This is a genomic window from Methylocaldum gracile, assembly GCF_053646815.1.
Map to the genome: position 1 here is coordinate 2221505 of NZ_CM132196.1, position 115343 is coordinate 2336847.

Annotated in this window: 100 protein-coding genes, 1 tRNA gene, 1 pseudogene and 2 riboswitches (1 of these 104 cut by a window edge); of the genes and pseudogenes, 58 read left to right on the plus strand and 44 right to left on the minus strand. The window is 56.7% G+C overall.

Annotation, left to right across the window (positions count from 1 at the left end):
- The 3 genes in view from dapE to ACWJJK_RS09855 are tightly spaced (each overlapping or abutting the next) and all read right to left on the minus strand, a layout consistent with a single transcriptional unit that may run on beyond the window.
- Positions 1-484 carry the 5' end (the start) of a succinyl-diaminopimelate desuccinylase gene (gene dapE / locus ACWJJK_RS09845; RefSeq protein WP_077731323.1) on the minus strand. 647 nt of this gene lie to the left of the window's left edge, so the window shows 484 of its 1131 coding nt (coding positions 1-484); its start codon is at positions 482-484; the stop codon falls past the left edge of the window.
- Positions 481-822, minus strand: coding sequence for an ArsC family reductase (locus ACWJJK_RS09850; protein ID WP_077731322.1), 342 nt, complete (start codon positions 820-822; stop codon positions 481-483). Before ACWJJK_RS09850 ends, dapE begins: the two co-directional genes overlap by 4 nt.
- Positions 819-1397, minus strand: coding sequence for a DUF2726 domain-containing protein (locus tag ACWJJK_RS09855; protein WP_077731321.1), 579 nt, complete (start codon positions 1395-1397; stop codon positions 819-821). The genes ACWJJK_RS09850 and ACWJJK_RS09855 overlap by 4 nt, the downstream gene beginning before the upstream one ends.
- An 813-nt stretch (positions 1398-2210) precedes the next feature.
- Between ACWJJK_RS09855 and ACWJJK_RS09860 the strand changes: the two genes are divergently transcribed.
- Entirely contained in the window at positions 2211-2555 is a 345-nt protein-coding gene (locus tag ACWJJK_RS09860) for a hypothetical protein (protein ID WP_077731409.1), read from the plus strand.
- Between the two features lie 478 nt (positions 2556-3033).
- Here the strand turns inward: ACWJJK_RS09860 and ACWJJK_RS09865 are convergent, their stop codons facing one another.
- The 4 genes from ACWJJK_RS09865 to ACWJJK_RS09880 all read right to left on the minus strand — a co-directional run bounded on the left by ACWJJK_RS09865 (position 3034) and on the right by ACWJJK_RS09880 (position 7505).
- Entirely contained in the window at positions 3034-3807 is a 774-nt protein-coding gene (locus ACWJJK_RS09865; protein ID WP_454128387.1) for a CpsD/CapB family tyrosine-protein kinase, read from the minus strand.
- 32 nt (positions 3808-3839) lie between these two features.
- Complete coding sequence (locus ACWJJK_RS09870; protein ID WP_434130549.1) at positions 3840-5591, minus strand: GNVR domain-containing protein; 1752 nt, start codon at positions 5589-5591, stop codon at positions 3840-3842.
- A gap of 17 nt (positions 5592-5608) precedes the next feature.
- The gene (locus ACWJJK_RS09875) at positions 5609-6868 is read right to left on the minus strand and encodes a hypothetical protein (protein WP_454128933.1); all 1260 of its coding nucleotides are present in this window, start codon (positions 6866-6868) and stop codon (positions 5609-5611) included.
- 61 nt (positions 6869-6929) lie between these two features.
- Positions 6930-7505, minus strand: a complete 576-nt coding sequence (locus ACWJJK_RS09880) for a polysaccharide biosynthesis/export family protein (protein ID WP_454128934.1) — start codon at positions 7503-7505, stop codon at positions 6930-6932.
- A gap of 114 nt (positions 7506-7619) precedes the next feature.
- On the opposite strand from ACWJJK_RS09880, the gene ACWJJK_RS09885 reads away from it, so the two are divergent.
- The gene (locus tag ACWJJK_RS09885) at positions 7620-10010 is read left to right on the plus strand and encodes a tetratricopeptide repeat protein (protein WP_454128935.1); all 2391 of its coding nucleotides are present in this window, start codon (positions 7620-7622) and stop codon (positions 10008-10010) included.
- A complete protein-coding gene (locus tag ACWJJK_RS09890; protein WP_454128936.1) occupies positions 10007-11536 on the plus strand; it encodes a tetratricopeptide repeat-containing sulfotransferase family protein in 1530 nt (509 codons plus the stop codon). Before ACWJJK_RS09885 ends, ACWJJK_RS09890 begins: the two co-directional genes overlap by 4 nt.
- A gap of 339 nt (positions 11537-11875) precedes the next feature.
- On the opposite strand, the gene ACWJJK_RS09895 is transcribed toward ACWJJK_RS09890, so the two are convergent.
- The 3 genes from ACWJJK_RS09895 to ACWJJK_RS09905 all read right to left on the minus strand — a co-directional run bounded on the left by ACWJJK_RS09895 (position 11876) and on the right by ACWJJK_RS09905 (position 16079).
- On the minus strand, positions 11876-12643 hold the full coding sequence (locus tag ACWJJK_RS09895) for a VPLPA-CTERM sorting domain-containing protein (protein ID WP_210024186.1): 768 nt from the start codon (positions 12641-12643) through the stop codon (positions 11876-11878).
- A 98-nt stretch (positions 12644-12741) separates the two neighbouring features.
- Positions 12742-14997, minus strand: a complete 2256-nt coding sequence (locus ACWJJK_RS09900; RefSeq protein WP_077731889.1) for a cytochrome c peroxidase — start codon at positions 14995-14997, stop codon at positions 12742-12744.
- Positions 14998-15326: 329 nt separating this feature from the next.
- Complete coding sequence (locus tag ACWJJK_RS09905) at positions 15327-16079, minus strand: VPLPA-CTERM sorting domain-containing protein (protein ID WP_077731888.1); 753 nt, start codon at positions 16077-16079, stop codon at positions 15327-15329.
- Positions 16080-16665: 586 nt separating this feature from the next.
- On the opposite strand from ACWJJK_RS09905, the gene ACWJJK_RS09910 reads away from it, so the two are divergent.
- The 22 genes from ACWJJK_RS09910 to ACWJJK_RS10015 all read left to right on the plus strand — a co-directional run bounded on the left by ACWJJK_RS09910 (position 16666) and on the right by ACWJJK_RS10015 (position 48005).
- Positions 16666-17157, plus strand: a complete 492-nt coding sequence (locus tag ACWJJK_RS09910; RefSeq protein ID WP_077731887.1) for a TlpA family protein disulfide reductase — start codon at positions 16666-16668, stop codon at positions 17155-17157.
- 1 nt (position 17158) lies between these two features.
- Entirely contained in the window at positions 17159-17398 is a 240-nt protein-coding gene (locus ACWJJK_RS09915; RefSeq protein WP_077731886.1) for a DUF4266 domain-containing protein, read from the plus strand.
- Positions 17399-17900: 502 nt separating this feature from the next.
- Complete coding sequence (locus ACWJJK_RS09920) at positions 17901-21152, plus strand: DUF3570 domain-containing protein (RefSeq protein WP_454128937.1); 3252 nt, start codon at positions 17901-17903, stop codon at positions 21150-21152.
- A 283-nt stretch (positions 21153-21435) separates the two neighbouring features.
- A complete protein-coding gene (locus tag ACWJJK_RS09925) occupies positions 21436-22389 on the plus strand; it encodes an FAD:protein FMN transferase (RefSeq protein ID WP_454128938.1) in 954 nt (317 codons plus the stop codon).
- Between the two features lie 635 nt (positions 22390-23024).
- The gene (locus ACWJJK_RS09930; protein WP_143735246.1) at positions 23025-23885 is read left to right on the plus strand and encodes a VPLPA-CTERM sorting domain-containing protein; all 861 of its coding nucleotides are present in this window, start codon (positions 23025-23027) and stop codon (positions 23883-23885) included.
- Positions 23882-24010: a hypothetical protein gene (locus tag ACWJJK_RS09935; protein ID WP_276205413.1), complete on the plus strand. Its 129-nt coding sequence runs from the start codon at positions 23882-23884 to the stop codon at positions 24008-24010. Before ACWJJK_RS09930 ends, ACWJJK_RS09935 begins: the two co-directional genes overlap by 4 nt.
- A gap of 261 nt (positions 24011-24271) precedes the next feature.
- A riboswitch (cyclic di-GMP riboswitch) is annotated at positions 24272-24357 on the plus strand.
- Positions 24358-24469: 112 nt separating this feature from the next.
- Complete coding sequence (locus ACWJJK_RS09940; RefSeq protein ID WP_133716213.1) at positions 24470-25378, plus strand: hypothetical protein; 909 nt, start codon at positions 24470-24472, stop codon at positions 25376-25378.
- Positions 25379-25664: 286 nt separating this feature from the next.
- A riboswitch (cyclic di-GMP riboswitch) is annotated at positions 25665-25753 on the plus strand.
- A gap of 114 nt (positions 25754-25867) precedes the next feature.
- Entirely contained in the window at positions 25868-26764 is an 897-nt protein-coding gene (locus ACWJJK_RS09945) for a hypothetical protein (RefSeq protein ID WP_077731880.1), read from the plus strand.
- A 363-nt stretch (positions 26765-27127) separates the two neighbouring features.
- Positions 27128-29287 carry a hypothetical protein gene (locus ACWJJK_RS09950; protein ID WP_205780847.1) on the plus strand — a complete coding sequence of 720 codons (2160 nt, stop codon included), beginning with the start codon at positions 27128-27130 and terminating at the stop codon, positions 29285-29287.
- Between the two features lie 1211 nt (positions 29288-30498).
- Complete coding sequence (gene gmd, locus ACWJJK_RS09955; protein ID WP_077731879.1) at positions 30499-31587, plus strand: GDP-mannose 4,6-dehydratase; 1089 nt, start codon at positions 30499-30501, stop codon at positions 31585-31587.
- A complete protein-coding gene (gene fcl / locus ACWJJK_RS09960) occupies positions 31580-32521 on the plus strand; it encodes a GDP-L-fucose synthase (RefSeq protein ID WP_077731878.1) in 942 nt (313 codons plus the stop codon). The genes gmd and fcl overlap by 8 nt, the downstream gene beginning before the upstream one ends.
- A gap of 526 nt (positions 32522-33047) precedes the next feature.
- The gene (locus ACWJJK_RS09965; protein ID WP_434112874.1) at positions 33048-33878 is read left to right on the plus strand and encodes an FkbM family methyltransferase; all 831 of its coding nucleotides are present in this window, start codon (positions 33048-33050) and stop codon (positions 33876-33878) included.
- Positions 33879-34247: 369 nt separating this feature from the next.
- Positions 34248-35921 (plus strand): hypothetical protein, encoded by a 1674-nt coding sequence (locus ACWJJK_RS09970; protein ID WP_086133784.1) that lies wholly within the window; start codon positions 34248-34250, stop codon positions 35919-35921.
- A 40-nt stretch (positions 35922-35961) separates the two neighbouring features.
- A complete protein-coding gene (locus ACWJJK_RS09975) occupies positions 35962-37257 on the plus strand; it encodes an oligosaccharide flippase family protein (protein ID WP_280860013.1) in 1296 nt (431 codons plus the stop codon).
- 369 nt (positions 37258-37626) lie between these two features.
- The gene (locus tag ACWJJK_RS09980) at positions 37627-38715 is read left to right on the plus strand and encodes a glycosyltransferase (protein ID WP_454128939.1); all 1089 of its coding nucleotides are present in this window, start codon (positions 37627-37629) and stop codon (positions 38713-38715) included.
- The gene (locus ACWJJK_RS09985) at positions 38712-40208 is read left to right on the plus strand and encodes an O-antigen ligase family protein (RefSeq protein WP_454128940.1); all 1497 of its coding nucleotides are present in this window, start codon (positions 38712-38714) and stop codon (positions 40206-40208) included. The genes ACWJJK_RS09980 and ACWJJK_RS09985 overlap by 4 nt, the downstream gene beginning before the upstream one ends.
- The gene (locus ACWJJK_RS09990) at positions 40205-41347 is read left to right on the plus strand and encodes a glycosyltransferase (RefSeq protein ID WP_086133788.1); all 1143 of its coding nucleotides are present in this window, start codon (positions 40205-40207) and stop codon (positions 41345-41347) included. Before ACWJJK_RS09985 ends, ACWJJK_RS09990 begins: the two co-directional genes overlap by 4 nt.
- Before the next feature lie 310 nt (positions 41348-41657).
- Entirely contained in the window at positions 41658-41987 is a 330-nt protein-coding gene (locus tag ACWJJK_RS09995) for a putative colanic acid biosynthesis acetyltransferase (RefSeq protein WP_240506877.1), read from the plus strand.
- Between the two features lie 156 nt (positions 41988-42143).
- Positions 42144-43412 carry a glycosyltransferase family 4 protein gene (locus tag ACWJJK_RS10000; RefSeq protein ID WP_077731868.1) on the plus strand — a complete coding sequence of 423 codons (1269 nt, stop codon included), beginning with the start codon at positions 42144-42146 and terminating at the stop codon, positions 43410-43412.
- Positions 43413-43526: 114 nt separating this feature from the next.
- Positions 43527-44081, plus strand: coding sequence for a YdcF family protein (locus ACWJJK_RS10005; RefSeq protein ID WP_168175487.1), 555 nt, complete (start codon positions 43527-43529; stop codon positions 44079-44081).
- A gap of 517 nt (positions 44082-44598) precedes the next feature.
- Positions 44599-46179, plus strand: coding sequence for a VPLPA-CTERM-specific exosortase XrtD (gene xrtD / locus ACWJJK_RS10010; RefSeq protein WP_077731866.1), 1581 nt, complete (start codon positions 44599-44601; stop codon positions 46177-46179).
- A 203-nt stretch (positions 46180-46382) separates the two neighbouring features.
- On the plus strand, positions 46383-48005 hold the full coding sequence (locus ACWJJK_RS10015) for an MraY family glycosyltransferase (RefSeq protein WP_077731865.1): 1623 nt from the start codon (positions 46383-46385) through the stop codon (positions 48003-48005).
- Positions 48006-48345: 340 nt separating this feature from the next.
- Here ACWJJK_RS10015 and ACWJJK_RS10020 read toward each other — a convergent pair whose 3' ends face one another.
- Both ACWJJK_RS10020 and ACWJJK_RS10025 read right to left on the minus strand, forming a co-directional pair.
- The gene (locus ACWJJK_RS10020) at positions 48346-49734 is read right to left on the minus strand and encodes a class II fumarate hydratase (protein ID WP_077731864.1); all 1389 of its coding nucleotides are present in this window, start codon (positions 49732-49734) and stop codon (positions 48346-48348) included.
- A 63-nt stretch (positions 49735-49797) separates the two neighbouring features.
- Positions 49798-50049: a glutaredoxin family protein gene (locus tag ACWJJK_RS10025; RefSeq protein ID WP_077731863.1), complete on the minus strand. Its 252-nt coding sequence runs from the start codon at positions 50047-50049 to the stop codon at positions 49798-49800.
- Between the two features lie 850 nt (positions 50050-50899).
- On the opposite strand from ACWJJK_RS10025, the gene ACWJJK_RS10030 reads away from it, so the two are divergent.
- Complete coding sequence (locus ACWJJK_RS10030) at positions 50900-53941, plus strand: AAA family ATPase (protein WP_168175486.1); 3042 nt, start codon at positions 50900-50902, stop codon at positions 53939-53941.
- Positions 53942-53948: 7 nt separating this feature from the next.
- Here ACWJJK_RS10030 and ACWJJK_RS10035 read toward each other — a convergent pair whose 3' ends face one another.
- A complete protein-coding gene (locus tag ACWJJK_RS10035; RefSeq protein ID WP_168175485.1) occupies positions 53949-55772 on the minus strand; it encodes a TonB-dependent receptor in 1824 nt (607 codons plus the stop codon).
- Positions 55773-55885: 113 nt separating this feature from the next.
- The gene (gene metH / locus ACWJJK_RS10040; protein ID WP_077731859.1) at positions 55886-59587 is read right to left on the minus strand and encodes a methionine synthase; all 3702 of its coding nucleotides are present in this window, start codon (positions 59585-59587) and stop codon (positions 55886-55888) included.
- A gap of 249 nt (positions 59588-59836) precedes the next feature.
- Between metH and ACWJJK_RS10045 the strand changes: the two genes are divergently transcribed.
- The 6 genes from ACWJJK_RS10045 (at position 59837) to ACWJJK_RS10070 (ending at position 65445) form a co-directional block, all read left to right on the plus strand.
- A complete protein-coding gene (locus ACWJJK_RS10045) occupies positions 59837-60232 on the plus strand; it encodes a hypothetical protein (protein ID WP_077731893.1) in 396 nt (131 codons plus the stop codon).
- 16 nt (positions 60233-60248) lie between these two features.
- Positions 60249-60677 (plus strand): hypothetical protein, encoded by a 429-nt coding sequence (locus ACWJJK_RS10050; protein ID WP_077731858.1) that lies wholly within the window; start codon positions 60249-60251, stop codon positions 60675-60677.
- A 79-nt stretch (positions 60678-60756) separates the two neighbouring features.
- Complete coding sequence (locus ACWJJK_RS10055) at positions 60757-60933, plus strand: DUF2970 domain-containing protein (protein WP_240502611.1); 177 nt, start codon at positions 60757-60759, stop codon at positions 60931-60933.
- Between the two features lie 222 nt (positions 60934-61155).
- A complete protein-coding gene (locus tag ACWJJK_RS10060; RefSeq protein WP_077731856.1) occupies positions 61156-62670 on the plus strand; it encodes an FAD-dependent oxidoreductase in 1515 nt (504 codons plus the stop codon).
- Positions 62671-63024: 354 nt separating this feature from the next.
- The gene (locus ACWJJK_RS10065) at positions 63025-64680 is read left to right on the plus strand and encodes a peroxidase family protein (protein WP_077731855.1); all 1656 of its coding nucleotides are present in this window, start codon (positions 63025-63027) and stop codon (positions 64678-64680) included.
- A gap of 312 nt (positions 64681-64992) precedes the next feature.
- Complete coding sequence (locus ACWJJK_RS10070; RefSeq protein WP_077731854.1) at positions 64993-65445, plus strand: YaiI/YqxD family protein; 453 nt, start codon at positions 64993-64995, stop codon at positions 65443-65445.
- A gap of 51 nt (positions 65446-65496) precedes the next feature.
- On the opposite strand, the gene ACWJJK_RS10075 is transcribed toward ACWJJK_RS10070, so the two are convergent.
- Positions 65497-67158 (minus strand): MFS transporter, encoded by a 1662-nt coding sequence (locus tag ACWJJK_RS10075; RefSeq protein WP_077731853.1) that lies wholly within the window; start codon positions 67156-67158, stop codon positions 65497-65499.
- A 233-nt stretch (positions 67159-67391) separates the two neighbouring features.
- Between ACWJJK_RS10075 and ACWJJK_RS10080 the strand changes: the two genes are divergently transcribed.
- On the plus strand, positions 67392-68234 hold the full coding sequence (locus ACWJJK_RS10080) for a class I SAM-dependent methyltransferase (protein ID WP_240502610.1): 843 nt from the start codon (positions 67392-67394) through the stop codon (positions 68232-68234).
- Between the two features lie 32 nt (positions 68235-68266).
- Here the strand turns inward: ACWJJK_RS10080 and ACWJJK_RS10085 are convergent, their stop codons facing one another.
- From ACWJJK_RS10085 to ACWJJK_RS10095, 3 genes are all read right to left on the minus strand, one after another.
- Entirely contained in the window at positions 68267-68431 is a 165-nt protein-coding gene (locus ACWJJK_RS10085) for a hypothetical protein (RefSeq protein ID WP_166642439.1), read from the minus strand.
- Positions 68432-68643: 212 nt separating this feature from the next.
- Positions 68644-69375, minus strand: a complete 732-nt coding sequence (locus tag ACWJJK_RS10090; RefSeq protein ID WP_086133796.1) for an SDR family NAD(P)-dependent oxidoreductase — start codon at positions 69373-69375, stop codon at positions 68644-68646.
- 22 nt (positions 69376-69397) lie between these two features.
- Entirely contained in the window at positions 69398-70048 is a 651-nt protein-coding gene (locus ACWJJK_RS10095) for a DUF938 domain-containing protein (protein WP_077731851.1), read from the minus strand.
- A 253-nt stretch (positions 70049-70301) separates the two neighbouring features.
- Here ACWJJK_RS10095 and ACWJJK_RS10100 point away from each other — a divergent pair, with 253 nt between their 5' ends.
- From ACWJJK_RS10100 to ACWJJK_RS10135, 8 genes are all read left to right on the plus strand, one after another.
- Complete coding sequence (locus ACWJJK_RS10100) at positions 70302-71894, plus strand: sigma 54-interacting transcriptional regulator (RefSeq protein WP_077731850.1); 1593 nt, start codon at positions 70302-70304, stop codon at positions 71892-71894.
- Positions 71895-72116: 222 nt separating this feature from the next.
- A complete protein-coding gene (locus ACWJJK_RS10105) occupies positions 72117-72725 on the plus strand; it encodes a DUF1326 domain-containing protein (RefSeq protein WP_077731849.1) in 609 nt (202 codons plus the stop codon).
- A 45-nt stretch (positions 72726-72770) separates the two neighbouring features.
- Complete coding sequence (locus ACWJJK_RS10110) at positions 72771-73502, plus strand: DUF2182 domain-containing protein (protein WP_166642438.1); 732 nt, start codon at positions 72771-72773, stop codon at positions 73500-73502.
- Between the two features lie 531 nt (positions 73503-74033).
- The gene (cydP, locus tag ACWJJK_RS10115; RefSeq protein ID WP_077731847.1) at positions 74034-74237 is read left to right on the plus strand and encodes a cytochrome oxidase putative small subunit CydP; all 204 of its coding nucleotides are present in this window, start codon (positions 74034-74036) and stop codon (positions 74235-74237) included.
- Complete coding sequence (locus tag ACWJJK_RS10120; RefSeq protein ID WP_077731891.1) at positions 74237-75805, plus strand: cytochrome ubiquinol oxidase subunit I; 1569 nt, start codon at positions 74237-74239, stop codon at positions 75803-75805. Before cydP ends, ACWJJK_RS10120 begins: the two co-directional genes overlap by 1 nt.
- Before the next feature lie 16 nt (positions 75806-75821).
- The gene (cydB, locus tag ACWJJK_RS10125) at positions 75822-76958 is read left to right on the plus strand and encodes a cytochrome d ubiquinol oxidase subunit II (RefSeq protein ID WP_077731846.1); all 1137 of its coding nucleotides are present in this window, start codon (positions 75822-75824) and stop codon (positions 76956-76958) included.
- Positions 76959-76967: 9 nt separating this feature from the next.
- Positions 76968-77099, plus strand: a complete 132-nt coding sequence (cydX, locus tag ACWJJK_RS10130) for a cytochrome bd-I oxidase subunit CydX (protein WP_156881290.1) — start codon at positions 76968-76970, stop codon at positions 77097-77099.
- Positions 77100-77144: 45 nt separating this feature from the next.
- Complete coding sequence (locus ACWJJK_RS10135) at positions 77145-78419, plus strand: NAD(P)/FAD-dependent oxidoreductase (RefSeq protein ID WP_077731844.1); 1275 nt, start codon at positions 77145-77147, stop codon at positions 78417-78419.
- Between the two features lie 368 nt (positions 78420-78787).
- On the opposite strand, the gene ACWJJK_RS10140 is transcribed toward ACWJJK_RS10135, so the two are convergent.
- Positions 78788-79540, minus strand: coding sequence for a hypothetical protein (locus tag ACWJJK_RS10140; protein WP_077731843.1), 753 nt, complete (start codon positions 79538-79540; stop codon positions 78788-78790).
- Positions 79541-79904: 364 nt separating this feature from the next.
- On the opposite strand from ACWJJK_RS10140, the gene ACWJJK_RS10145 reads away from it, so the two are divergent.
- Positions 79905-79980, plus strand: a tRNA-Lys gene (locus ACWJJK_RS10145).
- Between the two features lie 61 nt (positions 79981-80041).
- Here ACWJJK_RS10145 and ACWJJK_RS10150 read toward each other — a convergent pair.
- From ACWJJK_RS10150 to ACWJJK_RS10205, 12 genes are all read right to left on the minus strand, one after another.
- Positions 80042-81049 (minus strand): phage integrase, encoded by a 1008-nt coding sequence (locus ACWJJK_RS10150; RefSeq protein WP_454128942.1) that lies wholly within the window; start codon positions 81047-81049, stop codon positions 80042-80044.
- Positions 81050-81061: 12 nt separating this feature from the next.
- Positions 81062-82333, minus strand: a complete 1272-nt coding sequence (locus ACWJJK_RS10155) for a hypothetical protein (RefSeq protein ID WP_454128943.1) — start codon at positions 82331-82333, stop codon at positions 81062-81064.
- A gap of 184 nt (positions 82334-82517) precedes the next feature.
- Positions 82518-83684, minus strand: a complete 1167-nt coding sequence (locus tag ACWJJK_RS10160) for a zonular occludens toxin family protein (protein WP_454128944.1) — start codon at positions 83682-83684, stop codon at positions 82518-82520.
- A 117-nt stretch (positions 83685-83801) separates the two neighbouring features.
- Entirely contained in the window at positions 83802-84155 is a 354-nt protein-coding gene (locus ACWJJK_RS10165; RefSeq protein ID WP_454128945.1) for a DUF2523 family protein, read from the minus strand.
- The gene (locus ACWJJK_RS10170) at positions 84152-85483 is read right to left on the minus strand and encodes a hypothetical protein (protein WP_454128946.1); all 1332 of its coding nucleotides are present in this window, start codon (positions 85481-85483) and stop codon (positions 84152-84154) included. Before ACWJJK_RS10170 ends, ACWJJK_RS10165 begins: the two co-directional genes overlap by 4 nt.
- A 103-nt stretch (positions 85484-85586) precedes the next feature.
- Positions 85587-85805 carry a major capsid protein gene (locus tag ACWJJK_RS10175; protein WP_454128947.1) on the minus strand — a complete coding sequence of 73 codons (219 nt, stop codon included), beginning with the start codon at positions 85803-85805 and terminating at the stop codon, positions 85587-85589.
- Between the two features lie 2 nt (positions 85806-85807).
- On the minus strand, positions 85808-86032 hold the full coding sequence (locus ACWJJK_RS10180) for a hypothetical protein (RefSeq protein WP_454128948.1): 225 nt from the start codon (positions 86030-86032) through the stop codon (positions 85808-85810).
- Between the two features lie 38 nt (positions 86033-86070).
- Positions 86071-86805 carry a hypothetical protein gene (locus ACWJJK_RS10185; RefSeq protein WP_454128950.1) on the minus strand — a complete coding sequence of 245 codons (735 nt, stop codon included), beginning with the start codon at positions 86803-86805 and terminating at the stop codon, positions 86071-86073.
- 13 nt (positions 86806-86818) lie between these two features.
- Positions 86819-87460 (minus strand): hypothetical protein, encoded by a 642-nt coding sequence (locus ACWJJK_RS10190; RefSeq protein WP_454128951.1) that lies wholly within the window; start codon positions 87458-87460, stop codon positions 86819-86821.
- A complete protein-coding gene (locus ACWJJK_RS10195; RefSeq protein ID WP_454128952.1) occupies positions 87460-87900 on the minus strand; it encodes a hypothetical protein in 441 nt (146 codons plus the stop codon). Before ACWJJK_RS10195 ends, ACWJJK_RS10190 begins: the two co-directional genes overlap by 1 nt.
- Entirely contained in the window at positions 87897-88244 is a 348-nt protein-coding gene (locus ACWJJK_RS10200; RefSeq protein WP_454128953.1) for a hypothetical protein, read from the minus strand. The genes ACWJJK_RS10195 and ACWJJK_RS10200 overlap by 4 nt, the downstream gene beginning before the upstream one ends.
- A gap of 17 nt (positions 88245-88261) precedes the next feature.
- The gene (locus ACWJJK_RS10205) at positions 88262-88489 is read right to left on the minus strand and encodes a hypothetical protein (RefSeq protein ID WP_454128954.1); all 228 of its coding nucleotides are present in this window, start codon (positions 88487-88489) and stop codon (positions 88262-88264) included.
- Positions 88490-88543: 54 nt separating this feature from the next.
- On the opposite strand from ACWJJK_RS10205, the gene ACWJJK_RS10210 reads away from it, so the two are divergent.
- Together ACWJJK_RS10210 and ACWJJK_RS10215 are read left to right on the plus strand one after the other, a co-directional pair.
- A complete protein-coding gene (locus ACWJJK_RS10210; RefSeq protein WP_454128955.1) occupies positions 88544-88873 on the plus strand; it encodes a DNA-binding protein in 330 nt (109 codons plus the stop codon).
- Between the two features lie 213 nt (positions 88874-89086).
- The gene (locus ACWJJK_RS10215; RefSeq protein WP_454128956.1) at positions 89087-89779 is read left to right on the plus strand and encodes a phospholipase D family protein; all 693 of its coding nucleotides are present in this window, start codon (positions 89087-89089) and stop codon (positions 89777-89779) included.
- Positions 89780-90054: 275 nt separating this feature from the next.
- Here the strand turns inward: ACWJJK_RS10215 and ACWJJK_RS10220 are convergent, their stop codons facing one another.
- From ACWJJK_RS10220 to ACWJJK_RS10230, 3 genes are read right to left on the minus strand one after another with little or no spacing between them, the layout of a single operon-like run.
- Complete coding sequence (locus ACWJJK_RS10220) at positions 90055-90354, minus strand: hypothetical protein (RefSeq protein WP_454128957.1); 300 nt, start codon at positions 90352-90354, stop codon at positions 90055-90057.
- Positions 90351-90815: a hypothetical protein gene (locus tag ACWJJK_RS10225; RefSeq protein WP_454128958.1), complete on the minus strand. Its 465-nt coding sequence runs from the start codon at positions 90813-90815 to the stop codon at positions 90351-90353. The genes ACWJJK_RS10220 and ACWJJK_RS10225 overlap by 4 nt, the downstream gene beginning before the upstream one ends.
- Positions 90816-90827: 12 nt before the next feature.
- Entirely contained in the window at positions 90828-91352 is a 525-nt protein-coding gene (locus tag ACWJJK_RS10230; protein WP_454128960.1) for a Panacea domain-containing protein, read from the minus strand.
- A gap of 388 nt (positions 91353-91740) precedes the next feature.
- Here ACWJJK_RS10230 and ACWJJK_RS10235 point away from each other — a divergent pair, with 388 nt between their 5' ends.
- Both ACWJJK_RS10235 and ACWJJK_RS10240 read left to right on the plus strand, forming a co-directional pair.
- The gene (locus ACWJJK_RS10235) at positions 91741-91929 is read left to right on the plus strand and encodes a type II toxin-antitoxin system HicA family toxin (RefSeq protein WP_454128961.1); all 189 of its coding nucleotides are present in this window, start codon (positions 91741-91743) and stop codon (positions 91927-91929) included.
- A 5-nt stretch (positions 91930-91934) separates the two neighbouring features.
- Positions 91935-92147 carry a type II toxin-antitoxin system HicB family antitoxin gene (locus ACWJJK_RS10240; RefSeq protein WP_454128963.1) on the plus strand — a complete coding sequence of 71 codons (213 nt, stop codon included), beginning with the start codon at positions 91935-91937 and terminating at the stop codon, positions 92145-92147.
- Positions 92148-92445: 298 nt separating this feature from the next.
- Here the strand turns inward: ACWJJK_RS10240 and ACWJJK_RS10245 are convergent, their stop codons facing one another.
- On the minus strand, positions 92446-93396 hold the full coding sequence (locus ACWJJK_RS10245) for an IS1595 family transposase (protein ID WP_434112355.1): 951 nt from the start codon (positions 93394-93396) through the stop codon (positions 92446-92448).
- A 505-nt stretch (positions 93397-93901) separates the two neighbouring features.
- Here ACWJJK_RS10245 and ACWJJK_RS10250 point away from each other — a divergent pair.
- A pseudogene (locus ACWJJK_RS10250) lies at positions 93902-94072 on the plus strand (hypothetical protein); the annotation flags it as partial.
- Between the two features lie 399 nt (positions 94073-94471).
- On the opposite strand, the gene ACWJJK_RS10255 reads toward ACWJJK_RS10250, so the two are convergent.
- Complete coding sequence (locus ACWJJK_RS10255) at positions 94472-94774, minus strand: hypothetical protein (RefSeq protein ID WP_077732087.1); 303 nt, start codon at positions 94772-94774, stop codon at positions 94472-94474.
- A gap of 351 nt (positions 94775-95125) precedes the next feature.
- On the opposite strand from ACWJJK_RS10255, the gene ACWJJK_RS10260 reads away from it, so the two are divergent.
- Positions 95126-95575, plus strand: a complete 450-nt coding sequence (locus ACWJJK_RS10260) for a phosphate-starvation-inducible PsiE family protein (protein WP_077732088.1) — start codon at positions 95126-95128, stop codon at positions 95573-95575.
- 35 nt (positions 95576-95610) lie between these two features.
- On the opposite strand, the gene ACWJJK_RS10265 is transcribed toward ACWJJK_RS10260, so the two are convergent.
- Positions 95611-95988: a hypothetical protein gene (locus tag ACWJJK_RS10265; protein WP_077732089.1), complete on the minus strand. Its 378-nt coding sequence runs from the start codon at positions 95986-95988 to the stop codon at positions 95611-95613.
- Between the two features lie 899 nt (positions 95989-96887).
- Between ACWJJK_RS10265 and ACWJJK_RS10270 the strand changes: the two genes are divergently transcribed.
- On the plus strand, positions 96888-97136 hold the full coding sequence (locus ACWJJK_RS10270) for a WGR domain-containing protein (RefSeq protein ID WP_077732090.1): 249 nt from the start codon (positions 96888-96890) through the stop codon (positions 97134-97136).
- An 89-nt stretch (positions 97137-97225) separates the two neighbouring features.
- Positions 97226-97396, plus strand: coding sequence for a rubredoxin (locus ACWJJK_RS10275; protein ID WP_077732138.1), 171 nt, complete (start codon positions 97226-97228; stop codon positions 97394-97396).
- Positions 97397-98111: 715 nt separating this feature from the next.
- Here ACWJJK_RS10275 and ACWJJK_RS10280 read toward each other — a convergent pair.
- Positions 98112-99206: a triose-phosphate isomerase family protein gene (locus tag ACWJJK_RS10280; RefSeq protein ID WP_168175508.1), complete on the minus strand. Its 1095-nt coding sequence runs from the start codon at positions 99204-99206 to the stop codon at positions 98112-98114.
- A 1051-nt stretch (positions 99207-100257) separates the two neighbouring features.
- On the opposite strand from ACWJJK_RS10280, the gene ACWJJK_RS10285 reads away from it, so the two are divergent.
- A complete protein-coding gene (locus tag ACWJJK_RS10285) occupies positions 100258-100788 on the plus strand; it encodes an HMA2 domain-containing protein (RefSeq protein ID WP_210024156.1) in 531 nt (176 codons plus the stop codon).
- 130 nt (positions 100789-100918) lie between these two features.
- Here ACWJJK_RS10285 and cmoA read toward each other — a convergent pair whose 3' ends face one another.
- Together cmoA and ACWJJK_RS10295 are read right to left on the minus strand one after the other, a co-directional pair.
- Positions 100919-101644, minus strand: a complete 726-nt coding sequence (gene cmoA / locus ACWJJK_RS10290) for a carboxy-S-adenosyl-L-methionine synthase CmoA (protein ID WP_077732139.1) — start codon at positions 101642-101644, stop codon at positions 100919-100921.
- A gap of 5 nt (positions 101645-101649) precedes the next feature.
- On the minus strand, positions 101650-102540 hold the full coding sequence (locus tag ACWJJK_RS10295; RefSeq protein ID WP_454128965.1) for a CPBP family intramembrane glutamic endopeptidase: 891 nt from the start codon (positions 102538-102540) through the stop codon (positions 101650-101652).
- Positions 102541-103075: 535 nt separating this feature from the next.
- Here ACWJJK_RS10295 and ACWJJK_RS10300 point away from each other — a divergent pair.
- The 7 genes from ACWJJK_RS10300 to ACWJJK_RS10330 all read left to right on the plus strand — a co-directional run bounded on the left by ACWJJK_RS10300 (position 103076) and on the right by ACWJJK_RS10330 (position 109956).
- Positions 103076-103576 (plus strand): ElyC/SanA/YdcF family protein, encoded by a 501-nt coding sequence (locus tag ACWJJK_RS10300; RefSeq protein WP_166642435.1) that lies wholly within the window; start codon positions 103076-103078, stop codon positions 103574-103576.
- Between the two features lie 164 nt (positions 103577-103740).
- Positions 103741-104799: a hypothetical protein gene (locus ACWJJK_RS10305; RefSeq protein ID WP_454128966.1), complete on the plus strand. Its 1059-nt coding sequence runs from the start codon at positions 103741-103743 to the stop codon at positions 104797-104799.
- A 671-nt stretch (positions 104800-105470) separates the two neighbouring features.
- Positions 105471-106064: a hypothetical protein gene (locus tag ACWJJK_RS10310; protein WP_168175510.1), complete on the plus strand. Its 594-nt coding sequence runs from the start codon at positions 105471-105473 to the stop codon at positions 106062-106064.
- A gap of 23 nt (positions 106065-106087) precedes the next feature.
- A complete protein-coding gene (locus tag ACWJJK_RS10315; protein ID WP_276205414.1) occupies positions 106088-106222 on the plus strand; it encodes a hypothetical protein in 135 nt (44 codons plus the stop codon).
- 59 nt (positions 106223-106281) lie between these two features.
- Positions 106282-107346, plus strand: coding sequence for a glycosyltransferase (locus ACWJJK_RS10320; protein ID WP_168175511.1), 1065 nt, complete (start codon positions 106282-106284; stop codon positions 107344-107346).
- A 115-nt stretch (positions 107347-107461) separates the two neighbouring features.
- On the plus strand, positions 107462-108631 hold the full coding sequence (locus ACWJJK_RS10325) for a GNAT family N-acetyltransferase (protein WP_077732098.1): 1170 nt from the start codon (positions 107462-107464) through the stop codon (positions 108629-108631).
- Positions 108632-108798: 167 nt separating this feature from the next.
- A complete protein-coding gene (locus ACWJJK_RS10330) occupies positions 108799-109956 on the plus strand; it encodes a glycosyltransferase family 2 protein (RefSeq protein ID WP_077732099.1) in 1158 nt (385 codons plus the stop codon).
- Between the two features lie 338 nt (positions 109957-110294).
- Here the strand turns inward: ACWJJK_RS10330 and ACWJJK_RS10335 are convergent, their stop codons facing one another.
- The 4 genes from ACWJJK_RS10335 to ACWJJK_RS10350 all read right to left on the minus strand — a co-directional run bounded on the left by ACWJJK_RS10335 (position 110295) and on the right by ACWJJK_RS10350 (position 114910).
- Positions 110295-111683: a GumC family protein gene (locus ACWJJK_RS10335; RefSeq protein WP_240502629.1), complete on the minus strand. Its 1389-nt coding sequence runs from the start codon at positions 111681-111683 to the stop codon at positions 110295-110297.
- 77 nt (positions 111684-111760) lie between these two features.
- A complete protein-coding gene (locus ACWJJK_RS10340) occupies positions 111761-113263 on the minus strand; it encodes an O-antigen ligase family protein (protein ID WP_139841052.1) in 1503 nt (500 codons plus the stop codon).
- Between the two features lie 85 nt (positions 113264-113348).
- Positions 113349-114041 (minus strand): sugar transferase, encoded by a 693-nt coding sequence (locus ACWJJK_RS10345; RefSeq protein WP_133716166.1) that lies wholly within the window; start codon positions 114039-114041, stop codon positions 113349-113351.
- Positions 114038-114910, minus strand: a complete 873-nt coding sequence (locus tag ACWJJK_RS10350; protein WP_156881302.1) for a nucleotidyl cyclase domain-containing protein — start codon at positions 114908-114910, stop codon at positions 114038-114040. Before ACWJJK_RS10350 ends, ACWJJK_RS10345 begins: the two co-directional genes overlap by 4 nt.
- Positions 114911-115343: the final 433 nt, after the last annotated feature.

The following is a 115343-nucleotide window of genomic DNA, read 5'->3' on the forward strand; positions in this document are numbered from 1 at the left end:
CGCCGATGAGACACCAGTCGATTTTTTCATCCCGATTCTTCAACGTTTCGATGACTTTGACCACACCGTTCGTCGCCGCGCCTTCCTCGTCACTGGTGAGAAGCAGGGCAATCGAGCCTTTATGATTGGGGTACCTGCTGACGAATCGCGTCAGCGCCGTGGTCATGGCGGCGATGCCGCTTTTCATATCCGCCGCGCCTCTTCCGTAGAGCTGACCGTCGCGAATAGTGGGTTCGAAGGGCGGCGAGTTCCAGTCCTCCGAAGGACCCGCGGGCACTACATCGGTATGGCCCAGAAAACAGAGCAAGGGTGCCGATTCGCCTCGCCTCAGCCAGATGTTTCTTGTATCGGCGAAATTGAGCCACTCGGTTTTGAAACCATAGGGCTCCAGCTTGGCAGCGATCAAATCCATGCAGCCTGCATCGTCGGGCGTAACCGAAGGGCGCCGAATCAGCTCGACGGTCAAATCCAAGGTATCGCTCATAGTGTCTTTTCGTACTGCTCCGGCGAAAATCCGCTCAAAATTTTATTGTTTGCTTTCAATACCGGCCGCTTGATCAGTGTCGGGAGCCGAACCATCAATTGCAGCGCTTTTTCGCGGTTTAGATCCAGCCGGTCGGCATCGGAGAGTTGGCGCCAAGTTGTGCTCCGTCGGTTAAGGAGCAATTCCCACCCGAGAGCGCGTTCGATGTCTTCGAGGACGGATAACTCCAATCCGTCCTCCCGGAAATCGTGGAAACGGTAGATTAGGCCGCGCGCATCTAGCCAGGCGCGCGCCTTCTTGCATGTATCGCAGTTTCGAATGCCGTAGAGAACAATCATGGGTCGAACTCGATATCTTCGATACTGGAAATTCGAGGCTCCTTACGGCCGTCCGATTCGACCAGATACAAGGGCTCCTTGCGGACAGCCGAAGCAATGCTTTGTTTGATTTCCATTGCGTCGTAAAACGGTCCGGCTTCGATTCGCACCAAAGGCAGACCAGCGGCGTCGCAGACCGCTCTTAAGGGATCAGCCGGTGTTGCGGCGGTTCGCTTTCCGGATACGGAATGTTCGTAAAGTTCCAAAGCGCAAGCGACGGATAGATCGGTTTTACCGCACAGGACAAAATCGAAACATCGGTCGCCAACTTGCTCGAAGGCTTTTCTTGCGCCATCGCTTGCACCTTCGTCGCGTTGGGAAATGAGCTCGATTACGGGAATTTTGCCAAAAATTTCATAGTCGTCGCCGACGGCCTGTTTTAGGGCGAAAAAGAAAACCCGTTCTTCGGACGAAAACAGAAAATCCTCTCTGCGATATGCGGATTTTCGTGCCTTTTCGGACGATCTCGACGAGCTTCGGACGAACAGCAGCAAGGCAGCAAGAGCGGCGATCCCGACAAGAATCAACCAATTCATTCATTTTCTCCAAAACGCCGTGTTCCCCAAGAGCGGATCTCGTCGGAAAAGCGCCGGGCACCCATCCATCGAAAAGAGCAGCAAATGCTGGAAAGGACAACTCGGCTCGAATATTTACCAGGGAGCTGGTAGACGATGATTGTTTAGTTTGCCGCGCATTATACCGAAAGCGGTTACCTCGTGTGACAGGTCGAAACAGGCAGCGATCCAGCTTGTCCAAGCAGAAGATCTCGATGCGGTGGAAAGAGCTGCAGTCGACCCGTCCTTATCCTTTGCGACTCGCACGAGCTACCGGCCGGGGTGCGAAAAAATAAGTTTCAAAGGATTTTTGCGAAACTTGACGGAATCGAGGCGGGAATTCTGTCTATATAGGCAAGAGAGACTTTCTACGTGAAGCCGCGCGGGTTTTATGGAACTGTTCCGGCAAAAAGAGACCCGACATTTCTGCCGGGTCTCTTGCCGCATGCACTGATGTTGGAGGCACAGTTAGAGCGGCAATAGCAGGGTAGCGCATAAGAGGAATTTTACGCAAGCCGTGCAAATACCCTGAAAGTCGAAAGTCTCTCATGCCTATTGGAACTCGGTTCGAGCGGCGTCGTTTTTTGTGCTCTGTAAGCCGGGTCACGAGGCCGAAGATTGAGCTTATTGGCTTTTTTCGATCCGCGCATTCTGCTCATAAAAGAGGATGGATGCTCTCAGTTCAAAATCAAAGAGCGATTGTCTAGTCGAGACACATCGTTTGCGCTCGGTGCCGCCGGGATATTTCCTACGCCCGACGGACGTCTCTCTCAATCCAAGCGAAAGGAGGCAATAATGGCGTATCGAACACTGGTAGTTCTCGCGAGTGTTGTAACGCTTTCCGCGAGCGTTGCAGTCACGGAGGCTCAGGAGCGGAGCCAGCAACGTTCGCAAACACAGGAACAAATCTATGGCAAGCAATTGATGACAGAGCAAGAGCGTGCCGAATATCGCGATAGAATGCGCGGCGCTAAGACGGCTGAAGAGCGCGAGCAAATTCGCAAGGAGCACCATGAGCGTATGAAGGAGCGCGCCAAGGAGCGCGGAGTGACCATTCCCGACGAGCCTCCGACCGGAAGAGGTGGCGGTATGGGGCCGGGCGGAGGAGGAATGGGCCCCGGGGGTGGCCGTAACCGCTAGCGATAGTTCGCGTAGAAATTATCCTGCACCGGCCCCGCTCAAGGGGCCGGGGGATTGCGACAATCTCTTGAAGACGCAGGAGGCGACGATCGAGGGCTGTTCCGCGCGAATAGGGCATTAGCGGAGGGCGCGCGGCGCTACTGCGATCCTTCAAATCGGAAACCGTGTCTCGGAGAGCGCCGGCGCCGCTCTTTCAATCGCAAACGAGCCTTTCTGCTGGCGCCCAAGCTCCTGCTTGGTGCCTTATCGCCTTATCCGAGAAGCTCTAGCTTTTTCCCGTAGCCGCTGCTAATCGAGACGCACGGGCTTGTCAACATGGGTTCTCCAACGGTCGTTTAGGAACCAGCGCACAGCACTTGAATCGTGTCTCTTCTCGACGCCTGGAATATGGCGTGGCCACCTTTTTCCTCGCGGTGGAAACCCGGCCGGATGACCGGACATCGCTGAGGCCGGGCATCTTTTCCCGCCGGTGGGGCCGTCAGCTGCCCGGTCCGGGTTCGGCCTTGTTGAGGAGGGTGCCGAGGAGGGGGGTGGTGTTGAGGTGGGCGAGGGCCTCTTCGAGTTCGGCGTGGGTGGTGCGGCCGGCCTCGAGCACCAGCAGGGCGGCGTCGACATGGGGGGCGAAGGCGAGGGCGTCGGCGGTGGTCAAGTGGGGCAGGTCGAACACCACGATGCGGCTCGGATAGCGGTGCTTCAATTCGTCCACCAGGCGCGCCATCTTCGGCGAGGCGAGGAGTTCCGAGGCATCGGGCAAGGGCCGGTGGCCCGGCAGGACGACGAAGCGGCCGATGCCCTTGGGGTTGATCAGCAGGCGCTCGATCGGCACATCGTCGAGGAGATAATCGCTGAGCCCGTACTGGGGGGTGAAGCCGAACGCGGTGTGGACGCTCGGATGGCGGAGATTGGCATCGACCAGGAGGACGGTCTGGCTGACGTCGAGGGCGAGGCTCAGGGCCAGGTTGATCGCGGCGACGGTCTTGCCCGCCTGGGGGTTGGGGCTGGTGACGGCGAGCGCGTTCCAGCCGCGCTCGCGGAGGATCTGCAAGACCTTGGTGCGGAGCACCTTATAGGCGTCCACATAGGGGCCGGGCGGGTAGCCGGCGATGAGACGCTGGCGGCGCAGCACCTCGCGGCGGACCTCGATCGAGCGGGTGGTCGTGTACTCGATCCGCTCGGCGGGCGCCGGGACCGCGGGCGATCCGCCGCGCGGACCGGGGGTGGGGGTTGCGAACGAAGGGGCAATCGATTCCATCACGGGCACTCCGGGTAAAAAGAGAGACAGGGTTAGCCGAGGGCGGTGTCGAGCTTCCGAAGACCCCGGAACCAGAGCACATCCAGCGGGGTCCAGAACCAATGGATCAGGCACACGGTCAGGAGCAGGGCGCCGAACCCGAGGCCGGCCAGGATCAGGCGCTGGCGGCTCTGATCGATCGCGAGCTCATCGGTCGTGAGATACGGGACCACCGCGAGCGGGGCGGTGCCGACCAGGGCGGCGACGGCCCGGGCGGTGCGGACGGTCTGATCGAAGGTGGTGCGCAGCGCGATCGTGCCGACCGCGGCGGCGAGGCCCAACAGCAGACCGAGGATGACGATCGCCGGGCGGTTCGGCTTGATCGGCTTTTCCGGCAACAGGGGCGGCTCGATGATGGAAAAGCGCTCGCCCTTGCTTTTGCGCTCCAGCTGCTCCCCGATCTGGGCCTCCATCTGCTTCGCCCTCAATTCCCGATAGCGGTTGGCGGCGTTCTCGTAATCCCGCATCAGGGCCAGATACTGGCGCTCGGTGTCCGGCGTGCGCTGCAGCCGGTCCTGGTAATCGGCCAGCTTCGCCTCGAGTTCGAGCCGGCGCTGTTTGAGCGCCTCGATCTCCTGGCGGGTGCTGGCTTTCTGGGCGGACAGATTCACATAGGCCGGATTGTCCGGCTGGCGGGCGGCGATCGCCCGCGCCGTCGTCTCGGCCGAAGGCTCGGCCAGGGCCTTTTCGTAGGCGGCGATCTTGGCCGTGACGGCGACGACATCGGGGTGATCGGGCGCATGGGTGTCCTCGAGCACCGCCAACTCCCCCTTCAGATGCGCGAGGGTCTTGACCGTGTCGAGCGCGTGATCGACCGGCCCGAGTTCGCGCTCCAGGGCCTCGATCTCGCGCCGCGCCTTCACGACATCCGGGTGCTTATCGGCATACCGGCTGGTCAGGGCGACCAGCTCGGTCTGAAGGTGCTTCAACCGGTCCTGCTTGCTCAGAATGCGCTCCCCGGTGCCCGATACGATCGGCGTCTCCGGGGCGATTTGCGAGAGCTCCGCGTCCAGATAGAGGGCGCGCTCCTGGAGCGTCCTAAGCTGCAGATCGAGCGACTGAAGCTCCTGCTCGGTCTGCTGCAGGAACTGCAAATTCAGCGCCTTCTGCTCCGGCAGGGCGTACAGATGGGCTTCCTTGAACTGCGCCAGCGTCTGTTCCAGCTCGGTGACGTAGGCCCCGATCTGCTCGACCTCCTCGGTGAGGAAATCGGAGGCTTCCTGGGTCTTCTGAGTGCGCGTCTTCAGATTCTCCTCGAGATAGAGCGACGTGATCTCGTTGGCCACCCGCTGCACGGTATCGGGATGGCGGCCGTCGTAGGACAGGCTGAAGGCGATCGTCGCCTTGGTCGGATGGCCGGATTTGGGATCGATGACCTCCGCGCTGATCGGCTGGAAGGCGATATCCTCGCGCATCATCTCGACGATCTCGTCGGTGGTCTTCTTCTGGCGCTCTTTCGCATAGAGATCGAACTTCTCGACGATCGTCAGGAGATGCGCGCGGGTCATCACCCGCTGGCTGATCATCTGCAGCCGCTCGGCGGCATAACTCGTGATGGTGGAGCGGACCAGGTCGGACGGGATCTCCTGCTCCTCGATCAGAATCGTCGCGGTCGAGCGGTAGGTCGGCGGCAACAGCAGCGCGGTCAGGACGCCGAGCGTGAACAGTCCGCCCAGAATCGCGCCGAAGGCGGCGCGATGGCGGCGAAAGGTGGCGAGATAATCGCTGAGTGCTTTTTCTTCCATTGATCGGTCTCTCAAACTCAAAACTGGAATGGGTCGAAGTCGTACTTGAGCGTCACAAAGACGGCATGGGCCTCCTGGCGGCCGGAAAACAAACCGCCGCGCTCCCCGAGATCGCGGAGGGTGTACTGATACGACGCGCCGAGGCGCCAGCGCTCGGTCACGGCATAAGACAGATCGCCGCCGATCCGGTAATACGCCTGGGTCAGGCGATCGCCGTTCGCATCGGGCAGCGACTGATCGGTGTAGGACAGATTCAGGGCGGCGTTCAGGCGCTCCGACACCTGCCGGCGGGCCGTGACCGTCACCCGATCCGACTCGAACAGGGTGCCGTTGATCGAAGGGCTGATCTGATGGGCGTAATTCAGCTCGACGTCCCCGGTGTCGAAGCGCTGCCGCGCGCTCGCGGTGACCAAGGGGCCGAACTGGCGGTCCTTGAGCGTGACCGTCTCCCGGACCGTGACCGGCACCAGCAGCAGCGGGTCCAGGCTGACGATCTGAAAACCGTCGAGGCGCAAGGTTTCCAATTGAGTCTCCGAATCGCTGAACTGACCGCCGCCGGAGACGCCGACCTCGAGCGTCTCGGTCAGGGCGTACTGAAAGCCCGCCAGGGCGTTGAGATAATCGATCGCGCGCCGGTCGGCGCGATAGGCGGTATAAGCCAGCGTCCCCGAGAGCAACAAGCGTTCGGTCAGCTGATGCTCGAGTCCGGACGACGCCGTATGCGCGGTCGAACTGACAAAGGCGAACCCAGCCCGGGCCTCGTAATCCGAGGCCTGATACGCATAGCCCAGGGTCAGCCGGGTGCGCTCGTCCAGCGCATAGGTCCAGGACGGGGCGACGGTGGTTTCAGCCCGCTGCACGCGGGTCAACACGATTCCGACCAGGACATCGGACTGCGACGACAGCAGGGCGTCATCGGTATGGTTCACCGTGAGCGCCCAGCGCGACCGCTCGGTCGCATAATGGGCATCGAGGTCCAGATACTGATTCTGGGTGTCGATGGCGTCGATCGGCGTATAAAAAAGATTTTGCAGGCGCGCCCGGCTCTTCACCTGCCAGTGAGGTTCCGCCGCGACGAGCTGGGTGGTGAAGCCGAGATCGGTGCCGAAGACCGCCTGAGGATCGAGCCGGTCCGGCAACAGCTGGATATTGGAATGATACTGCTGGCTCACGCTGGCCGCCGCCTCGAGGTGCCAGTCCACGCCGAAGCCCGGGCGGGCGACGGCCATACCGAGCCCCACGCCGGCCCAGGCCAGCCGCTGAATCGTCCCCCGCATGCTCAGCCGCCTCGCGCGCGCCTGGGGCCGGCCGGATCGCGCCTCACGCGGGCCCGGCGCCTCAACGGACAACCACGACGTCGCCGTTCATCAGCAGAATGTTCTGCTCCAGGTCCTCGCCGGCGGCCACGGCATCGTAATCGAACGGCAGGGGCGTGGTCTGATCGCCCCGTTGGCGGAGGATGGTGATGTCGTCGCGGTCGGCGAACGGGTTGAGCCCGCCGGCGAGCGCCAGGGCGTGCATCACGGTGACCCGGCCGGGGGTGACGAACTCGCCGGGTTTATTGACCTTGCCGACCACATAAATCTTCTGGCTGGTGGTGATCACCGACACCGAGACGACCGGGTCGGCGAGGTACTCGCTCAAGCGTTCGGTGACGGTGGCGCGGACGTCCTCGACGGTGAGGCCGCCGGCCGCGAGGTCGCCGACCAGGGGGAAGGAGAGGCCGCCGTCGGCGCGGACCAGGACCTGTTTGGTGAGGCCCTCCTCGCGCCACACCGAAATCTCCAGCACGTCTCCGGGGACAATGCGGTAGTCCTGTGGCATTTGCAGTAGTGGTGTGGGATTTGCCGCATCCGCCGAGACGCTGCCGGCGGCGATGAACAGTACGATGAGCGTGAATAGTTGTCGATACATGCTTGTTTTACTGGCATAGAGAACGCAACTTACGTGCAAATTAGGGGCCAAGATGGATCGGCATCAAATTTGTAAGCAGGCTCACTCTCACTGTTGTATTCCACGGAGTTTGTTATGAAGTTCAGATTGACTCGGCCCGTTCCGGCCTGGGTGGTGGTGGCCTGGGTGTTGACCGCGTGCGGCGGGGCGGAGGAGCGCAAGGCCGCGCACCTGGCGCGCGGCCTCCAGTATGTCGAGGCGCAGAATCTGGACAAGGCCAAGGTCGAGTTCAAGAACGTCCTGCAGATCGACCCCAAGGCCGCGAGCCCCTATTTCTACCTGGGCCGGATCGAAGAGGACCAGAAGCACTGGCGCGAGGCGTTCGCCCTCTATCAGAAGGCGGTCGAACTCGACCCGACCCACCGCGACGCCCAGCTCAAACTGGCGAAGTTCTACCTGTTGGCGAAGGACGCCGCGAAAGCCCAGGAACTCCTGGGGCCGGTGGCCGAGGAACGGCCCTCGGACCTCGAAGTGCGGATGCTGAAGGCGGCGATCGCGAACCTCCAGGGGGACAGCGCGTCGATGCGGGCGCAACTGGAGGCGATCGTGGCGGAGCAGCCGGCCCGGCCCGACCCCTATCTGGTGCTGGCCCTCCATTGGGCCCAGCAAGGACAGCCGGCCGAAGCGATCGGGGTGCTCGAAACCGGGCTCAAGATCCAGCCGAACCAGCCGGCGCTGCTGATGGCGCTGGCGAGGCTGCACCAGCAACAGGGCCAGGCGGAGGCGGCGGAAGAGACCCTCAAGGCCCTGATCGCGGCCCAACCCGACCGCCTCGAACACCGGGGGCTGCTGACCGAACTTTACCTCAAGCAGCGTCGCTTCGACGCCGCGGAAGCAACGCTCCGCACCGCCCAGAAGGATTTCCCCGAGGACCCGAGAGCACCGCTGTGGCTCGCCGAGTTTTTCGTGAAGCGCGGCGACGGGGCGCGGGCGGTCAGCGAACTGACCGCGGTCATCGCGGCCCGCCCGACGCACACCGCCCTGCGCTTCGGGCTCGCCCAGGTGCACCAACAGCTCGGCGAGGCCGATCAGGCGGAAAGCGTCTACCGCGCCCTGATCGCCGACCACGAAAACCAGCCGGACGGCTTCAAGGCCATGACGCAGCTGGCGGAGCTTTTGGCGAAGCGCGGGCGGAGCGACGAGGCGCGGGACCTGGTGAAACAGGTGCTGGCGGAAAACCCCAAAGACCATCCGGCGCTATCGCTTGAAGGCCGGCTGGCGCTGGCGCGGCGGGAGGCCCAGGACGCCATCGCCGCGTTCCGGGCCTTGTTGAAAGATCAGCCGGAGTCGACCGAGGTGCTGACCCGGCTGGCCCAGGCCTATCTCCTGGACGGCAAGCCCGCCCTGGCCCAGGAACAGCTGGACAAGGCGGTGGCCGTGAATCCTGCGGACTACCGGCTGAGGAAACTGCTGGTCGAATTCCTGGTCGGGCAGAAAAACCCCAGCCTGGCCCTCGACAAGCTCAACGAATTCCTCAAGCAACAGCCGAAGCACCTCGACGGGCTCAACCTCAAGGCGGACCTGCTGGTGGCGAGCCAGCAGACGGACGCCCTGGAGCCGCTCCTCAAGGAGATCAAGGACCGCTTCCCCGATAAAGCCGTCGGGCCGTTCCGCCTGGGCCAACTCTACCAAAGCCGGAAACAGCCCGAGGCGGCGCTGGCGGAATACGAAACGGCGCTTTCCCGCGCCCAAAACGACTACGAGCCCTTGAAGGCCATCGTCGGGCTCCACCTCGCCGCGCAGCAGCCGGAGAAGGCGCTGGCGCGGATCCGGAAAGCCCTGAAGGACGATCCGAAGCACCCGACCGCCCACCAGTTACTGGGGCTCTACCATCTGGCGCGAAAACAGGAGACGGAGGCCATCCAAGCCTTTGAGCGGGCGATCGAGATCCATCCCCAATGGCGGCTGCCGTACCACAACCTTGCCGCGGTCCATGAGCAGAAAAAGGACCTGAAGGGCGCGGCGGCGGCCTACCGGCGGGCGCTGGTGGCGGCGCCCGAGGACCGCGCGGCGCGGATGGGACTGGCCAGGGTCCTGGAGCGCAGCAAGGACTGGGCGGGGGCCATGGCGGAATATGAGGCGGTCCTGGCCCGCAACCCGAATGACGCGCTGGCGCGCAACAACCTGGCCGCCCTGCTCAGCCTGGATGCGGCCGACCGGGACAAACTCCAGCGGGCGCTGGCGTTGGCTCAGCGGTTCGAGACGGCGACCGAGCCTGCGTTCCTCGACACGCTCGGCTGGATTTACCGGCAGTTGGGCGAGTTGACGACGGCGCGGCCGCTGTTGGAAAAGGCCGTGGCGCAGGCGCCCGAGGTACCCATTTTCCAGTATCACCTCGGCATGGTGTACCTCCAGGCGGGCGATAAGGCCCAGGCCAAGGAGCGCCTGGAAAAGGCCGTGGTCAAGGACAGCGATTACCTGGGCCTCGAGGAAGCGAAACAGGCCCTTGCAGGCGTTTCCGAATGACAAGCTTCATACAGCGCGGTTATGCCGCCATCCAATCCCGAAACACGGCAGAAGCCGCCACGTGGTTCGAAAAGGCGGTGGCGGAAAATCCGAAAGACGCGCAGGCCAAGGCTTGCTTGGGACAAGCCTTATGCTGGCTGGGTAGACGCGATCAAGGCATCGTCCATTTGCGCCAGTCCGGTCAGTTATTGCTGAAAAAAGCGCGCAAGAGCCGGGATATCGGTTTGCTGCTCGGGCTTACCGAGCAGCTGCAATTCTGGAACGATTATCGGGGATCGCTGGAATTGGCGAAACAGGCGGTGCAGATCGATAGTTCGCAGGTTCGCGGTTTTCAACTGCTGACGCTTGCCCACTCGAGGTTGAATCAGAACAAATCGGCATTGGCGGCTTGCCGGCAGGCGGTCAAACGGGCGCCGCATAGCGCTATGCTGCAAATTTTATTGGCGAGCCTGGAAACGGCCGACGGGAGTTGCGACGAAGCAAAACAAAGGCTCGAAAACGTTTTGAAAGGTTTTCCGACGCCTGAAGAAAGATTCCGGGCGCATAAGGAATTGGCGCGGATACACGACAAGCTCAAGGCATACGACCAGGTGTTCGGCCATTTGCACGCTGCCGCGGATGCGTCCGCCTTGCTGCCGGAAGTCAGAAAGCAGGATGCCGCTCTAGTTCCGAATTTGATCAGAACCAACACCGCCGGTTTTACTCGGGAACTGCTGGCTCGCTGGTCGGAAACCGCGCTTCCGCAGGATCATCGAGCGCCCCCGGTGTTCCTCGTGGGGTTCATGCGCTCGGGGACTACGCTCACTCAGGAAGTTCTGGATGCCCACCCGGATGTTTTCGTTGCCGACGAAGCGGACTTGATTTTCGCCTTGGGAAAGGAACTGGACCGCATGTCCGGGTCGACCGGGACGACGCCCGAACAGCTTGGGAAGCTCGATCTGGCCGGCGTGACGCATTTGCGCCGGTTCTACTGGAACCGGGCGCGGGAACGGTTCGGAGACAAGATCGACACACGGATTTTCGTGGACAAGACTACGATGAATACCATCGACCTGGGACTCATCAATTGCATTTTTCCGGAGGCCAAGCTTGTTTTCGTCATGCGCGATCCGCGCGATGTGTGCTTGAGCTGTTTCATGCAGACCATGATTCCGAACCCCTCTACCGTCCAACTGCTGAGCTGGAAGGGAACGGCGGCCTTTTACGCGCAGGTCATGGAGTGGTGGATGTGCATGAAAACGCGGATGACGCTGGATTTCGTCGAATTCCGTTACGAGGATGCCGTATCCGGATTCGAGACGACCTTCCGCGAAGTGTTCGCCTTTCTCGGGCTTTCCTGGGATCCGGCGGTTGCCGATTTTCACAAGCGGGCGGCGGGAAAATACATCAATAGCCCCAGTTTCAACCAGGTGGCGCAGCCGCTTTACGCCTCGTCGGTCGGGCGCTGGCGATATTACGAACCGGAGTTTGCGCAGGTGTCCGAGATCCTCATGCCGTTCGTCGCCGGCTTTGGATACGATCCCTGAGGATTTGAGACATATTCGTTTAGAGCATTTTCCGGCTAGGCTAGCGCCCCCAAGGCGCAGTAGGTCGGCAATCCTTTGCCGACACGACGAGACATCTTTGTCGGCAAAGGGTTGCCGACCCACGATTATAGTGTTGGCGTGGAAGCTGGCTTCAGCCGACGATAACTCCAAATCGCTTTCAATCCGGTATTCATTTTTGCCGGGCGGGTGAGGCCGCGAGACCGTAACCCACCGAGCGGCCTTGAATCGGTGGGTTACGCTCCGCTAACCCACCCTACGATTCATGTTCACTCGAATGTCGAATGGAATAAGTAGGTCGGAAATCCGTTTCCGACGGAATCAGGCCATCGCTTTCCGTTTTCTCATGCTCGAAAACGTCAAAAGGCCCGTGATAAAGAACCAAACGGCCGCAGGAAGGGGAACCGGCGAAGCCTGCAGATTGCCGTTGATCCACACGTCGGCGTGAAGACCTTCCGAGGCATTCGGGCCTAGGCTGAAAAGCAACGGCCCCGATGAGCCTGACGTTGCCGCATTATCCAGACCGTATACCGAGGCATTCACGAAACCAAAGCCCAGACTGGGAGAAACATTGGTGAAGCCCGGAAGGAAACTGTCGGAACTGCTGGTCCTGAAGTAGTCGAGAAATATATCGGTGTCCGCAGACTGCCCGCTGGCGGTAGCAGTCAATTCGAAATCCAGAGCAAGTTCGATGGCATAGCTGTCGCTGCCGAGGTTGTTGAAATCCAGGCGGAACCACCCCAGGTGGGAAGAGGCTACCGTACCATCGGTTACATTGCCGCCTACTGCGAATGTCCGACTGAAACTGGTTTCGACGCTAACCGGGCCCACGGTTGGATTGTCGGCTGCGATTGCGCCGTCACCGGTGGTCGCCACATAGGAATCGGGAGCGCCCGCCTGCTCGAAATAACCGAGAATTTGGAGTCCCGACAAGTCACCCGGATTGTTGAGGTTGGTGATGTTAGTGATGGTATAGGTCAGTGTCGCGTCGCTGCTGAACGCACTGGCCGCCAGTGTCGTTTGGGCGCTCGACAAACCCATTACCACCAAGGTGGCTAGTACTTTGTAGTTTTTAGTAAGCGGTTTCATGCATATCTCCTAAAAATAGAGGCCGGTGCGAATGAAAGCCGGGCACTCATTGATTGCCCGGCTTTCGATCCGCGGCAGCCGGATCCATTTCGGCCTGACTACGGTTCCAAATAATTTTCGAACGGCAGAATCGGATCGGTCGCGCCGTTCGCCCCAACCGCCGGAATCGTCAAGGTGTCCTCTGTAGCCAAATTTGGATCCAGCGGATTGCCCGCAGTCACGGATTGGCTATCTCCGCTGTGCCCATGGGGTACGACGATCTCCGGATGATCGAACGGCGCCTTTTCGTAACGTACCCGGTCGTCGGTAAAGGTTTTCAGGAAGGCGAGCAGATGCGAGCGTTTAATGGGATTCTCGGCCAACGTGACACTGTCCATTAACGAATGCTTATCGGGATTGTTGACATTGCCGAACCGGGAGTAGAACTCGAGGACTTCTTCCAGGGTGGCCATGCTGCCGTTATGCATGTAGGGCCCCGTCAGTTCGATATTCCTTAGCCCTGGTATTTTGAAAACCGCTTTCTTGGCCACGGCCAACTTGCCCGGTGCCGAAACGAGAGCGGCATTTGCGGCCGCAATGGTGGGACTGTATTTGCGTAGGGAATTCAGGCAGTTTTGATCGCGCAGCACACCCTCACGGCTGCCGTCGATTTCTATGCCGTCGGGTATGGTGAATACTGTGGAAATCACGCTATTGGTGTTTAACGCAAGAGGCGTCAGAAAATCGCAACTGCGGACGTTGTCGACGCCCGGATCGACTATCCCTGAATCATTGCCGAGCAAATATTGAACGTACTGATCGGAGAACGACAAGGGATTACCGAAATCGTCGACGCCTCCTACCCCCGGATCGGCATCCGGATCGCCGACGCCGGTATTTGCGAAACCCATATCCATCAACCGCTGGCCGCCTGAAGCGACATCTCGGATAACGACATTAACATCGCGGTTGATGCCGGCAGCCGCGGCTCCGTTCGAGGGGCCAAGAGCATTGGGACCGTACTCGATCAAGCTATGATCCGGACCGAAATACATACCCGGCGTGGGCGTCACCAAAGTGCTGTTCGTGACCATGGCGGCGGTGGTCATGGTCGGGCCGGCATGACACAGGTTGCAGTGATTGTCCACGAAGGTCTGGAATCCATCCGTCAACACGTCGATTTCTTCCTGAGTCTTGCCCATGCCCTGCCAGGTTGGCCTGTGCGTCTGCGGATCGCGAGGCGACAAGTCGATGGGGGCTTGATCGGATACCAGCGTGGACTGATAAAGCTGAAGCGCTATGCCGAAAAACATGGAAAAGTTGGCTTCCATCTGGTTGTAAGGCGTTTGCCCGGAAGGCGCGCCGAACGGACCAAGGCCGCCGTAAGACCAGTACTTCGGATTGAATGCCTGAGTGATCATGTTCTTGTAGGTCGTGCTCAGTCCGGGTTTCAGAGTCCCCGGCGAACTCAGGCTGAATGGTCCCAGTACACTGTCTTCATGATGGACCTTCTGATACTGCAAGGGCTGGCGCAGCAGCAGCTTTCTGCCAATGGCCGGCCACGTGCGCTGCCTGCAACTCATTTCCGAATCGCTCAACGGAGGCCCCATGGCCTGAGAGGCGAGCGAGGAGTTTTCCAGATGCAAGCGCTGCTTGACCACGCTTCGGGCGTTGATTTTTACCCAGACCCCGGCATCGGGATCGCGGTCGCCCCAGGGACTGCTGCCGTTGAAGATGTTGTTGGCTCGGCCGTCCCAGAAATTGCGGTGGTTGAACACGGCGTTGATGACGGTGGGCGTGTTCCTGGGCTCGACCCGTCTCGTGCCGACATGATTGACGTGAAACACGGGATCGGCGCTGCGGGCACATTGATCGCTCGTGCCGGTGAATTTCGAAGCGCCGATAAAGTCACCGCTGAACGTGCCGGCTGAAGAAACGACGTCGTCGGTCGCGAAAGCGACTCCGCTTTCTTGATGCAAGGGATCGTTGAACCGGAAAGTCGGAAAGTCGTTGCGGGTCAATGTGTGGTTGGCGCCCCCGGAGCCCGACGGCAGTGCCTCGAAAGTTTGGCCGGTCGGACTGCTGCTCTTTTCCCCCGGATTCAGCTGATTCTTGACGCGCCGATCCGCCCCGGCATGGTAATGGCAGGAGGCACAGGCCATGCCGTCGCTGCCGACGTTCATGTCCCAAAACAGAGCCTTGCCCAGGGCGATGGCCATGTTCTTGTTGACGACGATGGGATCGGAGCCGTCCAAGAGACCCGGAACCGGCGGAATGGGCACCTTTTGCAAGGGCATGGGCTCTGGGCCGTGGGCGAACGCCGACTGCGCGATCAGCAGGCAAACCCCCAAAAGGACGTAGTTGATAGACCGCATGTTTTTACCTCGAAGTTGGCGGCCTTAGAACCTCTCCCCCGAGGTTCCGCCGCGGGAAACGCTTATCCATGTTCGTAAAAAGCGGGGCAGGGACCAATGTCCTTACCCCAATACCGTTTGTCTAAGATTTTTCCGTTCGGGTTGAGCGCAGCCCTTTGGAGCGTAGCGGAGAAGGGCGAAGTCGAAGCTCCGGAGAGGCCGTTCATCCTTCGACTTCGTCCCGCGCACCATATAAGCGATGGCGCGGAACTACGCTCAGGGTGAACGGTGTCTTCTGTCTGAACGAACGGCATTGCCTCTGCCCCGCTCGAACACCATTACCGGCAAAATCAAGCGACCGCCAGGCCCGCTTTCCGTCTGCCGAGCGACACCAAACCCATCAAACCGGTGCCGAAAAGCCAGACCGCGGCGGGAATGGGGACGGCACTGACAGGAGCGCTCAGCGTAATGTTGTCGATTCTTAAATCAAACCTTTTGCCGTCCTCCGGCACAATCGGGTAGCCCTTATAGTGGATCCAGAAGGCATCGATGTTTTCGAACGCCTCATCGAGGGTCAGTGTGCCGTTGAAGCCGTTGGCCACCGTCTGATAAGCGACCACGGTTGGGTAGTTGGTGCCGTCGCCAGCGGCGAGGTCCGGGTTCAGGGCCATATTGAACCCCAGGATTTCCCAGACATCGTTGGGGCCGGTCCCCGGATTGGCGTTCTTGATCGGCGCCTGAAACTCCATGGACGTGAGGCTGAACGCGGAGCTGTCCTGGGCTCGTACGTAGATGCCGGGGGAGTCGGGATGGTACTGGAGCAAGGTGCTGAAGTCCCCATCATACCGGTGCAGGTGGGCGTTCGGGTCGGGGTTGCTAACAGTGCCGATCGCAAACCCATCCTCGAAATAACACCCGGCCGAACCGGCGCCGGCACAAGTGCCGCCCGGCTCAGGCGCCAGATTAGCTTTGCCGTAGTAGGCCGCGAACGTCATGGCTTCGAAATCGATCGTGACGGGGTCTACGATGGCGGCCCCAGCGGTGCCGGTGGTTAAGGTCAGCGCGGAAAATATCATTCCGGCGATTGTCTTCGATTTGTTCATCTAAAAATCTCCATAGCGTATGAATCCGGTATCCCCATTCGTCCAGGACAGATATGGCCCGGCGAAATAAAGAATTCCGCGACAAAGGACCGGGCGTGCGATGCCGACGACCGGCCGGTGAAACGCTGACCCAGCCGGTTCCCGGCTAAATCAGGAGGGTGCGGCCGCTGCGTTACTATCCTGCGACAAGGACCATTCCCCCGCGGCAGTAACGAGCAAAATACATACCACGCCCAATTCGTCTGAAGGCCGTTACTGCCGTTCCGGGCAAAACCCGCTCACCCGCTTTAAACCACACCTGCGCGATGGATATTCCATAAGATCGGACTTGGGGGAAGCGTTCGAGTCGAGTGTGGGATTTGAAGCCTCTATCTGGGTCATATGCCTCATGGCCGAGGAGCGGCGGTCCGCTTCCGGGGCGGGCCGAGGACGAGCCCTGAGGTCGCGATGCAGGCTCTAGCGTACGTCCGGCGGCGGAGGCAAGTACGTGGCGCTGTCGGCGCCGCGATCTCGTAACCGATGGCACAGCCTGTGCTACCTAGGGCGGTGGTTAACAGCCTGTCACCTCGGATTTACATGCAGAACAATGAAAACATTTCTTCTATCGGCTCTTCTGCTGCTCGGCTGCAGCGCTTCGGTTTATGCCGTTCAAGAGGGATCGTCGGTACCCGGGTGCCCCGCGGCATTACCCGGCAATAACGAAAAACTGGACTTCGGGGCTTATAAAGGCAAAGTCGTGCTTGTCGACTTTTGGGCCACTTGGTGCCCGCCGTGCAAGAAATCCATGCCTTTTATTAACGGATTGCGCAACGAACGTCTGAAGGACGGATTCGAAGTCGTTGCCATCAACGTGGACGAAAACACCGAGGACGCTCTGCGATACCTCGAAGCCCACCCGGTGGATTACGTCACGGCGTTCGATGCCTCGGGCGAGTGTCCGCGCGTTTTCGAGGTGAAGGCCATGCCGTCGTCTTATCTTGTCGACAAACAGGGCAAGGTGCGCGCGATTCATCTCGGCTACCGCGACGAGGATCAGGACGCTATCCGCAAACAAGTAGACGCGCTCTTGGGGGAATGAGATGACATTCTTCCGAAAGCTTCGACTGGCGCGTTTGCGGCAGCCGATTCTGCTCTGCGCCCTCGTGATTTGCCAGGGCTGCACCAGCGTCGCGCCGTGGGAAAGGGGCACTCTGGCCAAGCCGGAGATGTCCATTACGCCCGATCCCAGCCTGACCGGCTTGCGCGACCACATTTTCTCCAGCAAGGAAGGCTCGCAAGGTGGACATGGCGGCACCGGGGGCGGCTGTGGCTGCAACTGATCCGCATTCATCGCCTCTCTGCCGATTTGCTCGCCGCGCCGCGTCGGCGGGTCAATGCTTCAGCGGAGAATGGGCTTTTCCACTCCGCCTTTCGCGTCGGCTTGGTTCAGGCGGCGTCCGGAAGGGATTCCCGACCTACTCACAGTACGTCCGCTGGCGACTCGATGTAGGTCGGCAATCCTTTGCCGACTTCTCGGCATGGGTTCCCAAACAGGAGTTTGGGAACCAGCGTAAGGGATTCCCGGCCTACGGCCCGGCGGCTCGACATAGTTCGGCAATCCCTTGCCGACGGCTCGCTTGGCGCGGTCGGTGTCGGGAAGGGATTCCCGACCTACGGCCCGGCGGCTCGACATGGTTCGGCAATCCCTTGCCGACGGCTCGCTTGGCGCGGTCGGCGTCGGGAAGGGGTTCCCGACCTACGGCCCGGCGGCTCGACGTAGGTCGGCAATCCCTTACCGACGACGATGTTAGCGCCGTCCTCGCGAAGAAGGGGGCGTGAGAAATGCCGGTCAAATCGGAAAAGCCCAAGGCGCTTCTCGCCTTGACGACCGCCGCCCTCGCCCTGCCGGGCATGGATGTCTCGGCCGCGGTTCCGGTCGCGCAAGCGCAAGGTAATGTCCACTTCGGTTATTACGAGGAAAGCGATGACCGAATGCAGGTCGAGGTTTCCCACGGCGATTTCATTGTTCCGGTTTCCGACCGGCTCGAATTCACCTTCAGCATCGACCGCGATACCTACAGCGGCGCCACGCCGGCGTTCAGCATCCCGGCGACCATGGCGGATCAGCCCAAGTACAAGCAAAACACTGACGGAACGCCGGCCAGCGATCCGACACCGGCCGATGTCGTTTCGGCGGCTTCCGGGGGCGTCACTGCCGGTGGGTTGACTGTTCTCGGCGGGCTCAATGCGTACAAAGCATTCTGGGACAGCAAGGATGCGTCTGAGGCGGACGCCAGCGCGGCGTTAGCACAGTGGAAAGCCGCCAATCCCGAACCTCCGTCTCCGCCGTCAACGCCGACGATCGACAATGTGACGATCGATTTCGAGAACATGACATTCGCGGCCTACTACGGCAAAGCCAACGCAGCGCCTGAGCCGGGCGGCAGCTGCGCCGGCATCGGTTCGGACGGCTGTTATTTCGAGGATGGGTTTGCGATCGGCACCGTGAACGACCCCACAGCCCCGAACGCCCACCTGCATCGGCTGGACGGAGACTTCAGCACCTTGCTCCAGTACCATCCCGATTCCGCCGGCATCTACGTGCGCGCCTTGGACGGTTCGGCCTTCAGCCTCGACTCTATGGAGTTTTACGCGCGGATCAAGTCAGGGAATCCGGGGACCGGCCCCAACGATGTCTGGGAAATCCTGGGGTTCAATACGGCCCTGAACCCGGACCTCGCCGCCGGCGACGGCACTAACTACGACGCGACCCGAGTGGCTTATCAGATCGTGGCCAACGGCTTCCAGGGCGCATTGACCCTGAACGAGGCGTTCGAAAACATCAACGCGTTCTGGATCCATTACAAGGGCTATCCGCAGACTCCCACGGACGGCAAGCGGTTCGATGTGCAACTCGATAACATCAATCTCTCTGGCGTTACCCTACCTAGCGAAAGAACCGAGGAACAGAAAGCATGGGACCAGAAGCTCGCAGCGGAGATCCAGAGACTCACCAAACTTGCCGTTATCTCACGATATCGCGCGGTTCTCGACAGCCTAGTGCCCAAAGGCACGAAACCGGTCCAGCGGTTCCAGACGCAACCGCGCGAAACGCGCACCATGCCGGTATTCGGCGCCAAATACTATTTCGACGAGGCCACGCTTGCCCTCTCCGGCGGCTATTCTCTCGAGCCGGATTTCAAATCGAGTTTCGGCTCGATCAATCTGAGCCACGAATTCAACCAGAAACATACTACGGTATCGGCGGGATACAGTCTGACCAGCAATGACATCAGCCGAGGCACCGTCCACTCAACTGACAGCGAACACTCGCATGACAACGATGATTCGCCCAATTACCCGGAGCTGCGCGAAGAGAGCGTTTTCCACGGCTTCAGTACCAGCATCGCGCAGGTGTTGGGCAAGAACACATTGTTTCAGGGCACGGCCAGCTACACCAACCAGAGCGGTTATCTCACCAACCCATATAAGTACGTTTACGTGCGCGGGGAAATTACGCCCGAGGAGTACTATGAGATTTCGCAGGCGAAAGCGGGCACAATCGACTGGAAATCCGTGACCAATCTCGAAGTCGTGGGGATCGAGCTGTTTCGGGAAAGACGGCCCGACGAGCGCAACCAGTGGGCCTTCTCCGGTCGATTGAACCGGCATATACCGGCGCTGGATGCGTCCCTGCATTTCGATTACCGGTACTACTTCGACGATTGGGGCATCGATTCTCACACCTTCGAGCTGAAGTGGTATCAGCCACTGCCCTTCGGCATCATGGCTGCGCCGAGCATCCGCTATTATTCGCAGTCGCAAGCCGACTTCTTCGCTCCATATTTCCTTGCGCCCAGAGCCGACGGCTATTATTCGAGCGATTTTCGCCTGTCCGGCTTCGGCGCCCTGAGCGGCGGCATCACGTTCAGCAAGCAGTTCACCAAGGGCATTCGGCTGGAAGCGGGCTTCGAATATTACAGCCATGCCGGCGATCTGAAGCTGGGCGGGGGCGGCGCGGGCGATTATGCCGATTTCAACTATTTCCTGGCTCACGCCGGGCTTAACGTCAATCTGTCGGCGCCCGGCTCATTCTCGGGCGGCCACCACGAACACGGCTCGCACCATTACGGGCATAACATGCCCGCCGGCATTATGTTCGGCCATATGATGGACCAGGCCGACAGCTTGATGGCGGGGTATCGCTACATGTACAGCAATCAGGCGGGGGATATGCTGCACGGCACCAGCAGGGTCGGCAGTCAAACGCTGATCGGCAGCGCCTGCGGCAACTCGGGATGTCTCTCCCGGCCGAAAGACATGACCATGCACATGCACATGCTGGACATCATGTATGCGCCGACCGACTGGCTGAACCTGATGCTGATGCCCCAGCTCGTCGACATGGAGATGGAGTCGAAGCCGTTGCCGGGGGCTCCGGAAGACGACGAGCACGGCGGCGGGCACAGCAGCGACGGATTCGGCGATACCTTGATGGTGGCATTGATCAAGCTGTTCGACGTGTCCGGGCACCGCCTCAATCTGGGACTGGGGGTCAGCGCGCCCACGGGCGATGTCGACATGACCGTGGATGGCGGGGCTACGGAGGACGGTGAATTACAGGATTACAGTATGCAACTCGGCAGCGGCACCTGGGATTTCAAACCCAGCCTGACCTATACCGGACAGGCGGACAAGTGGTTCTGGGGCGCGCAGGTGAGCGGCACCAAGCGGCTCGAAGGCAGAAACAAGTCGGGTTATGCCCTGGGCGACGTATTTCAGACCACCGCCTGGGGCGGCTACAGCCTGACGAACTGGCTGTCGGCTTCGGTGCGCGGCGTTTACACCGTTCAAGGTTCTATCCGTGGCGAATTCAACCGCGAGCATTCGACCACCGCGCCGGTGGACTTCCCGTCCAACTACGGCGGACGCTATTGGGATGTGGGGCTGGGTCTCAATCTTTCAGTACCCAGCGGCGATTTCGCCGGCCACAATCTCAGCGTCGAGTGGTTGCAACCGGTGTCGGACGATGTCAACGGTTATCAGCTGGAGCGTACCGGGACACTGGCCGTTACCTGGAATTATGCGTTTTGATGGGCCGGGTTGGTTTCGGGATCGATTTACGGCCTGTGGGAGCGGATTTTAGCCCGCGATAGTTCGTAGGTCGGCAATCCGTTGCCGACAAACCCCTGTGCCAAGCTGGGGCGTCGGGAAAGGATTCCCGACCTACTACTCTGTGTATAGCAACTATGTGGGCTCGGCACACTGGTTCCCAAACTCCGGTTTTATGGTTCCCAAGCAAGAGCTTGGGAACCAGCAGTAGTAGCGTATAGGATGTGCTGACGAAGGAAGCGCATTACTTAGCAACCCTTCCGGAATGGCCTTGAATTCGAACGACCTGAAATATTTTCGCTTTGCCTTCAAGGCAATGGGTACGCCATGCGAAATCCAGCTTTTTGCCGAGACTCGTGCAGAGGCAAGACGGATTTCGGAGCTGGCCATTGCCGATGTGCGCCGCCTGGAGGCGCGCTATTCGCGCTATCGCAACGACAGCCTGCTGTCCGCCATCAACAGGGTCGCCGCCGAGGGTGGCCAGGTTGCGGTGGATGACGAAACGGCGGGTTTGCTGAATTATGCGGCGACCTGTTACGAACAGAGCGACGGGCTTTTCGACATCACCTCCGGCATTTTGCGGCGTGCCTGGCGCTTCGAACAAGGCAAACTGCCGGACGACGCGCAAGTGCGCGGTCTGCTCGAGCAGGTCGGCTGGCACAAGCTGAGGTGGGAACCGCCGGTGCTCGAATTTCCGGTAGCCGGCATGGAGCTCGATTTCGGTGGCATCGTCAAGGAGTATGCCGTCGACAGGGCCGCGGCGCTGTGCCGGGACGCGGGCGTTCGACACGGCGTGATCAATCTGGGCGGCGACATCAAGTTGATCGGCTCGCGGGCGGATGGTAGTCCGTGGCGAGTCGGAATTTCTCACCCGCGCCAAAAAGGCTCGATGATCAAGACCCTGGCGTTGCGCGAAGGCGCGGTCGCGAGCAGCGGGGACTACGAACGCTGCATCGTCGTGGACGGTATCCGATACGGTCATGTGCTGAATCCCAAAAGCGGCTGGCCGGTACGCCATCTCGCCGCCGTCAGCGTGGTGGGGGACTTCTGCGTGGTCGCCGGCAGCGCTTCGACCATCGCCATGCTCAAGGAGGAAAACGGTCCGGCCTGGCTGGACGCCATGGGCTTGCCGCATCTCTGGATCGACGTCGAGGGCAACGTGGGCGGCTCTCTGGCGGAATCGGCAGCTTATTCCAAATCGCGTTCAATCCGGAATTGATTTTCGTAGGGTGGGTGAGGCCGCAAGGCCGTAACCCACCGAGCGGCCTCGGACCTGTCCTGAGCCAAGTCGAAGGGTCGGTGGGTTACGCTGAGCCGAGGGGCTATCCCACCATCGATGGGTTTCGCTTCGCTCTACCCATCCTACGATGAATGTTCATTCGCATGCCGAATGGAATTATTCGTGGGTCGGCAATCCTTTGCCGACTTCGCTTGGCTGTCAACCCGTTACGTCGGGAAAGGATTCCCGACGTAACGAGGCCGCATCATTGCAATCGGCTCCCCCCTCGCCCGACTTCCTCCTCATGCGCGATATGCCGCTGAATGCTGGGGCATATACCTCATTTCCCGGATTCCGGCCTATTTGTAAAGCCTTGGAAGCACCGTAGTGCCTCGATTTGGACACTGGCACGACACTTGTTAAGTATCGGTTGCGCTTAGCTTGCACTTCTTACTCCATTCGGCATGCGAATGAACGTTGCGTAGGGTAGGTTACGGCCACCCTTCGAAAATCAATTCCGGATTGGAAGGGATTTGGAATTACACCGTTTTGCGGCGCGAACGGCTGAAGCGAAGGGGTATGAGCAATGCGGGTTAACGGCGTGGTATCTCAACTTCCAACTTGCAGGGATTCATATGAAACAAACCAGATTGGCCAGGGCGATCGCAATGGCGGTTGCCGGCTCGGCCCTTTCTTTAGGGGTTGTTGCCGAGGCATCGGCACACACGATGTACAACACCTACAACGCCGGAACGCCCGCTACCGATGGGGGAACCGACGGCTGGGTCTATGGCGGTATAAACAATCCGACCTATCCGACGGTATCGCCGGGTTGGGTCGGAACCGCTAGCCCGACGACGCTGCCGTTCGGTTACACCGGTTCTTCGGCGTTGAACTGGGCGGCCGAACTCCATAACGCGGGTGATTCGCTGGAAATTTCCAGGGCAGATGCGCAAGCGAGATATGGCGTTGCAGCGGATATCGATACTGCCAGGGGCGCCTGGCTCGACGCGGGAGCAACCCCTCAGGGCTGGTCGCACACCACCGATATCGGGTTGTTGATGTCGCACAGCGATGCTTATGTCACGCTGAATCTCTCCGCCGTCAATTCGGAAATTGCCAACTTCGGGATTACGGTATTTACCGGTATGGACACCGGTACCGGCTATGAGAACCATCAGGCATGGAATAGCCCGATTCAAGGCTTAGATTTCACCGCGAGCGATCCGTTCGGCACCACCGGCGTAACTTATTTGACCCACGATTCAACCGTCGACGGGGTCAACGGTCTGACCTTCCTGGCGGAGGCCGGTCAGATTTATTCCATTTATCTGGGCGGTAGCGGCGGAGCCAATTGGAATCAAAACAAGGATCTTTACGTCTTGAACATCACGTCTTCTCCGGTTCCGATACCGGCCGCCATTTGGCTGTTCGGCAGTGCTTTGGCCGGGATGGGATTCGTCGGGCGGCACAGACACAAGGCCGTCGCCGCATGATGCGGGACAAGGCGGTCGAGCTTGCCTTCGAGGCTGGGCGCACCATGTGGCATGCGCCGGTGTCGGCGATATCCGGCCGTTTCATCGCCTCGGCCTCAGCCGATCGCCGCTTTGAAACGGTGTAGTGAAAGAGCTGGCTGACCCTCCGGATGATTTGGGTCGCCACATGCTGGAATACCCGCACTACAAACATGGGATATCCCGCAGCTTCCGTTAGGTTCGTCATAGAAATAGCGCTATATCAACGGTTTACCTCAGGCGCGCTTATTGCTCTTGGGGTATCGGCCGGTTCGACCGAATTCCGGTTCGAACGCGCTTTGTGCTACGGAAAACCCGAAAACCATTGCCGGGGAAGGGGAGCGTAGACCGTAGCAGGGCGGAGTCCCTTTTGCACCTGCCACTCCCGCCGCGAGGCGGGTTCGGAAAGCCACGGGTCTTGTGAATTTGATCCCAAGACGGCCGGGCCGCCTCCCTCGGTGATGGGGAGATCGGAGCGCCTTCCGCTTTTGACGGGAGCGCTGCGGACATCGCTGCCTATGTGAAAACAAAGACCAACTCCATAGAACAGCACGAGGTAATTTCCTATGTCCAAAAACAAAAACAAACTGACCAAAGCGGTGGCCATGGCCCTCGCCGGTACCGTCTTGTCCGTAGGCGCCGTTTCCGGCGCCCAGGCGCATACGATGTACAACACCTTCACCACCACTGAGCTGTCCGCCACCGACGGCTGGAACTATGGGGGTATAGGCAATCCGACCTATCCGACGGTATCGCCGGGTTGGGTCGGAACCGCCAGTGCCACCACGCTGCCTTTCGGCTATGCCGGTACGTCTCATCTGAACTGGGCGGCCGAGCTTCACTCGGCGGGCAACACGCTCGAAATCTCGAAAGCAGATGCAGTAACGCGTTACGGCTTCGCCGCGGAAATCGATACCGGCGCCGGGGCCTGGCAGGACGCAGGCGTCAATGGCAGCGGAGTTCCGACAGCCAACGGGCCGACCGGCTGGAGACATCAGACCGATATTGGCTTGATCAAGGCCGAAGAAACTATGTGGGTAACACTGAATCCCGTGGTGGTTACGGGAACCGGCTACGACATTCAGAACTTTGGCATCACCGTCTTCACCGGCATGGACTCCGGTACTGGCAGTTACTCTCATCACGGCTCCTGGAACTGCCCCGGATGCACACCCGCGAAACCTTACGAAGCCGATAACCCGTTCGGCACCGTAGGACTGAGCTACTTGACTCACGATGGCACCGTCGACGGTGTAGACGGTTTGACCTTTCTGGCCCTGGCCGGTCAGGTTTATTCCATCTACCTGGGCGGCGCCGGCGTGGGGAACTGGAGTCAGAACATCGCGGAGTACAGCTTGAATATCAGCACCGCACCGGTTCCGGTCCCCGCGGCGGTTTGGCTGTTCGGCAGCGCCCTCGCGAGTTTGGTCACGCTGGGACAGCGCCGCAAGAACGTCATGGCCGTTCCCGCCTGAAACAAGACCTCGACGTATGTACACGCCTTCCTTTCCGCGCTCTAAGCGGGGAACTTTTGTGTGGAATCACCCATGAGACTGCGTGATTTGCCACGTCGGTGGCGTTTGCATGCGATTTATCTGTTTGATTAGCAATGATTATTTAGTGGCATATTTATTGTTTCAGCAAAGGCCGGGTCCGCCGCTTAGGGGGCTCGTAAAAAGACGCGATACACACGGATTCGCAAGGAATCGGCTGGCAGGGATCGCCCGAGGGATCTTTGTCGGGATGGACCGCCGTTAGGTCTGTCCGAATCGCCACACCCGCCGCGAGGCGGGGCCGGAAAGCTTCGGGTCTCGATGCTATGGAGTATTCGAGACGGCCGAGCCGCCTCCTAGTGTGATGGGGAGGACCGCGGCGCAGCTCCATTGGGTACGGTGAAGCGCCGCGGACATCACTGTTAACGAGCTTTTGGACGACCACTAACAGTGACGAGGACGAATCATAGTATGAAAACCACGGCAACAATACTGGCCCTCGCGGGAATGCTCGGGGGAACATTGGTCGCTGCGCCCGAGGCTCACGCGCACGCCACGTTCAACATCGCCGGTTACGGCGACGGCACCGGCGGCAGCATCAACGGCGCCGACGGAATGCCGGGCACCGACGCGAGCGGCGTTTGGACCAACGGCGGTGTCGGCTATACCGGGAGTTTGCCCGTCATGTGGTATGCGGGCATGCACAGCGCGGCGGCGGCCGGCCGCACCATCGAGACCGGCACGCCCACATCCACCAACGGCAGCAGCCTGCAGCGGCAGATTGCCAACTATAACAACAATAACGATCCCGACCTTCCCACGGATCGAATGCTGCGGGTCGGCGGCCTTTCCTGGTCCGATCCCGACAACGGCGGACAGGGTTGGGGCCACGGAGCGGACTTCGGCCTGATCCATTGGTCCTGCGGCGGCAGCGCCCAGGGCTGCGTGGATGCCGGAATATCGCAATTCAAAATCACTCTGGCGGACGACCTTGCCGACGGCGGCGCCAACCTCAAACTCGGCTACGCGCTTTACGGCGGCTGGGATACCGGTGCCGGCGCTTCTAGGCACGATACCTTCTTTACCGATCCGACCCCGGTAAACAATCCGCTGGGCTCCGACGATCTCACCCTGCTCGGTTGGGGCGTGGCATCCTCGGTCGGCGAGACCTTGTCGCAGGTATTCGACCTCGACACCACTTATGGGGGCGAATACACGATCATCATAGGCGCCTTGGGCGGCGTAGCCGGCAATTATCAATTGACAGTCCAGCCGGTTCCGATTCCCGCTGCCGTATGGCTGTTCGGCAGTGCCTTGGTTGGCGTATTTACCATCGGCCGCCGGACTTCGAAACCGACTCCGGCATAACTTGGCAACCAGAGAGGCAAGAGTGCCCGGGTGGAACGATCTCCCGGGCTCATCCGATCGATCTGGCCATAGAGCATTGATATGTCCCGGCTCATCCGAACACGGCAGACGCGTGCTCAAAGCGATGCCGGAGGCCTTGGGGTTGATGACCGGTTTCGGCGGGTGCCGTAACCATTCGTTTAACAATAATTTCAACGTAGTGACAGGGTCGTCCAATGCGGGCGGTGTCCGACACCTCCTCGCGACCAAGGTTTCGCAACGGCCGAGCAAGGCTCAGCGGTTCGCGCGTTGGTCGTCCGTAGGAGTGGGATCGCCGTCTGTATAGCTACGTTCTTCCAATAAATCCGATCCTGGTACGAGTCCGTGAATAAAAATACGTTTCCACTTTTGGCGGCGCTGGCGCTCATGCTTGGGGGTACGGTCGCCTACCTGCTGCTTACCGATACCGAAGTTTCCAAGTCGGAGCTGGTCACAGGCCACGGCGATGTCGAAACCCTGAAGAACGCGTACAGCCGCTGGAAAACCGCTTATGAAGCTGACGGCGGCGATCGTTTTCTGACCATCCCGCTCGGTTATTCGAAAGCCTTATCCGGAGAATTCAGCCGGGCGCAGGGACGCATGCGGCTCGACCTGCTGGAGGGATGGGTGACGGTCGAAGTCAGCGGACTCGATGCGGGAGGCTACGAGGTTTGGCTGGTCGATAATAAAACCGGCTGGCACAAGGCGGGTGGACAGGAGAAGGCCAACGCCATGCAGAGGCTCGGCCGTCTCGAACCGAACAGTGAAGGGAAACGGATCTTGAAGACCCGTCTCGACGGCTTGGCCATGAGCGGATTCACTTTGGATCTGATTGCCGTTACCCGAGAGAAACGAAATCCCGAAGAGGGGGGCGTGCTGTTCGGTACTCCGGGTTTCATGCAGAGGCTTTATTACGGCGACAAGCCTTGGACCGTGACCCGTGTGGGTAGCTGGCCGAATCTTCCCCGACAGGATACCGGCTTCGCGGCGAAGCCGTTCGAATTCATGCTGCCCAAGCTCGCTCATGCAGATGCCAAAAAGCGGAACGATCTCGATGCGGTTCTCGGCGCGGAGATTGCCCGAGGGCGGGAGATTTTTCTGAATGAAACCTTCGGCGGCAACGGACGCACCTGCGCCACCTGCCATCGGCCGGACAACAATCACACCATCGACCCGAAATACATCGTCAAGCTTCCGAAGGACGATCCCCTGTTCGTGGCCGAATACGACCCTGCGCTCAAGGACTTGGAAAAGCCGCAATTGCTGCGTCAACTCGGCCTGGTCCTTGCCAATGTGGACGGCTTCGACCGGCCCGGCGTCATGCGCAGCGTGCCTCATACCTTGGCCCTGGCGGCGTCGATTGGCACGGAAACTCTGGCGGACGGCGGCGAGTTCGAGGAAGACGCGAAATTTGCCAACGCCATTGGCTGGTCGGGGGACGGCGCGCCGGGAGACGGCTCCCTGCGGCTGTTCGCGCAAGGCGCCATCGCCCAGCATATGACCCGAACGCTCAATCGGGTTCCGGGTGTCGATTTTCGTCTGGCCACCGACGAGGAATTGGACGCCCTGGTCGCCTATATGCTGTCCCTGGGGCGCAGCGAGGACATCGTGCTGGCTGACCTGACGTTCACCTCTCCGTTGGTGGAGCGCGGCAAGCAGCTGTTCGACACCAAGGAAAATCCCGTCGACGGCAGCGGCAATCCGATCTTCGGTCAGACGGCCAATTGCAATGGCTGCCACCAAAATGCCGGTGCCAACAGTTCGACCACCAAGAAGAATCCGACGCGTGACAGCGGCGTGGAAAACATGCGGGATCAACCGGCGCGCCTGGTCGATGCCAGCATTCCTTATGATGGGGGATTCGGCAAAGAGGAGCACCACGCAAGAATCGACTGCGGTCCCGACTACGACCAGCCCTGCTACGGAGACGGGCGGTTCAACACCCCGTCATTGGTCGAAGCTGCGGATACGGCGCCTTTCTTCCACAACAATAGCGTCAGCACGATCGAGGAAGCGGTGGCCTATTACAACACCGATGCGTTCAATAATTCGCCCGGCTCATTGACGTCGTCCGGCAAGAACCGGCACGTCAAGCTCGACTCGTCCCAGGTCGTCGCCGTCGCGATGTTCCTGCGAACCATCAACGCGCTCGAAAACATACGGAGTTCCAATCGGATGGATCTGCAAGCGCAGAGCCTGAGCGACCGGAGCGCGACAGACATCATCCGATTGGCGGCGGCCGACACGAAGGATGCCATCGAGGTTCTGACGGAGGGTACTTTGATCGTATATCCTGAGGCCCTGACGCATCTCCGTCAGGCGCTGAAGCTTGAGAGGAACGCCGCTTCCGGCCGCGCCAAGGGCCAACGCAATGAGCTGCTGGCTAGAGCCGTCCAGCTCAAGGAAAAAGCGCGCGACTCGATGGTAGCCGGACCGCAAGAAGCTTTTCCGGTTCCGGAGACGGATCGTGGTCCCTCCAGGGGGGAGGGGTCGAGAAAGAAGTAGACGAGAGGATGCCGAAGGACGATCCGTCGAGGTTGCCGGGCGACCGGGCTAACCCTGGGGACTCGTCCTTTCGGGCGTAGGTTGCTTATCCCTAAGTACATTCCGCAAATATTTGCGGAATCTCGACAGATTGGCTTGATTGGCGGGGTTGTCCTGCAGGTTGCCTATGCCGCAAGACTTCCCTGAATGTACTTAGAGCGTTTTCCATCCCGGTGTACGGATTCGTTCCAGGAGGGGAGAGCGTAGGTCGGCAATCCCTTCCCAATCGCAAACGGCATCTCTGGGAGCGCCAGAGCTGCCCTTCCGACAAAGCCCTTCGCCGAGCCGATACGTCGGCAAAGGATTGCCGACCTACAGGGTGCTACAGTCGTAGGTCGGTAACCCTTTGCCGACGGGCTTTGTGTCGGAAATCGTCGCCTTGGTGTTCCCGGAGACGCCGTTTGCGATTGGGAGGGTCATTCGGGCGCTCCCCGGATGACCGTTTGCGATTGGAAGGGGCCGATTAAAGGCCCGTTTGCGATTGGAAGGTCGCGACTAAAGCGACGTTTGCGATTGGAAGGGTCGCGACTAAAGCGACCGTTTGCGATTGGAAAGGATTCCCGACCTACGGGGGCACGGTCGTAGGTCGGCAATCCCTTGCCGACGAAGACGCCGTTTGCGATTGGAAAGGATTCCCGACCTACTCGCGAGTGCCCGTACAGTCGGTATGAAAATGCCCTAGGTAAATCCATAAGCCGATGAGCCAACGTATGCAGATCCTTTGCTTTCGAGTTATTCAGCCCCGAATCACGGGGACACGCTTCGCAGAACGAAGTTTCTCCCGAGCTATTTATCCGACGGGAGCTAAGACATGGTCAGGAAGTGCCGTATCTCGGACTCGAGATTCCGGGAATAGGAATGTAACAAAAATGTTCGATTTGATGTGTTACAAGGCTGATCGCTTAGCAGAAGTTTTTATCGCGGACATTCAAGCGTCGAAGGAAAAGAACATTAATCGCAGAGTGGGTTAATGCCTCGCAGCCTAACCGACCTGACAAAAATCGAAACCGTATTGAAGGCCATTTGGAATAAGTGCCTATCCCAGTAGGCTCAAGTAACCCTTCGACGGGCCTGTCCTGAGCCCTTCGACTTAGCTCAGGACAGGCCCGTCGAAGGGCTCAGGGCGAACGGCCTGCTGGGATAGGCTCTAAGAACCTAAAGAAGAGTTCACAGTGAAAAAAGTAGCGCTGATCACCGGGACGACGGGGCAGGACGGGGCCTATCTGGCGGAATTTCTGCTGGAGAAAGGCTACGAGGTGCACGGGCTCAAACGCCGGGCGTCCCTCTTCAACACCGACCGGGTCGATCATTTGTACCAGGACCCGCACGTCGAGGACCGCCGTTTCATCCTCCACTACGGCGATCTGACCGATGCGACCAATCTGATCCGCGTCGTGCAACAGGTCCAGCCCGACGAGATCTATAACCTCGGCGCGCAAAGCCATGTTCAGGTATCGTTCGAAACTCCGGCCTACACCGCCGACACCGACGCTCTCGGATCGCTGAGGCTATTGGAGGCGATTCGCATTCTGGGGCTGGAGAAGAAGACGAGGTTCTACCAGGCTTCAACGTCCGAACTCTACGGCAAGGTTCAAGAGATCCCCCAGACCGAAACCACGCCGTTTTATCCGCGCTCGCCCTACGCCGTGGCCAAGCTCTACGCGTACTGGATCACGGTGAACTACCGCGAGGCGTATGGGCTTTACGCCTGCAACGGCATCCTCTTTAACCACGAGTCGCCGTTGCGGGGCGAAACCTTCGTCAGCCGCAAGATCACCCGTGGTCTGTGCCGGATCAAGCTGGGCCTCCAGGACTGCCTTTACCTCGGCAACCTGGATGCGAAGCGCGACTGGGGGCACGCCAGGGACTACGTCGAAATGCAATGGCTGATGCTGCAACAGGACGCGCCCGACGACTACGTCATCGCGACCGGCGTCCAGTACAGCGTGCGCGAGTTCGTGACCCTTGCCGCTGGGGAACTTGGGATCGAGCTCCACTGGGAAGGGACGGGCCTTGCCGAGCGGGGATACGATGCCGCTACCCGCCGATGCATCGTCGCGGTGGACCCCCGCTATTTCCGTCCGACCGAAGTCGACACCCTGCTGGGCGACCCTAGCAAGGCGCGGGCGAAGCTCGGCTGGGCCCCACGCATCAGTTTTCAGAGCCTGGTCAAGGAAATGGTCGAAGAGGATCTGAAAGCGGCGGAGCGCGACGCCCTGTGCCATCAAGCCGGCTACCGGGTGTTCGACTACCATGAATAAAGACGCCAAGATCTACATCGCCGGCCATCGCGGTCTGGTCGGCTCGGCCCTGGTCCGTAGTCTCGAACGGCAGGGATATACCCATATCCTGACGCGGACCCGAGAAGCGCTCGATCTCACCGATCATGCGGAGGTGAAGCGCTTTTTCGAAACGGAGCGGCCCGAAATCGTCCTCGATGCGGCCGCCAAAGTCGGCGGCATCCGGGCCAACGACACCTACCCGGCGGACTTTATCCGCGACAACCTGTTGATCCAAACCCATTTGATCGACTGCGCCTATCGGAGCGGTGCGAAAAAGTTCGTCTTTCTCGGCTCCTCCTGCATTTACCCCAAACACGCGCCGCAGCCTTTGAAGGAAGACTATCTGCTGACGGGTCCCTTGGAGCCGACCAACGAATGGTACGCGGTGGCCAAGATCGCCGGCATCAAGCTGTGCCAGGCGTACCGGCGCCAATACGGCTTCGACGCCATTGCCCTGATGCCGACCAATCTCTACGGACCGGGCGACAATTTCAGCCTGGAAAACTCGCATGTGTTGCCGGCCCTCATCCGCAAGTTCCACGACGCCAAGGCGGCGAGGGCGAAATCGGTGACCGTCTGGGGCACGGGCACGCCGCGGCGGGAATTCCTGCACGTGGATGACCTGGCCGATGCCGCGGTGTTTCTGATGGAGACTTACTCGGACGAAGCCATCATCAATATCGGTGTGGGCGAAGACCTCAGCATTCGCGAGTTGGCCGAGATGATCCGGAAAGTCGTAGGTTTCGAGGGCGACTTGGTGTTCGATCCGGAAAAACCGGACGGCACGCCGCGAAAGTTGCTGGACGTGTCGAGGCTCCACGCCCTCGGGTGGCGGGAGCGGATACCGTTGAGGCAAGGGATCGAAGAAACCTATCGCTGGTTCCTGGCTCACCAACACGAGTTGCGCTGGTAGGGATGTGGAAAGAGCTAGGGTGTTTTGACGGTAAATAACCTTTTGTTGGACGAGTTTCCCTAAAGCTGTAACAGCAGCCTGTTACGGTATCGAAACAATCCGGGGTTTTACTAAGAGCCTATCTCAGTAGGCCGTTCGCCCTGAGCCCCTCGACTCCGCTCAGGACAGGCCGGTCGAAGGGTTTTGGAGACCTACTGGGATAGGCTCTAAATAGAAAGAAAAGAAGGCCACATCCTCTGGGAGAGGGCAGGGGTTAGGGTAATCGAAGGAAGGCTTCTTTTCTTACAAACAGAACTTGTGAATCGATGCAAAATCCTGAAAAAGCGACAAGAACAAGAATTCTGGTATTGGTCACCGACGCATTCGGCGGTCATGGGGGAATCTCCCGATTCAATAAGGATTTTCTTGGCGCATTGTGCAGCCACCCAATTTACGTTGTGTCCTAAGGCAATCGGAACAGTGTTAGATGTCACTACTTAGCACATTGAGCTTTATTGTTAATCATCCACTTAACTCGGAACGGCGATTGGCGTCGATCAAGCGTTTCGTGACTTGGCAGATTGGCAGCCGACTTGTTCCGGGGGCGGTAGCCGTTCCTTTTGTTAACGAGACTCGTCTTTTAACTCGGCCGGGCATGACAGGGGCGACCGGTAATCTTTATTGCGGCTTGCATGAATTCGAAGACATGGCGTTTGTTCTCCATTTTCTTCGCGAGGAGGATTTATTCGTAGATGTGGGTGCGAATATTGGCAGTTACACCGTTCTCGCAGCCGGAGCAGTTGGGGCGAGGACAATTTCCATAGAGCCAATAGAGGCGACATTTTCTAGTTTGCTCGACAACGTCCGCATTAACGGCCTTGACGATCGAGTTCGAGCAATGAATCTCGGTGTCGGAGGTGAATCGGGAACACTACGATTTACACAAGCTTCGGACACCACGAACCACGTAGTGAGCTCAGCAGATTCTGAAGGGGATACGATTGACGTGAGAATCGAGTCGCTCGACAGCGTACTCGCGGGTGAATCGCCAAGGCTTATTAAGGTCGATGTTGAAGGATTCGAAACAGAGGTTATCGGAGGCGCAGAGCAGACTTTTTCCAACCCGGCACTGATCGCAGCGCTCATGGAGCTAAACGGCAGCGGCGATCGTTACGGATTTGACGAAGATAAGCTTCACCAGATGGTGTTGGAATATGGCTTCGAATCATATTCCTACGTTCCGCTTGAACGGCGTTTAGTTAGTTTAAACGGCAAGAAGAATTTATCCGGGAATACGCTGTATATCCGTGATGTTGGGACGGTAGCGAAACGCTTACGGGAAGCACCGAAGTACAGTGTATTGGAGACCAAGATCTAAGGAAGCTTGGGTTAGTGCATGCCTCGACTCAGTTGCGTATTTGTTTGCTAACAACCGAATTCTCTGAGGGAGTGTCTTGTTAATGAGCAACGTTAGGGTTTTTATCTTCCATCGTATCAACTTGACCGGTTTGTTTGGGTTTTCCGTTTGAAAGCAGGGAAAATGGCTTCAAAGTTACAGGTGCTGGTTTTACTTACGGTTGCCTTCGGAGGATATAGAGGAATATCCAGACTTAACGGGAATTTTCTCGTGGGCTTGGGCTCACACCGTAGCTTCAAAGCCATAAGTGGGTTTTCTCGACCCACGCGTGTCCCGGTCAGCAACGATTGGTCGGCCCAACTCGAATTTATCAATCAGCGGACAACCGACATGGCGATATACAGTACGGCTACGTTATCGGGAGTTGGTACTGACTGCCGTGCACTCCGTTATCGGTTCTGGCTTTGCGTGTTCACGCTGATTCTGCTGTCGGCGACTTCGAAATACGTGCTAGCCGGTATCGCTGAAACAGTGGCCGAAGAGATTCGTTATGAAGCCACTTTGCCAAATAACAGTCCGATTGGTCGGCCATTGCCGTTAGCGGCTAGTTGGAATACCGGTGTTAGGCCAAATGCCTTAGATCCCGACTATCAATTAGCCATGATCGAAAAGGGCCATTTTTTGCTGCCTTGGTTTCAGTTGGATATGCCTAAAGGGCGGAAGGATGTCAAAAATTCAAGCGTTTATTACCAAAATGCTTTGACACGCAGTGGCGAACTCGGCCTCCCTATATCTTTCATTAGTACCCAATGGGAGAGGCCGCTATCAGATGATGCGCATTATCTGACACTGCCACGAGCTTTGAATCCTAACGTGATAAAAGCGGATGGCTCCGTCGCGCCTATGGTGTCGCCCTTCGGGCCAGTTCAGCCTTGGACCGATGTTGGCTACCAATGGACTGCTGCCAGCGTAGTCAGACGACTGCAAAATTGGTATCCGAACCCTCCGCTCGTCGTCTTCGTGTCGAACAACGAACATCCCAAGCTGAAATGGCAAGATGCCGATTTGGACGTACGCTACCTCACATTTAACAACTCCAAAACCGACGAAGCCAAGCGGAAAAGCGCAGGGCAGGGTTGGATCGATCGTTACCGCGCTCTTCAGGCAGGCATGCGTAGTGGGTTGAGAAATAGCGCTTGGAAGCAGAACGCAATCTTTGTTGGTTATAACGCCTTTGGAGGACTTGCCTTTGGCCGTTGGGGGCGTTGGATCAACTATTCACTGGCGATCACTGAACGGATCGAGCCTTGGCCTCTCGCTTGGGATGGCGCATCGCCGTCTTTTTATGTTCATGATTGGGACAACTCTACTGATTTTACAGCTATGAGCCCCCTAATCGGCTCCATGAACTGGGTATTCATGTTGGAGGATGCCTATCGCCTGAACCCAAACTTCTGGCTCGAATTATCAGTTTGGGATGGGCATCGGCCAAGAAGTAAAACCAGCAAAAGAGCCTATTACGCCAGGCTTGGCCAATCATATAGCCCGGATCGCTATGCGGGCATGGTCAAGTTCGGCATGTGGTTACTCCGTCCCAGAGTTATTCGTGAATTTCGCTTTCCGGAGGAAACTCGGAATGCCATAAATCCTTATTTTACCGAATTGATCCGAGCTGTTGATAATATCCATCACGACCCGGTACTCAAAGAGTTTTGGAGAAATGGGATATTGCTTCCGAATAAGAAACGCAAACATCCTTATCAGGAGCACATACCAGCCGAGTATGCGATGAAGGATCGGTGGTTCCTGCTTGATACCGATTTGGATCCGAAAAGACCATGGAATTTGTCCACGGAAATCCCGGTATTTACCTTGGCTTTGGAAAAAGGCGTGGCGCCTGATCGGGAATGGTTGATCGTAATTCATTCTCCGCTAGGTGATAGGGCGGATGTTGAAGTGACGGTGCCGGGATATGGAGGGGTCCGTGTGAGTGCGGCACCAAAAGGTAGCTATTACCACCTATATGAGGTGGACGGGAAAATCGAAATAGTTGGTAGGTTGTAGTTGAATCGAACATATGGCTTCGACTGTCCTGAATACTAAGATGCGCCGAGGCCAACCATTAGGCCTTCGCCAGCGTGTGTTATCCGGTGCGTTATGGGTTACGATCGCAAACGTAGCTTATCGGGGTATGTTGATGTTGGCCATGATGATGGTGGCCAGGATTTTAGGCAAAGAGGAATATGGCCAGCTCGGGATAATCCAAAGCAGTATCACCATGTTCGAGGCGATCGCTGCATTAGGGATGGGAATTACTGCAACGAAACATATTGCTGAATATCGGAATAGCGATAAATACAAAGTTTCCAGAGTGATCACGCTGACCAGAGTGACGACTTTTGTCACCGGGGTGTTTTTCGGGGTTGTCATATACCTGATTGCCCCACAGATGTCTACCACTATGCTGGGTTCTGGCGAGTTGACCGAGTTCGTAAGAATCAGCGCACTGATACTATTCTTTAATGCTATATCCGGTGGACGGGTGGGTATTCTGGCGGGTTTTGAAGCCTATCGCGCAATGGCACTTATCAATAGCCTCACGGGAACCATGACCGTGTTGCTGGTAGCCGGAGGGGCTCGTTTTTACGGCGTCGACGGCGCCCTTTGGGGCCTTGTCGGGGTGTCGTCGATAAACGCACTCTTGAATCATATTCTTAGTATCAGAGTTATGCGCAAAGAGGGGATTCCTCGGGCACCAAAGCTGACCCGTAGCGAATGGTATTTGTTATGGCGTTTCAGTGTGCCGGCTATGATGGCGGGGATTTTATATGCCCCAGTTAACTGGATTGGCGGGGCCTATCTTGTGAGGACCGACGGATTCGGCGAAATGGGCTTATTTGCTGCTGCCAATCAGTGGTTTTCTGTTCTGCTATTTATTCCGGGAGTAATCACCAGCGTGTTCCTGCCAGTCTTCGCGGATCACGGGGGACGAGGCCGGGAACACAACTTGCGCGGGCTTCTAGGAAAAGCATTGAAAGCTACCGTATTGGTATCGTTACCCCTTGTCGCCGCTGTTGCACTTTCAAGCTCCTGGATCATGCGTCTTTATGGGGAAGGATACTTCGAAGCGGCCACACTGCTCGTAATGATTGCGCTGGCCGCATTTGTGGCATCGACTCAAAATATATTGGGCAATGCCTTGGCGACTATTAACCGGATGTGGATCCATTTTGCATCGAATATGGTTTGGGCAGTCGTGTACCTGATGACGGTCATTATCCTGGTAGAACTCGGCTACAAAGCGATGGGATTATGTTTGGCAATATTGCTTGCCTATTTCGTAAAACTGCTTTTCTCTGGTGTTATGGTTCGTATGTATATTTCGAACGGTACTCGTTAGATTGATATGACACGCCCTGAAACTGCCGCCCGATGGAAAATTGATTGGATTATCATCCAAGATGGAGTCTGGACTGGGGCAGAATCCGTTGTTATCGGTGGAGGCCGGATTGGTGAAAACAGTCTAATTGGGGCTGGTTCTGTGGTCGTAACCGATATTCCGGATCGAGTCATTGCGGTAGCAAACCCATGTAGCTCAATCAAACGGTGGGAGAGCACGTTGAATGTTATGGGCGCCAATCGGAAGCGTTTGCGTGCCCGTCGCGTCCCTATTTGAGCTTGAAACCATAAAAGTAAATTAATGCCGAATCGCAATATCGTTTTTTGGCAAAGAAACCCAAGCCCTCACCAGTCCGCTTACATACGGGCTATGGCCGAGCTTCCAGGTATCGTAAATGTGCAGGGGGTTTTTATAAAGGATCTTGACGTATGGCGCAGGGAAATGGGGTGGTCAAGGCCGGACTTCGGATCTGTTGATATCAGTGTTGCTCCTAACAATGAAGCGTTCGATGCCCTTTTGGAGGCAGGGGGGGCAGAATGTACTCACGTGGTGTCAGGGATTATTGCCGAGCCTAGGCTCAGGAGGGTCCTTTCACATGCTAGAAACAAACAGACGTTAATTGGATTGTTGTCGGAAGGACGCGATTGGCGAGGGTCTAAAGGACTATTGCGCAGCTTGCATAGTTTCGGATGTGAAAGACGTTACACCGACGATGTTGATTTCGTATTGGCTATTGGGCACCTGGCAAGTAAATGGTATAGGAATATTGGATTTTCACCAGATAAGATATTTGACTTCTGTTATGTCGTGGAAGAAAAGAATGACGACACTGTCGATATCGCTTGTAGTAACTCTGATGGAATTCTGACGATTCTTTTTGTAGGGCAATTGATTTCGCGAAAACGCGTCACCGTTTTATTGGAGGCGTTGAGGAAACTCAAAGGCGCCCCCTGGAAACTTTCGATCATTGGAGATGGCGTTGAAAAGCCAGTGCTAGTTTCCTTGGCGAAAGAACTTGGCATTTCAGCGTCTGTTGAGTTTTTCGGTTTTCAAGATAATGCTTCCGTACGCAGAGCTATTTCAAATGCTGATCTTCTGGTATTGCCTAGCCACTGGGATGGTTGGGGTGCCGTCGTCAATGAAGCGCTGATGGCGGGAACGCGAGTTGTATGCAGCGACTTCTGCGGTGCGGCAGATCTGGTACGAGATACTCCTTACGGAGGCGTCTTCGCCTGTGATTCGGTTGACGGTTTGGCGCATCAATTGAGCGCTCAGATTGCACGGGGCACTGTTAGTGCCGAAGAACGAGGGGCAATTCGGCGATATAGCGAGACCATAACCGGACCGGTGGTTGCCCAGTATTTAAGGGAAATTATCGAGCACGTATCCGGTAAAAATCCAATCCGGCCTATTCCTCCTTGGAAGCGTCCATTGAAGGAAATGGAGACGCAGCCATGAATGCATTGGCGTTGCGACATCAGGCCAGGCTGGTATCGGTTAAACAGCTTTTTCTGATTGTGGGCATTCTGGGCTGCCTGACACTAGGCGACGGAGTGGTGGCGGGAGCCCATGTCATGCTCGGCTTGTGGTTGTTATTGGGCATCCCGCAAACGATACAGGCTTTATCTCTGGCTGTTGTCATTAAATATCTGAATCCGGTTTTGTACACATACCCCGAGGGAGTGGGAGTGATGGGGTGGGGTGTAATCGTGCTGGGAGGTATACGGTTGCTATTTGGCACGAGAATACGCAATGTAAAAATTATTCTGCCTTTGGTTGGCTTTTCACTTGTCGTCGCCGCGTTATTCGTGGTGCAGGACAACAAAGCTCCGGGTGTGTCGGTCATGAAATTGATCATGTTTACCTACGTGTCGTGTGCCATCGTTCTTGGCTGCGCATCGCTGAGCGAGGAGCAAGCGCGGGAATTGGGTACATGGTTCAATTCGCTGATCGCTGCCGTCGTGTTGTTGTCGCTGCCGGTGTTCGCATTTGCCGAGGTCGCTTATGCGAGAAACGGGCAGGGGTTCCAGGGAATATTGAACCATCCTCAAGCTTTCGGTCCTATCTTGGCGCCCGCAGCCAGTGCATTACTTGCCAGCATTTTTTTCGGCAAGCCGAAGAGCTTTCTACGTTTTCTTGCCATCGTTTTGGGACTGATAGCCTTGATAATCGTGTCACAGGCGAGGACTGCATTGGCTGCTGTGATGCTGAGCATGGCCGCCACGACGGCCGTGGTCTTTTTCAAGAAAAGGAAATTTATGCAGTTTCGCATGGGACGCTTCATCAAGATTTCTACGTTGGCACTTGTCGCGTTAATGCTGGCTGTGGCTTCTTCATCTGTCCTGCAAGAAAAGCTGATGGGTTATGTCTATAAGCGAGGTTCGACGAATATCGAATCGGCGCTTTCATCGCGCAGTGGCGGTATTGAGTCGCAATGGAACTACTTTCTGGAAAATCCTCTGACCGGGTGCGGCTTCGGCGTCTATCCATGGGGCCTAGGACGTCTGGGAGCGGTCGAGTTCATGGGATTGCCGATATCGGCTCCAGTGGAGAAGGGTTTCTTGCCGACCGCAATATTGGAGGAAACCGGGCTACTTGGGGGGATAAGCTTTCTCGGTGTGCTGATCTATCTGAGCCGGCGTGTGATTGCGCAGCGAAATACCCAGTGGATGGCCATGTTTTTTGCCTGCATTTTTGTGAACGTGGGGGAGATGGTTATTTTCTCGGTGGGGGGTGTCGGTTTGTTGTATTGGCTGATGATCGGCGTAGCCACACGTGTTCCGCCGGACCAGGGCACTGAAAATAGCGAGCCACAAAAAAATCGGAGTATCGCAATAAGGTCACACCTAAGAACCGATTCGGCAACGGCAATGGCTGGCTTTACTAGATCAGCTTCGAGCATAGACTTGAGAAACGAGGTTCGAAGCCAAACGGGTGTCTCACTCTTATGAAGATAATTCAAGTTGTTTCGGGAATCGATAATCTGGCGGGGGGGCCTTCGTATACGGTGCCGAGGCTATGTGAGACCTTGGGAGAAAGGAATTGTCATGTAGAGCTTCACACGCTAGAACCGTTACCTAAGTCAGCCAGTAAAACCGGTTACGACATCCAGGCGTATCCAAAAACCGGGTTGCCGCTAATGAGTCGATTCGGCTTATCGCCTGCGATGATATCTGGGTTGACGGGTGCGGCAGGTTCGGCAGATATCATTCATAACCATGGCTTATGGCTTTTGCCGAATTTGTACGCTTACCAGGCAGCCTGCAATCAACGGGTCCGTTTTGTGGTTTCTCCCCGCGGGATGCTGTCGTCATGGGCGTTGGCGCACTCGAAATGGAAAAAGCGCTTGGTCTGGCACTGGAAGCAGAAACGTGCGCTGGAAGCGGCCGCATGTTTTCACGCCACTGCGGAAAGCGAACTGGAGGATATTCGCCGCTTGGGTTTTTCATCGCCGGTAGCGGTGATACCGAACGGCATGGACGTGCCCAGAGAGGAGCGGAAGTCTTTGCCAGGCTCGCGAAGGTTGTTGTTTCTCGCCCGAATCCACAAGATAAAAGGCGTCGACATCCTGCTGAAGGCCTGGGGTCGCCTGGAAGAGCGTCATTCGGACTGGGAATTGACCGTAGCCGGTCCTGACGACGGGGGCTATTTAGACGATATAAAACGGTTGGCAGCAGCCCTGCAGCTCAGGAAGGTGGATTTTACCGGTCCGGTGTATGGTGAGCATAAACGCAACTTGCTGCTTTCTTCGGACCTCTATGTGTTGCCGACGCACTCCGAAAATTTTGGAATGACCGTCGCCGAGGCATTGGCGCACGGCGTTCCCGCGGTAGTCACCAAGGGCGCGCCCTGGCGGGGACTTGAGGACCACCGGTGCGGTTGGTGGATTGAATTAAGCGAAGATTCCCTTACCGCCTGCCTTGATCAGGCAATGATGAAAGGAGATACGGAGCTGCGCGCCATGGGGGAACGCGGGAGAAACTGGATGCTGCGGCAATATTCCTGGTCGTCTGTTGCCGAGAAAATGGAGCACACCTATTCGTGGCTGCTCCACGGGGGGGAGCGCCCCGCGTGGATCAGTTGCACGTAAACCCGTGGTGTTCAAACTCAGTCAAGTTGAATCGTTTCCGTATTGGTATTCATTGCAACCCATCGCTTTTTCAGCGGCACCATTCATTATGTCGAGCTCTGTTACCTTTTCTCGCAGTTCTAGCCCCCACTCGCTGAAGAACCGGGCACTACGGGCGCTATGGGGTTGGGCATGGCTGCTGTTGTTCCGTCCAAGTCCCCGAACGTTCCACGCGTGGCGGCGGGCTTTATTGAGACTATTCGGAGCTCGTATCGGCAAAGGGGTTTATGTGTATCCCTCCTCGAAAATTTGGGCGCCGTGGAACCTGGAGATGGAAGACCACAGCTGCTTGGGGGATCACGTGGATTGCTATTGCGTGGACAAGATTCACCTCGGCGCTCACGCCACGGTCAGCCAATACAGCTATTTGTGCAGTGCCAGCCACGATTACACGCGCGCCGACCTACCTCTGATAACAGCGCCCATATCGGTCGGGGCAGGGGCTTGGGTAACGGCGGACGCTTTCGTGGGACCGGGCGTCGTCATTGGCGAAGGCGCGATCGTCGGAGTCAGGTCTACGGTGTTGAAGGACGTTGAGCCGTGGACAGTGGTGGCGGGGACCCCGGCTCGGAAAATCAAAGATCGAGTGATGCAGGAATGACGTTTTACCCTCATTGGGCGATGACGTTTCGCCGCCGCAGGCGAATTTTGCGACGGCAATGCGCGCGAGCGGTTTTTCGTGTTCAACATCGAAGAACCGCATTGCCGAACATGGAGTGTCTTCACCTAATGGAAAACGTGTGATTAGGAATTCGGAATGGCTAACCATAAGATCATTTTCGTCAACCGGTACTTTTACCCGGACCATTCGGCGACCAGCCAAATGCTGAGCGATCTAGCGTTCGACCTGGCGTGCGAGGGTTATCCAGTGAACGTCGTCACCAGCCGCCAGCTTTACGACCGGCCTACTGCCGAACTGACCAAGGCGGAGGATATACGCGGCGTTCGCATCTTCCGGATTTGGACCACGCGGTTCGGTCGGGCCGGATTGCTCGGCCGGGCTTTGGATTATGCGAGTTTTTATCTGTCCGCATTTTTGGTGTTGTTGCGGTTGACGGCCAAGGGCGATGTGATTGTCGCCAAGACCGATCCGCCGCTGATATCGGTGATCTGTGGGCTGGTCGCGGTCCTTCGGGGCGCTGCTTTGGTGAACTGGATTCAGGATCTGTTCCCCGAGGTGGCGACGGAACTCGATATGAAAGCGATCGGTCCGGCCATGCCTTTGGCCCGGAGCCTACGGAACTGGTCTTTGCGTAGAGCGGCCTGCAACGTGGTATTGGGCGAGTTGATGGCGCAAAAGCTCTCGGAACAGAGGGTCGATGCGGAGAGTGTTCGGGTGATCCCGAATTGGGCGGACGGCGACCATATCAAGCCCTTGGCGCCGGAAGACAACGAATTGCGCCGGGAATGGGGTCTCGAAAACAAATTCGTCGTGGGTTATTCCGGGAATCTCGGGCGGGCTCACGAGTTCTTTACCATTCTTCGAGCGGCGGAGATCCTCCGGGACCGGGATGAGAGGATGATGTTCCTGTTTATCGGCAGCGGCGCGCAGCGTGTTGCGCTGGAGCAATGGATCGAAGCGCACGCCTTAACGAACGTGTTGTTTCGGCCGTACCAACCAAAAGAAAAGCTCGGACTCAGCTTGAGCGTTCCGGATGCGCATCTCGTTTGTCTCAAACCGGGTCTCGAAGGGTTGATCGTCCCCAGCAAGTTCTACGGTATCGCGGCGGCCGGTCGGCCGACGCTGTTCGTGGGCGACCCGGACGGCGAAATCCCGAGAGTCTTGAATGCGGTGAACTGCGGGTACGCCGTTTCCGCTGGAGATCCGGAAGGACTGGTTCGGTATATAGAGGCCTTGAAGTCCGATCCGGATGCTTGCCGGCAAATGGGGCTGAGAGCACGGACCGAGTTCGAGCGGCGATTCAGTCGTCCGCGGGCCGTCGCGGCCTGGAAGGACCTGCTGGATTCCTTCGGGTCGGAGAAAGCAGCCGAGAGCTCGGATTCGAGCTATTCAAGGACTTTCTAATTCTTTCGGGCGATGAATTTGAGGACGGGGCGGTATCTTGAGTCGGTGTCGGTTGTCACTCGTGTGTCGGCATCTTTCGTTGCGTGGCGTGTCGCATGGTGCGCAGTGATTTCGGTGTTTGCCATTGCATTGCTGCTTGGCAGCCGTGCGGGCGATTTTTTGGCTATCGAGTCCAATAATCCTCGGCAGGCCGACTTGGTCGTGATTCTGGGCGGCGGGTGGGAAACGCGAGTGGCGACGGGCGGATCTTTGATGCGCGACGGGTGGGCTGAGCATGTTCTTTTAACCGGAGTACAGAAAGCGCACGATCGGAATGGGGAACCGTCGAACGATCCGAGATATAGCTATCTCCGGTCGTTGGGAGTGTCGAGTGAAACAATTCTGCTGGACAGTTCCGCCAAAAGCACATGGGAAGAAGCGCACGTTATAAGGGATTTGGTTAAGAAAAACGGCTGGAGCAGCGTCCTTATCGTTTCCGATCCGCCACATTTCCGGCGGCTCGGATGGGTTTGCGAGCGGGTATTGGGTGTCTCGAATATCGATTATCGTTTGATCGCGAGCCGGCCGCGTTGGTGGAATCCAAGTCTGTGGTGGGAAAACAAAATCTCGGCTTCCTTTGTACTTAAAGAATTCATAAAGCTTTTTTATTACCGCGTTAAGTATGTTTGAGTTTAGATATCTTGGGTAATAGGAGGCTATTCCAGTTGACCCTAGAAACCCTTCGACTTTGCTCAGGACAGGCCCTTCGACTTTGCTCAGGGCGAACGGCCTACTGGACCAGTGCCGTTAAGGTAAGCTGCCATGCCACGTAGGGAAGGTCCCGCGACTAAAGCGATGTTTGCGCCTTGCGCTGGTTGTGCTGGTTCCCAAACTCCCGTTTGGGAACCCAGTTTGGGAAGCTCCGGCTTCTCGATTCGCGTGCGGTTTCTGGAAGCTAGAGCTTCTCGGGTAGGACGCCCAAACGGGAGTTTGGGCGCCAGCGGAATGGGCTGTTTGCGATTGGAATAACGGGGTAGGACTTATTCCAAATTGCTTTCAGTCAGGAATTCATTTTGTAGGATGGGTTTCGCTTCGCTCTACCCATCCTACGATGAATGTTCGCTCGAATGCCGAATGGAGTTAAGCGGATGATATCGCCTTATTTGGGGCAGGCACTAAGAATAGAAATAGAGAAAGGCCGGACATAATGGTTGCAACAGATTCGAAAACTGAATTGTGGGATATCGGACTCAAGTTTTGGGGGTGGTTCAGCCTTTTGATAGGGATATCGGTATTTACATTTTTTGACGGCCTCAAATTCGTCTTCGGATACTGGACGACAAGCGAGGAATACAGCCACGGTCTTCTGATTCCGTTCATCACCGCTTTCCTGATCTGGCAGAAAAAAAACGAACTGGCCCGGTTGCCGTTCGAAGGCTCCTGGGCCGGTGTAGGTGTCGTCGGCTTGGGGTTGGGACTTTATTTTCTGGGCGAATTGGCGACGCTCTACATCATCGTCCAGTATGCCTTCCTGGTCGTCTTGTTCGGCCTGGTTCTCGCGGTGACCGGGTTCAAGATATTCAAGCAGATTTGGATACCGCTGTTCTTTTTGTTTTTTTCGATTCCCTTGCCCAATTTTCTCTACCAGGGCCTGTCGGGCAAACTTCAGCTTCTTTCCTCGGCACTCGGCGTCTCTTTCATTCGGGCCTGCGATATCAGCGTTTATCTCGAAGGCAATATCATCGACCTCGGCTCGTACAAGCTTCAGGTGGTGGAAGCCTGCAACGGGCTGCGTTATCTCTTTCCCCTGATGAGCCTCTCGTTCATGTGCGCCTATTTCTTCAAGGTGGCATTGTGGAAACGGGCCGTAATTTTTCTCTCCAGCATTCCGATCACGATTCTGATGAACAGCTTTCGCATCGGCATCATCGGGGTAATGGTCGAGTACTGGGGAAAATCGATGGCGGAAGGATTCCTGCACGATTTCGAGGGCTGGGCAATCTTCATGGCCTGCACCGGCCTACTGGTGGGGGAAATGTGGCTGCTGGCCAGGATCGGGCGGGAGCCGCGGCCGTTGCTGGAAGTGTTTGGTTTGGCGTTTCCGGAACCGTCGCCGAAGGATGCGTTGTTTCGGGAGCGCACCTTGCCGCGCCAATACTGGCCGGTGCTGGGGCTTTCGGTCGTGGCATTGGGGGGTGCTCAACTCCTGCAGCATCGGGAAGAATTCGTTCCTCCTCGTGCCGAGTTCGTCGATTTCCCCATGCAACTGGCCGATTGGACGGGGCGGCGCGAGACGATGGAGCAGCAATACATCGATGCGCTCAAATTCGATGACTACATTCTGGCTAACTATGTCCGCGACGGGGTCATGCCGGTCAATTTTTATTCCGCCTATTACGCCTCCCAGCGCAAGGGCGAGTCGATACATTCGCCCCGCTCCTGCATTCCGGGCGGCGGTTGGGAAATCAAATCGCTGGAGACCGTGAATGCCGATCTTCCCGGCGAGGAAGGCGATCCGCTTAGGATCAACCGCCTGGTCATTCAGAAAGGCGAGGATCGCCAGCTCGTTTACTACTGGTTTCAGCAGCGCGGGCGCAATCTGACCAACGAATATGCCGTGAAGTGGTATCTGTTCTGGGATGCGCTGACGCTTAATCGTACCGACGGCGCCCTAGTGCGGCTCACGACCTATCTTCCCCGCGGAGAGGAGCTCGCGACGGGCGAGGCGCGGCTCAACGAGTTCCTGCGTGTCTTGAAGCCGCAATTGAATCGTTATATCGCGGATTAGACGCATGCGCTTAATTTTGCCGAAGTTGTACGCCAAAGCCGTTAAGTCAAGCTGTCATACCGGCAGGGAGTGCCGGTATCCAGAGCACGGGGATGTGATCCAGGCTGATGCTATCCCTGGCTTCTGGGTTCCGGCATTCCCTGCCGGAACGACGGTATGGAGCTTAATTTAGCGGTATTGGCAGGTACGGATAAGGATTTTCTATGCAGCTTTTTGTGCTGTTCTTGACCACCCTGTTTCTGGCCATGGTGTTGGTGGCCGCACTGATCCGATTTTCTGCGCCGCTCGGCCTGGTGGATGTTCCCGATGCGCGGAAGGTCCATGTTTCGGCGATTCCACGGGTGGGCGGGATCGGCATGGTCATTGCGACCATCGTGGCGCTGCTCCTGGAGTTCGATCTCGATTCCGGATTCCGGATCTGCCTGCTCGGCGTCGGCATTCTAAGCGTGTTCGGCTTACTCGACGATCGCTACGACCTGAACTACAAGATCAAGTTTTTCGGTCAGTTCGTGGCGGTGCTGGTGGTGGTCGTTTTCGGCGACATCGTGATCCGCCGCTTGTGTTTTTGGGACTGCGGAACGCTGCCCGATGCCGTCGCTTACCCGCTGACGGTATTCTTTTTGCTCGGCGTGACGAATGCGATGAATCTGGCCGACGGTTTGGACGGACTGGCGGCGGGACTCAGCATTCTGAGTCTGGCTTGCATTGCGTTTCTAGCCGATTTGGCCGACGGCTATCAAACAATAGCGACTGCTGTTGCCATCCTGGGCGCCATCTTGGGATTTCTGCGCTACAACACCCACCCGGCCATCGTGTTCATGGGCGATACGGGCAGCCAGTTTCTGGGCTTCTCGGCGGGCGTTCTTGCCGTGTTGCTTACGCAAAAGGTCAATACGGCGCTGAGCGGTTCTTTGCCGCTGCTGATCTTGGGATTGCCGATCATCGACACTTTGCTGGTCATGGGGCATCGGATACTTCGCGGCGTGTCGCCGTTCAAGCCGGACCGGAACCATTTTCACCATAAGCTCCTGTCTCTGGGTTTCGACCATTATGAGGCAGTGCTGACGACGTACGTGGTCCAGGCGTCCTGCATTCTTCTCGCGTATTTTCTCCGTTACGAGTCCGACCTATTGGTTCTGGCGATCTATCTGGCCCTGTTCGCCGTGGTCGGAGCATTCTTCCCGCTCGCACAGGCGTTCCGTTGGCGCCTACACGGAGTCGACCGTGGCCAGGCGTCGTTTCTCACCCGAAAATTGAATTTGATTCTGGAGAAAGCCTGGCTGGACAAAACGGCTTTTCAATCCGTCCGTCTCGCCGTGCCGTTGTTCCTGGTTGCAACCGCCGTCACAACGAAGGAGGAGGATCTGGACGAGATTGCGGTGTTTGCCGCGGGAATTCTGGTGACCTGGCTGGTTTGGGTAGGGGCTCGTCTTCCCGGTGCGGGCTTCATCGAGCGCGTGGCCGTTTACTCGAGCGTGATCCTGGTGGTTTATCTCGCCCAGACCGCCGGTTTCGAGTACTCGGAGGCGGAGCGCTGGTTCAATTACGCTATCGCCTTGCTGGCCGTCATCGTGGGCGTGGGCGTGCGGTTTTCGGGGCGCTACTTCACCCTGACGCCGTCGGACTTCCTGGTGATGTTCGTGCTGTTGGTCGCGGCGAACTTACCGGTTTTTAGTCAAGTCAACTACGCCAAGATCGCCGTCCAATCGGCGATCCTGCTGTACGGCGTCGAATACGTCCTGCGCCGCGGGAGCGGAACCGTCTGGGCGGTGCGGAGCGGTGGGATGCTGGCTCTGATCGCGCTGGCTCGCTGGATGGTTCTTTGAGCCGGGTTCTCCGTACACTCGAACGCGGCCCGAGATCAGCGGAGCGTTTCATCCCAAAAACGGGGGGGGGCGCCGTGGTAGGTGCGAATTTATTCGCACAGTCAACGGCTTATTCCGTTCGGCATTCGAATGGACATTCATCGTAGGATGGGTAGAGCGAAGCGAAACCCATCGATGGTGGGTTAGCGCAGCGTAACCCACCGATTCGCGGTCGCTCGGTGGGTTACGGCCTCGCGGCCTAACCCACCCTACAAAAAATTGATTCCTTGTCGGGAATGGATTCCCGACCTACGACCCGGCGGTTCGACGTAGGTCGGCAATCCCTTGCCGACGAATCCCTTCAGCCCTGAATGCCTCCTTCCGTCAGCTTCGCGGGATCCAGAAGCTCGGACAATTCCTCGCGCGGAATCCCGGTCATTTCGGCGGCCACGTCGATGATCGGCCGTTGCTGCTTGTAGGCCGCTTTGGCGATTTCCGCCGCTTTGAGATAGCCGATGACGGGATTCAGCGCGGTAACCAGAATGGGATTGAGTGCCAACGCTTTCTTTAAATTGTCTTCACGAACGACGAAATCGGCGATGGCCTTATCCGCCAATTGACGCGAGACGTTCGCCAGCAGGTCGATGCTTTGCAGCAGATTGTATGCGACGACCGGCAGCATGACGTTGAGCTGGAACGATCCGGACTGGCCGGCGACAGTAATCGTGGCATCGTTGCCGATGACTTGTGCGGCGACCATGCAAACAGCCTCCGGAATCACCGGATTGACTTTGCCCGGCATGATGGAACTGCCGGGCTGTAGCGCCGGCAGTTCGATTTCACCTAGACCCGCCAGGGGGCCGGAATTCATCCAGCGGAGATCATTGGCGATTTTCATGAGGCTGACCGCCACGGTCTTCAGTTGGCCCGACAATTCCACGGCCGCGTCCTGGCAACTCAGGCTTTCGAAAAACGAGGCATTGGGCGCGAACGGCAGGCCCGTGGCGTCGGAAAGCGCCTCCGCCATTTTCGCCGCGAACTCCGGATGGGCGTTGATGCCCGTACCTACGGCCGTGCCGCCCTGGGCGAGTTTGTAGATACGCGGTAATGAGGCGCGCAGACGCTCAACGCCGTTTTGGATTTGCAACGCCCAGCCGGAGAGTTCCTGGCTCAGGGTGACGGGCATGGCGTCCATGAGATGGGTGCGTCCGGTCTTGACCACGTGCTCGATCGATTGCGCCTTGTAGACGATCGTGGTCTGCAAATGCTCCAGTGCGGGGATGAGCTGTGCGTTGACGGCGAGCGCAGCGCTGACGTGGATCGCCGTCGGAATGACGTCATTGCTGCTTTGCCCCATGTTGACGTGGTCGTTGGCGCTCACGCTTTGTCCGCAGGCACGGGAGGCAAGCGTGGCGATGACTTCGTTGACGTTCATGTTGGTGCTGGTGCCGGAACCGGTTTGGAATACGTCGACCGGAAACTGGTTGCCGTAACGTCCGTCGATTATGTCCTGCGTTGCCCGCTCGATGGCCTCGGCAAAGCCGCAGTCCAAAACGCCCAAGTCTCTATTTACGCGGGCGGCGCACTGCTTGATCAAGGCTACGGCCGCGATAAAGGCCGGCGGCATCTTGAGTCCGCTGATCGGGAAATTTTCCACCGCGCGCTGAGTTTGGGCGGCATAAAGGGCATCGGCCGGCACCTGCAATTGGCCCATGCTGTCTTTTTCGATGCGGAAAGCGTTTTGGTTCATGACATTGAAAATCGGTTAAGTGTTAACGGATTAGTTAGGCCGCATGATGTTTGATAAGCCGGACTAGGACAGGCTATGGAGAAACTCGCCTAACCGTTCTTCGTCGAAGGGCCAGCCGAGTTCGGCACCCGATGCGGAATCGCGCACGACCGGAATCCGTACGCCATAGCGGTGTTCCAACTCGAGTTTCTCGGCGATATCTACTATCTCGACGGGAATCTCGGCGCCTTTCGCTTGAATCGCTTTAGACAGCAGAAATTCCGCGTCTTCGCACAAATGACAACCGTGTGTGCCGTAAAGTATTAGTCGAATCAATCTTGCTCGTCCTCGCTGGATACGGCCGGAAGTTTGCGCATCGTCGTCCGGTTCCGGAGCGCGGCAATCTGGCCTCGGTGATAGGGGCAGTGACGGATGTCACGGGGACATCGCTCGCGAGCGGCTAAGCTTATCAGATTAGAGGGGAAACATGCCGAACGAAGATTGTTCGACCGCTCCACAAGTGGGGGGCCTTACGGATAGAGGTACTCAAGCAGCGGCGATGTCGTTTTTCTGGCGAGGACAAAAGAGAAAACGCCCGTTTCATGTCGCATCGGATAATGTCGGGCGTGGTTTCATCACGACGTCCGAAGTGTGGGCGCTTATGGCAGGTATTCGTCGACAGCGCGCCTGTTCCATCGTTTCCAGCTTGGAAACGATGCGGGGTAATCGATCCCGGTCGCCAAACGGTCGCCGGAACCGCATGCTTAGCCCTCCGTTTAGCGAGCAGCGGGCGCGTGCCGCGTGCGTTGTTCGCACGGAAAATCGCCAGACGGTTGGGCATTCTCCGCGTTCTGAATTACCGAAATGACCGCCGGCCGAATCTGTTGATTGTCAACGAGGTAATTTGTCACAGACGGCGAAATGAATTTACTTGCAGACTGGCAATTCGCCCGGTTTGCCTTATCGAGGAAGCGCTCTGCGCGGCAAGCTCCATCGAAATCCTGAAGGGAGAGACGCTACGATGATAACGTCTTTGATCCGCACCACCCGGCGTGCCAATTTGCTGATGAGGGTTGGATTTTGATTTGTAAAGGTTCGAAAGTCGTCAGAAAACGGTCAGTTTTTGGTCAAATATGGTTTGTTCCGCCAACTGCAATGCTAACCACGAATGCCGGAGCCTGTAGGTATGGAGATCGGTAAGAGTTTGCTATTCGGCCCTTTTCGGCTAGACGCCGGAAACGCCGTCTTGTGGCGAGGGTCGGAGGTGGTGGGCTTGCCGCCGAAAGCCTTTGCGCTTTTGCACTACTTGCTTATGAATCCCGGCCGGCTGTTAACCAAGGACGCTTTGCTCGATGCGGTCTGGCATCGCCGCTTTGTCAGCGAGTCGGTTCTTAAAGGATGCGTCAACGAATTGCGCAAAGCTCTGGCGGATGATCCGAAGTCACCCACTTACATCGAAACGGTGGCGAAACACGGCTATCGCTTCATTGCCGAGGTAATGCAGGCAGACAGCCGGGAAGTTCGTGCGCCGGCACTGTCGCCAATAGCGGCCAATCGCGCAGCCCATGATGTGAATTCGATGTATTGGGTAGGGCGGCGGAGCGAGTTGGAATGGCTGGAAGCACGCTTCGAACGGGTAAGGCGTGGTGAGCGTCAGATAGTCTTCTTCACCGGCGAGGCCGGGATAGGCAAGACCACCCTAATCGATATGTTTCTGGCTCGCGCCAACGGCACGAATCTGGGGCTGCTACGCGCCCGATGCGTCGAACAGTGCGGTGCGGGAGAGGCGTTTATGCCTTTGATCGAGGCTTTGGAGAACGAATGCCGCGGAGCTGGCGCGCAGCAATTGGTCGACCGGCTGCACCGACATGCACCGACCTGGCTGATGCAAATGAACTCGGTCTTGACGCCCGCGGATAAGGACAAGCTCAGCCAGCAGGTCCTGGGCGCAACGAATGCCCGAATGCTCAGAGAGGCGGCGGAGTTTTTCGAGAGCATCAGCTCCGAATTTCCCTTGGTCCTGGTGATCGACGATTTGCATTGGGGCGATTATGCGACGGTCGATCTTATCTCTCTATTAGGGCGTCGAAGTTCACCGGCTCAGTTATTCGTCATCGCGACATACCGACCGGTCGACGTAAGTTTGACGCAACACCCGATCAAGCGGATCAGGCACGAATTGCAGGCGCGCGGTTTATGCGCCGAGCTGGCCTTGTGCGGTCTGGGCGAGGACGAAATCAAGGAATATTTGGTATCGCGCTATCCCGAAGAGGGGGGGCATGAGACTTTATCGTCGTCCATTTACCGATGGACCGAGGGCCATCCCTTTTTCATGGTAAATCTGGTCGAACATCTGGTCGATTTGGGGCGCCTTACATCGAGTTCCTACGATACGGGCTCGAAGCTGGCGATACCCGATAATCTCTTGGAAATGATAGACGCGCAAATCGATCGCCTGAGCGCTTCCGAGCGGCGCTTGCTCGAAATGGCGAGCGTATTCGGCGTCGAATGGTCTGCGGCACTGCTGGCAGCCGTATCCGGCGAAGATTTGGCGACGATCGAACTGTGTTGCGATGAACTCCGCCGGCGCGGCCAGATGTTGAAGTCATGCGGTGCCGACGAGTGGGCGGACGGGATAATGGCCGGACGCTATGGTTTTCGGCATTCCCTCTATCGCGAAATCCTTTATCGCCGCCTTGCGCCCGGGCGCCGGATGCAGTTGCACCGGTCCACCGGAGAATGCTTGGAAAATGGATACGGCGAGAAATCCAAAACGATCGCGGCGGAATTGGCCAATCATTTCGAGCAAGGCAAACAGCTGTCTAAGGCAATCATGTATCTGCGTCTGGCGTCGGAGAACGCCGTGAGCCGCTATGCCAACCGAGAAGCGATAGACTACATCAGCCACGCGCTACGCCTGTCCGAGTCGCTTCCGGAGGCGGAACGCGAGGCCTTAATCATGGAATTGCTGTTCAGACGCGGTGTCGTAAAGCGTTCTATGGACGACACCGATGGCGCCATGGAAGACTTTTCGGCTATTCGCAAGCTTGCGGTCAGCGCGGGTCTTCCGCTTTGGGAGCTCAAAGCCTTGATTGAACAGGGCAGGGTTTGTTATTGGATGGATCGGCCCCGCTGCCTCGCGTTAGTGACCGAGGCGGTAGAACGCGCTCTGGATTTAAAGGACGAGATGATCGAAATCCTGGTTCGAGGCTCCTGGGCTGGATGGCATAACACTTTGCAGGGATGGAGCGAGCACTACATCCGGGATTGTCGAAAGGCCATGGATATGGCCCGCGCAACGCGGAATCGCGAATTGCTTAACGCCAGCCTCACCTTGCATTCCAGTTTCGAATACGCCAGGGCCGACTATCGGTCGGCGATCGCTCTCGCACGCGAGGCAATGGAGATCGCTCAGAACCGGGGCGACGCATTGCAATACATGGTTTGCGAGGCCCTTTGCATAAGGTCGATGCTGCACATCGGAGAGTGGGGGGAAGCCCGGCGCCATATCGCCAAAGCATTAGAGATGGCCGAAAGGAACGGCAATGTCTTTGCAATCATCCATTTCACTCTGCTCATGAGCTGGTTACACGAGCAGGCTTTGGATTACGAAGGTGCACGGAGTCTGTGCCAGGCCGCGATGGAAAAAATGCACGACCAGCGGGATTCCTCGAATGCCTTTTTCGGACTGATCCGGTCGGGGGCGGCCCATCTGGGTTTGAGGCAACACGCCGAAGCCTTCGAGAGTTTCGCCAAAGCCGATCAGCTGCTGGATGCGTGTCAGGGACTGATGGATTGGTACCTGCGGCCGCTCTTTCATTTGGGCCTGGGTGAATACTGGCTGACGCAAGGCCAGTGGGAAAAAGCCGAAGAGCAGGCCAACAAGGTTTGCGAGCTCTCGGCCTTGCCTCCCGATCCGGCTTATCTGGCGCTGGGACATCGGCTGTTGGCCGAAGTGGCCATGGGCCGAAAGGCATTGGATACGGCTGGGGCGGAAGTCGAACAGGCGTTGTCCCATCTCGGTACGATCGAGGCCGCACTCGCGGCATGGCGGGTGTACGCAACCGCTGCGGAGCTGGATAGCCGAAGGGGACGCCTCCCTGAAGCGGAAACCTACCGCCATCGCAGCGCAGCGATACTTCGAGGCTTGGCCGAATCCATGGACGAGGCGGATTGCCTGCGTCAGTCGCTGCTGCGACATCCGCTGTTAACCGGCATTTGCGAGTAATTCCAAATCAAAACTTCGCGTGAATTCCGCCGAATACCGTGGTTCCGGGAGTGTAGCGGGCGTAGATGCCGCCGGTTCGGTTGTTGGTAATATTGTCACCGCGCACATAAAGATCGAGTTGCGGCAACACGCGATAGGTGGCTATGAGATCGACACGGACGGTGTCGTCCGTGGCCAAAGTCGCCGCGCTATCGTTCCATTGCGAGCCTTGGTATGTTGCATTCGCGCGGAGGCTCAGCGGCAAGGCATCCAGGTTCCACTGCGTCCAGATGCGGCCGGATTTTTCCGGATGCACCGGCAAAGGCCGGTCGTTGTCCAGATTGCGGCTGTACTGATAAGTGAAGTCCAGACCGCTGCGGAGCTGTTCGGACCAGAGAACTTCCAACGAAGCCTCTGCTCCGGCGATGCGGGCCCGCGGCGTGTTGCCGAGGCGAACAAAGCGTCCCAAGCTGATTTCTGAAGTGATCAGGTCGTTATAGCGACCGTAGTAGCCGGTTACGGAGATGTATAGATTGCGGATCGGCACCCAATCGAATCCGGCATCTGCCGTCAAGCCTTTCTCCGGTTTGAGAATGGGACTGCCCAAGAGCGGCATATACAGTTCGCCGTAGCTGGGGGCGCGGAATGCGGTGCCCGCGTTGGCCCGGAGGCTCAAGGATGACGAAACGTCCCAGCGAGACCCGAAATGCAGTAGCGTGTGTTTGCCGTAGTCGTCGTGGCTTTCCACCCGGACGCCCGCTTCTTGGTACCATTTCCCCAAATCGGCCTGCAGCTCGGCAAATCCGATCACGGTCTTTCGCTCGTCGTGGAATTGCGACGATTGCAAGGGATGTTCACTTTCCCCATGCTCGTGACGCACCTGCCCACCCCACACCAGTCGCCAGGATCGCTGGCGCGTCTGATCGTTTAAAAGTGCGTGACTGTTGCGCCAATCGGCGAACATCAAATGGCTGCTGAAACTGAACGGTAGACGCCCGGCTCGAGCGGCGACGTCGTTCTCGGTGTAGGCCAGCTGCAACCGACTGGTCCAGTCATCGGTCAGATGCGCTGAGGCGGTATTTTGGGTCAGCCACAGTTTTTCGTGAAAATCCGTGGTCGCACTGTCGACGAAGGTGGGAAGACCGGCCGGAGTCACCCCCGGTAGATCGGCGTCCTGCCATGAGTCTTTGTAGAGGACGCTGCCGTCCACGGCCAAATCCGGCGTGAACCGCGCGCCGTATCGCGCTATCCCTAAGGTGCTGCCGAAGCGGTCCCGCTCCGGATTGCCCCGGTCGGGTATGGCGTCGTACGCACCGTCGAATTGGTTCACCCGACTTCCGGTGACGGAAATGTCGGCATGCTCGGCCAGCAAGCCGCCGCTCAGTGTCGTGCGGAAGGTTCCGAAGCTTCCCCCTTCCGCGTGAACCAAACCATAATCTTCCGTGGTCCGTTTGGAACTCAGCTGAATGCTGCCGCCCAAAGCTTGGCTGGTGTAGTAGGCATGGTTGGAACCGAGAACCACGGTGGCTCCGCCCAAGGCTTCGGCGGGAATGGTATCGAGCCAGCTCAGTGCCGGCAGTGCCGTCAGTAACGGTACGCCATCGAATGTCACCATGCCTTGGGTGTAAGTCACGCCGCGTACCCTCAGTCCCACGGCGCGGCCCTCGCTGCCCCGGAGCACGAAAACGCCCGGCGTTCCGCGCAGGAAATCGTTGATATTGCTGTACTGCGAACTTTCGACGTCATTCCGTGACCGAAAAGTGGCATTGTTCGTAAGCGCTCGTGAGAGATTGTCGGCGGTTTGGGGCAGACCGTCCGTGGGAATCACGGTCACCGGAGGCAGTTCCGTCATATCCGCTCGCAATGAAGCCGGTGCACACTGCGCAATCAGTAAGACCGCGGCCGGACCGGCCAGACCCCGTTTGCCCACCTTGACCATGAATCGTGTTTAGCGATTATCGAAGGCTAATCCGGTTCGTAAGCCAGGATCGGCGCCAGCCACCGTTCGGCTTCCCTAAGCGTCACGCCTTTCCGTTTCGCGTAATCCTCGACCTGGTCGCGGCCGATCTTGCCGACGTTGAAATATTTCGCCGCCGGATGTGCCAGATACCATCCGCTGACGGAGGAAGCGGGGTACATCGCGAAAGACTCCGTCAAGCGGATGCCGCTGTTCTGTTCGGCTGCCAGCAGTTCGAACAGCGCGGCCTTTTCGGTGTGGTCCGGACAGGCGGGATAGCCGGGGGCAGGGCGGATGCCCCGATACGCCTCGGCGATCAGTTGCTGGTTGCTGAGCTGCTCGTCCGGCGCGTAGCCCCAGAACTCGCGGCGAACCCGCCGGTGCATCAGTTCGGCGAGGGCTTCCGCCAGACGATCGGCCAGGGCCTTGAGCATGATGCTGCTGTAGTCGTCGTGGTTGGCGGCGAAGCGGTCGAGATGTTTTTCGATGCCGTGGCCGGCGGTAACGGCGAAGCCCCCGATATAGTCGGGCACGCCGCTCTCTTTCGGCGCCACGAAATCGGACAGGCAGTAATTGGGCTGGCCGGGCGGTTTCACCGCCTGCTGGCGCAGATGGCGAAGGACGGTCAGCGTTTCCTTCCGGGTATCGTCGGCATACAGCAGGATATCGTCGGCAGATGCGTTAGCCGGGAAGAATCCGACCACCGCGCGGGCGGTCAGCCACTCTTCCGCGACCAAGGTTTCGAGCATGGCCTTAGCGTCCTTGAACAAGGTGCGCGCATGCTCTCCGACCACTTCGTCGTCGAGAATTTTCGGGTAGCTGCCCGCCAGCTCCCAGGTATGGAAAAAAGGCGACCAGTCGATGTAATCGACAATTTCCCGCAACGGGTAATGGTCGAATACCCGTAGACCCAAGAAAGTCGGATGCGGCGGCACGTAATGCTGCCAATCGCCATGGAAGGCGTTGGCGCGCGCCGCGGCGATCTCGTGCAGCGGGTTTTGTGCCTTGCGTCCCGCGTGGCGTTGGCGCACCTCTTCGTATTCGCGCCGCGTTTGCGAGATGAAATCGTCCCGCAAATCTTCGCTTAAAAGACTCCCGGCGATTCCGACACTTCGCGAGGCATCGGTCACGTAAACCGCCGGGCCGCTGTAGTTCGGCTCGATCTTGACGGCGGTATGGGCGCGCGAGGTGGTTGCGCCTCCGATCAGCAGGGGCAGAGTGAAGCCCAGCCGCTCCATTTCTTTGGCCACATGGACCATTTCATCCAGCGACGGCGTGATCAGACCGGACAGTCCGATGATGTGGACATCATGCTCGCGCGCCGCGTCGAGGATTTTCTCGCAAGGCACCATGACGCCCAGATCGATCACTTCGAAGCCGTTGCATTGCAGCACGACGCCGACGATGTTCTTGCCGATGTCGTGCACGTCGCCTTTGACCGTGGCCAGCAGGATTCTGCCGTTCGATTGAATCGTACCGCCGGCTTTTTCCACTTCCATGAAGGGCATCAGATAGGCCACCGATTTCTTCATGACCCGGGCGGATTTGACCACCTGCGGCAGGAACATCTTGCCGGCGCCGAACAGGTCGCCGACCACGTTCATGCCCTGCATGAGCGGACCTTCGATGACGTGCAAGGGGCGCGCGTATTGCTGGCGGGCCTCCTCGGTGTCTTGCTCGATAAATTCGTCGATACCCTTGACCAGCGCATGTTCCAGGCGCTTCTCGACCGGCCAGTGGCGCCACGCGAGGTCTTCCTTCTTTTCGACGGTTCCGCCTTCGTCCCGGTATTTCTCGGCGATGGACAGAAGCTGTTCGGTGGCGTCCGGATGGCGCGCGAGGATCACATCCTCGATGGCATCCCGAAGTTCCGCCGGAATGTCTTCGTAAATCGCGAGCTGTCCGGCGTTGACGATACCCATGTCCATGCCGGCACGGATCGCATGGTAAAGAAAGACGGCGTGGATGGCTTCGCGCACCGGATTGTTGCCGCGAAAAGAGAAAGACACGTTGGAAACGCCGCCCGAGACCAGGGCATGGGGCAGGGTTTCCTTGATCTGGTGCACGGCTTCGATGTAATCGAAGCCGTAGCGGTTGTGCTCCTCGATGCCGGTGGCGACGGCAAAGATATTCGGGTCGAAGATGATGTCTTCGGCCGGGAGTCCGACCCGTTCGGTGAGAATCTTGTAAGCGCGGGCGCAGATTTCCACCTTGCGCTCGCGCGTGTCCGCCTGGCCCTGCTCGTCGAAGGCCATGACGATGACCGCGGCGCCGTAGCGGCGGACCAGCTTGGCGTGGCGGATGAACGCGTCTTCGCCTTCCTTGAGCGAAATCGAGTTGACGATGCCCTTGCCCTGAAGACATTTCAGTCCGGCTTCCAGGATGTCCCATTTGGACGAGTCCAGCATCACCGGCACGCGCGCGATGTCGGGTTCAGAGGCGATCAGGTTCAGGAAACGGACCATGGCGGCCTGCGAGTCGAGCATGCCTTCGTCCATGTTGACGTCGATGATCTGCGCGCCGTTCTCTACCTGCTGGCGGGCGACGTCGATGGCCTGCTCGTACTTCTCCTCGCGGATCAGGCGGCGAAAGGCCGCCGAGCCGGTGACGTTGGTGCGCTCGCCCACGTTGACGAACAAGGATTCGGGGCCGATGTTCAGGGGCTCGAGCCCGGCCAGGCGGCACTTCGGTTCGATAGCCGGCAGATGTCGCGGCGGGAAATGCTCCACGGCGTCGCGAATGGCTTTGATATGGGGCGGGCGAGTGCCGCAGCAGCCGCCTACGATGTTCAGAAATCCCTGCTCCGCCCATTCCGCGATTTCCTTGGCCATGGCTTCCGGCGATTCGTCGTATTCGCCGAATTCGTTGGGAAGTCCGGCGTTGGGGTGGGCCGAGACATGGGTGTCGGCGATGTGCGAAAGCTCTTCGATGTACTGCCGGAGCTGCTTGGCGCCCAGCGCGCAGTTGAAGCCGATGGAAATGGGTTGCGCGTGGCGCAGCGAATTCCAGAAAGCCTCCACGGTTTGCCCGGACAGGGTGCGGCCAGAGGCGTCGGTGATCGTGCCCGAGATCATGACCGGCAAGCGGAGTCCGCGGTCGTCGCAGTACTGTTCCACGGCGAAGACGGCGGCCTTGGCGTTCAGAGTGTCGAAGATCGTTTCGATGAGAATGATGTCCGCGCCGCCGTCGACCAGGCCTTGGGTGGCTTCGTAATAAGCGCTGACGAGATCGTCGAAACTGACGTTACGAAAGCCGGGGTCGTTGACGTTCGGCGAAATCGAGGCGGTGCGGTTGGTCGGGCCCAATACGCCGGCGACGAACCGCGGCCGGTCGGGAGTCTTCTCGGACATGGCGTCGACCGCTTGCCGCACCAGCCGGGTCGCTTCCACGTTGAGCTCATAAGCCAGTTCCTCCATGCCGTAATCGGCGAGGCTGACCCGATTGGCGTTGAAGGTGTTGGTTTCAATGATGTCCGCACCCGCTTCCAGATAAGCGTCGTGAATCGCCCGGATGATCTGCGGCTGAGTGAGGCAGAGCAGGTCGTTGTTGCCCTTGAGATCTTTCGGCCAGTTCGCAAAACGCTCTCCGCGATAATCCTTTTCCTCGAGCCGGTAGCTTTGGATCATGGTGCCCATCGCGCCGTCCAGGAAGAGAATCCTTTCGGAAAGAAGTTGTCTCAATAGTGCGGTGCGGGCGTTCAAATCGGTCATCGTGGGATATTCCGGGGTAAGGGAGAATTCGAACCGGCGTTTTGACGGCAAAGAGTTCTATTTTAGAGACAGACGGTCCGGCAATAAACCGGTTCATGCGCGGCAAGCCGGTGTATTCCTTGCCATAAGGAAATGAATGATGTCAAAATTCGGCTCGCTTTCAAGAATAGCAAGCTGTTCCGCCCCACGGATGCCTCTTTTTTTGCGGGGAAGAGCAACCGCTACAATAAACGTTCCGGGGAGATTTCTATGAATTTTCGAGCTTTCGGCGCAGCCGGCCTGATTTGGCTTGTTGGAGCCATGGGGACGACCGCTTTGGGAGAAGTCCCGCTAAAAGACAACAGCGAAATTGTGGGTACGTGGCGCCTCGAGTCGGTGGCTCCGGCACTTAATAAACCCAAGATCGAGGAAAATAGGACCTGGGAATTCAAATCTGACGGTACCATCGTCACTTCGGGTTACAACCGGCATTTCAAAGCGGAAGATCGGCACGAGTGGAAGTACAAGGTCGTGGACGGCAAGATCGTGGCGGATGATCCGGGGCGGCCGGGAAAAACGATCGATTACATGGTCTACGAAAAAACGCCCGACCGAATGATCCTGAAAGGCGGTATCGAAGGATTTTATTTCTTTAAAAAACAATAATTAGAGGAAACCGGATATGAATAAGTTTTTTCAGTTCAATAAAGATGACCGAACGATGTGGCTGGGCATGTTGGGAATTAGCGCGATCTTTATCGTGCTGATGTCGTTGTTTACGACCACGTCCCCTTTCTATTACGCGAAACGGATTCTGATCACGATCTTTATCATGTTTCTGCCGGGCTACGCGATTACCAAGCTGTTCTTCGATCATATGGAGTTCACGGAATACAGGGCGCTCGATAAATTCTTGGTTTCGTTCTTCTTTTCCATAGCCACGGTGCAAACCTTGTACTTCATCGCGACCTACGTGCGGACTTACGCCTTAAACGTGGATGAAGATGTCATCAGCAGTAACGCGATCTCGATATCGATTGCTCTCTTGGTTACCGCAGTTGCCTTTGGCGTCAAATTTTATTTGAACAAAAAGAAAACGATCGCATCTTAAAAATAGGCTTTGTTCGGCAGATTTGATGACAACTATGAGTTCCGGTGATTCTAATTCAAAAAGACCTACGGTATTTCAGGTGATTGCCAGTGTCGTCGCGGCGGCTTTCGGCGTTCAAAGCTCGGCTAACCGGGAGCGCGATTTCGCCTTTGGCTCAGCCAAGGCTTATATCATCGGCGGCATCATTTTTACGGTGCTGTTCGTGGTGGCCGTCATTGCCGTGGTGAATCTGGTGATCAAATCCGCCGGGACGTAGGAACGCTTGAACGGTGACGCCGTCAAAAACCCCGCAGGTTTGCCGCGGGGTTTTTCTTTGCACAGAATTTCGGCGTGTCGCTTGTCGAGGAGATCGGTTGACGAATTCTGGAGGCGACGATTAATCTTCCCTGAAGCGGTGCCCATGCCGCTTCGTTTCGCGACTTAACGCTTACGTTTAGTAAGCGATTCAGGGATCCCTAAGGACTAAACGGAGGCTAGGATGGCCGATATTCCCACCAAACATGTCTCGTACTGGATCGATTCGACGCCGGAAACGGGCTATCCGGAACTTCCGGGCGATCTTTCCGTCGATGTAGCCGTTGTCGGTGCCGGTATCGTGGGCCTCACCACGGCGCTTCTGCTGAAACGGGCTGGGCGCAGCGTGGCGGTGATCGACTCGCGGAAGATCGTCGGGCAGGTCACGGGGCGAACCACCGCCAAATTGACCTCGCTCCACGGTCTTATCTATTCCTATCTGATCAAAACTTTCGGCGAAGACGGCGCTCGCGCCTATGCCGAGTCGAATCAAGCCGCGATCGAGATAGTCGACACCATACGGACGCAACTCGGCAGCGACTGCGATTTCGAGCGTCAGTCGGCATTTACCGTTACCGAGTCGGAGGAGCAGGTGCCGGCATTGGAAGCCGAGATGGAAGCTGCCGCGAAGCTTGGATTGCCGGTCGATTTCGTCACCGAGACGACCTTGCCTTTTCCGATTGCCGGCGCGGTACGCTTCGATCACCAGGCGCGTTTCCACCCTCGGAAATACCTGCTGTCGGTCGCACAGGCGGTGAGCGGCGACGGCTGTGCGGTTTTCGAGAATACTCGAGTGCTGGACGTCGAAGAGGGTACCCCGTGCCGGGTGCTGACCGATAAGGGGAAAGTCGAGGCGCGAGACGTGGTCATCGCCACCAATATTCCCATTCTGGATAAAGGCGGATTCTTCGCCAAAGTGTTTCCGAGACAACATGTCGTCGTCGGGATTCGAGTTGCCCCGGAGCAAGTCCCCGACGGCATGTTTCTGTCGGTGGGAGAGCCCAAATATTCGGTTCGCGTCCATCCGACGGATAAAGGGCCGTTGCTGATCGTTTCGGGACAGGGCTATCGGACGGGGCACGCCGACACGGCGCAGAAGTCGAGAGAGCTCAGGTGGTTCGTCCAAAACCGCTTTCAGGTCACCTCTATCGAATACGAGTGGATCAATCAGGATTACGACGCTGCCGACCGAGTGCCTTATATCGGTCATCTCACGCCCGGCTCGAAGCACCTTTATACGGCAACCGGATTCAATGCCTGGGGTTTAACCAACGGCACGGTGGCCGCTACGATCATTTCCGACGAGATTATCGGCAACCACAACCGCTGGGCGAAGCTCTACCGGGCTACGCGCGTGAATCTCAAGGCATCGGGCGGAAAGTTGCTGAAGGAGAACGTCCATGTCGGGGAAATGTGGTTAAGGGACAAATTGGCGTCCGGTCATAGAAAAACGGTGGAGACGGTTGCGCCCGGGGAAGGAGAGATCATCGATCTCCACGGCAAAAAAACCGCCGTGTATCGAAACGAGGAAGGCCGAATTCACGCTGTATCCGCCGTTTGCACGCATCTCGGCTGTATCGTTCACTGGAACAAAGCGGATAAGTCATGGGATTGTCCTTGCCACGGCTCGCGCTTCGATGCCGAAGGAAAGGTGATATCGGGGCCGACGCGAAAGGAACTCGAGCCTGTATCGTTGTAACCGGCCACAGGAGACGGTAAAGAAAATTCAGCCGTGAACCATCGTCGCAAACTTCCCTGGATTCGCCGCTAAGCTTGGGCGGTTGTCCCAGAATTCTTGATCGGTAATCATCCTGATTATTTTTCGTGTCGCATTTGAGTAATTATTTGTTCAAGTCGCGATACTTTTTGTTTTTCCGGAGATGCATCTTTGGTCAGGGCTCGGTTCATTGATTAACGGTCGAGCAGGTGCGCTCGCGGGCGTCGTGCGACCGGTTTGACTCGATGGCCGTATTAAACGGATTTGGACATTAGGAGAAATCCTTAACGCCCGGTAAAACGTCTTTTTACAGTAGCGCACAGGGACGTAAACGCTATGCAATCCGACGAACACCCCGCCGATTTACGGCAGACTCCTGAAAGAGGTGGCGCCGCGCTTTGGACTGCGGTGGCGCTAACCGTTTATTCCGTGTTGGGAGCCGTTCATGCAAAGGACTACCGAAGCATCGACGGTTACGGAAATAACATCGCCCATCCGACATGGGGTATGGCCGGTGCTTACCTGCTGCGCAGCGCGAGCGGAGCTCACTATACGGACGGCATTTCCTTGCCGGCTGGGGCCTCGCGTCCGAGTCCCCGCGAAATCAGCAATGCCGTTTTCGCCCAAAATGACGATCTGATTCCCGCGAAAGGCCGCCAGAGCGATTTCATGTGGACCTGGGGGCAATTTTTGGACCACGATATGGGACTCACCCAAGGAACGGCCGAAAGCTTTCCGATCAAGATTCCAGCGGGAGATCCGTTTTTCGATCCCCGGGGAACAGGCACAAAGACGATGCCTTTCTCGCGCGCCATCTTCGATCCGGCCACCGGGACGAGCACCGGCAACCCGCGCGAGCAGATCAATGAAATTACCGCTTACATCGACGGCTCCATGATTTACGGGTCCGACGAGGCTCGTGCCCGCTGGCTTCGGACCGGGCCGTATCTGAAAGGTTCGTCCGGCAATCTGCTCCCGTACAACGACGGGACCCAACCCAATGCGGGTTCGCCCGAGCAACCGAATTTTTCGTCGGCTCTATTCGTCGCGGGCGACATCCGGGCCAACGAGCAGCCCACGCTTGCGGCCATGCATACGCTGTTCATGCGCGAACACAATTACCAGGTCGACCGAATTCGCGAGGCAAATCCGGATCTCGATGACGAAGAACTGTATCAGCGCGCCAGGGAAATCGTCATCGCCGAAATTCAGCATGTTACGTACGAGGAATATCTGCCGGCGCTTTTGGGGCGAGGCGGCCTTCATATGAGATCGAGCTACGATGCCGGGGTCAATCCGGGGCTCAGCTCGCTTTTTTCGACAGCCGCCTTTCGGCTCGGGCATACCATGCTCAGCCCGTCAATCTTGCGTCTCAACGAAGACGGCTCGCCGATCAGGGAGGGCGCGCTTTCATTGCGGGAAGCATTCTTCGAGGCCACGCCTCCCATGCTGGCCGGCCGTGGCATCGATCCTCTCATCCGCGGTGTGGCGGTGCAGCGCATGCAGGAGCTGGATGAAAAAATCGTTGATGATGTTCGCAATTTTCTGTTCGGTGCGCCGGAGGCCGGCGGGTTGGATCTGGTTGCGTTCAATATCCAGCGCGGCCGTGACATGGGATTGCCCGATTTCAATACCGCGCGTGCGGATCTTGGCTTACCCCGCAGATCCAGTTTCTCCGAGATCACCTCGGATCGGGCTATGGCAACGAGCTTGGAGCGCCTTTACGGCAACGTCGACGACATCGATATGTTCGTGGGTCTTCTCTGCGAGGACGACATGCCCGGCACGATGTTGGGCGAAACGCTGAGAGCCATACTGATGGATCAGTTCCACCGCACTCGTTCCGGAGATCGCTACTGGTATACGCGGACCCTGAAGGGGAAGGATCTCGCTATGGTGCGCCAAACGCGCTTGTCCGACATCATTCGCCGCAATACGTCGATACGGAAGATTCAGAAAAACGTGTTTTTTGCACCGAATCACGATCGCTGAGGCAGGGGCCAGAGCACCCGATGGCGATTAGGCGGAGGCTTATCGCGGTCCGGTCGATGTCACCGTGAAAGAGCAATGATGGCACTGACGGTTGACTTACTGTGGCACTCCGTGCCTATCACCGGGACAATCTGCGAACGTTCCGCTCGCGCCAAACGATGGTATAGGCGTCCTTTGGTACCATTCGTATTACAATCGGCTGAATCACGGGCATGGGTTGAAGATGGGCAGGATAGCTCAATTCGATGATTCACCGGTGGCTGTGGCGGATGGATTTACTTGGTGCAGCCTTAACTAGTGAAGAAACTTGTCATGCAAATCTGGGTCGATGCCGACGCCTGTCCGAACGTCATCAAAGAGATTCTGTATCGTGCGGCGGAAAAACGGCAAATTTCGCTGACTCTCGTCGCTAACCAGCCCCTTCGAACGCCGCCGTCGCGTTATATCCAGGCCATTCAGGTGCCCGCCGGGTTCGATGTGGCCGACAACAAAATCGTTCAGGCAATTCAGCCCGGCGATCTCGCGGTTACCGCGGATATCCCGTTAGCCGCCGAAGTCGTCGAGAAGGGTGGTTATGCGCTCAACCCGAGGGGGCAGTTCTACACGAAAGACAATATCCGCGAACAACTGACGTTGCGAAACTTCATGACGGAGCTGCGCAATAGCGGGGTCGAAATGGGTGGCCCCTCGTCGTTGAGCCAGGGCGACCGCCAGGCGTTCGCGAATCAGCTGGATCGTTTCTTATCCCGACAAGGCAGGAACTGACCAGAGCTTCACGTCCACCGTGACCCTATTCGATCGCCGTGCCTCAGCCCGTCAATAGCGCTCGAAGCCGGTCGCGGCGGCCGGTTCGGGTTTCGGTTCCGCCAACAGCGAGCGCTTGACGAAGAAGATAGCCGCCATCGGCATCGCCAGTCCGACGATGGCGACGGTGATGAACAGCGCGCCGAGTTCGCTGTAATCGGCTGGAATTTCTACGGCTCCGGTGCTTGCATTTCTGACCTCGCGCGTGACGGTGAATATCTGGTTCAGATATTTGGTGCCGAGTTGCGAGAGCGATAGCGCCAGATTGGTAAAGGCGGCCATGACCGCGAAATAGGTTGCCTTGAGCCTTTCCGGAGCCGAGTTGGCGATCCACGCGAGCATCGGGATCATCGCGATCTGGCCCAGGGGCGACTCGAGCGCCGTGTCGATCAGGGCGATGAACCGGGCATCGACGACGCCGCCGGTGCGGGCGGCGGTCCAATGGTGAAATCCGTAGAACATCGCGATATTGGGCAAGAAAAGGACGGCGCCGGCAATGGTCAAGAAGGCAATGATATAGGTGATCGGACGCTCGGCCATGAAGCGGCGGAAGATGAACATGCCGAACAGCGTCAATGCGCTGGCGACCAGCGAAAGCTGAGATAGAAACTGTTGATCGAAACCGAGCTCGTCGATCATCCACCAGGTCGAACCGGCGCCGGTCGTGGGGATCGCGCGGAATGCGAAAATCACGATAGCCGTGGCGTAGAGTTCGTGTCGCGCGCGCTCGGGAAGGTCTCGGGTCAATTGCCGCATCAGGAACAACACGATGCCGAGAGAACCCGCGAAGATGATTTCCTCGTTGAGTGGCACGGCGGCCAAGCCCATGCTGGCCGAGAACAGGACGAACACCAGGCCGCCGCCCAGAATCCACCAGTTGGCCTCGGGCAATTCGTCCATGGGTCTTCCCAGGAACCGCTCGATCTGGTCCATCTCGAAACCTTGAGCGGCTAGCCGCTGTACGTCGCGCCAGCGCAAAGCGGCGGCCAACGCCACGCCAAGAACGGAAACGGCCGGAATGATCAGCGCCAGGCGGTAAATCTGAAGATAAACCGCCGCTTTCTCCAATTCGCCAAGGTTTTCGACGCCGCTGAAAAGGTATACGTTGACGGCGGCGACCAGAACGGTGCCGCCGATGATCGCGACTCGCCCCAGGGTCTGCATGGTGGTGTGGGCCAGGCGAAGCTGTTCGTCGCCGACCGGACGGCCTTCTCGGTCCACGCGAGGTACGGCCTCGACGGTCATGGCGTCCGCCACCGTGTCCTGCAATACGTAACCGACCGGCGCCAGCAGGGCGGAAAGAACGTACCAGGTTTCGATCGGCATAAGCTCGCGCATGGCGTCCGGTTTGTCGAGCAGACCGATCATGATCAAGAGGCTGGCGGAAATCAGCCCGGCACCGAGAATGATGAGGCCGGACTTGTGGCGCCAGATCAAGTCGACCAGATGCCCCATAGGCATCTTCAAGGTCCAGGGCAGCATCATCCAAAAGCTGAGGGCGGCCAGGAACTCCGCAGACAGGCCCAGATATTCCTTGACGAAAAAGGTGCCGACGATGCCGGTCAGTCCGGAAATTCCGGCCGCCATGTAGACCATGAGGGGCGGAAGATAGCTCAGGCGCATTTGGCGGCCGAGGTCGAGAACGTTGCGGTCTAGCCATTCTCTCCAATGCATGGGAATCTCTCTCCTTGGTTGAATATTCCAAACGATTGTAGAACAAGCGATCGAGCGGTCCGAGTTTTTTGGTTGCAAGTCAGTTCGGAACGATCGTCGCCTTCAGGGACTTGGTTTACCTCGACTGGCGATTTTGATAGAACCGGGCGGGTGAATACGGATACGGCGTGGTTGCTTCTGCGCCGGAAGCAAAAGAGAACGTTACATTATTCCCGAAAAGCATGGAGACCAGCATGAAATTGCATTCCTTGGCACAGATGTTCAAGACCCTTTTGTTCGGTGCGCTGATCAGCGGAATCGTCTCGGCGCCGGAGTTGGCGGAGAGCGCTACGCTCGACCAATCGCTGGATCGGGCGCTTCAAGGCGATCACCGGGACCCCGGAAATCGCGAGCGGGACAAATACAGGCATCCCAAGGAAACCCTGCAATTCTTCGGACTGCGGCCGGATATGACGGTAGTCGAAATATCGCCCGGACGCGGCTGGTATACGGAGATTCTGGCTCCTGTCCTGCGTGACGAGGGAAAGCTCTACGCGGCCGGCTTCGGCCCGGTTCGGCCGGGCATGCCCGATTACGCCGTCAAGATACAGAAAGCATACGAAGCCAAGCTCAAGGTGCGCCCGGACGTCTACGACCGGGTTGTGCCGACTTCGATGCAGAATCCGAAGGATGCCGATTTTGCACCGCCGGGCACGGCCGATCTGGTGTTGACCTTCCGGAACGTGCACAACTGGATGGCGGACGGTACGGCGGACGAGATGTTCAAAGCCGTGTACCGGGTTTTGAAACCCGGCGGTACGCTGGGCGTGGTCGAACATCGCGCGAAGCCCGGCACTTCGCTCGAGGATATGAAGAAAAGCGGCTATGTGACCGAGGATTATGTGATTGCTTTGGCCGAAAAAGCCGGTTTCAAGCTGGCCGACAAATCGGAAATCAACGCCAATCCCAAAGACGGCAAAGATCATCCGGAAGGCGTATGGACTCTGCCGCCGACCTTGCGGATGGGCGAAAAAGATCGGGCACGCTACCTTGCGATCGGGGAGAGCGACCGGATGACTCTCAAGTTCACCAAATAGGCGTTCGGACGGACGGCTACCCGAATCGGACGCTAACGTCGCCGGGTTCGATCATCGCTTTGCTTGAGTTGCAGCCACCGGGCTATGAGCAGTGCGGTCAAGATCAGCCAGCCGTAAGGGTAGGGGATGGCCCCGACGAAGAATGCGCTGAGCACGGCGACGAGCAGCGCTCCCAATGTCAAAAGATAGGTATCCATGGCGGCGAGTCTCCGAAAATCGCGGACTGTCCGCATGTTAGACCGCTTGGAATGGCCGGGGTAGCCGCTCGATGAAAAGAAGCGTGGAAACGGGCGTCGGCAAAGGATGGCCGACCTACGAACTTGTGTTGTCCAGTAGGTCGGGAATCCTTTCCCGACATTTATGTTTCCGCAAACGGAGCCATCTCCATTTAGAGGCAAAGGAAACGAGATCAAAACGGCTCCTTGAACGGGCGCAGGTCCAATTCGTGCGTCCAGGCGCTTCGGTGCTGATTGTGCAACTGCCAGTAGGTATCGGCAATCGCGTCGAGATCGAGGAGTCCGTCGGCGCCTTTTTGGGCGACGAATTCGGGAAATGCGTTTCGGGCCCGCTCGCCGTCAATGACGCCGTCGATGATGGCATGCACCACGTGGATGCCCTGCGGTCCGAACTCCCTGGCCATGCCCTGAGCCAGCGCCCGTAGAGCGCTTTTTGCCGCGGCGAAGGCGGTGAACGGAGGACGGGCGCGTAGCGAAGCGCTGGCGCCCGTGAAGAACAAGGTCCCGTGCCTTTGATCAGCCATCAGCCGCGCGGCTTCCCGTCCCACCAGAAATGCGGCGTAGGCGTTCTGCAGCCAAAGCTGTCTGAACATGTCGCCGCTGGTTTCGAGCAGCGGTGCCCGGCGATTGCTGTCCACGTTGCAGGCGACAATGTCCAGCTCGCCGGGATCGCCCGAAACCGTTTCGAACAAGGATATGACGTCGCCTTCGACGGTGGCGTCGGTTACGACGGGAACCGCCCGGCCGCCGGCCATTCGGATTTCCCCGGCGACGCGCTCCAGTTTTTCGGCAGTGCGGCCTCCGACATAAACCCTGAGCCCCTCGCGCGCGAAGCGGCGGGCGAGGGCGGCCCCCAAACCCTTGCTAGGCCCAACCCCGATGACGACAGCTTTATGGTCGTTCATATCATGGTACCCGTTCGGTTCGCTAACTTCGGCTAAAGATCAAGCCGAAATTATTGGCCGGCATATCTATCTTCTCGCTCAACCCCAGGGCATAAGCGCTCGCCGCTTTTTCCAAATCGGCGATGTCCTTCAGGCCCCACTCGGAAACCCCGGCTGAGTGGATCATCTGATCGAACTCATGATTCGATGCGGTGGTGTATCGGCCGTGGTCCTTGAAGGGACCGTAGACAAACAGAAAGCCGTCCTCGTTCAGCAATTGCGAGGCGCACTTCATCATGCCGTCCGCGACGGAAATCGGAGCCACCTGGAAGATATTGATGACAAAAATGACGTCGAAGCGCCGCTCGTCCGGGTTCGGCCAGGTCTCATCGCGCGTCAGATCGAGCTGGCTCGGCCGTGCGACGTTCTGCACTCGGTTTTCCCAGGTAACCCGCATGATGTTTTCCAGGGCGTGCTCGTTCAGGTCGGTCGGATGGAACGTCAGATGCGGGAAATATGGCGCGAAATAGTTGATGTGCATGCCGCTCCCGCTGGCGAACTCCAGGACGTTGCCCGGTGTCGACGGGAATTTCTGCTTGAAAACCTCCAGGATCGGATCGCGGTTGCGGTGTCCCGCCCAGGAAACATACGGACTTAAGGGATGCGGATCGAGCGGCGGTCTTTCTTGAGACATAAAGGTTATCCTCGTGGAATGTTCTTTTTGTAATGTTGTAATCAGATTGCGCCAGTGTCCTAAAGTGGGACGTGCATTTTGCAGCAGCTTGTATGCCAGGATTATTTAACGAAAAAAGCCAATAAAATCAGTATTGTAGTAAATAGCTATTCGATATGTTTATGAAATGTTATTTCAGTTGATGAAAAATGATTTCTTAATTCGAAAATCAGGTTTAGGCTATTAAGTCCATGATGTAGCACGAGCGCCCTTTATGAACCAGGCAAGCTTTTCGCAATTGACGCCGATTGGATTTCTCCAGACCTTCGTCATCGAACTGATGGATCTGTGCGAGGAGGCGGGCACGGCGCAGGCGGAGCAGATCATCGAGCGAATCGCCCGTAGCGCGGGCCGGTTTTTCGAGGAGACGTTCCGCGCCGAATACGGCCTCGATGAGGCTCTCGATCGAGAGCGCTACGCGGACTTGATCATTGGACTCAAGAATAAGATCGGCGGCCATTTTTCATTGGTTTCCAGCGATGCCGAGTGCATTCGTGTGGCCAGCAGTTGCTGCCCGTTCGGCGAGGGGGTGAAGAACTCACCGGAATTGTGCCGAATGACGTCCAGCGTGTTCGGCGCCATCGCGGCGCGCAACTTCGGCTACGCCAAGGTCGTGCTGGAGCGGCGTATCGCGCTCGGCCATGACGGCTGTCAAGTGGGGGTCTATCTGAATCCCGAGACCGCCGCAGGGTTGTCGGGGGTCGAATATCGAAACCAACCGGAGTCTAAGCCGGATCAGACGCTTGCCGGCGACTTACAAGCCCGCATCGAAGAGCGTATGCATCGGATATGGTGCCAAATGAGCGGCCGCTGTCCCACGCTCCCGGGCGTCGAACGGCCGGTCATCGTGGCACAGTCGCCCGCCATGCAGCAGGTATTGCGAGCGATCGAAATCGTGGCGCCTACCCCGGCCACGGTGTTGATCCGCGGCGAGACGGGGGTAGGCAAGGAGTTGGTCGCGCGTGCTATCCATGCCATGAGCGAGCGCAGCGAAAAACCCTTCATCGCCGTGAACTGCGGGGCGATTCCCGAAGGTTTGGTGGAGAGCGTGCTGTTCGGCCACGAGAAGGGGGCATTTACGGGTGCCATCGAGGTTCACCGGGGTTATTTCGAGCGGGCCGATGGCGGAACCTTGTTCTTGGACGAGGTGGATTCACTGACGCCGGCGGTGCAGACCAAGCTGCTCCGGGTATTGCAGGAGGGCGAGTTGGAGCGGATAGGGGGGCACCGCACTTTGAGTGTCGACACGCGGATCATTGCCGCCACAAACTGCGATTTGGAAAAGGCAGTAGCCGACGGGAGTTTCCGCAAGGATCTGTACTACCGTATCAACGTCGTGAAATTGGAAATCCCGCCGCTCTCCGAACGACCGGAAGACATCCCTCATCTGGTCGACCTGATCTTGAAGCGTCTGGCCGTTCGCTACCGGAAGCAAATCCATGGCGTGACGGCCGAACTCATGGACAGGCTACGGGCATACTCGTGGCCCGGCAACGTTCGAGAGCTGGAAAACGTCCTGGAACGGGCGGTGCTGTTCACTCAAGGTAACTTCATTAAAGACGCCGAACTCGGGCCGAATCGCGCCGCTCCTTTGGAAAGCGGCTGGAAGGCAATCCGTAAACACGTCTTGGACCGAGCGGAACGCGAATACCTCGAGCAAGCGCTGAAGCGTTTTCAGGGCGACGTCAACCAGGTGGCGGAATGGATGGAGCTGACGCCGCGCGCGGTATATCTGAAACTGAGCGAGCTCGACATCGATCCGTCGCTGTTTCGCCCTCAAAGGTCCAAGACAGCCAAGGATCGATAACCCGGTTTTAGAGCATTTTCTGATTCGGTGTAAGGGAGCCCCATATGTAGGTCGGCAATCCCTTGCCGACGTACCGGCTCGGCAAAGGGCTTTGTCGGCAAGGGATTGCCGACCTACGCTCTTCCTTCCCGACACGAATCCGTACACTGGGATGAAAAACGCTCTAGACCAGAACTTGTCCAAAAACGCCGATTCAATGAGCATATCTGACGGAGTCGACTTATGAGTACATCCAATTCCTGGCATCTGGAAGGCAACTATTTCGAAGCGTGCAACTGCGAAACGGCCTGCCCGTGCGTGTGGTTCAATCCCCCTAGCGAAGGAGATTGCAAGCTGCTCGTCGCCTGGCATATCGATAAAGGTCGTTCGGAAGGCGTTACGCTGGACGGGCTCAATGTGGTTTTGGCGTGTTATGCGCCGGGACACATGAAGGAGGGCAACTGGCAGGCGGCGCTTTATCTCGATGAACGGGCGGATAGTGCCCAGTCGGACGCTCTGGTCCGAATCTTTTCCGGCCAGTCCGGCGGACATCCAGCCGTACTGGCGGGGTTCGTCGGCCAGGTACTCGGTGTGAAGCACGTGCCCATGACCTACGAGGCTCTCGGCAAGGAGCGGCGTCTTCTGATGTCCGATCTCGCGGAAGTGAGTATCCGCGCCATCGACGGCATAGCCGGCGGCGAGGCCACGATTGCCAATCCGCCTCTGTGCGTGGTGCCGTCTCACCCTTCCGTGGTGGCGAAGTCGGGGTCTTACCGCTATCGGGATTATGGCTTCGATTGGGAGTTTTCCGGGCGCAACGGCTATTTCTCCCCTTTCGTATATCACTCCTAGGCCATGGCCGTTTCGGCGAGAATTTCTAAGAGTACGATCCAGGGTTTGCTGATTGCCGCGGGACTGGGCGCCGCCACGATCGCCGCGTGGTGGGCGCTCTATCAGCAGCAAGTGGCGATGAACAGCTTGCCCATGGACCGGATGTGGATGCCGCCGACCGGTACCTGGCGTTGGTCTTTGACCGATTTCGGGCTGACCGCGTCGATGTGGCTGATCATGATGCTGGCCATGATGCTGCCGGTGGTTGCGCCCATGACGATGCTGATCGTGCGTATCGACCGAGGGCGACGGGCGGAAACGCGGATTAATCTGCCGACATTTCTACTGGGTTATTTCGTGCTGTGGGTAGGGTTCGGGATCATCGCCACTTTGCTTCAGTGGCAGTTCCACGGCTTGAGATGGCTAACCCCGATGATGGATAGCCGCAGCTCCATGGTGTCCGGGTCCATTCTGATTATGAGCGGCCTTTATCAATTCACGCCATGGAAAACGGCTTGTCTGAGCCACTGCCGCGCACCCATGGGATTTCTTCTCAGTCATGGACGGCCCGGCTGGCGCGGCGGATTGCGACTGGGCTTGCATCACGGTCTTTATTGCGTGGGCTGCTGTTGGGCGGAGATGCTGGTGATGTTCGCCGTGGGCATCATGAACGTCCTGTGGATGGGATTGATTACCCTTGCGATCTTGGCGGAGCGCTACGTTCCCGGCGCAGGGGAAAGCACACGAAAACTGATCGGCTTCGGGTTGATTGCCTGGGGTTGCGTGCAGTGGCTGTGACGCGAAGAACTACGCCTGAGACGCGGGGATCGGGACTCAGGTTTCACCCAAGGTTCTCCATCGGACGAGTTTCGAGCTCCGTTTTCTGTCGACCGAAGTTTTTCGCCGGCCCCCCGTCGCCTGTACCGAATTGAACTTTGCAGCGGCGCAAGGGCAAGGTCTTGCCTTGACGAGGGCTGTCAGCGCTCGGATGTATTTTAAGTTTCATTTTGTTTCAGGATATACCGCGCCGTTTCAATGCCGTTTCAGGTGAAACGTCGAAATCGCGGTGCAGCCGATTCCTGGCCTGCTAGGGAAGGGTTATACGGCTTGGCACGGAGCTTGTTAATACATTAGCAAACTGTGATATAGGGCTAATCCCTCCGGAAACGATGACGGGCTGCATCCGCCGTCATCAGCGAGCATGCGGGACCAACCCTAAAGAACGGCGTTTCCCCCCTGGCCAGGGACGGCTTTTTCTTTCGTGAGACCGGATAACAATGGGTAACGCAGCGCCGTGGCCCACGAATTAATAACATCCGGAAACTCGATATGAATAACGTCACTTCAGATTTCTCAAAGGGACGCGACCATTTCCGGTGGGAAATTGCCTTGGCTCTGGTCCTCAAGATTGTCCTGCTGAGTGTCTTGTGGTTCGCGTTCTTCCGGCATGATCCAAACGTCCCGAAACCCGCCGTCGCGGATCTGTTTTCATCAGACCGCACGCCTCTTGTCCGCCAGGAGAGCATCAAATGATATCCGGTGAAGAAATCGTCAACCTGTCGAGGCTGCAATTCGGCCTCACGGCCATGTATCACTTTCTGTTCGTGCCCCTGACCCTGGGGCTGGCCTTCATTCTGGCCATCATGGAGTCGGTGTACGTGATGACCGGGAAGGTAGTCTATAAAGACATGACGAAGTTTTGGGGCAAGCTGTTCGCCATCAACTTCGCGATGGGCGTGACCACCGGCATCACCCTGGAATTCCAGTTCGGAACCAACTGGGCCTATTATTCCCACTACGTCGGCGACATCTTCGGCCCTATCCTCGCCAGCGAAGGCTGGATGGCCTTCTTCCTGGAATCCACTTTGGTGGGCCTGTTTTTCTTCGGCTGGGACAGACTGACCAAGGTTCAGCACCTGGCGGTCACCTGGCTGGTCGCCTTCGGAACCAGTTTCTCGGCCTTGTGGATTCTCATCGCCAACGGCTGGATGCAGTACCCGGTCGGGTCCGCGTTCAACTACGAGACCCTGCGCATGGAGATGGCGTCGTTCGCGGACGTGTTCTTCAATCCGGTGGCGCAGGTCAAGTTCGTGCATACCGTTGCCGCTGGGTATGTCACCGGTTCCATGTTCGTGCTGGGCATCAGCGCCTGGTACCTGATCCGGCGGCGCGATCTCGGCTTCGCCCGCCGTTCGTTCTCCATCGCGGCGGCGTTCGGTTTGGCTTCGGTGCTGTCGGTGATCGTTCTCGGCGACGAAAGCGGTTATACCTCGGGCGAGGTACAGAAGATCAAGCTCGCGGCCATCGAAGCGGAATGGGACACCCACGAGCCGCCGGCCAGTTTCACCATAATCGGATTCCCGGACCAGGAAGCGGAAAAGACCCATTTCGCCATCAAGGTGCCCTACGTACTGGGACTCATCGCCACGCGCTCCGTCGACGAGGATGTCAAGGGCTTAAAGGACCTCCGGGCCGAGAGCGCCAAGCGCATCCGAAGCGGCATGATCGCCTACGGTCAGTTGCAGAAAATTCGGGCAGGGGACAAGAGCGAGCCGACCAAGACTTTGTTCGACCAGCACATCACCGACCTCGGGTATGGCCTGTTGCTGAAGAAGTACACCGCCGATCCGGCCAGCGCTTCCGAGGAGATGATTCAACAGGCGGCCAACGACACGATTCCGCGGGTGGCTCCCTTGTTCTGGACTTTCCGCCTGATGGTCGCGGCCGGGTTCACCATGCTGTTTGTGTTCGCCATGGCCTTCTATTTCTGCGCGACGCGCGTAGCCGACCAAAAGAAATGGCTGCTCAGGCTCGCCACCTGGTGCATCCCGCTGCCGTGGATCGCTTCGGAGGCCGGCTGGTTCGTGGCGGAATACGGCCGTCAGCCCTGGACCATCTCGGGCGTGCTGCCGACCCATCTGTCCGCGTCCAACATCAGTTCCGACCAGCTCTGGTTCAGCATCGGCGGATTCGTGTTCTTCTATACCGCTCTGCTGATCATCGAGATGTTCCTCATGATCAAGTACGTGCGTCTGGGGCCGAGCAGTCTGCATACCGGGAAGTATTACTTCGAGACGAATCCGGCGGCTTCAGTGCCGTAATACCGGGAGAAAAACCATGTTCGATTACGAGACTCTAAGAATTATTTGGTGGCTGTTCACCGGGGTGGTCATCATCGCCTTCGTCCTGACTTCCGGATTCGATTTCGGCATCTGCGCGCTCCTGCCGTTTGTCGGGCGCAACGACCTCGAACGCCGGGCCGTCATCAATACCGTCGGTGGAACCTGGGAAGGCAATCAGGTGTGGCTGGTCCTTTTAGGAGGTGCCTTGTTCGCCGTGTGGCCGTTGGTCTATGCGACTCTGTTCTCGGGGCTGTACGTGGCCATGCTGCTGGTGTTGTTCGCCTTGTTCTTCCGACCGGCGGGGTTCGATTATCGAAGCAAGCTGGAGAATCCCGCCTGGCGCAATGCCTGGGATTGGGGGCTGTTTATCGGAGGAGCGGTGCCGCCGATCCTCTTGGGCGTTCTGGTGGGAAATCTGGTTCAGGGCGTGCCGTTCCATTTCGATGCCGATCTCCGGCCGTATTACGACGGCAGCTTCTTCGCCCTGCTCAATCCCTTCGCGCTGTTCTGCGGCGTGCTCGGCCTGCTCATCAGCCTTTTTCACGGTGCGATTTACCTCAAGTGGCGCACCGAAGGCGTGCTCTACCGTCGAGCACTGGCGGTGGTGCGGGTCCTGGGGCCCGTGGTAATCGGCGCTGTGACCCTGGCGGCTCTATGGGTTGTCTTCGGGATGAATCTTCCGGAGATCACAGCCATGCCGGGTACGGATGCCCCGTCCAACCCGCTCAACAAGACGGTGGCCATGACGTCCGGCTGGCTGCGTCAGTTCATGTCCCATCCCTGGATGCTAGTCGCGCCCGCGCTCGGTTTCGGGGGGTTGCTCCTGGCTTGGCGTTCGGCCCTGGAACACACGTCCGTCGGAGCTTTTTTGTTCAGTTCGCTGGGCATCACCGGGGTGCTGCTATCGCTTGGCTTCGGGCTGTTTCCGTATCTCGTGATTTCGTCGACCGATCCGAATCACAGCCTGACTATCTGGGACGCGAGTTCCAGCCATTTCACCCTGGCTTTGGCCTTTTGGATCACGGTGATCTTCCTGCCCATCGTTCTGGCTTATACCCGCTGGGTGTATAGGGTGTTGTGGGGTAGCGTTACCCCGGAGAAAGTGCTGAAGGATCAGCATTCTTTATATTGAGGTAGAAACATGTGGTATTTCGCTTGGATATTGGGTGTCGGTTTCGCTTGCGCATTCGGCATCATCAACGCGATGTGGCTGGAGGCAGAATGCAATATGGACGCCGGCGAGATCGGCGCGTCGCGTAGTTCGTCAAGGTAGTTCGACCAAAAGTCTGATTAACAACTAGAACGGAGGAGGCTGATCATGGCCCGCATCGTTATATTAGGCGCCGGCATAGGCGGCGTTCCGATGGCTCTCGAAATGAAACACCTGGCCCGGAAAGAAGACGAGGTCTGTGTCATTTCGGACAGCCCGACTTTTCACTTCGTCCCGTCGAACCCTTGGGTGGCCGTCAAATGGCGAAAGCCGGACGACATCAAGGTCGAACTGGCGCCGATGCTCAAGAAAAAAGGGATTAACTTCATCAACCAGAAAGTGACTCGGGTTCATCCCGACCGAAACCAGGTCGAGCTGGCCGACGGCAGCAATGTCGACTACGACTACCTGGTCATCGCCACGGGGCCCAAGCTGGCGTTCGAGGAAGTGCCGGGATTCGGTCCGCACGGGCATACGCAGTCCGTCTGCCACGTCGATCACGCTGCCGAAGCCGGCGAATTCTGGGACGAGTTCGTGAAGGACCCGGGCCCGATCATCGTCGGTTCAGTTCAGGGTGCATCCTGTTTCGGGCCGGCCTACGAGTACGCCTTCATCGCCGATTCGGATCTCCGCAAGCGCGAGATTCGCGACAGGGTGCCGATCACTTTCGTTACCTCCGAACCCTATATCGGCCATCTCGGCTTGGGCGGCGTGGGCGACACCAAGGGTCTTTTGGAAGGTGAACTGCGCCAGCATCACATCAAGGCCATCACCAATGCCAAGGTGGACCGCATCGAGAAGGGCGTGATGCATGTGATTGAGGTGGACGAGAAGGGACAGGAAAAGCAGAAGCACGAGCTGCCGTTCAAGCACGCCATGATGATTCCCGCCTTCAAGGGCGTCGATGCCGTGGCCGGAATCGAAGGGCTGGTGAATCCGAGGGGGTTCGTGCTAATCGACGAGTATCAGCGCAACCCGACTTTCAAGAACATCTACTCGGTCGGCGTCTGCGTGGCCATTCCGCCGGTGGAAGCCACGCCCGTACCCACGGGATCGCCCAAGACCGGCTATATGATCGAATCCATGGTGACCGCTACCGCGCACAATATCCGCGAGCAGCTGGACGGCAAGGAGCCCTCGCATAAGGCGACCTGGAATGCCCTGTGCCTGGCCGATCTCGGCGATACCGGCGTGGCCTTCATCGCCCGTCCCCAGATTCCGCCGCGCAACGTCACCTGGGCCAGCAAGGGGCGCTGGGTACACTTGGCCAAGATCGCATTCGAGAAGTATTTCATCCGCAAGATTCGTAAAGGCATCAGCGAACCCTTCTACGAACGCTTGGGTTTGAGGCTGATGGGCATCGTGCGGTTAAAAAAGAGCTAATGATTCGTGGTCCGGGGCTCACAGCAGGTAGATCGCCGGACCGAATAGAGCCGAAAAAAAACGCCGCCGTCTTGGTCCAATGGGCGAAAACAGGCGGCTCGGGAATTCATCAATGACGCGGCCGATGCATTTATTCGTCAAGAGCGTAAACACCTACACCGGCCGCGTTTTGACGGTCTACTGAATTACTTGAAGCGAGAAATCAAAATACCGAACATCGTTCCAAGTGCCAGTACTAACGTCGTAGCTTCTAATACGGCCATAACAACCTCCGGTCTTAACTTAAAAAACCAAGTAAAACACTTGGTATTTACTGTAATGACCGTGAGACAGGTTGAAGGTTCCCTGGTGATTCTTACCGACAAATCTCAACCGGGACCGCTCAGTTGGATGAGCTTTCGGTAATCGATGGCGATCTTCAAGCCTACAAAGCGGCTGGACATTCTTACCAATTCGTCCGTAACCGGATTGAAATAAAGTCTGGCTACGGCAATCCGCCTATTTTCGCCTTCTTCACCCAGCGGAACGGCGTCGGCCTTGAATCGGTAAACATAGAGCGTCATACCGTCCTTCAGCGATTCTTCCGCCGGGTGGCCCAACACTTCCAAAATTTTTCGCCGGTTTGGAGGGGCTGCCGAAACCCTCGGCAGGTCTTCCGCATCGACCTTCAACTGTCGACGACCCTCGTCAACCTTGCCTTTGCCGAGAGACCTGATCGATGCCTCAAGAAACGTCGCGGGGGCCATTTCCAGAAAAACCGGCGAGAAATCCCAGCCGGAGAGTTTGTCTTTCCCGTTGAACGTCATGCGGAAAACGATGGTTTTTCCCGGCTGAGCAGGGCTATCCATTTGGTGGAAATCCAGGTACCACCGGTACCCCAGTGGCAATTTTTCGATTCGGCTGGGATGGAGTTTGGTTAGATAGCGGAAATCCTCGCTCAATAGCACCGGGTGCAAGAAATCAAGGTGAAAATAGTCATCGGTCACCTGAACCCGGAAATTCCGTTCGAAGTCGGCCAGTTGATTTTTTGCTTCCAGCAGCCGGAAATAAACACATCCGCTCAGGGCGAAAAGAAAAAAGGATAAAAGCAGCGTATTGAAAAGACTTTTTGTGAATCTCATAGCTCGGCGCAGTTTCGGTAATGGCGGTAATCGCAGATCACCACATTGATTCATGCGACGACCGGAAAAGACCGGTCGATAGCCGATAGTTTGGTAGATTTAGTAATTGTCAGGCAGGTTAGGATAACGCAATGTTACGCGCGCGGGGATTTCAGGCGCGCCATGGATATCTGGAAAGACAGTGAGACAGAGTGGGGCCGGCGGTGCAAGCGGGAGAAGCCGTGATTATCCCTTCCATCGAAGGCACACGGAAGCCCAGAGATTATGAATGCTCATTCCGATCTTCGATCCGTCGCGGATTGCAAAGAGCATTTGTAATGGACTTGAAGAACAAGAAATCAGTCATTATAATTTCCGCTTCTTTGGGCCGTTAGCTCAGTCGGTAGAGCATTGCACTTTTAATGCAGTGGTCGCTGGTTCGAATCCAGCACGGCCCACCAGGAATATCAAGGGCTTACGTAGTTGCTGCGTAGGCCTTTTTTATTTTGGGCTTGCCCGGTGTCAACCAAGTGTCAACGCCGATACCGGGTTAAGCTTTCTCGCTTCTTCCAGGTGATCCGGCGCAAGATGCGCATAGCGCATGGTCATGGTTAGGTTGGCGTGGCCAAGAATGCGCTGAAGCGCAAGAATGTTTCCCCCGTTCATCATGAAGTGACTTGCGAACGTATGCCGTAGCACGTGCGTTGCCTGACGAGGCGGAAGAGAAATCGAGGTTTTCCCCAGTGCACGACGAAACGCGGACATGCAAGATCCGAAAAGACGTCCATCGGTACGCTTGCCTTTCTTAGCCCAATGCGCCAGCAGAAGCTTTTCAAGACGTTCATCGATCGGAACGGATCGATTTTTGCCGCTCTTGGTTCCCGAGAAATGCAGCTTTCCGTGGCGTATCTGACTGAACCGAAGGCCGACAGCCTCACCCCATCGAGCGCCAGTAGCCAAACAAACCAGGGCAACGAGGTAAACATCTTCACTGTGTGATCCTCGAAGAGCATTTAGTAATTCGTCTATCTGCGCACCCGTTAGAAAGGCAAGCTCTTTGTCGTCGATTTTGAAACGGCGAATCGATCGAACCGGGTTCGGCTTCGTCCAATGACCTAAGCGCTTGAGTTCGTTGAAAACGCTACGAAGCGTTGCATGCTCGCGGTTGATTGTATTGGGACTAATGCCAATCGCTAGCCGTTTTTCCCGATATTCGGAAAAGGACTCGGGCGTTAAGTCGGCAGCAATCGGATTTCCCATGGTTTCGCAAAGGCGCTTTAAACGCGGATAGTTGCGGGATTTCAGATTGCATCCGTGCAGCCTTTCCCAAAGCTGAGCCAATTCCAATAACGTGCGGGAATCCTTACGCTCGGGCTGCCAATCGGGATTCTTGAGGATTTTCGCCTTAATCCAGTTTTCCCACTGCTTAGCTTCGAGCTTGGTGGTAAAACTTTTGCGAAAGCGTTTCCCGCCCCTTCCGCCGGGCTGGATATCGACCTGCCAGCCGGCCTCGGTTTTTTTGATGGCCATGGGGATGGCGCGTTAAGCCGCCTTGCCGATCAGCCTTCGAAGGGCCAGGCCCTTTTCGATTTGTTCCCGGAGATCGGCTTCGGTGAGGTTTCGACTTCGGTAGTAGCTGAGGAGATCGTCGAAGCAGTCGAGGCGCTTCAGGTTTTTCATGACCTCCCGAACCGTTTGATGCTTACGCGCCGCGAGCGTAATGAGGTTGCCGACGATCAGGGAGAGGTTCTTGCCGACCGCCGAGACATCCCGCTTTTTTTTTCGGCGCAGCCACAGCCCATTGGCCGGGTGGATGAATTCGGCGTCTTCGGTGAAGAGCTGCCAATAGGGATCGAGATAGGTCGGGCTCATCATCAGCCGGTTCCGGGTCATGGCGTAGCGCCAGAGGTCGGTCAGATGGGGGGCCAGGTCCTTAAAGCTGTTCAAGGCTTCGCCGAGGCCGTGGCCGATTTCCTGGACGATGCTGTGGTGAAACCGCATCTCGATTCGCCAAACGGGTTTCTCGGGCTCGAAGTCGCCGAAGGTGTAGGACTTCCAATAGTCGTGGAAATAGTCGACCTTGTCGGTGACCTTGATCTCCTTGCTTTTGTCGTAGACTACGGTTTGAAGGCTGTTGGCCTTGCCGTACATGAGGGTTTCGACTTCTTTCTTGCCGTACTTCATCGCCACCGTCGCGAGGTCCTCCAGTTCCCAATCGGCCACGCCGTCATAGCGGCGCTGGACTCGCGCATGGGTCACGAAGCGGGTTTCGAAGTCCAGCGGGACGCGCCAGTTCTGAACGTCCAGGGCGAGATGCACCGCCACCCCGACCGGGCGGGATTCGGCGAGGAAAAACCCCGCGAACTGGTCCAGGCGGCTTTGGATTTCTTGAACGCCGCGCTGGCCGATGAAGTGCGGGGACAATTCGATCTTGAGGTGGGTCCCCGGCCGATCCTCCTTGCTGTAGAAGTGGGCCAACAGGATGACGAGGCCCTCTTCGTTGTTCTGGAGCTTGTAACGGTAGCCCGCTCCCGCGCCTTTGCCGAGCTTCGCGACGCGAAAGGTGCCATAGGCCGGGTAGCGGATCTCGAAGGATTGGTCGTCGATCGCGTGTTGGATCGCTTCGAGCCGGTCGGCCTTGAGTCGGCCGTGGTAGAGCTGGCGGACGGTGTCGACCGAGCTTCCGCACAGCCTTATCCGGCTTAAATCCTTCAGTTCCTTGGGCGTTGCGAAGATCCGCCCCTTCGGATCTTCGGCCGTCCCTTGTTCCAACGACCCTAAGGAATACCGTTCCCAGCGATGCAATGCGGCCATCGTGAACCCCCTTTTCTTTTTCAATAAAACAAAAAACCCATCCAAAACCGTTCTGGTCTTGGTTCTTTCGGTATTGCTACCTTATTGCGGTCCTTTTGCGCCTTGCCGATACCGGTTCATAGACGTGTTACAAGAACGTCCCCGACCGCCGCGCCGCGGCGCCTGCGCCGCTCGTCGTACCTCCTCACGGCGTCAGCGCCGACGGCGCGCGGCGGGTGTCCTTGACCCGCCGGCAGGTGACGAACCGGCTTTGGCCCTGGTAGGTCAGCTTCACCAGACAGTCGCGGACGATCCTCACGTGATAGCCGAGGGTCCGAAGGTCGCGGTCGTAGTAGACGACCCGTTCGGTGTCGCTTTCCGCCTCGACCAAGACCCCGGAGGCCTCCGGATCGGCAAAGCTCGCCACGACGCGGAGCGCGTACCCGGTCAAAGGATCGTCTAAATGACCTTGGCGACGCCCCACACCACCACCAGGAGCACCAGAGCCCGCAGGAGGAGGTAACGAAGGAGAAGAAGCAGGAGACGCCCCAGACCCTGAGCCAGAGGACGGAGCAGCCGCCCCAGGCCGAGGCCCGCCGAAGATAGCAGGTCGATCGCGAGAAGCAATAAACCCCAGACAACCGGCCAATATTGCCAATAAAAGGAGAAGCCGAGGGTTCTTAAGGAGGGAAAGCCCCGCTTTCGTATCGCTAACGGTGCCGGTGGCCGTGCTGTCATAGAGTTTCCACACCTCGGGTTTGATTTTCCGCATCCGAACGGAGATGAAATCGCTGGTCGCTGTCCCGTTGTCCTCGGCCATGTGGAACGCTTCGAGATAACGCCCCTTGATGCCGACCAGCGCCTGGTTCTTGTGCTTGTAGGCCCCTTCCGACGCGCCCCGAATCCAATCGTGGATCTTCGAGATCTTGGGCGTCGTCAGGACGATGTCCCAGCCGTAGTGCCGGTGCATGTCGAAGGCATCCTGGAAGGAAAACGGACGGTTTTCCGCGTTGGCGGCTTCGAGACCCCCGGGAAACGCCAAGGCGTCCAGATCCTTCCCTTTCCACTCCTTGGGCCAGATCCGTTGCGCTTCGTCGAGAATCAGGAAGGCGCCGTGCGGCGCCCAATGCCAGAAGGTGGCGAGCCGCTTCAGATTCGCCTCGGCCTCGGCGTGCTCGGTGGTCGGGAGATGCAGGAGCTCGAACGTGTCGGGCAGATCGCCGAGCGCGTCCTCGATCCGCTCGCGGCTGTCGAGCCCCCGCACGTTGGTGATGACGACCCGGCCCGCTTTACACGCCGGAATAAAGTCGTCCATGACCGCGCCGGAGGTCTTATAGGAGCCGGGCGGCCCGTGGTGGATCTTGATGCTCATAGGGCTTTTAAGGCCTCCATCGCCTCGAAGATGCACACGGCATAGCCGATGCAAAAGCCGATGATGCCGGCGATCGCCAGCAAACAGCACGCGGCGATCCAATCAAGATCGAACCGCTCACACAAACGGGATAAACCGGAGCACATATTTGGTCACCACCGCGGACGCCAAAATGGTTAGAACTTCGGGAATCTTCAGCAACGTTAGGATTCCCGACGCCTCGGGCGGCAGCGCCGACCAGGCCGACGCGAGATAAGAGGAAAAGTTGAGATCCTGGAGGATTTGCTTAGCCACATCCCAGGCAAAGCCGACCGCCCAAATGGCGAATTCGATGCTGGCGAGAGTCAGGTACTCGACGAGACCCGCAAAGGCCCAAACGATCAGATCGTAAAGCCCGTCCCAGAGCCAATCCCAAAGCGCCGTGAAGAAGTTGGACACCGAATCGAAGAGCTGTTTCAACAGATCGATCATGACAGCACCCAGAACAGGGCAATGAGAAACGCCAGGAACAGGAGCCCGAGCCCGATGATGGAGAGCTCGTCGAGGTAAGGCGTCAAACACAGATCGAACGTGACATTCAGCCCCGGAACCGTCGACGGCGTGCAGCTGTAGGAAACGCCCGAAATGCCCGCCGTAAGGAGGCCCGAAGCTTCCGCCTTGATTTGATCGAGCAATGCCCGAAGATCGGCCTTCGCTTGGTCGATCTCCTCGGTTTTGTCGATCTCGTCCCGCGCGTCCTTATTGGGCTTTACCCATGCGGACTTGCCGCTTGCTTTCTGGAGCTCGTCCTTGATTGCCTTCAAGGTGCCTTCCTTGGCGCAGTCGGGACAGTCCATCGTTCCGCCTTGCTGCGGACCCTGACCCGCTAAGGAGCCCTGGCCCGGTATATTGCCCTCGGATTTGCCCGTGACTTGGGCCAGACCGTCGGCACCCGGCGGCCCGAGCTGGATGGTCTTTTGACTGGAGGTTTTACCGTCCGCGTTGGGAGCCGTGATCGTGACCGTGACCGAGCCGTCCGCGTTTTGCTTGGCGGAGACGCTTTTCCCGCTGCTATCGGCGCCGGTGAGCTGATCGTTGCCCGCCGATTTGGAAAACCCCGCGGGCACCGACGAACCAGACCCGCCGCCATTGGACGGACAATCGGGATCGCGCGGATGATCGATCCAGGTATTGCCGTCGCGTTTCCCGTCACACTTGCCATCGGACGGCCACTGAGCCGCGCCCGCGTCGCTCAGGACGCAATCATTGCCAGACGCCGTATATCCCGCAGGACAGACGGTTTCAGATTGACGAGTCACCGAGTTGGTAAACCCGCTATACATTCCCGAGGTACATTGAAAGGTATAGGTCGTAACACCATCGCCGCCGGTCTGAGAATGAGAACCGCCCGCGCATAACTGTGTTGCAGCCGCTTGAGGCGTCGACCCGGCATGCTCACCCGCGAAACGGCCCCAATAATATTGAACCGCTGGAGAAGTAACCGAAGGCGGACTATCCGGCCCATCCCACCCTTCGGGCGTCGTGGGCGTATTATGATCGCCGGAGCCGATCGGGACTTGGGTGCACTCCCCGTCCTTGCAGGCTAAAAGGTTTGGCGTTTTCTGGCCGATCGGCGCATCCCCGGTGCCGCCGTTGGTCAAGCCGCCATTCTCGCCGGGCGGGGGTTCGGTGCAGGGCGAGCCGTCCGAGTTAACCCCGGTGGCGTCGCATTCGATGGTGATGTTGATTTCGCCCCGGACCCAGGGCGAAAGGAGAGTAAGAACAAGGAGGAAGAAGGAAAAGCGGGTCACGTTGCGCACCGTGACCCCCTTTAAATCGCCGTAGTGCGGACCCCTGCGACGAAGCAGAGCGCCCACACCAAGCCAATGGCAATAGACACCGCTTCGAGCATGGCCCGACCCCTTAGATTTTCTTGACGATGCCGATCACAAGGCCGATGACGACCAGGGCCGCCACCGCCGCGACGACGTAGCCGCCAACCGTTTCCGCGGTGCCGGACGCCGCAGTAATAGCGGTTTCAACCGCCGTGGTATCCAAAGCCGCCGAGGCCGCGCCGGATACAACCGCCAAGCCAGCCGCGACGCCGGCACCGAGGAACTTTTTCAGATTCATGAATTTCATAGTCACACCTTCATTTTTCGGAGTTGGTTAATCACGAGGCCGACGCCCGCGCCGACCCCCCAGAGAGCCAGGCCGCCGAGGAAGATTTCTCCCACGGCCGCCCAATCCACGCCCGAGTTGACCAGCATCAGTTCCATTTGAGTGCCTTGCGAGGGGTCAACCAGGTAGGCCGACACCGTGGCCTGATTCGGTTCAGGACACGGGGTCTGCGCAATCGTGCACACCACGACGGTGTGCGTTGAACCGACCGCCATGCGGGGGCCGGTTAGCGTTTGTCGGCGGCGAGGGCCGCCGTGGTAGAGGCCGGTTCGCTTTTGTTCGTGGGCGAACCGGTCGGAATTCCGAACAGGGTCGTCAGCCGGTCCCTATCGAGGTAGCTGTCGCCTTCGAGGCCGTCGACCCGAAGCCGGGCCTTGAACCTGGAGCTGCTCCGGAAGGAGACGAGGAGCTTGTATTCGCCGGGGAGGCCTTTCTCTTTGAGGACGCCGAACAGTTCGTAGGGCATCGCGAAGCGGATGATTTCGAAGCCGAGTTGGTTGTCGTTGCGGCCGCTGGTTCTTTGGGCGACGACGAGGTTGGCGCCCTTGGCGCCGTTGTCGAGTTCGTAGCGGCTGGCGCCGATGACGAGGCCGATGGTGGCGCCTTCCATCGGCTGGTCGGGGACCTTGGCCGAAGCCTTGGCGGTCGGGCCGACGTTGAAGAGCGCTTGGAGGACGTCGAGGCTCAATGTCCCTTCGCCCTTGACGCTGAGGACGGTTTCGCTGTCGCTTTCCTGGCCGCCGCGCGCGGTTTCCATGAGGACTTGGAAGACGCCGGGGACGTGCTTCTCTTTCAGCTGGTCGAAGAGGTCGTAGGGCATTTTGAGTTTGTGGACGGCGAGCCCGAGGGTGTTGGGGTCGTCGTCGTCGCCCGGTTGGAGAAGGTAGATCGCGCCGCCCTGCTGGCCGTCGATGCGGTAGCGGTTGGCGCCGAGGACTAAGGTGGTCATGATTTGTTGCATGGTGGTTTCTCGATTACGGTTGCCGTCTTTGTTTATCCGGTGATCTAGCCGTGACGGGGGCGGCTAGGCCGTCGTTGAAATCGGGCGAGGATGGCGAATCGGGTTCCGGCCGGCGCGGTTCCACGGACGCCAGGCGGTCGCCGTAGATCCGCTGGAGATCTTCGAGGAGTTCCGAGACGGGAAAGGCGCCGACGATGGAGCCGGCGGAGCCGTCTTTGAGCCGGTAGCGGACGGAGGCCAAACGGGCGGGCGCGGGTTCGGGGAATTTGGGCCGGACCGGATACCAGGCCAAGGGATCGGCGCCGCAGTCGCAAAACCCTAAGCCGCCTTCTGGACCGGGCCGGGAGGACCAGCGGACCACCGTGCCGCAGCGGTCGCAGCGGTAGGCCGTCGGCTTTTTGTCGTCGCCTTGGGGCTTGGCAGTGAGAGGGGCGGTTCGCTGGCTTTCGAGGGCAGCGCGCGGAACCCCTGGGGCGGCTTCGCCGGAGTCGATGGACCGCTTGAGCTCAGGGGGGCGCGTGCCCGCGCTTGGGAGCGTGGGGGCCGGATCGGGAGGCGTGACACCCCAGGGGATTCCGGAGCGGGCGCGGTTGGCCGGGAGGCGATCCGTCCAATGGGTGGGATGGCGGAGGCCGGTCGCGGTGAGGGTGGACATTAGGCGGTCTCCTCTTCGTTCGTCCGCTGGCGGTCGCGAAGCACGCGGATTCCGGCCGCGCGGGCGGTGCGGGTGGAGCGGAAGCGGCGGGGGCGGCCCAGTTCATCGCACAGCAATTCGCCCGCGTCGCCGATGTAGACGATCCAGTACCAGGTCGGGCGGCGAACGGCGCGGCGCTTGTAGATCCGGACCGGGGGAAACGTGGGGCCGGGGTGGGGCTCGGTCGCGCTGAGACCTTCGGGGGATAAGGCCGGACTCAGGGGGAGGGGTCCGGCCGGTTGGGCGCGGCAGAGAGCAGCGGACCGCCCGACGTGGATTATCGGAGGTGAAAAGGCCGGATCGACGAGCGCCGATCCGGTGGGCGGGGCGGTGGGGGTTGGGGGTTGAGGGAGGGACCGCCCCGTATCGCCCGAAATCGAAAAGGAAAGGGAGACCGTCATGACACGGCCTCCTGAGCGGCACCGCTTTCGAGAACGGTTGGGGGAAGCGCCTCGGGGCCGCTCGAAGCCGGAGGAAGCGCCGACGGGTAGTAGTCGCCCAGAAACAGCCGGGTCAGGCGGTCGATGTAGGCGTTGACCCGCTCGACAATCGCGGTGTCGGCGATGAAGAGTTTTTGCAGGGCGTGGAGGTGGCCCATGGCGTCCTGGTAGGCGGCGAGTTCGAGGTCGCCGCCCCTCGGGCGCTGGCGCTCGTAGAACGCGAGGGCGTAGTCGCAGAGTTCCTGGATGGCGCTGACTTTGACGGTGACGGTCTGGCCGATGGCTTTTTTGCTGGCGGTTTTCATCGTGTCCCCCAGTGCGGTTACAGGAAGTTGTCGGCTTGAAAGGCTTGCGCCCACATCAGGGCGACGTTGACCAGGCGGTGCTTGCCGATGACTTTGGACGGGAGGTGACCCCGGTCGACCCAGGCGTCGACGATGCCGATCGGGACGCCGGAAAGCTCGGCGTAGCGTTGCCTCGTGATGTAGGCGATCGGGATTTGCAGGGGCGGCACCGAGGGGGTGACTTGACCCAGACGTTCGTCTTCCATACGCTTCCTCTTCAACAGTCGCTTTGCGTGGCTACGAGTAGCATTGAACTTTGTGTGATTGCAATTATCACAGGCGATAGTAGCAATTGCAATAATCACATCATTAGACTTTTTTATATGGATTTGCAGGATCGGCTAATCTTGCTTATGTCTCATTCCGGTATGACTCCAACTGACCTAGAGAAGGCCAGCAATATCGACCGAATGAGATGGAGCAACATCAAACGCCGTCAGGTTCGAGCAGGCGCACCCGAAATAGAAGCAGCAGGAAAACTTTGGCCGCAGTATGCGTATTGGCTGGTGACCGGCCTCACGCAGCCGGAAGCCGGACACATCAGTCCGGAGATCGAGGAGACCAGAAGAAATCTAAAAGGGGCTGGGTAATTGCGGGAAGAGCGCTGACAAGAGGGATCAGGTTAGCCAGCCAAGGCTAAATTTTTTTTCTCAAAACTCATGTAAGCCTAAACTGACAAAAAAATCCGCCAAAGCTTACAACAAATCCCCCGCCCCCCACATTCTAATAAGTAGGTTCACTTACTAGACTTCATGTGAGGTCAGGCTGGAATTAGAAACCAGCCACATAAGAATGGAGAGGAAATGGCGAAATTCCTAAATACCAGCGCTACGAATTATTTTCTCGAAGAACTCATCAAGACCGCGAAAGATCGGCTCATCCTCATCAGTCCCTTCCTAAAGCTCAACGACCGGATTAAAGAGCTATTGGAAGATAAGAACCGCCTGAAAATCGATGTTCGCGTGATCTATGGCAAGAACGAGCTGCAGCCCGAGGAAATCACGTGGTTGCGTGACTTGAACTACATCCGGACGAGCTTTTGCAAGAACCTTCACGCCAAATGCTATCTCAATGAGGAAATGTGCATCGTCACAAGCCTCAATTTGTACGAGTTCAGCCAGATCAACAACAACGAAATGGGCGTGTTGATCCACAGAAACGACGACCCGGACCTGTATCGAGATGCCTACGAGGAAGTCCAGAGGATTATCCGGATCAGTGACGAAATCCGGATCTCTCTCGAAAAAGTCTCCAAGGAATCGGACACTCCTCAGGAGGCAGAAAACGATTTCGACAAACTGACGACCTCGAAGCTCGCTCAGAAACTCGGTATGAAGACTAATGAGCTTGTCGATAAGTTAATCACCGGCGGTTATCTGGAAGCCCGAGACGGCAAGCAATACCTCACCGCAAAGGGCAAGGAGGCCGGGGGACAGTTCAAGATGAGCCCGAAATTCGGCCCTTATTTCCTTTGGCCGGATGATTTTGCGATTTAAAACCTAACCGATTCTAACCTTTAGGAGACCAGAAGAAGTCTAGAGAAGGCTGGGTAATCGCTGTAAGAGCGCCGACAAGATGGAAGAGGTTAGCCAGCCAGGGCCAAATTTTTTCCCAGGACTTGTAAGAAGGGGTCAGACTTTGGTTGTTTGACTAATGCCCCATGCTTAAAGCATTCGTTTCCGTCCGCGCTGCATCTCATCCAGTAGGCACTCATTGATGTTCCGCGCGGGAGAAGGGTCAGGCTTTGGTTGTTTGGCTAATGCCCAATGGTTCAAAGCGTTCTTTTCCGGCTATGCTTCATTTCATCCAGCAGCCGCTCATTGACGCTACGCGCGTGTTCGATGTCCCAGATCCGGATCGCTTCTTTCAGTTCGACTTTGCCTTCATCGACCATTTTGCAGAGGCCGACGCGTAGGGCATAGAGCTTGATGATGAGCGGATCTTCGGGCGTGTCGGTTAGGTGCTTCTCCCATTCCGCCGCTTTTTGCGGATCTTTGCAGTAGTTGACCGCGCGTTCTTCGGCCCGGAGACCGAAGGATACGGTTAGCAACAAAAGCAAAAGCGCTTTCACTCGTCGATCGCCAGGGATTGGATGATGACGTTTTGAGTATAGCGGTCTAGCGTTTTGGCGGATTTAACGGCGGAAACGATTTGTTCTCTTACGGCTTTGGAGACCGTTCCTTTGATCCGGTTGAGGTCGGCGGACAGATCGGCGATAACGTCGGCTTTGGAGAGACGTAGAACCTGATGACAGGCAATATGGGAATCGTGCTTTAGGAAGGGGTGACTGGCCGCGTCTAAGGTGACTTGGCAGATGTTGAGATGCGGTTTGTTCAGGATGAACGGGTTGGTTTGGCTGTTGACGATGAAGGTTAGAACGTCGGGGTTTTCTTCGCCAACGAACACGAGGAATTTGTTCTTGGTGATTTGAGGGAAAGCAACTTCAAGGTAGATGACAGCGCCGGGGAGGAGTTGGCGCTCGACGGACGCTTTGCGGTCTTCGTCGTTAAAGAAGTCGCCAAGCTTCGGCATTCCCGGCCGTTCCTATGACCGGAGGTATTCGAGGAGTTCTTCGGAGTTGGGGAGCGTTCGGGCGATTTCTTCGACGGAAATCAGGTCGTTTTCGTCGGCCGAGTCCCAGGCTTGATCGTGGCTCAGCTCGGTGAGTTCGTCAAAGCTCTTATTTCCGTATTGCCGGATGCTGTCAAGCAGGCATTCGATTTCAGAGGGGCTTAGCCTTGCTTCGTCGGCCGAACGCTTCGGGCCGATGCAGTAGGCGTTATAGACGAGAAATGCTTCGTTTACGCTGTTCGCTTGCGGCTCAGGGAGGACGGAGCGGCCAACCGGGAACTTCATCATGTCGTAGATTCTCGATGGCACCGGACCGTGCTTCATGGCAACGTAGTCGTCGCCACAAATTAAACGGCCGTACCGTTGCAGGTGTTCTTTGTCTGCAAAGTAGAGCACTTTCGAGACGGTGTGAAAGGTCGGATCTTCGAGCCGTTCGGCAACAAACAAGATTGTTTCTATTGCCTTGGCTGGGTCGAAGTTGCGGACTCTAGCGGCCATATTCCCCTCGTCTGGCGCCGATTCCCGGCCGGGTTTTCACTGCCGAGAAGGGCAGTGACGCGACTAATAGGGTTGATTTTATCGCAAACCTGAGCGAAAAGCCCGAGGTCTTCCGAACAGGCAGCAATCATAAACGCCGGAGACGGGGAGGGGTCAGAATTTCGTTGTTTAGCTTTCCCCATGCTTGGAGCGTTCTTTTCCAGCGGTGGCACACCGGTCAATAAAAAAACCGGCTGCGGGGTGCTGGCCGGGTTTTGTGCCGTGTTGCCGTAGGATCGGGCGCAAGCGCATCGGCTGAGACAACAACACGGTAACTTTGAGCTTAGTTCAGTTTCGCCACTTTGGCCTTTCGTTGGGCAAACCAAAGCCAAGATCGTAGAATCTAAGGATGAAGGTCTCAGAGGTTTTACGTTTGCTGGCGGAGGATGGATGGTTTCCAGTTGCGACACGCGGCAGTCACCGCCAGTTTAAGCATGATTCAAAACCCGGTCGCGTTACCGTTCCCGGCAAGCCAAGCGATGATTTAGCGCCTGGCACTCTGAACAGCATACTTAAACAGGCTCAGTTAAAGAGGTAATCACTATGCGTTATGCCGTAGTCATCGAGCAAGCCGAGGGCAATTATTCGGCTTATGTTCCCGATTTGCCGGGTTGCGTTACGACCGGAGCCACCATCGAAGAGGTCGAGCAAAATATCCGGGAAGCGATTGAACTTCACTTAGCCGGTTTGCGAGAGGACGGTTTGCCTATTCCTACGCCTTCAACCGTTGTCGAGTATTGCGAGCTAGCGGCCTAAGAAGCGGCCAGAAAAGCACGGAAAAGGTATAGGCTTTCGTTGTTTGACTTATGTAACCCTGTCAACGAAGCGTCAACGGCAAAGCGACTTTGTGCACCTTCATTGCTGCCGACACCTCTTTAAGTCATTGTTTTTAGTTGCTTTGCGTTGCTTTTCGTCGCACTGACAATGGACTTTTAATGCAGTGGTCGCTGGTTCGAATCCAGCACGGCCCACCAGGAATATCAAAGGCTTGCAGCGATGCAGGCCTTTTTTATTTTGGCGTGCTGCCCAAATTTTGCGCAAAAGTTTTTCCTGATTAGCGATGAACTTCAGCCAAGCGAATTTGCCACTCGGGTCGAGGCTTAGCGAACGCCGCGGCGCGCGCCAGCCGTTGAAGCAGGGTTTTGAGATTGAAACGCCGATTGAAGCGGTATTGGAACTCGGCCAGGTACCGCTGGGCGTATTTCTCGAATTTGAACGCGTGATAGGTGCCGGAAATGGCTGTCTTCAGGTTGCTCAACATCGTATTTACCCAATGAAACTCCGGATGTTGCGCCGACTGCCGCCCAGAGCCCAGGATCAGGCGATGATGGCAAGCGACGACCTGGTGCAGCCTCCGAAACCCGCTCAGGCCATCGGTGAGTGCGTAGGTCGACGGGGCCAAGGCGCGTTTGGCCCAGTCCGCGATAGCCTGCTGCGTGAACGGCAGGGGATCGACGCGCAGGAACAACGGACGCCCGTCGTCCGTGGTTTGTACCGCCATCACAAAGGCCGACTTGTTTTCGGAGCCACGCCCCGGTTTCCCCGGCCGCTCACCGCCCAGGTAGGCATCGTCGATCTCGACCCGCCCGGCCAGCTGCCGATCCGTTTCCCGCTCCGCCATCACCTGGATCAACTTGTGCTTCACCAGCCATGCCGTGCGATAACACACCCCGAGATGGCGCATCAGTTCCAGTGCCGAGACATTGTTCTTGGCCTGGGTCAGGAGATACATGGCCAGAAACCAGGTGGTCAGCGGCAGCTTGGTCGCTTGGAAGATCGTCCCGGCGATCAGCGTCGTTTGGCTCCGGCAGTGTCCGCATTGCCAGTATTTCCGCCCGGTCCGTTCGAACACCGTGTGGCGCGCGCCGCCGCAGACCGGACAGCGGAAACCGTCCGGCCAGCGCAGGGCCTCCAGTGCCGCTTCGCACTGCGCTTCACTGCCGTATTGCGTCAGAAACTCGGCCAACGACAAACCCTTTTGAAATTGCACCCGGTTCATAGGCATGGGACACCCCTCTTGTGATAGATGCCCATAGTCTAAGGACCCTAGCGGCTCACTATGTGAGCCTGTACTGAACTTCGTCGCTAATCAGGAAGTTTTTTGAGGTCGCGCGGCCAATCCGGCGGCGCGGCAGCGGGTGGTCGATCGGGTTCAACGTGAGTGCCTGGCCGGAGTTCGGGAACCGTGCGACTGGGCAGATTTTGAGGACGGGGCGGCCGGTGTGCATTCGTTACCGTGGCCTTGAGAGTTCGGCGCATCCGCCCGCAGCGCCTCTAAGTCAGCTTTCTTCCTGAGTAGTAGCCGTCTTTCTTTCCCCAAAATGCGTGCATTCGAAGGCGTCCAGCCGGATCCTTCACGCAACTCCCTTCCCGCCTTGAAAGTCTCCTTAATCAGGCAAGCGCCGCATGGAAACATTTCCGAGTGGTGACGAATCGTGGCCTTCATAACTGTTCCTAGATGACCCGTTACCTCAGGCCTATGCCCAGTTCGGCCAAGGCGTGGCTGGGTAGGGGATGTGAATGGCGATGGCAAACCCGATGTTCTGATAGGGGCGTCCGCGCAAGACGTGGGCGTCATAGACCATATCCGCGGCAACGATACGGTCAACGGCGGCCCTCACGCCGACCGTGATGTCTGTGCAGCCGATCAGGGCGATACCGTTCTCAACTGTAATCCGTAATGTAGGCCAAGCATTTTTTGGCTGAGAGACAGTGGTAGCCGGAATCGTGAGCTCGGGTGCCGCTGGCCGCCATCCGTTCGCCTTGCGGGATTATCGCTGCCGCTTGGGTCGATGTTTGCCGCCGCAGTGGAAAGTTACATAGTGCCGAATCACCAGATCGTCGCCGGACGAGTGAAAAGGCTTTTCCCTAATTCCAAGCAAAGACGGGCTGAGCTTGTGGCTTTCCATCCAAATCGAAGGGATTGGGAAGATGCTGGAAGTACCGGATGGTCGATTTCTGAATCATTTCAAAATTCTGGATAGAACGCTTACGACTGCCATCGTCCGACTCGCAACCGTAAAGACGTACGTTGCTAACGGAGGGCGCTGGCGTTCATTGCTCCACCGACGTCCTGTAGTTCAAAGCGTTCGTTTCCGGCCGCGCTTCATTTCATCCAGCAGCCGCTCGTTGACGCTTCGCGCGTGCTCGATATTCCAGATTCGGATTGCTTCGTCGAGATCGACTTTACCTTCGTCGACCATTTTGCAGAGCCCGATTCGTAGGGCATAAAGCTTGATGATCAGCGGATCTTCCGGGGTGTCGGCGAGGTGCTTTTCCCATTCGGCCGTTTTTTGCGGATCTTTGCAGTAATTGACCGGACGCTCTTCGGCATGGAGGCAGAGCGGTAGGGTGAATGTCAAAAACAAGGGCCAGTATTTCATGAGGTTTTCTCCACGGGTATCTGGGGTTGTCCGCTATTTGGCCCATCTCGGTGAGAATCAGTAAGAATGGGGGAAAGCGACAGAGTACCGTAAACGGAAGACATCATAAGGGCGGTCTGTCGTTATCGTAATATTCCGGGAGTCGATAACCGGCATCCGGAAGGCAACGGAGTGTTGCCTGCTTATTTCCGCCTTGAATTGTGAACCCGCGGGACCCATACAGAATTGGCGCGGGAGACACTTGCATGCCACTCCGCAATTCTTGCGTCGAACGGCGGATTGGGGTGGCGAATGCACAGTCGACAATATCGTTTAAAACGTTTACGCGCAGTTTCTGACTCGGTGACCTAAATGCAGATCTCTAATAGGTGGAAAGCGACGAAGGAGGAATGGGCGATTCTTTCCTACTACCAGCGTTTCGAGAGTTTGGTTGCGTTTGTCCTGACGATCGTGATCGGATTGACCATTCTGGTAGCGCTGTATCAGCTTACGACCGATGTCGTACTGGGCCTGGTGCGTGGCGTGCTGGATCCGTTCGATCATGACGTGTTTCAAAAAATCTTCGGCGAAATCATGACACTTTTGATTGCGCTGGAGTTCAATCACACCCTTCAATACGTGGTCAGAAGGGAGCAGAGCATCGTTCAGACCAAAGTAGTCGTGCTGATTGCCCTTTTGGCCGTAGTTCGCAAGTTCATTATTCTCGAAGTTCAAGACGTGAGTGCCGGTCATCTGCTGGGTTTGGCAGCGATTACCCTGGTTTTGGGTCTGACTTACTGGCTGATCCGAGAGGCAGTATAAGACGGAGAGGAAGTCCGGGATTTTATTCAGTCTTTTTATGGCGGGCTAAGCACCAGGATAGGCCAGTTGGTATCGGTGGGATAACAATGCCAAATGAGCGATTCTTCTTGAAACTTGGCGAACAGCTGTTCCTCTGCGTATACCACGCCGTCCACACATGAAACATAAGCAAACGGTCCGAACCATTCCGATGGTTCGCCAGCGGCATTCTCAAACGAAATTCGCACCGGCTCTTTGCAATCGTATCGCGTAAAGTGTCGGCCTTGAGTTTCCCAAAAATGATTGCGATAGGCTGCCACGATGTTTCCTTGCGGCCCTTGGTGAATGACGTTGCCGCCGACGCGAAACCAGGGCGCCGGTCCGATCTGTTCGGGCCGACCTCCCGCGCCGCTGTCGAATGTCAATCGAATCATAAGCTTTCTTCTATCGAGCTTTCATAATATAGGCATCGGACGTGGGCCAAAGTTTTTGCTGACAATCACGCCTTGAACGTTTCTTTATCATGGAGTATCGACATGGCAGTTGTGCGGTTTTCAGCGTGCTTCGGTTTGGACGCGTAGCGCAGGCCGCTGACGCATGCGGCAAAGTGCTCACCGCTCGAGTGCAGATATAACGCCTGACCGCTGCTGACGACAGCGCATCTCCTCGGCGTCCGCTGCTCTCAATCTGCCCTCTTTGATCAGCCTCGCAGCATCGCCTTGGAGTTTCGGGCCTGCTTTATTGCGCTCCTCGATTTCTGCTATTTTATGAAATGCGAGCTTCATTTTTTCAGCCTAATTGATGCCGGACAGGCGTGATCTTCGATGAACTCCACTCACTTGGAGTGATCTCATAAATTGACTGTGAAACCAATTAGGGATTACCCATATGAAACCAGGTGCCATAGTTAATGCTACATTCAATAACTGTCATTGTATTGCCAGAATTACTGGTGTTGGCAAAAAGTATGGAGAACCCTTCTTTCATATTATATTAATCTCGCCATGTGTCATGGATACCGGAACTATACCGGCAGGAACCAGAACCTGGGTATGGCCAGAGATGGTTACGCTCGGAGTAAATGATGCCAATTAGGTTTTATCTTTTCCGGTTATAAACAAAGTGGCGATGGGCAAAGCAGCTGCAGATCAGACAAACGGGTTGGCGGTAGCATTGTCCATCGCCGGCAGTATCCGGACTTTTGATGTTCAAGAGACGTGTCGAATGCGTCACAACGCGCGACAAATCGCGCCACCCGCTGTACTCGGTTGGTCATTCGGGCGCTATGTGTTAGGGTGCGATCCATTCTTCTCGATATTCCGTTGCATACTCCATGACTGACGAGTCATCCGAAACGGCACCCGTTCGACTGCGTTGGGAGAAGGAATCCCGGTATTATGAGATTCATCTACAACTGGACCTGTGGGGCGATTGGGTACTGACCCGAATCTGGGGGCGTCGTGGGTCGCCCATGGGCCAGATGAAACATATGCCGTGCCCGTCATACGACGATGCGGTCGCGAAGTTGTCGAACGTCCGCAATCAGCGTAAGCGGCGAGGATATGAGCCGGTGTTGGTATGACTCGTTTCAACCCGCGCGAATCGATATTGCTTGAGTGGCTCATCCTTCTTTTCCGTATCCTGAAACCTTTATTGGAACCGAGAGCTTTCATGTCCGATTTCAAGAAATACCATTGTTTGGAATGCGAACACATCTATGATGAAGCACAAGGCGATCCTGACAGTGGTATTGCGCCGGGCACTCGTTGGGAAGACATTCCCGACGATTGGGAATGTCCGATATGCGGAGCGCCGAAAAGCTTTTTCAAATTGATGGAGTGATCTTCCGTAAACGATTCGCGAGATTCTGCCGATCGGTTCGAGGGGAAGGCTGGCTTCTTGATCGAAGCTGGTATAAAAGAAAGAGCCGATCCGCTACAAGAAGACCCGCAACGGGATTACTCTTTATAGATCATGGTCGTTCTGTCGCGAGCCTTGATCTACCATTTAGATTCAAACTTTCAATTCGAGCTTGATATTTTCTGGTCAAACGCGAAGGCATAGCATGCTAAGACTACGCCAGGCAACGACAGAAGGCCCGCAATACCAGGTATAGGCTTCACGAATATACTAAGCGCTATACTCCCACGGTCCGATGTAATTTCCCAGTTTATCGGGAGCCAGGGGATTATTGGAAGGCAAATATTGTTCCGGCAGTTAATTGGAATCCTGTTTTGTGCGGCTTTCCGATTTTCCAAGGGTAGCCTGTGTAGGATGGGCTGAGCGAAGTGACAAATCGGCAGGATCGCCGATTTGCACGGCAGCGCCGCCCGCAGGGGGGCCGCGCAGGGATGGCGTGGCATGAGCCCCATCGATCGCGAACGATGCCTGTCCTGAGCTCAGTCGAAGGGCCTGTCCTGAGCCCGGTCGAAGGGGGCTTCCCGATGATCAGTACATCCTACGGACTGCATTTGTCGAAAATCGCGCTTTGTGCCGAAGCAATTACTCGGCACCGATATGAGAACTGCCGGGACTGAGTGAGCCGCGACAGCGGGGCTCAATAACAGGGACATTCCAAGCCAAACCGGATGATTTGCGCGAAATCCCATGCTTTTAGACTCGCTCCGCCCACCAAGGCGCCGTCTACCCCTGCAATACTCATGATCTCGGCGATATTGTCGGGTTTCACGTTTCCGCCATACAGAATTCTGATCGTCGATGCGATTTGCTCGCCGTACAGGTCCATGATCAAATTCCTGATAAAGTCGTGCACTTCGCTGATCTGTTCCAGTTTTGCGGGTTTTGCGCCCTCTCCGACGGCCCAGACGGGTTCGTAGGCAATCACGACTTCGCTCGCGGTCCTCGGCGAGACGACCTCAAACGCCAGCCTTAACTGCCGATCCAGCAGATTGAAGGTCTCATGGGTTTCTCTGGCTTCCTTGTTTTCGCCGACGCAGAGAATCACCTGAAGTCCGTGGGCCAAGGAAGCCTGAACCTTTTTCTGTATGACTTCGTCGCTTTCGCCGGCCCGCTCGATCAGCTCTTCTTCCAGAAACCGCTGTATTCCCGTCAAAACGTCTTGGTTTGCTTCCGAAGCCAAGTGTTCGAGGGCCGCGAGAATTTGCCGGTCGCCGTCGTCCTTGGTCCTGAGCAGCTCCAATTCCTGCAAGAGAAAACTTTTGGACAACCGTTTTGCGATACTGGGTCCGAATCCGAAATATTTGCCGAGATTGGTCCGGCGATCCGAATGTCCGATGATGACGCGGTCGACGCCGATCGACGCGAGCATTTCGGCTGAGATCTCTCCGGTAAATGCGCCTTTGGATTCGAAGAACGTGTCCTGTGCCAGCAGGAAGACGTTCCGCCCAAGACCGTATTCCGTCCGGAGAAAATCCGGCTTGATGTAATCGGCTAGCGTAGAGAGTCCGGTGAAGGGAGGAGCTAAGCCGATATCGACGTCTTTTACGCCTTTGCAAAGATCGAAGATTCTCGCGGCGAGCGCGACGCCGGACCGTGGGATCACGTTCATTTTCCAATTGCCGGCCAGGAACGGCCGGATCGCTCCGGGATCGCCGATCTCCGCCTCGATCTTCTGCCATTGATTTGCCGTTCTTTGGCGATAATAGTTCCGATATACGCTTGCCGTTTTCATGATTTGTTTTTCCTTCTGATCCGGTGTCGCGGTCTCATCCGCCATCCGCGTGATGGGGCGCCGCCGTTCGATTTATCATGGGGACTGTGCGCGCATAATACAACTCGACCTTATTGTAGCGTCCGGTCGCATACCGATAAGTTGCTCGAGCGTTCGGCGTGCCGAATCGACAGCGCACTCGCATGACTTACTCCACATTTTTTTCCTTGCGTCTCGCTTTTTCGGCTTTTTTCTCGAAGTTATCCACTGTCAAGACTTGACATGCGTATTCTGTGTCAGTCGTCACTTACAAGCAGTCCATAAGTGCTTGATTTGAAGTTGGCGCCTTAAAAAAATGCGTAATATCAATGAGATATATCAATAAGTCATAATGGTGCGCCGTCCTGTAAAGAACTTGGTCAGCTTAATGTAAGGGCTTGAACAGCCGATATCGGCAAGCTTTGTCCACGGACTTATCCACAGGGTTGTCCACGGAAATTGTGGATGAGCGGAAGGCAACTGAAGCTCGGGCCGACGCACGAGATTGCTGTGGGGCGAAACGCCTTAGAGAATTTTCCGATTCGGTGTCAGGGAGTCCAATATGTAGGTCGGCAATCCCTTGCCGACTTATCGGCTCGGCAAAGGACTTTGTGGGAAGGGGCGTCCTGGCGCTCCCAGGACGACCGTTTGCGATTGGAAGGGTCGCGACTAAAGCGACCGTTTGCGATTGGGAAGGGATTGCCGACCGACGTTCTTCCCGCCCGACACGAATCCGTACACCGGGATGAAAAACGCTCTAATCGATACACATGCGGGTTGGGGTCCCCGGCACTGTTGCCGCGATGGTCCGGACGATGGAATTGACCCTGCCGATAACTTCAAAATCCGTGAGTTTAGATCTGCCGGGATAGGTTCGGCATGGCACTAAAGTGATTGGCAACGAGCGTTTTGAGGCTCTGCGGCGGACCTCTCTCTATCGATCGATCGAGGATTACGTTGAGAGCGGGAGATTGCCATTAAGAATCACTGTCTCAATGGTATTGGGCACGATCCGATTGGAGACAACGGCCTCATGAACTCACCCGCAACTCATCAAGCCCGGATCGTCAGCGCCGTGCCGGGCCGGCTGCGAATAAAATCTCGCGGTACCTATCGCAACCCGGCATTACTGAATCGAATAAAGGGCGATTTGGAAGCAAAGCGCGAGATTTCCGGAGTGCATGTCAATCCGACCACCGGAAGCATTACGGTCCATTACGATTCCGGCCGCTGCGACAGAGCCGGGATACTCAAGTGGCTTCAGGATATCGATGTCCTCGCGGAAGACCTGATGCGTGCGCGCTCCGCAGTTCCGGCAACTGCGGAACCTTTGACCGTGATTGACGCGATCAATGATTTGAATACACGTTTGAGCCGCTGGACAGGGCTTCCGATCGATCTTCGGACGGTATTGCCGCTGGCGTTTGCCGGAGCCGGGCTCTGGTCCATGGTTCGGAACGGGCTCATGATCGAAAAGTTGCCCGGCTGGCTATTGCTCTGGATGGGGTTCGACCTGTTCGTCAAAACCCGGCCGCACGACCGGGCACGGTCGCCGAGACGTTGAGCGTATTCCGGGCCGAACGCATCCGGGGTAGTCGTCCCGGTCGGCTGCTCGAGGGAAGTCGCGTTGCGGCTGGAAAGCAGACCGCTGCGTACTCGGAACGTCGGCGATCGTCGCGCCGGCGAATCGGAAATCATTTCAATGCCAGCATCCCGCAGAAGTTGTACCAGCGGAAAAAGACGTCGCACGATTTGAAGCCATTCCGCAGCAATAGCTCGCGATTTTCCTCGAGATGGTAGGGAATCAGCACGTTTTCCAATGCTTCCCGCTTTTGGGAAATTTCGAGTTCGCTGTAGCCGTTACGCTTCTTGAACTCGTAATAATGCTTGATAAACAGACGGTTGATGGTCGAGTCCTGACTGAGCACTTTTTCGACCAGAATGAGGCAGCCGCCGTCGTTCAATCCGTGAGCGATGCTCGAAATAACGCGGTCACGGTTGAGCGGACGGACGAATTGCAGCGTCAAGTTCAGGATGACCACAGAGGCGTTCAGAATGGGAACACCGTCGTCCAGGCTCAGGCAGATCAGCTCGTAAGTGTGTGAAATACTGTTTTCTTGCAGCTTTTTCCGCGCCTTTTTCAACATATCGGGCGAGGAGTCCACGCCGATAAAGGCAACTTCTGCCGGAACGACCGGATCGAGCCCGATGAACGTCGTGCCGGTCGAACAGCCCAGGTCGTAAAGATTGGTTCCGGGGACGGCAAAATCTCCCGCGATCTCTCCGATCATGCGTTGAATTTCCGCATAGAAGGGGACCGAGCGATCCAGCATGTCGTCGAAAACCTCGGCGGTATCCTTTCCGAAATCGAAATCCGTCACCATTGGACGCTTTTCTTTGAATAAATCGTCTTTAGTCATCGTATTCAAATGGGCTCTTTCGCTAATCTGCCCGGCGACCGCCGATCCTTTTCAGGGCCGGACCGGCGGCGGATGCGGATCACGAGCAGCACGATCAGGGCGCTCATCCAGGCAGCGGTGAGATAACCGATCATCCCGTCGTAAGACCCGGTCAAAAACGACCAGTATCCGTTCGGAACGCCGTTCGTTGCCGCTTTGGTGGTCTTGATGACGCAGACCCACCCGGCATGTATGCCGATGCAGTAGCCCAAGCCCAAGGGAAAAGCCACCCGAATCCAGGCGAGAAAGACTGCCGCGAGGAATAACGCGAGAAAAGAGGAGGGATCCAGGGTTGGAAGAGTGGCCAGGGCATCCCCTGCGATTCGAAAACCTGTAGTCCAGTCGACATCGGCCGCTGCGGGTTTCAAGTCGCTGCGCAAGAAATGGAGTAGGGCGAAATAAAAGGAACTGATGGCGACGGCCGATAGGGTTCCGGCCGCTTTTCGAAGTGCGGCGAACAGAACGCCGCGGAAAATCGTTTCTTCTATGATTGCCACGACCAATCCTATGCCGAGTGCCTTAAGTGCGGTCATTCCGAGGCGATGGGCGTTCGACCAGGCATCCATATCGATCTCGCGAACGTCCAGGGCGATCAACGCCAAGGCATGAAGGGCGAGCATGGCGGCTCCCAACGGAACACCGACCGCGACCTGGCGAGACAGCTCGGACTTGGTTCCCACCCCGATGTCCGGACGGCGCAGGCTGAAGAATTTCGCCGCCGGAATGATGCTGAGAAGGAGAAGCAAATGACCGCTGCGGTTTACCAGGGTATGAAACCCGATGGCACCATCCGTGATCCAAAAGATCGGGTAGGCGAAAAACGCGGCGAGCGAGGCGCAAAGAAGTATGACCAACAAAGGTGCCAGCACCGCTGAACTAACGATTCTTAGGGAAAGCATGACAAAGGATTTGAAACATTGATGCGCTAAAGCCGATGGCGCGTTAAATGGTCGAAAGTCTATCTCATATGGCGCATGGTGGGTAAAACGGCACCGTTCGGTGGGAAGCCGAGCGTTTCCGAACCCCCTGCTGGGTACAAATGCACGAGCCTGCGAGGCGGCGCTCCTTATGTCGCATCGGGCTTGAGCGACGATTCACCAAAGCAGTATTAATCGCGCCGTCTCCACCTCCGGTGCGGGCGGCCTCGATCGATATCTCTGTGCCTGCACAAGGGTGCCTTTAGGAATGGACATGCAAGAAACGGATTTTACGCGGCGTAGGCTATGTCTTGGTCTGATTCACCGACGTTCATGTTGGTTGCCTACCGCTCACGGTTGGATGGTTCTTTTTCTCGTTTCCTTGAGTTCCGCCGCTTTCATCGTTGGTAGGATCCATCCTTTTTTATCGATCAGCGACCCGATTTCCGGGGGCGGCCTTGTGGCAGAGGGATGGATGCCGGATTACGCGATGGAGCAAGTGATTGCCGAATTCGAACGCGGTCGATACACCCGGCTCTACGTCACCGGCGGCCCTATCGAGAGAGGACGGTTGCTCCAGAAATACGGAACGTCCGCCGAGGCCGGCGCCGCCATGTTGGTCGAACTGGGGCTGGATGCGGATGTAGTCCAGCCGGTTCCGGCGCCGCGGAGCAGGACGGATCGGACGTACATATCCGCTATCGCTCTACGAAACTGGTTTGCTCGGAACGGGATTGAGGAACGCTCGCTGACCGTTGTGTCGCTCGGGGTTCACGCCCGCCGAAGCCGCCTGTTGTTCCAGACGGCTATCGGGCGGTCTATCCCCGTTGGTGTCATCGCCGTCGAGGATGAAAGTCACGACCCGATGCGCTGGTGGCGGTCCAGCGAGGGATTTCGAACCGTAACGGACGAGGCGATCGCTTATCTTTACACTACCCTGATTTTTTATCCTGGAAGGGAGATCATGGCTCGGTAGTGTGACTTGCCGTCTCTACCCCGATCGCTCGAGGTCTTTCCCGTTATGAAGCCTCGATGTGGCGTTCGCTCGTCGCTCTCCACATTGCAAAAAGACGTTCCGTTGGTCTCTTACGGTTTTAAAGAGGGCGGCTCTTGTTTAGAATCGATCAAAAAAGGAGTGTCATGAATAAACAGGATGTTTTGAGGTACTGCCTAGTCAGTATCGTTTTGGGAGCATGTTGCGGTTGCTCTTGGGTTGGCGCCGCGACGCCGCGAGCAGTTGATGATCCGACCGCTCTGCGCGCCGGAGGATCGAAAACAACTAATCCATCTCCGGCAACTACGCGCTATGTTCGTCCGTTCGGCCCGAACGCGCCCTGGAACCGACCGGTGGACGGGCTGCCGCGCCATCCCCAGTCCGATGCCTTGACCAATCGCCTGTGGCAATATTCGCCGTCGCGGGTCGGCAATTTCAATCTGTCCTTCAGCGGGTATACCTATCCGGTGTACATGGCCGGCACCGCGAAAGGCTCTTACCCAGTCCGAGCGCCATCATGGAACAAACTCAACGGTACCAAGATCCCCTGGAGCCCGGATTGGAAGCCCGCGACCGGCTCCGATAGCCAGGTGATCATCCTCGACCCGGACAGCGGGCGCGAATGGGATTTGTGGCAGGCGAGTTTCGATGGGGCCGCCGTCCATGTTTCGAACGGCAATCTGGTGCCGGGCTCGTATTTGACCAAGGAAGACGGCTTCAAGCCCTCGCGCGGCTGCGGCATTCCCTACCTCGCCATGCTGGTGAGACCGGAGGAGATTGCCCAGGGCAAGATCGAGCACGCGCTGTCGATGCCGAGCCGGAACACCGCGAAGACCTTCGTGGCGCCGGCCACCAAGTCGGACGGCCGAGCTACCGACAATGGACTGCCCATGGGCACCCGGTTTGCGCTGAACATCACCGATGCCGAGATCGACGAGTGGGTGAACGCCCTACCGAGCCAATTGACCGGCCAGACCCGTCGGGCGGCGCGGATCATCGCCGTGGCCCTTAGGGATTACGGCTGGTTCATCTCCGACACGGCCGGCGGCGCGCACTTCCAGTTCGAGGACAACGCCACCGCCAAAGCCAAATGGGAGGCGCTGGGCTTGGGGGAGAAATCGATTGGCTGGAAAAACTACCCTACCGATCTGCTCGATGGCTTGCTGACCAAACAGCGTATCTACGCAATCGTTCCTAGTAACTGATACAAGATGTACCGACCGCAGGCTCGGTTGTGGCTGGTGCTCGGACGAAAGAAAGAGAAGGGGAAGCGACGGCCGAGTGTAACACCTGAGGACACGCTGACTCGTGTAAGTAGCCTTTCTTAGGTAGTTGTTCGAGTTTTATATCAGTGGTTTAACCAGCACAATGCACCTACGTATTCGGGTGCACAGGGATGTTTCAAATGGCCGAAAAAGTGACCGGTCTAGACTCTGATCCAGTCGGTATCTCAGTTTATGCTCAAACTCGTTAAGTTGAGCTTTGCATATTGGTTTTGTTTTTAAGGAGCCTTTAGTGGGCTTCTTAGTTTCGAAATAGGTTGTTTTAGTCGCAACCATCGCCAGGTAGCTTGATAGGTTAACTCAACGAGTAGGGTTATGCCGGAGTCTGCTGTTGGCAACGACGCTTTGGATTTTTCCCAAGGCAAGGAACGTCGGATAGATGCTGTAACCACCCAACACAGAAACAATAAGAAACACCCGTGGGAGTCAGTAATTTGGTACGACTACATTCGGCTTTGAAGGCAGCCTCGTTGTGGGCTATGAGTTATGCGTCCGGGGTGCACACGCAATATACCCGATTTGCGCTTATCGGGCATGCACGCACGGGTTCAAACCTCTTGTTGGACGTATTCCGGTCCAGCTCTGAGGTCGAGATGTTCCATGAGATATTTAGCTCGGATAACCGGATTATCGGGCAAGGTTTTAATGAAGGTATATCTCGTCTATATAACGAATATGCACGCTGCGTCCGCGCGGTCGGGTGCAAGATTTTTTATAACCACTTGACCAACCAAGAATGGACTGAATTCCAGAAATTGAAGGAATTCAAGATCATCCACTTGATGCGCCGTAATCGCTTGAGGACACTGGTGTCCCTGGCCATCGCATTCAAAACCGATATTTGGCTGCAGAGGAATTTGCGGAAAAAAGTTCCGGTTGACCGAAAGAAAGTCCACCTGGAACCGGGAAATTTAGTTGCGCAAATAATGCAGATCCAAAATTGGGAATCCCAAACACGTGGTCGATTCGCAGACCACGATATGCTCGAAATTTATTATGAAGATTTGGTGGACGACTTCGATAACATAGCCTCGAAGGCAATAAACTTCGTAGGCGCCAAACAATGGAATTCAAATAGGATCGCGTATAGGAAGCAGAATCCGGAGCCGCTCCATCAGCTTATTTCGAACTTCGACGAAGTTAGGGGGGCGTTGAAGAATACGCCATGGGAAAGATACCTTGAATGAGTTTTCCGAACGAGGGAGTGACCATGGATATCGTAAAAATTTCGCAGAAGCTGCTGACTGAAATTGGAGCTCAACTCGATATACATCGCTCGGAGAAAGATATTTTGCCGATTTTAGGTCAAAGGAATTTTAGAGCTAATTCGTCAACAGCTTTTTGAAGGCCATGCTTCGAAATGACCCCATTTTGATTGTTGATTTAGCGAAATACTACGGAGGCGTGGATGTACGCGTTACCGCCTTAGCGCGAATGCTTCACGGCGAACGTCCTTACGCCGTCGCGACTTTGAAGGGCTCGGCATTGCATCATCGCCTGGAAGCCGCTGATTTAGTCTCGTTCCCCGTGCCGTTTTCACGGGGCGATCCGAGAATATTGCTCTATTTGTATCGCCTAATTCGAAAAGGCGGATATAAGGTAGTGGATACTCATAATCCGCAATCCCAGTTTTGGGGGGGATTGGCCGCAACATGGGCAGGTGCAAGAAGTATTTGCACTGTTCACAGTGCGTATGGGCTGGAATACGCCAACACTCTGAAAGGGCGGCTATACGAGCTGGTTTTGCAGTTGAGCTATCGGCTCGGTTTTCACTTTATCGCCGTATCGGAATCGGTACACCAATATCTCGCCGAACTAGGCATTCCATCGACACGAATTTCGCTAATCCACAACGCCATAGAATATACCGAGGAAACATCGGCCGGGCGGGCTGCTCCATTCTTCAAGGAGCTAGGATGGAGTTCCGACGTGTTCGTAGTCACGGTAGTCGGCCGGCTCGAATCCGTAAAAGGTCACAGGTTCTTGTTCGAGGCATTGGCACGCCTGGCGAAGTCCAGGCCTCGGCTACGGTGCCTGGTCGTGGGAGATGGCTATCTGCGCAGCGAATATGAAGAACTGGTAAGGAAGGCGGATCTCGAACAGATTGTCCACTTTGCAGGCTTTCGCAACGATGTCTCCGTCCTCTTAAGCGGCAGCGACGTGTTTTGTTTGCCTTCTCTTTCCGAAGGTCTGCCGTATGCGGTCCTGGAGGCATGCAATCATCGTCTCCCCTTGCTTTTGAGCGGAGTGGGAGGGCTAGCCGAGCTATTCGACCACGGAAAAACCGCGTTTCTTGTTCCGCCAGCGGATGTGGATGCACTGGCGAGAGGAATTTGTTGGCTCATGGATTATCCGGTCGAGGCAAACGGTTTAGGCGAAGCCGCTTTTCACGCCGTGAAGCAGAAGTCCGGTACTAGGCAGATGTACGGGAAGACCTTGGAAATTTATCAATCTGGTTTACCTCTATAGGCACTGAGATATTTCGAGTTAAACCGGTGACTACGAAACGATCGAAATATCACGGGTTTTGCACCATTAACCAATGGAACGGCTAACCGTAAGAACAAGGGCAAGGGATTGCATAATGCGCAGTATTTCGGAAAAGGTAACTATCAAAACGTTCCGAGGGATATCCGGTCTCGAGGAAATCGCAACCGAGTGGGAGTTCATAACGAAGGTTATGGATGGCAAGCGATTTTTTCACCTCGCGGACTGGTACCGTTGTTATCTAAATGCTCTGGAAGACCAGCCCGATACGGTGTTATTCACGGTGGTATATGTAAGCGACAATCCGGAAGCCATTTTCCCACTGAAGATATCATCGCAACGAATATTCGGGCTGAAGATGAGGGTGCTGCAACTCCCGAGCCATCCGCACATGTGCCTCAATGATTTTGTGGTTGCTAAACCCGAACGCGTAAAAACTTACGTGCCTCTCGTTTTAAAACATCTGAAAGAAGTGCCAGGCCTTTCCTGGGACTATATTTATCTCCCGCGTGTCCTTGAAGAATCAGCCGCAGTCACTGCACTAGCTGAACAGTCTAATATCTGGAATGTTCGAAGATCCTGTGGGCAATGCGACTATATAGTTATGCGTCCTTATAATCTAATGTTTCAAGGGTTTTCGAAAACTTTCAGAAATAATATGAGACGAGCAAAAAAGCGTGCCGAAGATTTAGGAAACATAACCTACACGTCTGCATCAAAGCATCCGGAACTCGGCATGGCTTACGAGGCTTTTTTAGATGTTGAAGCCTCTGGTTGGAAAGGTAGAAAAGGATCTGGTACAGCCATAAAACTAGACAAAAAGCTCGAGTCCTTTTATAGGCTGCTAATGGAACACTACTCCCGATCAGGCGGATGCGAAATTCATATTATGTGGCATGATAAAAAGCCTATATCTGTGGAGTTCAGTCTCATTACGGATAGTACCCTTTATACCGTAAAGATCGGTTATGATGAAAACTATTCATTCTGTAGTCCAGGTCATCTGCTTCGCGAATATCTTATGAATTATTATGAGAACAAGGGTGGAATTAGTTTTAATAATTTGATTACGGATGCATCATGGCATAGTGGATGGAAGCCCCAATTTTACAACGTATTTCACTACTATCTATGTAGGCCGACCGTGCGAGGATGGATTGCTTACGTATATCAAAAAGCACTTCTTGAGATTCGCCCGGTATGGTTGGTGTTGAAGCCGAAGTTGAGGAATTTGAATATCATACCCGGGCGATTCGCTCGTGCTTGACTAATAGGCAAAGGAGTCGCAATTCGTTGAGTAAATACGTAGCAAGTGAAACTTCATGTGTCGTATTAGCAAGGTTGTTTAGAGTGGCCGATAGTTCGATGATTTAGGCCATTCATGAACCTTTCGACACTGTCATCAATGCCGTTAGACAAAGACATCAAGGGATTATGATGTTATCAATTTTTTGGTTATGTCTAGGCTTAATTTGTTACGTCTATATCGGATACCCCATCTTAATTACAGCGCTTGCCTCGGTAAGACAACGTCGAATCGACGCAGCGCCGATTCACCCGACAGTCAGCTTGATTGTTTGCGCTTACAATGAAGAGGATATTATAGGCAGGAAAATTGAGAATAGTCTGTCATTGAATTACCCGGCGCATCTGCTCGAGGTGATAGTGGTTAATGATGGGTCGACGGATAGAACGTCATCAATAATCAGTAAATATACCGATAAACCGGATATCACTATTGTTCACTCCCCTGTGCGGGAAGGGAAGGCTGCCGCGATGAATCGGGCCGCCGCTCTAGCCAAGGGTGAAATCCTGATTTTTTCGGACGCACGTGCCATTTATCGTGCCGATAGTCTAAAGCTTCTGGTTCGGAATTTTAATGATCCAGAGGTCGGATGCGTTAATGGCAACAGGCGTTTGCACAAAAACAGATCGCCGATCTTCGGCTCCGAGAAATCGTATTGGGGCTACGAGGCTTACATTAAAACGAAGGAAACTCAATGCGGGTCGACCGTCAGTGTCAGCGGGGCGATGCTCGCCATTCGCGCATCGATATTCGAGCCTATACCGACCAATATGATTCTCGATGATGCCTGCCTCGCCATGCAGACATTGCGGAAAGGATTTCGAGTCATCTACGATCCGGCGGCGCTGTGTTTCCAAAGTTCGGCGATGTCCACGCGCGACGAGGTTTTGCGAAGGCAGCGCATTACAGCCGGACGCTTTCAGATGCTCCTGGATGCTCGGGCATTATGGCCATGGAACGACAAGCTCGCAATTTTCGAATTGGTATCTCATAAGGTCATGCGTCTCTTCCTGCCGTTCTTCAGTGCCGGTGTCTTTCTTTCCAGCGCGGGATTGATGTTTTTACCGGATACTCCCGAAATAGTGATTGCATTATTTTGGGCCCAAATCGCATTCGGTTTCCTGGCCGTTATTGGATGGATCTCGGAAAAGTTCGGTTGGAAGGTCGGGCTGTTGGGGATTTGGTATTACATCGCGAGCGGAAATTTTGCGTCCTTCCGCGGTCTGGTGAGGTATTCGAAAGGTAGGCAGACCGTTCTTTGGGAGAAAGCGCGCCGTACGGAGTGAGGGCAGATTCGTTCTGCGAGCGCTTTCCTTTTCGATGGTGAGTTCGGTCTGCTGATGAAGCGGTAACGACTCCGGCAAGCGGATCGCAGCTTCCAAGGACGTTCGATCAGTGTTGTGGCTGTGGGGTGTGGGGCGCACGGATGCCCTGAGGCCCATCGAGACGGCACGACGATAGTCCGCGGGAAGTCAGGCGCCGACGGATCGTCCATCGAAAGGAGGTGCACAGCCGTCGAGCGGGGTAGGGCGGCCTCGAGACCGCCCATCCGCTGACGACAGCGGGTTTACCCAGCCGAGTGTGCCCACTGTTCCCAAATGCCGGCCACTCCGTTCGAAGGTCTTTATGGGGACGGGATTCGAGCCAGGACCGGCACGCCGAGCTTTTCTTCGACACCTTCCGGTGTGTAAAGCCCGCGTCGCTTCAACTCAGCAAAGTAGGCCACGATGAAGGCAGCCAAAAGCCCAAAAAGCGCACCAACCATTACCTTTAAGAGTCTTGCCGCGTTTAATGGCTTCGGAGATATCGTGGGCTCCTGGAAGACGCGGACATTGGTAACTTTCTTGAGGTCCAGTTCTTCGGAAATCTTGGTTTCCTCGAGTTTGCTCAGATAATCACGATAGAGGCCTTCCTTTACCGCTAGCCGCGTTTCAAGATTAAGCAATTCTCCCTTATGCATGTTGATGACCGATAGTTGATCGTTGACCTGCCTCAGGGTCTGCTCGGCATCCTTAATGGTTGTCTGGACGCTCAGCAATTCGGGCTCGAGGTGGGTCGTTTCCAGTTCCAGCGCCCAGTAAGCCTGGTTCGGCTGACGCCGAATCTGCGCCGCTTTTTCCTCTTCGTTCTGGCGCATGAATGCCTTCACGTTATCGATGTCTTGTCGAACTTCACTCACGGTCCTGCTGTTTTCATTGTATCTCCGCAAAAGCTCCTGCTCCTTCAGCTGAAGCTCGAGGAGCCTTTGCTGCGCAAAGTCCACCCCCGTGGACAACGGATCATTCCGCGGAACCCTGTTTTTCAACTTTTGCAGAGCGGCCAATTTATGAGACAGTTCATTAGCCCTCGATTTGGAAAGCCGGAGCGTTTCCTCTACGGCTGACTGTCTTTGCAACAGTAACCGTATCTGTTCGTCGACGTTAATTATCCCGTACTGTTGCTTGAAGTCGCGTAGACTCTGCGTGGCTTCTTGCAGGCCTACGGTGTACTCGGCGAGTTTTTGCTCGAAAAACGGAGCGCGGGACTCTCCGTAAATTCGGACGTGCTTATCGATAAAACTGTTAACGAGCAAGTCGACGACCCGCTTCGCGACAACCGAATCCGGATGGGCAAAATAGACGTGGATGACGCCCGAATTTTTCACACTTTTGACGGCGAGAGCTTTGTCGAAATTCAATAGCGCCGCATCCATTACGGATTGATCCTGAGGATTTGCGTCTTTAAGTTCAGGGTATAGCGTTTTGATGCCTATCGAAGTGATTACTTTTTGCCGTAAGTCTGTGCTATTCAGAAGCTCCGACTCCGTGTTGAGCAATTCCTCCATTTTGAATTCACGCCTAGAGCTACTATAGGGGCCGCTGAATTCAGGTATGTATTTGTACTCACGACCCAGGTTGAACAACAACGCGGCATGTGCCTCATAAACCGGTTTTTCAAGAATTGCGGTAATTGCTCCAGCCGATAAGGCTACTAAGAAAGCCACCAAAGCCTTGCGTTTATGCCTGATCACCATGGCGACCAAATTAGAATCTCGTATTTGACGATTAGAGAGCATCACTGTTATATCCCTATAGTGAGTTATTGAAAAAGTTAAGTAGAGAGCGAACGCTTACCAGAGTGAGCCATTTCCCACTCGGCTGCTTGCGGTAAAGAAAGGGCAATTCCCATCAGAATCCAAAAATATTTTGGATAAGAGTCGTGCAGAAACAAGCTGCTCACAAGAAAACCGAAAACTCCTATGCTAAAGGCAGTTACCAAAGTTGCATAGTCGTGGCGTCCTGCTTGTTCGAACGTGTATCTTGCCTGCTTCAGGCTCTTGACCATAAACCATAGCAGAGCTCCGAAACTCACCAAACCGATAAGTCCTCGTTCAGCGGCTATCTGAAGATAAAGACTATGTGCGTTTCGATTTTCGCCGCGATTCATAAGGTGTAAGTCCTGGCTATAGCGCTGGAAATTGAAAACATAATTACCGGCTCCAACTCCGAACAACGGGTTATCCGCGAACATACGCAGCGCGATTTGCATCTCCGCCTTGCGTCCGTCGACCGAAATGTCTGCGGCGCTGGTTTCGGATGGATCTTTCTCTCCGGAAAACGTGGCGACCATATCGTTTATACGAGTGACATAAGCACTCGGAGCAAGGGCGAGCAGGCAGATTAGTACGGCGAGGCCTGATGTTAACACCTTGGGAGAAACGCGAATGTGCATAAGTGCAAGGCACAGCATTCCGAATATGCCCACAAGTGCGCCGCGAGAGTAGGTGAGACTGATGGCCAGGAGTACCAAAGCGAGCGTAATTGCCGCTAGCGGGCGAAGCAACCGAATGGGTTCGTTTAACAGCCGCTCGATACATAATGGCACTATGGGTAGAAGGATGAGGGCATAGAAATTGGGGTCGGTCAAAGGGCCCGATATCCGATAATCGCCCAATTCCTTTGCGAGCTCATCATATTCGGCATTTGCAAATCCAGCGAACTTGAACCAATAAGCACCAGTAACAAATTGGGCAAAATTCATGGATACTAAGAATAGTGCACCGAATCCTAGTGCCCAAATCAAGAGCCTAAACGAGGCGGCAGTTCGTGATATTAGTATTATGAGAATACAAATCATTCCTTCCCTGATGTTATTGAAGACGAATTCCTGTGCGTCCCGAAAGTAGTCCGAATAGGATAACGACGCCAAGACGAGCAGCATGTATATCAGGACGAGCAGGGCCGGTTTGGCGGCTCCAACGGGTCTATCGCCACCGATGAAGCGAAGCGTGAATGCGGTGAGCAGCGCGGCGCCGTACAACTTAGTCGGCGATGGTGCACCGTGCTCGATGGCGACATCCGAGGCATTCGTATAAATGATGAATGTCAATGCCGCCAAACCCCAGTCGGTACGTGCAAAAGTGAGAACGGCGGCTGGAATTCCGACAAACACGACAATGAACATCAGTGCCAATTGAAGAGCTTCCAGTTGGGAAATCAATACAACCGGCACCAGCGCACTCGTGCCTAGGGCCAAAAGATCCCATTTTTGTGCGGCGATCCGCCGCCCGATCCCTTCAGGTTGGGATAGCCAAGTCCATGGTTTTGCAGACACTCTTTTCTCCTTATGTTCGATCGAAAATTGCACTGTTCTCCCTTAAGGGAACAATTTGCATTGCGAGCCCGTCCGGCTCAGTTTGCTAACAACCGAGTGAGCGCCGGGTCAGTATTACCTGGAAAGTTCGCAGAAGGATTTCCAGGTCGAGTCGGAGACAGGCTCGCTGAATGTAAGCGATATCGAGTTGTGAGCGTTCGTCGAACTCAGTCTTATTTCTACCCAGAATCTGCCACAAGCCCGTGATTCCCGGTATTGCATCCAGGCGTTCGGTTTGCCAGAGCCGGTAGGTTTCGGGGCGGAAAGATGTCGGCCGTGGTCCGACTAACGTCATTTGGCCGAACAAGAGATTAAAAATTTGCGGGAGTTCATCCAGGCTCGTTTTCCGCAATATCTTTCCTACGCGGGTTATCCGCGGGTCATTCTGGATTTTGAAGTCCGGCCACTGTAGTTCGTTCAAGTGCATGAGTTCACATTTGAGCGCTTCAGCATTTGGAACCATGGTTCTGAATTTAAAGATACAAAACCGATAGCCGTTCTTACCGGTCCTTTCTTGTAAGAAGAAAATGGGATCTCGTGGAGATTCCAGTTTAATGAACAATGAAATAATTAATATTAGCGGTATCCACAATGGACTCGTAAGTATTACAAATAGCATGTCGAATAGCCGCTTGGCTATCAAGTAACCCTGGTTATTTGAGATTCGGAGTCTTGGCTTGAATCGACCTAACCAGTCAAGATCATTTCCATATCGCTCTCTTAGCGTTGGGGTAATCATGCAGCTTGCTCCTCGGTTTCTTCGACAGGCAGGGGCTGCTTGCCATCCACGATATTTGACTCGGCGGTTTTGATTAAGGCTTCAAGTGTGAACCCATCGCTTGGAAAAGACGCTGCACCAACCGATACGGGAAGGTCCAGATCCTTCTTGGCGCTCGTTTGTATCCGTTGAGCCACGGTATTGCATGCTTCGAGACTTGTTGACGGACACATGATTAACAACCGGGAGTCATGCTCGGTACACATTACGATCATGTCGCTGCGTCGAAACCCGGCGACGATCCGGTTTATCAACTTTACCGTCAGATAGCGCTTCAAGTAGCGTTCGGCAAGCTCATGAAATATCATTTTTCGATAGCGGGATAGCGAGTATTTGTTAAGGTTTTCCTTCACGTCTAATACGATAACGCTAAGCGGATTTCCGGATCGCCTGCTTTGATAAAGATATGTATTGATTTCATTCATGGAGTCCGGGAGCTTGGCGATCGGTTTATGCAGATCTTTCAAGAGCATGCTTTCCAGTTCCTCTGAAACGTAAGCCATCCACCTGGCGACGGCATGGGAGAAATACACCGATATACTCAGAAGAATGGTTTCTAAAAAACCGAAGATGTAATTATTGTATTGGGTATTATGGCGTGCCGATAAAGCGAGGTTTGTACTTATAACTAATAGGAGAGGCAGGTATATGGAATGTTTGGTCCAGAATTTCCAGCCCGCCACGATAGTGAGCACCGACAAGGCGGCTAAAATTTTTGTGGGAGTGGAGATGCTGGCGATCGAACCCGTTCCCGGATCTAAGGTATTTAGGCCGAAAAGTATAAAGACAGTCGTAAGCAGACCAAGCAAGTCCTTTGAAATAGATTTCATTTGCAAACACTCCTTTTCTGCAAACTTTATTCTCTCTATCTGTCCGTTAAGATTCTCCGAATAGTGAGAGGGCGCTGCATCAAGTCCTTGTGCTGCGCAGGATCGCTGTATGTATTTTTACCTCCGATAAATTGAACGATAAGCCGTCAGGATAGCTCCAAGGCGGCGGGTTTGACTTCCGCGCTTCGGCCGGCTGTGCGCAGGCGCTAAATTCACCGTGGGTGCAGCGGAATGAATGTCGACGTCGACAGCTCGAGCGATCGGGACCGCTTCAAAGCCGTCATAATGCAGATCGAAAGTTTTGCTGCACTCCGACAAATTTAGATGAGCTAGAGGACGGTATTCAACATCGTGATGCAGGAACGGCCAGGCAACGAGACCGGCCGGAGAGTAACGCGGCCGCGACAATCCGCCTGCACGGCAGTGTCTCGGG

Coding starts and splice junctions, on each gene's coding strand:
- ACWJJK_RS09850 (WP_077731322.1), bottom strand. CDS start 822: ATGATTGTTCTCTACGGCATTCGAAACTGCGATACATGCAAGAAGGCG.
- ACWJJK_RS09855 (WP_077731321.1), bottom strand. CDS start 1,397: ATGAATTGGTTGATTCTTGTCGGGATCGCCGCTCTTGCTGCCTTGCTG.
- ACWJJK_RS09860 (WP_077731409.1), top strand. CDS start 2,211: ATGGCGTATCGAACACTGGTAGTTCTCGCGAGTGTTGTAACGCTTTCC.
- ACWJJK_RS09865 (WP_454128387.1), bottom strand. CDS start 3,807: ATGGAATCGATTGCCCCTTCGTTCGCAACCCCCACCCCCGGTCCGCGC.
- ACWJJK_RS09870 (WP_434130549.1), bottom strand. CDS start 5,591: ATGGAAGAAAAAGCACTCAGCGATTATCTCGCCACCTTTCGCCGCCAT.
- ACWJJK_RS09875 (WP_454128933.1), bottom strand. CDS start 6,868: ATGCGGGGGACGATTCAGCGGCTGGCCTGGGCCGGCGTGGGGCTCGGT.
- ACWJJK_RS09880 (WP_454128934.1), bottom strand. CDS start 7,505: ATGTATCGACAACTATTCACGCTCATCGTACTGTTCATCGCCGCCGGC.
- ACWJJK_RS09885 (WP_454128935.1), top strand. CDS start 7,620: ATGAAGTTCAGATTGACTCGGCCCGTTCCGGCCTGGGTGGTGGTGGCC.
- ACWJJK_RS09890 (WP_454128936.1), top strand. CDS start 10,007: ATGACAAGCTTCATACAGCGCGGTTATGCCGCCATCCAATCCCGAAAC.
- ACWJJK_RS09895 (WP_210024186.1), bottom strand. CDS start 12,643: ATGAAACCGCTTACTAAAAACTACAAAGTACTAGCCACCTTGGTGGTA.
- ACWJJK_RS09900 (WP_077731889.1), bottom strand. CDS start 14,997: ATGCGGTCTATCAACTACGTCCTTTTGGGGGTTTGCCTGCTGATCGCG.
- ACWJJK_RS09905 (WP_077731888.1), bottom strand. CDS start 16,079: ATGAACAAATCGAAGACAATCGCCGGAATGATATTTTCCGCGCTGACC.
- ACWJJK_RS09910 (WP_077731887.1), top strand. CDS start 16,666: ATGAAAACATTTCTTCTATCGGCTCTTCTGCTGCTCGGCTGCAGCGCT.
- ACWJJK_RS09915 (WP_077731886.1), top strand. CDS start 17,159: ATGACATTCTTCCGAAAGCTTCGACTGGCGCGTTTGCGGCAGCCGATT.
- ACWJJK_RS09920 (WP_454128937.1), top strand. CDS start 17,901: ATGCCGGTCAAATCGGAAAAGCCCAAGGCGCTTCTCGCCTTGACGACC.
- ACWJJK_RS09925 (WP_454128938.1), top strand. CDS start 21,436: ATGGCCTTGAATTCGAACGACCTGAAATATTTTCGCTTTGCCTTCAAG.
- ACWJJK_RS09930 (WP_143735246.1), top strand. CDS start 23,025: ATGAAACAAACCAGATTGGCCAGGGCGATCGCAATGGCGGTTGCCGGC.
- ACWJJK_RS09935 (WP_276205413.1), top strand. CDS start 23,882: ATGATGCGGGACAAGGCGGTCGAGCTTGCCTTCGAGGCTGGGCGCACC.
- ACWJJK_RS09940 (WP_133716213.1), top strand. CDS start 24,470: ATGTCCAAAAACAAAAACAAACTGACCAAAGCGGTGGCCATGGCCCTC.
- ACWJJK_RS09945 (WP_077731880.1), top strand. CDS start 25,868: ATGAAAACCACGGCAACAATACTGGCCCTCGCGGGAATGCTCGGGGGA.
- fcl (WP_077731878.1), top strand. CDS start 31,580: ATGAATAAAGACGCCAAGATCTACATCGCCGGCCATCGCGGTCTGGTC.
- ACWJJK_RS09970 (WP_086133784.1), top strand. CDS start 34,248: ATGGCGATATACAGTACGGCTACGTTATCGGGAGTTGGTACTGACTGC.
- ACWJJK_RS09975 (WP_280860013.1), top strand. CDS start 35,962: ATGCGCCGAGGCCAACCATTAGGCCTTCGCCAGCGTGTGTTATCCGGT.
- ACWJJK_RS09980 (WP_454128939.1), top strand. CDS start 37,627: ATGGCCGAGCTTCCAGGTATCGTAAATGTGCAGGGGGTTTTTATAAAG.
- ACWJJK_RS09985 (WP_454128940.1), top strand. CDS start 38,712: ATGAATGCATTGGCGTTGCGACATCAGGCCAGGCTGGTATCGGTTAAA.
- ACWJJK_RS09990 (WP_086133788.1), top strand. CDS start 40,205: ATGAAGATAATTCAAGTTGTTTCGGGAATCGATAATCTGGCGGGGGGG.
- ACWJJK_RS09995 (WP_240506877.1), top strand. CDS start 41,658: ATGGAAGACCACAGCTGCTTGGGGGATCACGTGGATTGCTATTGCGTG.
- ACWJJK_RS10000 (WP_077731868.1), top strand. CDS start 42,144: ATGGCTAACCATAAGATCATTTTCGTCAACCGGTACTTTTACCCGGAC.
- xrtD (WP_077731866.1), top strand. CDS start 44,599: ATGGTTGCAACAGATTCGAAAACTGAATTGTGGGATATCGGACTCAAG.
- ACWJJK_RS10015 (WP_077731865.1), top strand. CDS start 46,383: ATGCAGCTTTTTGTGCTGTTCTTGACCACCCTGTTTCTGGCCATGGTG.
- ACWJJK_RS10020 (WP_077731864.1), bottom strand. CDS start 49,734: ATGAACCAAAACGCTTTCCGCATCGAAAAAGACAGCATGGGCCAATTG.
- ACWJJK_RS10030 (WP_168175486.1), top strand. CDS start 50,900: ATGGAGATCGGTAAGAGTTTGCTATTCGGCCCTTTTCGGCTAGACGCC.
- ACWJJK_RS10035 (WP_168175485.1), bottom strand. CDS start 55,772: ATGACGGAACTGCCTCCGGTGACCGTGATTCCCACGGACGGTCTGCCC.
- metH (WP_077731859.1), bottom strand. CDS start 59,587: ATGACCGATTTGAACGCCCGCACCGCACTATTGAGACAACTTCTTTCC.
- ACWJJK_RS10045 (WP_077731893.1), top strand. CDS start 59,837: ATGAATTTTCGAGCTTTCGGCGCAGCCGGCCTGATTTGGCTTGTTGGA.
- ACWJJK_RS10050 (WP_077731858.1), top strand. CDS start 60,249: ATGAATAAGTTTTTTCAGTTCAATAAAGATGACCGAACGATGTGGCTG.
- ACWJJK_RS10060 (WP_077731856.1), top strand. CDS start 61,156: ATGGCCGATATTCCCACCAAACATGTCTCGTACTGGATCGATTCGACG.
- ACWJJK_RS10065 (WP_077731855.1), top strand. CDS start 63,025: ATGCAATCCGACGAACACCCCGCCGATTTACGGCAGACTCCTGAAAGA.
- ACWJJK_RS10070 (WP_077731854.1), top strand. CDS start 64,993: ATGCAAATCTGGGTCGATGCCGACGCCTGTCCGAACGTCATCAAAGAG.
- ACWJJK_RS10075 (WP_077731853.1), bottom strand. CDS start 67,158: ATGCATTGGAGAGAATGGCTAGACCGCAACGTTCTCGACCTCGGCCGC.
- ACWJJK_RS10080 (WP_240502610.1), top strand. CDS start 67,392: ATGAAATTGCATTCCTTGGCACAGATGTTCAAGACCCTTTTGTTCGGT.
- ACWJJK_RS10085 (WP_166642439.1), bottom strand. CDS start 68,431: ATGGATACCTATCTTTTGACATTGGGAGCGCTGCTCGTCGCCGTGCTC.
- ACWJJK_RS10090 (WP_086133796.1), bottom strand. CDS start 69,375: ATGAACGACCATAAAGCTGTCGTCATCGGGGTTGGGCCTAGCAAGGGT.
- ACWJJK_RS10095 (WP_077731851.1), bottom strand. CDS start 70,048: ATGTCTCAAGAAAGACCGCCGCTCGATCCGCATCCCTTAAGTCCGTAT.
- ACWJJK_RS10100 (WP_077731850.1), top strand. CDS start 70,302: ATGAACCAGGCAAGCTTTTCGCAATTGACGCCGATTGGATTTCTCCAG.
- ACWJJK_RS10105 (WP_077731849.1), top strand. CDS start 72,117: ATGAGTACATCCAATTCCTGGCATCTGGAAGGCAACTATTTCGAAGCG.
- cydP (WP_077731847.1), top strand. CDS start 74,034: ATGAATAACGTCACTTCAGATTTCTCAAAGGGACGCGACCATTTCCGG.
- cydB (WP_077731846.1), top strand. CDS start 75,822: ATGTTCGATTACGAGACTCTAAGAATTATTTGGTGGCTGTTCACCGGG.
- cydX (WP_156881290.1), top strand. CDS start 76,968: ATGTGGTATTTCGCTTGGATATTGGGTGTCGGTTTCGCTTGCGCATTC.
- ACWJJK_RS10135 (WP_077731844.1), top strand. CDS start 77,145: ATGGCCCGCATCGTTATATTAGGCGCCGGCATAGGCGGCGTTCCGATG.
- ACWJJK_RS10140 (WP_077731843.1), bottom strand. CDS start 79,540: ATGAGATTCACAAAAAGTCTTTTCAATACGCTGCTTTTATCCTTTTTT.
- ACWJJK_RS10150 (WP_454128942.1), bottom strand. CDS start 81,049: ATGGCCATCAAAAAAACCGAGGCCGGCTGGCAGGTCGATATCCAGCCC.
- ACWJJK_RS10155 (WP_454128943.1), bottom strand. CDS start 82,333: ATGGCCGCATTGCATCGCTGGGAACGGTATTCCTTAGGGTCGTTGGAA.
- ACWJJK_RS10160 (WP_454128944.1), bottom strand. CDS start 83,684: ATGAGCATCAAGATCCACCACGGGCCGCCCGGCTCCTATAAGACCTCC.
- ACWJJK_RS10165 (WP_454128945.1), bottom strand. CDS start 84,155: ATGATCGATCTGTTGAAACAGCTCTTCGATTCGGTGTCCAACTTCTTC.
- ACWJJK_RS10175 (WP_454128947.1), bottom strand. CDS start 85,805: ATGAAATTCATGAATCTGAAAAAGTTCCTCGGTGCCGGCGTCGCGGCT.
- ACWJJK_RS10185 (WP_454128950.1), bottom strand. CDS start 86,805: ATGCAACAAATCATGACCACCTTAGTCCTCGGCGCCAACCGCTACCGC.
- ACWJJK_RS10190 (WP_454128951.1), bottom strand. CDS start 87,460: ATGTCCACCCTCACCGCGACCGGCCTCCGCCATCCCACCCATTGGACG.
- ACWJJK_RS10195 (WP_454128952.1), bottom strand. CDS start 87,900: ATGACGGTCTCCCTTTCCTTTTCGATTTCGGGCGATACGGGGCGGTCC.
- ACWJJK_RS10200 (WP_454128953.1), bottom strand. CDS start 88,244: ATGAAAACCGCCAGCAAAAAAGCCATCGGCCAGACCGTCACCGTCAAA.
- ACWJJK_RS10205 (WP_454128954.1), bottom strand. CDS start 88,489: ATGGAAGACGAACGTCTGGGTCAAGTCACCCCCTCGGTGCCGCCCCTG.
- ACWJJK_RS10215 (WP_454128956.1), top strand. CDS start 89,087: ATGGCGAAATTCCTAAATACCAGCGCTACGAATTATTTTCTCGAAGAA.
- ACWJJK_RS10225 (WP_454128958.1), bottom strand. CDS start 90,815: ATGCCGAAGCTTGGCGACTTCTTTAACGACGAAGACCGCAAAGCGTCC.
- ACWJJK_RS10230 (WP_454128960.1), bottom strand. CDS start 91,352: ATGGCCGCTAGAGTCCGCAACTTCGACCCAGCCAAGGCAATAGAAACA.
- ACWJJK_RS10235 (WP_454128961.1), top strand. CDS start 91,741: ATGAAGGTCTCAGAGGTTTTACGTTTGCTGGCGGAGGATGGATGGTTT.
- ACWJJK_RS10240 (WP_454128963.1), top strand. CDS start 91,935: ATGCGTTATGCCGTAGTCATCGAGCAAGCCGAGGGCAATTATTCGGCT.
- ACWJJK_RS10245 (WP_434112355.1), bottom strand. CDS start 93,396: ATGCCTATGAACCGGGTGCAATTTCAAAAGGGTTTGTCGTTGGCCGAG.
- ACWJJK_RS10255 (WP_077732087.1), bottom strand. CDS start 94,774: ATGAAATACTGGCCCTTGTTTTTGACATTCACCCTACCGCTCTGCCTC.
- ACWJJK_RS10260 (WP_077732088.1), top strand. CDS start 95,126: ATGCAGATCTCTAATAGGTGGAAAGCGACGAAGGAGGAATGGGCGATT.
- ACWJJK_RS10265 (WP_077732089.1), bottom strand. CDS start 95,988: ATGATTCGATTGACATTCGACAGCGGCGCGGGAGGTCGGCCCGAACAG.
- ACWJJK_RS10270 (WP_077732090.1), top strand. CDS start 96,888: ATGACTGACGAGTCATCCGAAACGGCACCCGTTCGACTGCGTTGGGAG.
- ACWJJK_RS10275 (WP_077732138.1), top strand. CDS start 97,226: ATGTCCGATTTCAAGAAATACCATTGTTTGGAATGCGAACACATCTAT.
- ACWJJK_RS10280 (WP_168175508.1), bottom strand. CDS start 99,206: ATGAAAACGGCAAGCGTATATCGGAACTATTATCGCCAAAGAACGGCA.
- ACWJJK_RS10285 (WP_210024156.1), top strand. CDS start 100,258: ATGAACTCACCCGCAACTCATCAAGCCCGGATCGTCAGCGCCGTGCCG.
- cmoA (WP_077732139.1), bottom strand. CDS start 101,644: ATGACTAAAGACGATTTATTCAAAGAAAAGCGTCCAATGGTGACGGAT.
- ACWJJK_RS10300 (WP_166642435.1), top strand. CDS start 103,076: ATGCCGGATTACGCGATGGAGCAAGTGATTGCCGAATTCGAACGCGGT.
- ACWJJK_RS10305 (WP_454128966.1), top strand. CDS start 103,741: ATGAATAAACAGGATGTTTTGAGGTACTGCCTAGTCAGTATCGTTTTG.
- ACWJJK_RS10310 (WP_168175510.1), top strand. CDS start 105,471: ATGTTCCATGAGATATTTAGCTCGGATAACCGGATTATCGGGCAAGGT.
- ACWJJK_RS10315 (WP_276205414.1), top strand. CDS start 106,088: ATGGATATCGTAAAAATTTCGCAGAAGCTGCTGACTGAAATTGGAGCT.
- ACWJJK_RS10325 (WP_077732098.1), top strand. CDS start 107,462: ATGCGCAGTATTTCGGAAAAGGTAACTATCAAAACGTTCCGAGGGATA.
- ACWJJK_RS10330 (WP_077732099.1), top strand. CDS start 108,799: ATGATGTTATCAATTTTTTGGTTATGTCTAGGCTTAATTTGTTACGTC.
- ACWJJK_RS10335 (WP_240502629.1), bottom strand. CDS start 111,683: ATGGTGATCAGGCATAAACGCAAGGCTTTGGTGGCTTTCTTAGTAGCC.
- ACWJJK_RS10345 (WP_133716166.1), bottom strand. CDS start 114,041: ATGATTACCCCAACGCTAAGAGAGCGATATGGAAATGATCTTGACTGG.
- ACWJJK_RS10350 (WP_156881302.1), bottom strand. CDS start 114,910: ATGAAATCTATTTCAAAGGACTTGCTTGGTCTGCTTACGACTGTCTTT.